Source organism: Streptomyces sp. NPDC024017, from assembly GCF_040638895.1.
Classification (GTDB): domain Bacteria; phylum Actinomycetota; class Actinomycetes; order Streptomycetales; family Streptomycetaceae; genus Streptomyces.
This window is the reverse complement of sequence record NZ_JBEZYZ010000006.1, coordinates 221,268-333,697: the sequence shown is the minus strand read 5'-3', so window position 1 is coordinate 333,697 and position 112,430 is coordinate 221,268. Positions and strand designations below refer to the sequence as shown.

107 protein-coding genes, 1 tRNA gene and 3 pseudogenes (2 of these 111 cut by a window edge) are annotated in these 112,430 nt (G+C 70.3%); 54 read left to right on the top strand and 57 right to left on the bottom strand.

The genetic code is table 11. From position 1 onward, the window contains the following. From AB0G20_RS18645 to mscL, 6 genes are all read left to right on the top strand, one after another. Positions 1 to 397, top strand: the 3' portion of a protein-coding gene (locus tag AB0G20_RS18645; protein WP_361303309.1) for a potassium/proton antiporter. Its footprint begins 1,133 nt before the window's first position; 397 of the gene's 1,530 nt are visible here — the last part of the coding sequence; the start codon falls outside the window, past its left edge; the stop codon is at positions 395 to 397. Between the two features lie 289 nt (positions 398 to 686). Further along, entirely contained in the window at positions 687 to 1,979 is a 1,293-nt protein-coding gene (locus tag AB0G20_RS18640; RefSeq protein ID WP_361303306.1) for an MFS transporter, read from the top strand. A gap of 67 nt (positions 1,980 to 2,046) precedes the next feature. After that, positions 2,047 to 2,373 carry an FmdB family zinc ribbon protein gene (locus AB0G20_RS18635; protein WP_361303303.1) on the top strand — a complete coding sequence of 109 codons (327 nt, stop codon included), beginning with the start codon at positions 2,047 to 2,049 and terminating at the stop codon, positions 2,371 to 2,373. Positions 2,374 to 2,450: 77 nt separating this feature from the next. Continuing rightward, complete coding sequence (locus AB0G20_RS18630) at positions 2,451 to 3,311, top strand: S-methyl-5'-thioadenosine phosphorylase (RefSeq protein WP_361303300.1); 861 nt, start codon at positions 2,451 to 2,453, stop codon at positions 3,309 to 3,311. Between the two features lie 221 nt (positions 3,312 to 3,532). Next, a complete protein-coding gene (locus AB0G20_RS18625; RefSeq protein ID WP_361303297.1) occupies positions 3,533 to 4,048 on the top strand; it encodes a hypothetical protein in 516 nt (171 codons plus the stop codon). A 150-nt stretch (positions 4,049 to 4,198) separates the two neighbouring features. Further along, entirely contained in the window at positions 4,199 to 4,657 is a 459-nt protein-coding gene (gene mscL, locus AB0G20_RS18620; RefSeq protein ID WP_361303294.1) for a large conductance mechanosensitive channel protein MscL, read from the top strand. A 61-nt stretch (positions 4,658 to 4,718) separates the two neighbouring features. Here the strand turns inward: mscL and AB0G20_RS18615 are convergent, their stop codons facing one another. Further along, positions 4,719 to 4,898, bottom strand: a complete 180-nt coding sequence (locus AB0G20_RS18615) for a hypothetical protein (protein ID WP_361303291.1) — start codon at positions 4,896 to 4,898, stop codon at positions 4,719 to 4,721. Between the two features lie 77 nt (positions 4,899 to 4,975). Between AB0G20_RS18615 and AB0G20_RS18610 the strand changes: the two genes are divergently transcribed. The 4 genes from AB0G20_RS18610 (at position 4,976) to AB0G20_RS18595 (ending at position 9,671) form a co-directional block, all read left to right on the top strand. Next, positions 4,976 to 6,208, top strand: a complete 1,233-nt coding sequence (locus AB0G20_RS18610; protein WP_361303288.1) for a low temperature requirement protein A — start codon at positions 4,976 to 4,978, stop codon at positions 6,206 to 6,208. Between the two features lie 124 nt (positions 6,209 to 6,332). Beyond that, on the top strand, positions 6,333 to 7,361 hold the full coding sequence (locus tag AB0G20_RS18605; protein WP_361303285.1) for a P1 family peptidase: 1,029 nt from the start codon (positions 6,333 to 6,335) through the stop codon (positions 7,359 to 7,361). A 166-nt stretch (positions 7,362 to 7,527) separates the two neighbouring features. Next, positions 7,528 to 8,745 carry an Ig-like domain-containing protein gene (locus tag AB0G20_RS18600; RefSeq protein ID WP_361303282.1) on the top strand — a complete coding sequence of 406 codons (1,218 nt, stop codon included), beginning with the start codon at positions 7,528 to 7,530 and terminating at the stop codon, positions 8,743 to 8,745. 179 nt (positions 8,746 to 8,924) lie between these two features. Then, positions 8,925 to 9,671 carry a DUF6227 family protein gene (locus tag AB0G20_RS18595; protein ID WP_361303279.1) on the top strand — a complete coding sequence of 249 codons (747 nt, stop codon included), beginning with the start codon at positions 8,925 to 8,927 and terminating at the stop codon, positions 9,669 to 9,671. Positions 9,672 to 9,686: 15 nt separating this feature from the next. Here the strand turns inward: AB0G20_RS18595 and AB0G20_RS18590 are convergent, their stop codons facing one another. The 5 genes from AB0G20_RS18590 to AB0G20_RS18570 form a co-directional block, all read right to left on the bottom strand. Beyond that, on the bottom strand, positions 9,687 to 9,845 hold the full coding sequence (locus tag AB0G20_RS18590; protein WP_361303878.1) for a hypothetical protein: 159 nt from the start codon (positions 9,843 to 9,845) through the stop codon (positions 9,687 to 9,689). A gap of 117 nt (positions 9,846 to 9,962) precedes the next feature. After that, positions 9,963 to 12,017: a fructose-specific PTS transporter subunit EIIC gene (locus tag AB0G20_RS18585; protein ID WP_361303276.1), complete on the bottom strand. Its 2,055-nt coding sequence runs from the start codon at positions 12,015 to 12,017 to the stop codon at positions 9,963 to 9,965. A 145-nt stretch (positions 12,018 to 12,162) separates the two neighbouring features. Then, a complete protein-coding gene (gene pfkB / locus AB0G20_RS18580; RefSeq protein WP_361303273.1) occupies positions 12,163 to 13,110 on the bottom strand; it encodes a 1-phosphofructokinase in 948 nt (315 codons plus the stop codon). Continuing rightward, complete coding sequence (locus AB0G20_RS18575) at positions 13,107 to 13,868, bottom strand: DeoR/GlpR family DNA-binding transcription regulator (protein ID WP_248503889.1); 762 nt, start codon at positions 13,866 to 13,868, stop codon at positions 13,107 to 13,109. The genes pfkB and AB0G20_RS18575 overlap by 4 nt, the downstream gene beginning before the upstream one ends. Before the next feature lie 178 nt (positions 13,869 to 14,046). Next, positions 14,047 to 15,552 (bottom strand): MFS transporter, encoded by a 1,506-nt coding sequence (locus AB0G20_RS18570; protein WP_361303269.1) that lies wholly within the window; start codon positions 15,550 to 15,552, stop codon positions 14,047 to 14,049. Positions 15,553 to 15,614: 62 nt separating this feature from the next. On the opposite strand from AB0G20_RS18570, the gene AB0G20_RS18565 reads away from it, so the two are divergent. Beyond that, positions 15,615 to 16,598, top strand: coding sequence for a YafY family protein (locus AB0G20_RS18565; protein ID WP_361303266.1), 984 nt, complete (start codon positions 15,615 to 15,617; stop codon positions 16,596 to 16,598). A 9-nt stretch (positions 16,599 to 16,607) separates the two neighbouring features. Here the strand turns inward: AB0G20_RS18565 and AB0G20_RS18560 are convergent. From AB0G20_RS18560 to AB0G20_RS18550, 3 genes and pseudogenes are all read right to left on the bottom strand, one after another. Continuing rightward, positions 16,608 to 16,763, bottom strand: a pseudogene (locus tag AB0G20_RS18560) (TetR family transcriptional regulator); the annotation flags it as partial. Positions 16,764 to 17,267: 504 nt separating this feature from the next. Next, positions 17,268 to 17,666 (bottom strand): annotated as a pseudogene (locus AB0G20_RS18555) (TetR family transcriptional regulator); the annotation flags it as partial. A gap of 506 nt (positions 17,667 to 18,172) precedes the next feature. After that, positions 18,173 to 19,171, bottom strand: coding sequence for a sigma-70 family RNA polymerase sigma factor (locus AB0G20_RS18550; RefSeq protein WP_361303263.1), 999 nt, complete (start codon positions 19,169 to 19,171; stop codon positions 18,173 to 18,175). Positions 19,172 to 19,365: 194 nt separating this feature from the next. On the opposite strand from AB0G20_RS18550, the gene AB0G20_RS18545 reads away from it, so the two are divergent. Continuing rightward, a complete protein-coding gene (locus AB0G20_RS18545; RefSeq protein ID WP_361303260.1) occupies positions 19,366 to 19,884 on the top strand; it encodes an N-acetyltransferase family protein in 519 nt (172 codons plus the stop codon). 22 nt (positions 19,885 to 19,906) lie between these two features. Here the strand turns inward: AB0G20_RS18545 and AB0G20_RS18540 are convergent, their stop codons facing one another. After that, complete coding sequence (locus tag AB0G20_RS18540) at positions 19,907 to 20,692, bottom strand: class III extradiol ring-cleavage dioxygenase (protein ID WP_361303257.1); 786 nt, start codon at positions 20,690 to 20,692, stop codon at positions 19,907 to 19,909. Positions 20,693 to 20,781: 89 nt separating this feature from the next. Between AB0G20_RS18540 and AB0G20_RS18535 the strand changes: the two genes are divergently transcribed. After that, positions 20,782 to 21,315, top strand: a complete 534-nt coding sequence (locus AB0G20_RS18535) for a MarR family transcriptional regulator (RefSeq protein ID WP_361303254.1) — start codon at positions 20,782 to 20,784, stop codon at positions 21,313 to 21,315. Between the two features lie 94 nt (positions 21,316 to 21,409). Here AB0G20_RS18535 and AB0G20_RS18530 read toward each other — a convergent pair whose 3' ends face one another. Continuing rightward, positions 21,410 to 22,948, bottom strand: a complete 1,539-nt coding sequence (locus AB0G20_RS18530; RefSeq protein WP_361303251.1) for an MFS transporter — start codon at positions 22,946 to 22,948, stop codon at positions 21,410 to 21,412. Between the two features lie 172 nt (positions 22,949 to 23,120). Beyond that, complete coding sequence (locus AB0G20_RS18525; protein WP_361303248.1) at positions 23,121 to 23,765, bottom strand: helix-turn-helix domain-containing protein; 645 nt, start codon at positions 23,763 to 23,765, stop codon at positions 23,121 to 23,123. 375 nt (positions 23,766 to 24,140) lie between these two features. On the opposite strand from AB0G20_RS18525, the gene AB0G20_RS18520 reads away from it, so the two are divergent. From AB0G20_RS18520 to AB0G20_RS18510, 3 genes are all read left to right on the top strand, one after another. Then, entirely contained in the window at positions 24,141 to 25,403 is a 1,263-nt protein-coding gene (locus AB0G20_RS18520) for a M6 family metalloprotease domain-containing protein (protein WP_361303245.1), read from the top strand. A 145-nt stretch (positions 25,404 to 25,548) separates the two neighbouring features. After that, complete coding sequence (locus AB0G20_RS18515; protein WP_361303242.1) at positions 25,549 to 27,411, top strand: IclR family transcriptional regulator C-terminal domain-containing protein; 1,863 nt, start codon at positions 25,549 to 25,551, stop codon at positions 27,409 to 27,411. Positions 27,412 to 27,577: 166 nt separating this feature from the next. After that, a tRNA-Arg gene (locus AB0G20_RS18510) sits at positions 27,578 to 27,653 on the top strand. A gap of 67 nt (positions 27,654 to 27,720) precedes the next feature. Here the strand turns inward: AB0G20_RS18510 and AB0G20_RS18505 are convergent. The 13 genes from AB0G20_RS18505 to AB0G20_RS18445 all read right to left on the bottom strand — a co-directional run bounded on the left by AB0G20_RS18505 (position 27,721) and on the right by AB0G20_RS18445 (position 38,142). Further along, entirely contained in the window at positions 27,721 to 28,866 is a 1,146-nt protein-coding gene (locus AB0G20_RS18505) for a site-specific integrase (protein ID WP_361303239.1), read from the bottom strand. Further along, positions 28,866 to 29,063 carry a helix-turn-helix domain-containing protein gene (locus AB0G20_RS18500; protein WP_033271141.1) on the bottom strand — a complete coding sequence of 66 codons (198 nt, stop codon included), beginning with the start codon at positions 29,061 to 29,063 and terminating at the stop codon, positions 28,866 to 28,868. Before AB0G20_RS18500 ends, AB0G20_RS18505 begins: the two co-directional genes overlap by 1 nt. A gap of 476 nt (positions 29,064 to 29,539) precedes the next feature. Beyond that, positions 29,540 to 31,015: an ATP-binding protein gene (locus AB0G20_RS18495; RefSeq protein WP_361303857.1), complete on the bottom strand. Its 1,476-nt coding sequence runs from the start codon at positions 31,013 to 31,015 to the stop codon at positions 29,540 to 29,542. Positions 31,016 to 31,017: 2 nt separating this feature from the next. After that, on the bottom strand, positions 31,018 to 31,893 hold the full coding sequence (locus AB0G20_RS18490) for a DNA primase (protein WP_361303236.1): 876 nt from the start codon (positions 31,891 to 31,893) through the stop codon (positions 31,018 to 31,020). A gap of 86 nt (positions 31,894 to 31,979) precedes the next feature. Then, positions 31,980 to 32,441: a hypothetical protein gene (locus tag AB0G20_RS18485; RefSeq protein ID WP_361303233.1), complete on the bottom strand. Its 462-nt coding sequence runs from the start codon at positions 32,439 to 32,441 to the stop codon at positions 31,980 to 31,982. An 11-nt stretch (positions 32,442 to 32,452) separates the two neighbouring features. Further along, entirely contained in the window at positions 32,453 to 32,917 is a 465-nt protein-coding gene (locus AB0G20_RS18480; RefSeq protein ID WP_361303230.1) for a hypothetical protein, read from the bottom strand. A 204-nt stretch (positions 32,918 to 33,121) separates the two neighbouring features. After that, positions 33,122 to 35,239, bottom strand: coding sequence for an FtsK/SpoIIIE domain-containing protein (locus tag AB0G20_RS18475; RefSeq protein WP_361303227.1), 2,118 nt, complete (start codon positions 35,237 to 35,239; stop codon positions 33,122 to 33,124). 116 nt (positions 35,240 to 35,355) lie between these two features. After that, positions 35,356 to 35,913 carry a hypothetical protein gene (locus AB0G20_RS18470; protein ID WP_361303224.1) on the bottom strand — a complete coding sequence of 186 codons (558 nt, stop codon included), beginning with the start codon at positions 35,911 to 35,913 and terminating at the stop codon, positions 35,356 to 35,358. 29 nt (positions 35,914 to 35,942) lie between these two features. Further along, positions 35,943 to 36,278 carry an RRQRL motif-containing zinc-binding protein gene (locus tag AB0G20_RS18465; protein ID WP_361303854.1) on the bottom strand — a complete coding sequence of 112 codons (336 nt, stop codon included), beginning with the start codon at positions 36,276 to 36,278 and terminating at the stop codon, positions 35,943 to 35,945. Then, positions 36,278 to 37,108 carry a protein spdB gene (locus AB0G20_RS18460; protein WP_361303851.1) on the bottom strand — a complete coding sequence of 277 codons (831 nt, stop codon included), beginning with the start codon at positions 37,106 to 37,108 and terminating at the stop codon, positions 36,278 to 36,280. The genes AB0G20_RS18465 and AB0G20_RS18460 overlap by 1 nt, the downstream gene beginning before the upstream one ends. Before the next feature lie 50 nt (positions 37,109 to 37,158). Beyond that, positions 37,159 to 37,602, bottom strand: coding sequence for a Pycsar system effector family protein (locus tag AB0G20_RS18455; protein ID WP_361303221.1), 444 nt, complete (start codon positions 37,600 to 37,602; stop codon positions 37,159 to 37,161). Then, positions 37,599 to 37,868, bottom strand: a complete 270-nt coding sequence (locus tag AB0G20_RS18450; protein WP_361303218.1) for a DUF6284 family protein — start codon at positions 37,866 to 37,868, stop codon at positions 37,599 to 37,601. Before AB0G20_RS18450 ends, AB0G20_RS18455 begins: the two co-directional genes overlap by 4 nt. Positions 37,869 to 37,962: 94 nt before the next feature. Next, positions 37,963 to 38,142 (bottom strand): hypothetical protein, encoded by a 180-nt coding sequence (locus tag AB0G20_RS18445; RefSeq protein WP_361303215.1) that lies wholly within the window; start codon positions 38,140 to 38,142, stop codon positions 37,963 to 37,965. Positions 38,143 to 38,532: 390 nt separating this feature from the next. Between AB0G20_RS18445 and AB0G20_RS18440 the strand changes: the two genes are divergently transcribed. After that, entirely contained in the window at positions 38,533 to 39,327 is a 795-nt protein-coding gene (locus tag AB0G20_RS18440; RefSeq protein WP_361303213.1) for a GntR family transcriptional regulator, read from the top strand. Next, the gene (locus AB0G20_RS18435; RefSeq protein WP_361303210.1) at positions 39,324 to 39,998 is read left to right on the top strand and encodes a YdcF family protein; all 675 of its coding nucleotides are present in this window, start codon (positions 39,324 to 39,326) and stop codon (positions 39,996 to 39,998) included. The genes AB0G20_RS18440 and AB0G20_RS18435 overlap by 4 nt, the downstream gene beginning before the upstream one ends. Positions 39,999 to 40,502: 504 nt before the next feature. On the opposite strand, the gene AB0G20_RS18430 is transcribed toward AB0G20_RS18435, so the two are convergent. Beyond that, positions 40,503 to 41,846, bottom strand: a complete 1,344-nt coding sequence (locus AB0G20_RS18430; protein ID WP_361303207.1) for a hypothetical protein — start codon at positions 41,844 to 41,846, stop codon at positions 40,503 to 40,505. Positions 41,847 to 42,072: 226 nt separating this feature from the next. On the opposite strand from AB0G20_RS18430, the gene AB0G20_RS18425 reads away from it, so the two are divergent. From AB0G20_RS18425 to AB0G20_RS18410, 4 genes are all read left to right on the top strand, one after another. Further along, the gene (locus tag AB0G20_RS18425; protein WP_361303204.1) at positions 42,073 to 44,055 is read left to right on the top strand and encodes a hypothetical protein; all 1,983 of its coding nucleotides are present in this window, start codon (positions 42,073 to 42,075) and stop codon (positions 44,053 to 44,055) included. 613 nt (positions 44,056 to 44,668) lie between these two features. Continuing rightward, on the top strand, positions 44,669 to 45,748 hold the full coding sequence (locus tag AB0G20_RS18420; protein WP_361303201.1) for a hypothetical protein: 1,080 nt from the start codon (positions 44,669 to 44,671) through the stop codon (positions 45,746 to 45,748). Between the two features lie 897 nt (positions 45,749 to 46,645). Beyond that, the gene (locus tag AB0G20_RS18415) at positions 46,646 to 47,311 is read left to right on the top strand and encodes a hypothetical protein (RefSeq protein ID WP_361303198.1); all 666 of its coding nucleotides are present in this window, start codon (positions 46,646 to 46,648) and stop codon (positions 47,309 to 47,311) included. Positions 47,312 to 47,972: 661 nt separating this feature from the next. Further along, positions 47,973 to 48,542: a hypothetical protein gene (locus AB0G20_RS18410; RefSeq protein ID WP_361303195.1), complete on the top strand. Its 570-nt coding sequence runs from the start codon at positions 47,973 to 47,975 to the stop codon at positions 48,540 to 48,542. 243 nt (positions 48,543 to 48,785) lie between these two features. On the opposite strand, the gene AB0G20_RS18405 is transcribed toward AB0G20_RS18410, so the two are convergent. Further along, positions 48,786 to 49,001 (bottom strand): hypothetical protein, encoded by a 216-nt coding sequence (locus tag AB0G20_RS18405; protein WP_361303192.1) that lies wholly within the window; start codon positions 48,999 to 49,001, stop codon positions 48,786 to 48,788. Positions 49,002 to 49,383: 382 nt separating this feature from the next. Between AB0G20_RS18405 and AB0G20_RS18400 the strand changes: the two genes are divergently transcribed. Together AB0G20_RS18400 and AB0G20_RS18395 are read left to right on the top strand one after the other, a co-directional pair. Then, positions 49,384 to 49,764, top strand: coding sequence for a VOC family protein (locus AB0G20_RS18400; RefSeq protein ID WP_104780084.1), 381 nt, complete (start codon positions 49,384 to 49,386; stop codon positions 49,762 to 49,764). A 194-nt stretch (positions 49,765 to 49,958) separates the two neighbouring features. Beyond that, on the top strand, positions 49,959 to 50,219 hold the full coding sequence (locus tag AB0G20_RS18395) for a hypothetical protein (protein WP_361303188.1): 261 nt from the start codon (positions 49,959 to 49,961) through the stop codon (positions 50,217 to 50,219). Between the two features lie 336 nt (positions 50,220 to 50,555). On the opposite strand, the gene AB0G20_RS18390 is transcribed toward AB0G20_RS18395, so the two are convergent. Next, a complete protein-coding gene (locus AB0G20_RS18390) occupies positions 50,556 to 51,026 on the bottom strand; it encodes a hypothetical protein (protein ID WP_361303185.1) in 471 nt (156 codons plus the stop codon). Positions 51,027 to 51,326: 300 nt separating this feature from the next. Between AB0G20_RS18390 and AB0G20_RS18385 the strand changes: the two genes are divergently transcribed. From AB0G20_RS18385 to AB0G20_RS18360, 6 genes are all read left to right on the top strand, one after another. After that, positions 51,327 to 52,010: a glycoside hydrolase family 11 protein gene (locus tag AB0G20_RS18385; protein WP_361303182.1), complete on the top strand. Its 684-nt coding sequence runs from the start codon at positions 51,327 to 51,329 to the stop codon at positions 52,008 to 52,010. Positions 52,011 to 52,012: 2 nt separating this feature from the next. Further along, positions 52,013 to 52,702: a polysaccharide deacetylase family protein gene (locus AB0G20_RS18380; protein ID WP_361303179.1), complete on the top strand. Its 690-nt coding sequence runs from the start codon at positions 52,013 to 52,015 to the stop codon at positions 52,700 to 52,702. A 120-nt stretch (positions 52,703 to 52,822) separates the two neighbouring features. Then, entirely contained in the window at positions 52,823 to 53,317 is a 495-nt protein-coding gene (locus AB0G20_RS18375) for a hypothetical protein (RefSeq protein ID WP_361303176.1), read from the top strand. Positions 53,318 to 53,465: 148 nt separating this feature from the next. Next, entirely contained in the window at positions 53,466 to 54,269 is an 804-nt protein-coding gene (locus AB0G20_RS18370) for an SAM-dependent methyltransferase (protein WP_361303173.1), read from the top strand. Between the two features lie 140 nt (positions 54,270 to 54,409). Continuing rightward, a complete protein-coding gene (locus AB0G20_RS18365) occupies positions 54,410 to 55,093 on the top strand; it encodes a nucleotidyl transferase AbiEii/AbiGii toxin family protein (RefSeq protein ID WP_361303170.1) in 684 nt (227 codons plus the stop codon). Between the two features lie 44 nt (positions 55,094 to 55,137). Beyond that, positions 55,138 to 55,629 (top strand): MarR family transcriptional regulator, encoded by a 492-nt coding sequence (locus AB0G20_RS18360; protein WP_361303167.1) that lies wholly within the window; start codon positions 55,138 to 55,140, stop codon positions 55,627 to 55,629. 22 nt (positions 55,630 to 55,651) lie between these two features. On the opposite strand, the gene AB0G20_RS18355 is transcribed toward AB0G20_RS18360, so the two are convergent. Next, positions 55,652 to 56,833: an MFS transporter gene (locus AB0G20_RS18355; protein WP_361303164.1), complete on the bottom strand. Its 1,182-nt coding sequence runs from the start codon at positions 56,831 to 56,833 to the stop codon at positions 55,652 to 55,654. Positions 56,834 to 56,906: 73 nt separating this feature from the next. Here AB0G20_RS18355 and AB0G20_RS18350 point away from each other — a divergent pair, with 73 nt between their 5' ends. From AB0G20_RS18350 to AB0G20_RS18340, 3 genes are all read left to right on the top strand, one after another. Next, entirely contained in the window at positions 56,907 to 57,899 is a 993-nt protein-coding gene (locus tag AB0G20_RS18350) for a helix-turn-helix domain-containing protein (RefSeq protein WP_361303161.1), read from the top strand. Positions 57,900 to 57,908: 9 nt separating this feature from the next. Continuing rightward, positions 57,909 to 58,412: a glutathione peroxidase gene (locus AB0G20_RS18345; protein ID WP_361303158.1), complete on the top strand. Its 504-nt coding sequence runs from the start codon at positions 57,909 to 57,911 to the stop codon at positions 58,410 to 58,412. Positions 58,413 to 58,482: 70 nt separating this feature from the next. Continuing rightward, positions 58,483 to 59,361, top strand: a complete 879-nt coding sequence (locus AB0G20_RS18340) for a MerR family transcriptional regulator (RefSeq protein ID WP_361303156.1) — start codon at positions 58,483 to 58,485, stop codon at positions 59,359 to 59,361. A 118-nt stretch (positions 59,362 to 59,479) separates the two neighbouring features. On the opposite strand, the gene AB0G20_RS18335 is transcribed toward AB0G20_RS18340, so the two are convergent. The 3 genes from AB0G20_RS18335 to AB0G20_RS18325 all read right to left on the bottom strand — a co-directional run bounded on the left by AB0G20_RS18335 (position 59,480) and on the right by AB0G20_RS18325 (position 61,749). Continuing rightward, the gene (locus AB0G20_RS18335; protein WP_248504116.1) at positions 59,480 to 59,671 is read right to left on the bottom strand and encodes a DUF397 domain-containing protein; all 192 of its coding nucleotides are present in this window, start codon (positions 59,669 to 59,671) and stop codon (positions 59,480 to 59,482) included. Positions 59,672 to 59,868: 197 nt separating this feature from the next. Further along, positions 59,869 to 60,726, bottom strand: a complete 858-nt coding sequence (locus AB0G20_RS18330) for a helix-turn-helix transcriptional regulator (protein WP_107456956.1) — start codon at positions 60,724 to 60,726, stop codon at positions 59,869 to 59,871. Between the two features lie 267 nt (positions 60,727 to 60,993). Next, complete coding sequence (locus AB0G20_RS18325) at positions 60,994 to 61,749, bottom strand: GPP34 family phosphoprotein (RefSeq protein ID WP_361303152.1); 756 nt, start codon at positions 61,747 to 61,749, stop codon at positions 60,994 to 60,996. A 234-nt stretch (positions 61,750 to 61,983) separates the two neighbouring features. On the opposite strand from AB0G20_RS18325, the gene AB0G20_RS18320 reads away from it, so the two are divergent. The 6 genes from AB0G20_RS18320 to AB0G20_RS18295 all read left to right on the top strand — a co-directional run bounded on the left by AB0G20_RS18320 (position 61,984) and on the right by AB0G20_RS18295 (position 70,523). Beyond that, positions 61,984 to 64,728 (top strand): D-alanyl-D-alanine carboxypeptidase, encoded by a 2,745-nt coding sequence (locus AB0G20_RS18320; protein WP_361303149.1) that lies wholly within the window; start codon positions 61,984 to 61,986, stop codon positions 64,726 to 64,728. A gap of 155 nt (positions 64,729 to 64,883) precedes the next feature. Beyond that, positions 64,884 to 66,755 (top strand): MFS transporter, encoded by a 1,872-nt coding sequence (locus tag AB0G20_RS18315; RefSeq protein WP_361303146.1) that lies wholly within the window; start codon positions 64,884 to 64,886, stop codon positions 66,753 to 66,755. A 101-nt stretch (positions 66,756 to 66,856) separates the two neighbouring features. Then, positions 66,857 to 67,972, top strand: coding sequence for an ADP-ribosylglycohydrolase family protein (locus AB0G20_RS18310; RefSeq protein WP_361303143.1), 1,116 nt, complete (start codon positions 66,857 to 66,859; stop codon positions 67,970 to 67,972). 246 nt (positions 67,973 to 68,218) lie between these two features. After that, the gene (locus tag AB0G20_RS18305; RefSeq protein ID WP_361303140.1) at positions 68,219 to 68,623 is read left to right on the top strand and encodes a GntR family transcriptional regulator; all 405 of its coding nucleotides are present in this window, start codon (positions 68,219 to 68,221) and stop codon (positions 68,621 to 68,623) included. Beyond that, positions 68,620 to 69,516, top strand: coding sequence for an ABC transporter ATP-binding protein (locus AB0G20_RS18300; RefSeq protein ID WP_361303137.1), 897 nt, complete (start codon positions 68,620 to 68,622; stop codon positions 69,514 to 69,516). Before AB0G20_RS18305 ends, AB0G20_RS18300 begins: the two co-directional genes overlap by 4 nt. Then, positions 69,513 to 70,523 (top strand): transporter, encoded by a 1,011-nt coding sequence (locus tag AB0G20_RS18295; protein ID WP_361303134.1) that lies wholly within the window; start codon positions 69,513 to 69,515, stop codon positions 70,521 to 70,523. Before AB0G20_RS18300 ends, AB0G20_RS18295 begins: the two co-directional genes overlap by 4 nt. A gap of 87 nt (positions 70,524 to 70,610) precedes the next feature. On the opposite strand, the gene AB0G20_RS18290 is transcribed toward AB0G20_RS18295, so the two are convergent. Together AB0G20_RS18290 and AB0G20_RS18285 are read right to left on the bottom strand one after the other, a co-directional pair. Then, positions 70,611 to 72,179: a sodium:solute symporter family protein gene (locus AB0G20_RS18290; protein WP_361303131.1), complete on the bottom strand. Its 1,569-nt coding sequence runs from the start codon at positions 72,177 to 72,179 to the stop codon at positions 70,611 to 70,613. 162 nt (positions 72,180 to 72,341) lie between these two features. Then, complete coding sequence (locus AB0G20_RS18285) at positions 72,342 to 73,127, bottom strand: SDR family oxidoreductase (protein ID WP_361303128.1); 786 nt, start codon at positions 73,125 to 73,127, stop codon at positions 72,342 to 72,344. An 85-nt stretch (positions 73,128 to 73,212) separates the two neighbouring features. Here AB0G20_RS18285 and AB0G20_RS18280 point away from each other — a divergent pair, with 85 nt between their 5' ends. Both AB0G20_RS18280 and AB0G20_RS18275 read left to right on the top strand, forming a co-directional pair. Then, complete coding sequence (locus tag AB0G20_RS18280) at positions 73,213 to 74,052, top strand: hypothetical protein (RefSeq protein WP_361303125.1); 840 nt, start codon at positions 73,213 to 73,215, stop codon at positions 74,050 to 74,052. A gap of 36 nt (positions 74,053 to 74,088) precedes the next feature. After that, positions 74,089 to 74,520: a glutaredoxin domain-containing protein gene (locus AB0G20_RS18275; protein WP_361303122.1), complete on the top strand. Its 432-nt coding sequence runs from the start codon at positions 74,089 to 74,091 to the stop codon at positions 74,518 to 74,520. Between the two features lie 108 nt (positions 74,521 to 74,628). On the opposite strand, the gene AB0G20_RS18270 is transcribed toward AB0G20_RS18275, so the two are convergent. After that, positions 74,629 to 75,078 (bottom strand): ATP-binding protein, encoded by a 450-nt coding sequence (locus AB0G20_RS18270; protein WP_361303119.1) that lies wholly within the window; start codon positions 75,076 to 75,078, stop codon positions 74,629 to 74,631. Between the two features lie 113 nt (positions 75,079 to 75,191). Here AB0G20_RS18270 and AB0G20_RS18265 point away from each other — a divergent pair, with 113 nt between their 5' ends. Both AB0G20_RS18265 and AB0G20_RS18260 read left to right on the top strand, forming a co-directional pair. Continuing rightward, positions 75,192 to 76,004 (top strand): helix-turn-helix transcriptional regulator, encoded by an 813-nt coding sequence (locus AB0G20_RS18265; protein WP_361303115.1) that lies wholly within the window; start codon positions 75,192 to 75,194, stop codon positions 76,002 to 76,004. Beyond that, positions 76,001 to 76,186, top strand: a complete 186-nt coding sequence (locus AB0G20_RS18260) for a DUF397 domain-containing protein (protein WP_361303112.1) — start codon at positions 76,001 to 76,003, stop codon at positions 76,184 to 76,186. The genes AB0G20_RS18265 and AB0G20_RS18260 overlap by 4 nt, the downstream gene beginning before the upstream one ends. Here AB0G20_RS18260 and AB0G20_RS18255 read toward each other — a convergent pair. Then, the gene (locus AB0G20_RS18255; RefSeq protein WP_361303109.1) at positions 76,170 to 78,650 is read right to left on the bottom strand and encodes a tetratricopeptide repeat protein; all 2,481 of its coding nucleotides are present in this window, start codon (positions 78,648 to 78,650) and stop codon (positions 76,170 to 76,172) included. The genes AB0G20_RS18260 and AB0G20_RS18255 overlap by 17 nt on opposite strands. Before the next feature lie 100 nt (positions 78,651 to 78,750). On the opposite strand from AB0G20_RS18255, the gene AB0G20_RS18250 reads away from it, so the two are divergent. Beyond that, the gene (locus AB0G20_RS18250; protein WP_361303106.1) at positions 78,751 to 79,257 is read left to right on the top strand and encodes a DUF2165 domain-containing protein; all 507 of its coding nucleotides are present in this window, start codon (positions 78,751 to 78,753) and stop codon (positions 79,255 to 79,257) included. On the opposite strand, the gene AB0G20_RS18245 is transcribed toward AB0G20_RS18250, so the two are convergent. Further along, positions 79,250 to 79,810, bottom strand: a complete 561-nt coding sequence (locus AB0G20_RS18245) for a hypothetical protein (RefSeq protein WP_361303103.1) — start codon at positions 79,808 to 79,810, stop codon at positions 79,250 to 79,252. The two genes, AB0G20_RS18250 and AB0G20_RS18245, sit on opposite strands and share 8 nt — an antisense overlap. A 98-nt stretch (positions 79,811 to 79,908) precedes the next feature. Further along, complete coding sequence (locus tag AB0G20_RS18240; protein ID WP_361303100.1) at positions 79,909 to 80,907, bottom strand: glycosyltransferase family 2 protein; 999 nt, start codon at positions 80,905 to 80,907, stop codon at positions 79,909 to 79,911. Positions 80,908 to 81,016: 109 nt separating this feature from the next. Here AB0G20_RS18240 and AB0G20_RS18235 point away from each other — a divergent pair, with 109 nt between their 5' ends. Then, positions 81,017 to 81,487 (top strand): GtrA family protein, encoded by a 471-nt coding sequence (locus AB0G20_RS18235; protein WP_361303097.1) that lies wholly within the window; start codon positions 81,017 to 81,019, stop codon positions 81,485 to 81,487. Positions 81,488 to 81,523: 36 nt separating this feature from the next. Beyond that, positions 81,524 to 82,942: a hypothetical protein gene (locus AB0G20_RS18230; RefSeq protein ID WP_361303094.1), complete on the top strand. Its 1,419-nt coding sequence runs from the start codon at positions 81,524 to 81,526 to the stop codon at positions 82,940 to 82,942. Positions 82,943 to 82,946: 4 nt separating this feature from the next. Here the strand turns inward: AB0G20_RS18230 and AB0G20_RS18225 are convergent, their stop codons facing one another. From AB0G20_RS18225 to AB0G20_RS18210, 4 genes are all read right to left on the bottom strand, one after another. Then, complete coding sequence (locus AB0G20_RS18225) at positions 82,947 to 85,532, bottom strand: bifunctional FO biosynthesis protein CofGH (RefSeq protein WP_361303091.1); 2,586 nt, start codon at positions 85,530 to 85,532, stop codon at positions 82,947 to 82,949. 44 nt (positions 85,533 to 85,576) lie between these two features. Beyond that, a complete protein-coding gene (locus AB0G20_RS18220) occupies positions 85,577 to 85,783 on the bottom strand; it encodes a hypothetical protein (protein WP_361303088.1) in 207 nt (68 codons plus the stop codon). 77 nt (positions 85,784 to 85,860) lie between these two features. Beyond that, positions 85,861 to 86,706, bottom strand: coding sequence for an LLM class F420-dependent oxidoreductase (locus AB0G20_RS18215; protein WP_361303085.1), 846 nt, complete (start codon positions 86,704 to 86,706; stop codon positions 85,861 to 85,863). 3 nt (positions 86,707 to 86,709) lie between these two features. Further along, on the bottom strand, positions 86,710 to 88,401 hold the full coding sequence (locus tag AB0G20_RS18210; RefSeq protein ID WP_361303082.1) for a hypothetical protein: 1,692 nt from the start codon (positions 88,399 to 88,401) through the stop codon (positions 86,710 to 86,712). Between the two features lie 378 nt (positions 88,402 to 88,779). Here AB0G20_RS18210 and AB0G20_RS18205 point away from each other — a divergent pair, with 378 nt between their 5' ends. Further along, positions 88,780 to 90,348, top strand: a complete 1,569-nt coding sequence (locus AB0G20_RS18205; protein WP_361303079.1) for a CehA/McbA family metallohydrolase — start codon at positions 88,780 to 88,782, stop codon at positions 90,346 to 90,348. On the opposite strand, the gene AB0G20_RS18200 is transcribed toward AB0G20_RS18205, so the two are convergent. The 3 genes from AB0G20_RS18200 to AB0G20_RS18190 form a co-directional block, all read right to left on the bottom strand. Continuing rightward, positions 90,331 to 91,263 (bottom strand): hypothetical protein, encoded by a 933-nt coding sequence (locus AB0G20_RS18200; RefSeq protein WP_361303076.1) that lies wholly within the window; start codon positions 91,261 to 91,263, stop codon positions 90,331 to 90,333. The genes AB0G20_RS18205 and AB0G20_RS18200 overlap by 18 nt on opposite strands. Before the next feature lie 94 nt (positions 91,264 to 91,357). After that, positions 91,358 to 91,768, bottom strand: coding sequence for a hypothetical protein (locus AB0G20_RS18195; protein WP_361303073.1), 411 nt, complete (start codon positions 91,766 to 91,768; stop codon positions 91,358 to 91,360). A gap of 151 nt (positions 91,769 to 91,919) precedes the next feature. Further along, positions 91,920 to 92,819: an endonuclease/exonuclease/phosphatase family protein gene (locus tag AB0G20_RS18190; RefSeq protein ID WP_361303070.1), complete on the bottom strand. Its 900-nt coding sequence runs from the start codon at positions 92,817 to 92,819 to the stop codon at positions 91,920 to 91,922. Positions 92,820 to 92,918: 99 nt separating this feature from the next. On the opposite strand from AB0G20_RS18190, the gene AB0G20_RS18185 reads away from it, so the two are divergent. Beyond that, positions 92,919 to 93,311: a nitroreductase/quinone reductase family protein gene (locus AB0G20_RS18185; protein WP_361303067.1), complete on the top strand. Its 393-nt coding sequence runs from the start codon at positions 92,919 to 92,921 to the stop codon at positions 93,309 to 93,311. Positions 93,312 to 93,317: 6 nt separating this feature from the next. Here AB0G20_RS18185 and AB0G20_RS18180 read toward each other — a convergent pair whose 3' ends face one another. The 8 genes from AB0G20_RS18180 to AB0G20_RS18145 form a co-directional block, all read right to left on the bottom strand. Beyond that, entirely contained in the window at positions 93,318 to 94,769 is a 1,452-nt protein-coding gene (locus AB0G20_RS18180) for an aldehyde dehydrogenase family protein (protein WP_361303064.1), read from the bottom strand. Next, positions 94,766 to 96,496: a D-aminoacylase gene (locus AB0G20_RS18175; RefSeq protein ID WP_361303061.1), complete on the bottom strand. Its 1,731-nt coding sequence runs from the start codon at positions 96,494 to 96,496 to the stop codon at positions 94,766 to 94,768. Before AB0G20_RS18175 ends, AB0G20_RS18180 begins: the two co-directional genes overlap by 4 nt. A 117-nt stretch (positions 96,497 to 96,613) precedes the next feature. Further along, the gene (locus AB0G20_RS18170; protein ID WP_361303058.1) at positions 96,614 to 97,732 is read right to left on the bottom strand and encodes an LLM class flavin-dependent oxidoreductase; all 1,119 of its coding nucleotides are present in this window, start codon (positions 97,730 to 97,732) and stop codon (positions 96,614 to 96,616) included. A 97-nt stretch (positions 97,733 to 97,829) separates the two neighbouring features. Next, complete coding sequence (locus tag AB0G20_RS18165; RefSeq protein ID WP_361303055.1) at positions 97,830 to 98,600, bottom strand: glucose 1-dehydrogenase; 771 nt, start codon at positions 98,598 to 98,600, stop codon at positions 97,830 to 97,832. Positions 98,601 to 98,610: 10 nt separating this feature from the next. Beyond that, on the bottom strand, positions 98,611 to 99,513 hold the full coding sequence (locus AB0G20_RS18160; RefSeq protein WP_361303052.1) for a TIGR03619 family F420-dependent LLM class oxidoreductase: 903 nt from the start codon (positions 99,511 to 99,513) through the stop codon (positions 98,611 to 98,613). Positions 99,514 to 99,527: 14 nt separating this feature from the next. Beyond that, on the bottom strand, positions 99,528 to 100,772 hold the full coding sequence (locus AB0G20_RS18155) for an amidohydrolase family protein (protein WP_361303049.1): 1,245 nt from the start codon (positions 100,770 to 100,772) through the stop codon (positions 99,528 to 99,530). Between the two features lie 125 nt (positions 100,773 to 100,897). Then, positions 100,898 to 101,824 carry a hypothetical protein gene (locus AB0G20_RS18150; protein WP_361303046.1) on the bottom strand — a complete coding sequence of 309 codons (927 nt, stop codon included), beginning with the start codon at positions 101,822 to 101,824 and terminating at the stop codon, positions 100,898 to 100,900. A gap of 57 nt (positions 101,825 to 101,881) precedes the next feature. Continuing rightward, the gene (locus tag AB0G20_RS18145; protein WP_361303043.1) at positions 101,882 to 101,980 is read right to left on the bottom strand and encodes a DUF397 domain-containing protein; all 99 of its coding nucleotides are present in this window, start codon (positions 101,978 to 101,980) and stop codon (positions 101,882 to 101,884) included. 158 nt (positions 101,981 to 102,138) lie between these two features. Between AB0G20_RS18145 and AB0G20_RS18140 the strand changes: the two are divergent. Further along, positions 102,139 to 102,258 (top strand): annotated as a pseudogene (locus tag AB0G20_RS18140) (ATP-binding protein); the annotation flags it as partial. 80 nt (positions 102,259 to 102,338) lie between these two features. Here the strand turns inward: AB0G20_RS18140 and AB0G20_RS18135 are convergent. Then, entirely contained in the window at positions 102,339 to 102,515 is a 177-nt protein-coding gene (locus AB0G20_RS18135) for a hypothetical protein (protein ID WP_361303040.1), read from the bottom strand. A gap of 214 nt (positions 102,516 to 102,729) precedes the next feature. Beyond that, positions 102,730 to 105,786 (bottom strand): BTAD domain-containing putative transcriptional regulator, encoded by a 3,057-nt coding sequence (locus tag AB0G20_RS18130; protein ID WP_361303037.1) that lies wholly within the window; start codon positions 105,784 to 105,786, stop codon positions 102,730 to 102,732. A gap of 348 nt (positions 105,787 to 106,134) precedes the next feature. Between AB0G20_RS18130 and AB0G20_RS18125 the strand changes: the two genes are divergently transcribed. Then, positions 106,135 to 107,061, top strand: a complete 927-nt coding sequence (locus AB0G20_RS18125; protein WP_361303034.1) for an SMP-30/gluconolactonase/LRE family protein — start codon at positions 106,135 to 106,137, stop codon at positions 107,059 to 107,061. Here the strand turns inward: AB0G20_RS18125 and AB0G20_RS18120 are convergent. Next, positions 107,027 to 108,658: a FadD3 family acyl-CoA ligase gene (locus AB0G20_RS18120; RefSeq protein ID WP_361303031.1), complete on the bottom strand. Its 1,632-nt coding sequence runs from the start codon at positions 108,656 to 108,658 to the stop codon at positions 107,027 to 107,029. The two genes, AB0G20_RS18125 and AB0G20_RS18120, sit on opposite strands and share 35 nt — an antisense overlap. A gap of 97 nt (positions 108,659 to 108,755) precedes the next feature. On the opposite strand from AB0G20_RS18120, the gene AB0G20_RS18115 reads away from it, so the two are divergent. The 4 genes from AB0G20_RS18115 to AB0G20_RS18100 are packed head-to-tail and all read left to right on the top strand — an operon-like array spanning position 108,756 to position 112,112. Further along, positions 108,756 to 109,916: a lipid-transfer protein gene (locus AB0G20_RS18115; RefSeq protein ID WP_361303029.1), complete on the top strand. Its 1,161-nt coding sequence runs from the start codon at positions 108,756 to 108,758 to the stop codon at positions 109,914 to 109,916. 10 nt (positions 109,917 to 109,926) lie between these two features. Continuing rightward, positions 109,927 to 110,340, top strand: coding sequence for an OB-fold domain-containing protein (locus AB0G20_RS18110; RefSeq protein ID WP_361303026.1), 414 nt, complete (start codon positions 109,927 to 109,929; stop codon positions 110,338 to 110,340). After that, positions 110,337 to 111,113 (top strand): enoyl-CoA hydratase/isomerase family protein, encoded by a 777-nt coding sequence (locus AB0G20_RS18105; RefSeq protein WP_361303023.1) that lies wholly within the window; start codon positions 110,337 to 110,339, stop codon positions 111,111 to 111,113. The genes AB0G20_RS18110 and AB0G20_RS18105 overlap by 4 nt, the downstream gene beginning before the upstream one ends. Before the next feature lie 48 nt (positions 111,114 to 111,161). Further along, positions 111,162 to 112,112 carry an alpha/beta hydrolase gene (locus AB0G20_RS18100; protein WP_361303848.1) on the top strand — a complete coding sequence of 317 codons (951 nt, stop codon included), beginning with the start codon at positions 111,162 to 111,164 and terminating at the stop codon, positions 112,110 to 112,112. An 87-nt stretch (positions 112,113 to 112,199) separates the two neighbouring features. Here AB0G20_RS18100 and AB0G20_RS18095 read toward each other — a convergent pair whose 3' ends face one another. Then, a protein-coding gene (locus AB0G20_RS18095; RefSeq protein WP_361303020.1) for a hypothetical protein crosses the window boundary here: on the bottom strand, positions 112,200 to 112,430 show its 3' end. It continues 369 nt past the right edge of the window; 231 of the gene's 600 nt are visible here — the last part of the coding sequence; the start codon falls outside the window, past its right edge — the gene reads right to left on this strand; the stop codon is at positions 112,200 to 112,202.

The following is a 112,430-nucleotide window of genomic DNA, read 5'->3' as shown; positions in this document are numbered from 1 at the left end:
GGTCGTCGTCTACACCCTGATCCAGGGCCCGACGCTGCCCTGGCTGGGCCGCAAGCTGCGCCTCGGCGACGGCTCGGAGGCCGCCGACCTCGGCATCGAGTCGGCACCGCTGGAGCGGCTGCGCGGGCATCTGCTGTCCGTGGCGATCCCCGGCGAATCGAAGATGCACGGCGTGGAGGTGGCCGAGCTGCGGCTGCCGCACGGCGCCGCCGTGACACTCATCGTGCGCGGCGGGGAATCCTTCGTCCCGCTGCCGACGACGATATTGCAGCGGGAAGACGAGCTCCTCGTGGTCGCCACGGACCCCGTCCGGGACGCGACCGAGAGCCGGCTGCGGGCCGTGGGGCGCGGCGGCAAGCTGGCCGGCTGGCTGGGGACGGACGGGGCGAGCCGTTAGAGAGTGCTCCGGACCCGCCTTGAGGGGCGTTTCGCACCCTTTGGGATTTATAAGGTGGACGGGCTCATGGTGCTCACTTTCACAGGCACGCACCCCTTGATCCCTGTACGATGAAGGCGTTACCCAGATCGAACCAACTCTGCCTGACGCAGAGCTGGCGCGACCGTATGGCGGTCGGGACACCCCTCCTCACCGGGCCCCGGCATCTACCGCAGTTCCGCGCAAGAGGACAGCTCTCGGCGCCGCCCACCACGCGGCCGCGCTACCAGGCGGCAGAAAGGCACGGGCCGTGGCGTCCACGGTCACCTCGAAGGCGTCGGAGAACTCGACGGCTTCCGCCCGCCCGGGATACGGCCGGCTGCTGCGCACCCGCGGCGCCTGGACGTTCCTGCTCCCCGGCTTCGCGGCACGCCAGCCGTTCGCGATGCTGACCATCTCCATCGTGCTGCTGGTGCAGCACACCACCGGCTCGTACGGAGCGGCGGGCGCCGCCGCGGCCGTCACCGGTGTCTCCATGGCCCTGTTCGCGCCCTGGAGCGGCCGCCTCGCCGACCGCTACGGGCAGCGCACCGTGCTGATCCCCGGAGTGCTGCTGCACGCGCTGTCCGGGCTGACGCTCACCGCGCTCGCGCTGCTGGACGCGCCCCTGTGGGCGGTGTTCGTGGCGGCAGTCCCCACCGGTGCCTCGGTGCCGCAGGTCGGCCCGATGGTGCGGGCCCGCTGGGGCGTGAAGCTCAAGGACTCGCCGCTGATGACCACCGCCGCGGCCTTCGAGTCCGTCACGGACGAACTGACCTTCGTGGTCGGACCGCTGCTGGCCACCGCCCTGTGCACGGCCGTCGACCCGGCCGCCGGACTCGTCACGGAGGCCTCGCTGACCCTGATCGGCGGTCTGCTGTTCGCCGCGCAGAAGAGCACCCAGCCCTCGGTCGCCGCCGACGGGCACGCGCGCGTGGAGCACGGTTCGGCGCTGCGCGTCCCCGGGGTGCGCGTCCTGATCGTGACCTTCCTCGGCATCGGCACCGTCTTCGGCGGCATGCAGGTCTCCCTGGCCGCGTTCACCGAGTCGATCGGCGAACCGGGCCTGAACGGCGTCCTCTACGGCGTCTTCGCGGCGGGCAACATGATCTCCGGCGTAGTCTGCGGCGCGATCGCCTGGAAGGCGGCCCCGCAGCGGCGCCTGGTCATCGGCTACACGGCCCTCGCCCTCACCGCGTCGGGCCTGTGGGCCGCTCACTCGGTGCTGGTCCTCGCCGGCCTCGGCCTGCTGGTCGGCATGTGCATCGCGCCTGCCCTGATCACCGGCTACACCCTCGTCGACAGCCTGGTCCCGGCCGGTGCCCGCACCGAGGCCTTCACCTGGCTGACCGGAGCGGTGGCGCTCGGCCAGGCCGCCGCCGTCACGGTCGCCGGGCAGCTGGAGGACCGCTTCTGGGGAGGCGCCGGTTTCCTGGTGCCGATGGGCGGCACGGTACTGGCCCTGGTGACCCTCCTGGCACTGCGGTCCCGGCTGGCGGCGCGGGCCAACGGCCGGACGGTCGCACGTGGCGTGGGTCACCGCGTGCCGGTGGCAGTGGACTGAGCGGCCGGAATACGTCACTATGGATCGTCGTTAGCACTCATCGAGTGAGAGTGCCAGGAGGAAGACAGTGCCGACCTACCAGTACCAGTGCACCGCGTGCGGCGAGGGCCTTGAGGCGGTGCAGAAGTTCACCGACGACGCCCTCACCGAGTGCCCGAACTGCCAGGGCCGCCTGAAGAAGGTGTTCTCGGCGGTCGGCATTGTCTTCAAGGGCTCCGGCTTCTACCGGAACGACAGCCGCGGTTCTTCGTCGAGCAGCTCCCCGGCCGCGAAGTCGTCGAGCACCGCGTCCTCGGGTTCGTCGTCCTCCGACTCCGGCTCGTCGAGCACCGCTTCGAGCTCGTCGTCGAGCACCGGCAGCTCCTCCAGCAGCAGCAGCACCACCGCCGCGTAAGGCCTGATTCTTACGGGACCCTGTCGCCCTCGGGCGACGGGGTCCTCGGCATTTCCGCGTGCGGTTAGGGTGCGGGCATGGCGAACAAGGCGAACGTGACGGACCAGGGGGGCGCCGGGATCGGCGTCATCGGCGGCTCGGGGTTCTACTCCTTCCTCGACGACGTGACCGAGATCCAGGTCGAGACCCCGTACGGTCCGCCCAGCGACTCCCTCTTCCTCGGTGACGTCGCCGGCCGGCGGGTCGCCTTCCTGCCCCGGCACGGACGGGGCCACCACCTGCCGCCGCACCGGATCAACTACCGGGCCAACCTGTGGGCGCTGCGCTCGGTCGGCGTGCGCCAGGTCCTCGCCCCGTGCGCCGTGGGTGGCCTGCGCCCCGAGTACGGGCCGGGCACGCTGCTGGTACCGGACCAGCTGGTCGACCGCACGAAGTCCCGCGCGGGCACCTACTTCGACGGGCTGCCGCTGCCCGACGGCTCCGTGCCGAACGTGGTGCATGTGTCGCTGGCCGACCCGTACTGCCCGGCCGGGCGGGCCGTCGCACTGAAGGCGGCGCGCGGCCGGGACTGGGAGCCGGTGGACGGCGGCACGCTGGTCGTCGTCGAGGGGCCGCGCTTCTCGACCCGTGCGGAATCGTTGTGGCACCAGGCGCAGGGCTGGTCGGTGGTGGGCATGACCGGCCACCCCGAGGCGGCGCTCGCCCGTGAGCTGGAGCTCTGCTACACGTCCCTGACCCTGGTCACCGACCTCGACGCGGGCGCCGAGACGGGCGAGGGCGTCTCGCACGACGAGGTGCTGCGGGTGTTCTCGGCGAACGTGGACCGGCTGCGGGGGGTGCTGTTCGACGCGGTGGCCGGGTTGCCGGCGGAGGACGAGCGGGACTGTCTGTGTACCGCTGCGCTGGGCGGGATGGACCCGGGGTTCGCGTTGCCGTAGCCGACGGCTCGAGGGGGCGGAACTTGCCGTTCGGGTGAGGGAGTTGTCCACAGGACTGTGATGGGTCCACAGGCCTGCGCGGGCGGCGGCGCGGGGCCTCATCGTGGGGAGCGCAAGCCGTTCCCTCGTCGCAGGTGGTGGTCCCCGTGTCCCTCGCTCGTCCCTCGGTCGTGCCCTCGTCTCCCTCCTGGTCCCTCGCCCCGTGCCCACCCGGGGCGCAGGTGCCCGCGACCCGTGAGGTGCCGCGGTTCGAGCCGGTACGGGTTCGCGGGGGCCACCGGTCCGGCCGGCTCGTCCGGCACCGGCGGCGGGCCGTGGCCGTCGGGCTCGCGGTCACCGCGACGGCACTCGTGGCGGCGGGCCCGCGCGGCACGGACGGGGCCCGTGGTCATCCCCGGGCGCAGCCTCCCGCGCACACGGCCTCAGTGTCCGGGGAGCAGCCCGCGCCGATGCGCCGAGCCGCGGGGGCGGTGACGGCCCCGGTCCGGATCTCCGACGCGGCCACGGTGCGGCTGCTGCGGCCCGGCGACCGGGTCGACGTCATCGCCGCCGAGCAGACGGCGCCGGGCGGCGATGCCCGGGTGGTGGCGCGCGGGGCCAGGGTGACGAAGGTGCCGGAGCCGGTGGAGGGCGCGGGCGACAGCGGGGCGCTGGTCGTGCTGTCGGTGCCGCGGGTCACCGCCGCGCGACTGGCCGGCGCGAGCGCCACGGGGCGGTTGGCGGTGACGCTGTGGTGACGCGGGCCGTGGCGTCGGGTGCGGTGGTGTCGGGCGCGGCCCCGTCGCGTCCTTCATTAGGGGGACCCAGGTACTCGGTTCGGCCCAACGTTGACGTAGGTTGCGGAGCGTTTTGTTCCACAAGCTGCTCGTGTGAGGAAAGGCCCCGGGGTGAGCGAGAAGAAGGAACCGAGTCTCTGGGAGGGCTTCAAAGCCTTCCTGATGCGCGGGAACGTCGTCGATCTGGCGGTGGCGGTGGTGATCGGTGCCGCCTTCACCAACATCGTCAGCGCCGTGGTGAAGGGGATCATCAACCCGGTCGTCGGTGCCATCGGGACCAAGAACCTCGACCACTACAGCTCGTGTCTGAGCTCGACCTGCCAGGGCGAACAGGGCATCCAGATCCTGTGGGGCTCCGTTCTCGGCGCCACCCTGAGCTTCGTGATCACCGCGGCGGTCGTCTACTTCCTGATGGTCCTGCCCATGGCGAAGTACCTCGCCCGGATGGAGGCGCGCCGGAAGGCGAAGGAGGGCGCTCAGGAGGTCATGGACGTGACCGAGCTGGAGGTGCTGAAGGAGATCCGAGACGCGCTGATCGCCCAGCGCGGCTCGGGGCACGACCGGCAGTAGCGGCGCTGCGGGCGGCGTTCCGGGCCGGTCGGAGGGCGCTGCGGGCGGGCGCCCGGCCGGTTCAGAGGTGGTGGGGCGGCTTCTCGTCCAGGAAGCGCTTGAGGTCCGCCGAACTGCCGCCGGAGTCGGTGCGCTCGCCCCATCCGCGGTCGGTGTCGTCGGAGGACTGCTGGTCGAGCGGGTCGTCGAAGACCAGCGCGGGCTTCGGCTCGCGCGGCTCGGGGCCGGGGACGGTACTCATGCAACCAGGGTACGGTCGCGTGCGACCAAGGTGCGGTCGCGGAGACATTCCCCGCGCCTTCTGCTGTGCTGGGACGCATGACGTCCAGCCCCACTCCCCCGCCCGTCCCCTCCGGCGCGCACGGCGGCCGGGGACCGCTGCGCAGGCTTCGGGCCCGTGGCCGCGACGAGGCGCACCGGACGGCCTCGCCGCTGGAGCTCTTCTTCGACCTGTGCTTCGTCGTGGCCGTCGCCCAGGCGGGCATCGAGTTGGTGCACTCCGTCGCCGAGGGGCACGCGGGCCAGGGGATCCTCGACTACGCGATGGTGTTCTTCGCCCTGTGGTGGGCGTGGATGAACTTCACCTGGTTCGCCTCGGCGTACGACAACGACGACGTCCTCTACCGGGTCGTCACGCTGGTGCAGATCGCGGGTGTGCTGGTCCTCGCGGCAGGGGTCTCGCAGGCGTTCGAGGAGCACGAGTACCTCGTGGTCTGGCTGGGCTACGCGATCATGCGGGTGGCGTTGGCGGCGCAGTGGCTGCGGGCGGCCCGGGCCGCCGAGGGCCCGGAGCGCACGACGGCCCTGCGCTACGCCGGCGGCGTGCTGGCGTGCCAGGTCGGCTGGCTGGGGCTGCTGTTCCTGCCCGAGGGGGCCCGGCCCTGGTGGTTCCTGGTGATGGCGCTGCTGGAGATGTGTGTGCCGCCGTTGGCGGAGCGGGGGCACAGCACGTCCTGGCATCCCCGCCACATCGCGGAACGGTACGGGCTGTTCACCATCATCGTGCTCGGCGAGACGATCGCGGCGGCCACGGTCGCGGTGAAGTCCGGCATCGACGAGAACGACGCGCTGGGCGAGCTCCTCCCCATCGCGGCAGGCGGGCTGCTGATCATCTTCGCCGCGTGGTGGATCTACTTCGTGGTGCCCATCCACGGCCATCTGCGTTCCAACCGGCAGGCGTTCCTGTGGGGCTACGGCCATTACCTGGTGTTCGCCGCGGCTGCGGCGATCGGGGCCGGGCTGGAGGTGGCGGTGGAGCAGACGGTCGGCAAGGCGCACATCTCCACGCTGGCCGCGTCTGCGGCGGTGACGTTGCCGACGGCCCTGTACCTGCTCACGGTGTGGGCGCTGCACTCACGCCACTTCAAGCGGGGCATCACCCAGCAGCTGGTGCTGCCGACGACGGCCCTGCTGGTGATCTGCTGCACGTTCCTGGGTCACTGGGCGGTGTTCACGGCGGGTGTCGTGTGCGCGCTGTCGGTCGTGGCCGGAGAGACCCTGGCCGTGCGCCTGACCGCCCGGGACAGCGGCCACGTGCATCGGGCCGGGTGAGGGCGCCCTCGTTCCGGTCCCCCGGACATCAACGATCCGGTCCCCCCGGACATCGACGGGCTGACGCGGCACCCACCGGTTCGGTACGCCCGCCGGAGCCGACGGCTGGACGAGACTGTGCCTCATGACAGTTGACGCACTGACGGATGTCTCCGGCCTGCGGGTGGGGCACGCCACCCGCACCGGCGACGGTTGGCTCACCGGCACCACGGTCGTGCTCGCCCCGGAGGGCGGGGCCGTGGCCGCCGTGGACGTGCGGGGCGGCGGGCCCGGCACCAAGGAGACGGACGCGCTGGATCCGCGCAACGTGGTGCGGACGGTGGAGGCGGTCGTGCTGACCGGTGGCAGCGCGTACGGGCTCGACGCCGCGTCGGGGGTGATGGCCTGGCTGGAGGAACGGGGGCGCGGGATCAGGGTCGGGGCGGACCCGGCGCAGGTCGTGCCGGTGGTGCCCGCCGCCTGCGTCTTCGACCTGGGGCGGGGCGGCGACTTCCGGGCCCGCCCGGACGCGGCGACCGGCCGGGCCGCGGTCGAGGCGGCCGCGGCGAGCGAGCTCGGCGCGCAGGTGCCCCAGGGGTGCGTGGGCGCGGGCACGGGAGCGGTGGTCGGGGTGGTCAAGGGCGGTGTCGGCAGCGCGAGCACGGTGCTCGGCTCGGGGATCACGGTGGCCGCGCTGGTGGTGGCCAACGCGGCGGGATCGACGGTGGATCCGGAAACGGGGGTGCTGTACGGGGAGTTGTTCCAGGGGCGGGTGGAGTACCCGGAGGCGGAGGTCCACGCGGCCGCGCAGCGGCGTCTGGCGGAGACGGCTGCGAGGAGCACGCCACCGCCGCTCAACACCACGCTGGCGGTGGTCGCCACGGACGCGGATCTGTCCAAGGCCCAGGCGCAGAAGCTGGCCGGCACGGTGCACGACGGCATCGCCCGCGCGGTGCGTCCGGTGCATCTCCTCAACGACGGGGACACGGTGTTCGCGCTGGCGACCGGCGACCGCGCCCTGGACGCCGCGAACCCGCTCGCCCTGAACGAGATCCTGGCGGCGGGCGCGGACATGGTGACGCGCGCGATCGTCCGGGCCGTACGGGCCGCGGAGCCGGTGGACGGTCCGGGCGGGACATGGCCGTCGTACGGGGAGTTGTACGCGGGCCGCTGAACAGGCCTGCGGCGCTCAGCAGATCCACAGGGGAACCGGAATTTGTCGCGGTTCTGTCACGTGACGGCCTCCATGGGGAACGGACGGAACCCGACCGGCTCCCCGCCCCCTCCTCCCTCACGTACTGGAGCGGATCACGCAACATCACATGAACTGGGAGCAGCCCGTGACAACGCCGAACATTTCAGCGCGGCGCACTCTGGGGGCCTGTGCCGCCCTGGTGGTCGGCGCCCTGACGCTCACCGCCTGCGGTGGCAGCGCCAACGCCAAGGACGACGAGAAGGGCGGCGACGGCGGCACCAAGACGTCCGTCGCGAAGATCGCCATCTCGGCGAAGGACGGTTCGACCGGCGCGTCCATCAACAGGACCGGCGTGAAGGTCAGCGACGGGAAGCTGACCGACGTGAAGATGACGGTGGCGGGCAGCGACCAGGCCGTGCCGGGTTCCATCTCCGGCGACGGCAAGGCCTGGAAGCCGAAGGAGCAGCTGGAACGCGGGACGAAGTACCAGATATCGGCGACCGCCAAGGACACGGACGGCCGGACGGCCGCGGCCAACTCGATCTTCACGACGGTGACGTCCTCGAACAGCTTCATCGGGACGTACACGCCGGACAACGGCACCACGGTCGGTGTGGGCATGCCGGTGTCGTTCACCTTCGACAAGGCCATCACCGACCGCAAGACCGTGCAGTCGCACATCACCGTGACCTCCAGCAGCGGCCAGAAGGTCGTCGGGCACTGGTTCAACGGGCAGCGGCTCGACTTCCGGCCGCAGGAGTACTGGAAGGCCGGCTCCAAGGTCACGATGAACATCGACCTGGACGGGGTCGAGGGCGCGAACGGCGTCTACGGCGTGCAGAAGAAGACGGTCACCTTCACGGTGGGCCGTTCGCAGGTCTCCACGGTCGACGCCAACACCCAGACCATGACGGTCGTCCGGGACGGCAAGACCGTCAAGACGATCCCGATCTCGGCGGGCAGCCCGCAGCACACCACCTACAACGGGCAGATGGTGATCTCGGAGAAGTTCGTCCAGACCCGGATGAACAGCCGGACGGTCGGGCTGGGCGGTGAGTACGACATCCCGGACGTGCCGCACGCGATGCGTCTGACGACGTCCGGCACCTTCATCCACGGCAACTACTGGTACAACAAGGGCAACCCGCCCTTCGGGCGTCAGGGCACCAGCCACGGCTGCGTCGGCCTCGCGGACGTCCAGGGCGCCGGAGGCAGCACGCCCTCCAAGTGGTTCTACGACAACTCGCTCATCGGCGACGTGGTGATCGTGAAGAACTCCCCCGACACGACGGTGGCGCCGGACAACGGGCTCAACGGCTGGAACATGGCGTGGAGCCAGTGGGTCTCGGGCGACGCTTCCTGACCAGCTGAAAGACCGCTCCAACTGGGGTTTTTGACGGGCCGACCGGGCCGCGCGGGAACATTTCGCGCGGCCCGCTCGTTTTCCCGGACGTACGTTTTCTCGGTTCCCGGACATGATGTCCGACCGAGGGGCTACGGTATGCACCCACAAGGTGACATGCAGCAACGCCGGGAGAAACCTTGAGCGTTCCGTACGAGACGGCAGCGTACGAACCCCACGACTCGCCCGAGTCTCCGGAGGAGCACCTCGCGCGACTCCTCGGCCGCGCCCTGAACTCCTTCGAGCTACCGGACGAGACGATAAGGCGCCTGGACTGTGCGCTGGCGCACGACGGTTCACTGCACTCCGCGCACCACAGCGCGGGCCTGCACCGGGAGACGTACCGGCACACGTGGCTGCTCGCCGACGGTTCGGCGCTGACGCTCTGGGAGCTCGTCCACAACACCGCGCCGGGCAGCGAACCGCAGCACGAGGTGTACATCGACGAGGAGGAGCTGCGCGCCGCCACCACGCGGCTGCCGCTGCCGCCGGAGACCCCGGACTTCGAACTGCCGGTGGCGGTGCAGGTGTCCCCCGTCCCCGCGCCCCGGCAGGCGTACGCCGCGGAGAACTCGGCGGACCACGCGCGCAGGTTACTGCGCCGGGCGGAGAACACCGACCGGCCGGGCGCGGACATGGCGGCCCTGCTGGCCACGGCGTCCGGGCACCTGATCACCCAGGCCTTCGGCCGGCCGTGCCGCGCGGGCCGGGCGGGACTGGGTTTCTCGCTCTACGAGCACGCGTTCCTGCTGCGCGACGGCGAGGAGCTCTCCCTCTGGGAGGTCGAGCACACGGCGACGCCGGACGGGCGGCACATGTGCGAGGTGTACGCCAGCGAGGACGCGGCGCGCGAGGCGATGGAGCGGCGCGCGGCGCAGCTCTCCTGAGACGCCCGGCAGGACCTAGAGGCCTCTGTCGCCGAGTTGGCGCACCAGCTCGGCGAAGGCGTCTCTCTCCTCGGGGGTCAGTTCCACGGACTCCGACCGGGGGCCCGTCTGCCGCTGTTGCGGGAGGGCGGGGAGAGGATGGCCTTCGGGCCACCGGGAGACGTGCTCGGGCATGCGTCCCAGTAGACACCACGGCCCGGGACTTCGGTCCCGGGCCGTGATTTTCGTGATCTATCTCGCAGGTGGCATGAACGGTTCACACACCCCGAAAGGTGCGAACCTCGCACCGCTTCACGCCGCGACGGGCTGCTTCGTCTCCGCCTTCCGGTCCGCGCTGCCCGCACCGGAGGCCGGGGCGGCACCCGGGGCCGGCTTGCGCATGCCCTTCAGGACGACGACGAGGGCCGTCGTGACGCAGACGCCCGCGGCGATGGCGACCAGGTAGAGGAACGGGTTGCCGATCAGCGGGACCACGAAGATGCCGCCGTGCGGGGCGCGCAGGGTGGCGCCGAAGGCCATCGACAGGGCACCGGTGACCGCGCCGCCCGCCATGGAGGCCGGGATGACGCGCAGCGGGTCGGCCGCGGCGAAGGGGATCGCGCCCTCGGAGATGAAGGAGGCGCCGAGCACCCAGGCGGCCTTGCCGTTCTCGCGCTCGGTCTGGGTGAAGAGCTTGCCGCGCACGGTCGTCGCCAGGGCCATCGCCAGCGGCGGGACCATGCCGGCCGCCATCACCGCGGCCATGATCTTCATCGCCGAGTCGCTGGGGCTGGCCACCGCGATGCCGGCCGTGGCGAAGGTGTAGGCGACCTTGTTGACGGGGCCGCCGAGGTCGAAGCACATCATCAGGCCGAGGAGTGCGCCGAGCAGGATGGCGTTGCTGCCGGACAGGCCGTTCAGCCAGTCGGTCATGCCCTTCTGGGCCTCGGCGATGGGCTTGCCGATGACGACGAACATCAGGAACCCGACGATCGCCGAGGAGATCAGCGGGATCACCACCACGGGCATGATGCCGCGCAGCGCCGCCGGGACGTTCACCTTCTGGATCGCCATCACGACGCCACCGGCGATCAGACCGGCCGCCAGGCCGCCGAGGAAGCCGGCGTTGATGTTGAACGCGATCATGCCGCCGACGAACCCGGGGACGATGCCGGGCCGGTCGGCCATGCCGTAGGCGATGTAGCCGGCCAGGACCGGGACGAGGAAGCCGAAGGCGACACCGCCGATCTGGAAGAACAGAGCCGCCCAGCTGTCGGCCTGCAGCCACATGAAGTGGTCCATCACCGAGGGGGCCTTGTCGACCTTGTAGCCGCCGATCGCGAACCCGAGGGCGATCAGCAGACCGCCCGCGGCGACGAACGGCACCATGTAACTGACGCCGGACATCAGCCACTTGCGCAGCTTGGTGCCGTAGCCCTCGCCGGAGTCGCCGGAGCGCTCCACCGGAGTGGCCGGGGCGGATCCGGAGGTGACCTCGCCGCGCGCGGCCTTCTCGCGGACCTCGGCGATGAGTTCGGCCGGGCGGTTGATGCCCGCCTTCACACCGACGTCGACGGTGGGCTTGCCGGCGAACCGCTCCTTCTCCCGCACGGGCACGTCGTGGGCGAAGATCACGGCGTCCGCCGCCGCGATGACCTCCGGGGCGACCCGGGTGAAACCGGCCGAGCCCTGGGGCTCGACGGTGATGTCGACGCCCGCCTCCCGGCCGGCGTTCTCCAGCGACTCGGCCGCCATGTAGGTGTGGGCGATGCCGGTCGGGCAGGAGGTGACGGCGACGATGCGGAACGGGCGCTTCTCGCCCTCAGCGGTGTCGCCGGCTTCGTCGGTGACCGTGGCGGCGGCGGGAGAGGCCGCTCCCGCCGACGCCACGGGGTCTTCGGAACCCGCGGATGCGGGTGTGTCCGGCTCGTCGCCGCGGATCAGGGCCGCCGCGGCCGGCGCGTCGCTCGCCGCGCGCAGGGCGTCGGTGAACTCGCTGTTCATCAGCTGCCGGGCCAGCGACGACAGGATCGTCAGATGGGCGTCGTCCGCGCCGGCCGGCGCGGCGATCAGGAAGATCAGGTCGGCGGGGCCGTCCGGGGCGCCGAAGTCGATGCCGTCGGCGCTGCGTCCGAAGGCGAGCGTCGGCTCGGTGACGTGCTCGCTGCGGCAGTGCGGGATGCCGATGCCGCCGTCGAGGCCGGTCGGCATCTGGGCCTCGCGGGCGGCCACGTCGGCGAGGAAACCGTCCAGGTCGGTCACCCGGCCCAGGGCCACCATGCGCTCGGCGAGGGCACGGGCCGCCGCTTCCTTGGTGTCGGCGGACAGGTCGAGGTCGACCAGTTCCGCCGTGATCATGTCGCTCATCGCGGGCTCCTTAGCACGCGTATCGCCCGGTGGGAGGGGTGGGCGGGGAGGGGGACGGGGGTGCGGTGGGGGGTGACGGGAGTGGAGGGGGCGGGTAACGGGGAGGCCCGCCGCTCGCGCGTCGGTCCGCGCAGCTCGTCGTAGGTCATGACACCGGCTCCTTCAGAACGCGGTCCGCCGGGACCTCGGACGTGACCGTCACCGCCGCCGGGTCCAGGTCACGCGGCGTCGGCATCACACTGCCGGGCAGTTGGACGGCCGCCGCGCCGTGCGCGACCGCGGAGGCCAGGGCCTCGGGGCCGTTGCCGCCGGCGATCAGGAAACCGGCGAGGGAGGAGTCGCCGGCGCCCACGTTGCTGCGGACGGCGGCCACGCGGGCGCTGCCGAACCAGGCGCCCTGGTCGGAGACGAGCAGCTGCCCGTCGGCGCCGAGGCTGGCGAGGACGGCCCGGGCGCCCATCTCGCGCAGTTCCTCGGCGGCCTTGACGGCGTCGCCGACGGTGGCGAGGGGGCGGCCGACGGCCTCGGACAGTTCCTCGGCGTTCGGCTTGACCACGTCGGGCCGCTCGCGCAGGGCCGCGAGCAGCGCGGGCCCGGAGGTGTCCAGGGCGATCCGCGCCCCGGCGGCGTGCGCGCGGGCGACCAGCTCGGCGTACCAGGAGGGGGCGAGTCCGCGGGGAAGGCTGCCGCAGCAGGCGATCCAGGCGGCGTCGCGGGACTGCTGCCGCACGGTCTCCAGAAGCAGTTCCCGCTCGGCGTCGGACAGTTCGGGGCCGGGCGCGTTGATCTTCGTCAGGACGCCGTCGGACTCGGCGAGGGCGATGTTGGAGCGGGTGGCCCCGGCGACCGGTACGGGCGCGACCTCGATGCCCTGCTTGTCGAGCAGGTCGGCGACGAGGGCGCCCGGGGCGCCGCCCAGGGGCAGGACCGCCACCGTGCGCTGCCCCGCCGCGGCGACGGCACGCGAGACGTTCACGCCCTTGCCGCCCGGGTCCATCCGCTCGCCGGTGGCGCGGATGACCTCGCCGCGGTCGAGGGACGGCACCTCGTAGGTGCGGTCCAGGGACGGGTTGGGGGTGACGGTGAGGATCATGCGCGCACTACTTCCGTGCCGCCGCGCTCGATCGCGACGGCGTCTTCGGGGCTCAGCCCGCTGTCGGTGATCAGCAGGTCCACATCGCTCAGGTCGCCGAAGCGGGCGAAGTGCTCCTGGCCGTGCTTGGAGGAGTCGGCGAGCAGCACCACGCGGCGGGCGGCGGCCACGGCCGCGCGCTTCACGGCGGCCTCGGCGAGGTCGGGGGTGGTCAGGCCGTGCTCGGCGGAGAAGCCGTTGGCGGCCACGAACAGCACGTCGGCGCGGATCTCGCCGTACGCCCGAAGCGCCCAGGCGTCCACGGCGGCGCGCGTGCGGTGCCGTACGCGCCCTCCGATGAGGTGGAGCTGGATGCCGGGGTGGTCGGCGAGGCGGGCCGCGATGGGGAGGCTGTGGGTGACGACGGTGAGGGAGGCCTCCAGCGGGAGGGCGGCGGCCATCCGGGCCACCGTCGTCCCGGCGTCGAGGATCACCGTGCCCTCGACGGGCAGTTCCGCGAGGGCCGCCTTGGCGATGTTGTCCTTCTCGTCGGCGGCGGTCGTCTCGCGCTCGGCGAGGTCCGGCTCGAAGTCGAGGCGCCCGGCCGGGATGGCCCCGCCGTGCACCCGGCGGACCAGACCGGCGCGGTCGAGGGCCTTCAGATCCCGGCGGATGGTCTCCGCCGTCACCTGGAACTCCTCGGCCAGCGACACGACATCCACTCGGCCGCCGTCACGGGCGAGCCGGAGGATCTCCTGCTGCCGCTCCGGTGCGTACATGTCCGTTCGCCTCCGCCTCATGCCCGAACGTGTGGTTTCAGCGGGAGGCTACGCCGAGATTTCCGCAAAGTAAACAGGTTCGGACCCAATCGGGCATGAGCGGAAACGAGGGCGGGCCCGGCACCCGAGGTGCCGAGCCCGCTGGATCCGCGTCCGCCGCGGTGCGTTTCCACCGCTCTCAGGAGACGAGCGCCGGTTCCTTCTCCACCGCCGCCTGCTCCCCCTCCACATGCTGCGCGGGCCGTTTCGGCAGCGCGAACATCAGCAGGAAGATGGCGCCCATCACCGCGGCGACCCAGCCGAGCGCGTTCTGGAAGGCGTCCGCGAAGGCCGGACCGACCTGCTCCCGCCGCAGATGGTCGGAGATCGTGCCGAAGAACACCACCGACACCAGGCCGAGCCCCAGCGCGTTGCCCATCTGCTGCACGGTGTTGATCAGCCCCGAGGCCGAACCGGCGTGCTCGCGCGGCACCTCCGAGAGGATCGCGTCGGTCAGCGGCGCGACGATCAGGCCCATGCCCACGCCCATCACGACGAGCGGGAGGGCCATCTGCCAGGGAGCTATGGCGAGGCCGTAGTGCCCGGCCTCCCAGATGTAGAGGAGCACCCCGGCCGCCATCACCAGCGCGCCCGCCTGGAGCACCTTGCGCCCGAACCGCGGGACCAGCTTCTGCACCGACATCCCGGCCGCCACCGACACGGCGATCGAGAACGGCACCCCGGTCAGCCCGGCCTTCAGCGGGCTCCAGCCCAGACCGAACTGCATGTACAGCGTCCACACCAGGAAGAACACACCGAGCGCGACACCGAAGACGGTCTGCACGGCGATCCCGGCCGCGAAGCTCTTCACCTTGAACAGCGACAACTCGACCAGCGGGGAACCGTCCCGCGCGGCCTTGCGCCTCTCGTACGCCACCAGCGCCGCGAGGACGACGAGCGAGCCGGCCATCGAGACGTACCCCCACACCGGCCAGTCCAGCTCGCGGCCCCGGATGAGCGGGTAGAGCAGCATCAGCAGGCCCAGTGTCACGAGCGCGACGCCCACCAGGTCCAGCTTCAGGGCGCGCGGCGCCTTGGACTCGGTGATGAAGCGGCTGCCGAGGATCAGGCCGGCGACACCCACCGGCAGGTTGATCAGGAAGATCGACCGCCACTCCCAGCCGAACAGGTTCCACTCGGTCAGCAGCGCGCCGAGCAGCGGGCCGGACACGGCCCCGAGACCGACGACCGCGCCGAACAGCCCGAAGACCTTGCCCCGCTCGTGCGCCGGGAAGGTCGCGTGCACGATCGACAGCACCTGCGGCACCATCAGCGCCGCCATGCCGCCCTGCAGGAACCGCGAGGCGACCAGCATCTCCGGGTTCACCGCGAGACCGCACAGCGCGGAGGCGACCGTGAACCCGCCGATGCCGACGAGGAAGATCCGCTTGCGCCCGTGGATGTCGCCGAGCCGTCCGCCGGTGATCAGCCCGGCGGCGAAGGCGAGGGCGTAACCGGCGGTGATCCACTGGATCTCGCTGAAGGACGCGCCCGCCTCCCGCTGGATCGACGGGATGGCGATGTTGACGATCGTCACGTCGACGAGGTCCATGAAGGCCGCGGTCATCACGATCGCGAGGGCGAACCAGCGTCGGCGGTCGGTCCCGCCGCCCGCCGTGCCGAGGGTGGTGTCGGTGGAGTTCATGGTTCGAAGTTAGACCCCCATTAGGTCAGATCGTGTCCTAGTGGTGCGGCATCCTCATCTGTATGACGACGGACACTCCGGCCCGGCTGCTGACGCTCCTCTCCCTTCTCCAGACGCCCCGCGAATGGCCCGGGGGCGAGCTCTCCGAGCGGCTCGGGGTCTCCCGCCGCACGGTGCGGCGGGACATCGACCGGCTGCGCGAGCTGGGCTACCCCGTGCAGGCGACCAAGGGCGCCGACGGCGGCTACCGGCTGGTCGCCGGCAAGGCCATGCCGCCGCTCGTGCTCGACGACGAGGAGGCCGTGGCCATCGCGGTCGGGCTGCGCGCCGGGGCCGGGCACGCGGTGGAGGGCCTGGACGAGGCCTCGGTGCGGGCACTGGCCAAGCTGGAGCAGGTGCTGCCGGGCCGGCTGCGCCACCGCGTGACCACCCTCCAGGCCGCGACCACACCACTGACCAGCGGGGACGGGCCGAGCATCGCGCCCGAGACCCTGACCGTCATGGCCTCGACGGTGGCCGGGCACGAGCGGCTGCGGTTCGCCTACCGGGCCGCGGACGGCACCGAGTCGCGGCGCCTGACGGAGCCGTACCGGCTGGTGTCGACGGGCCGCCGCTGGTACCTGGTCGCGTACGACATCGACCGGGACGACTGGCGCACGTTCCGCGTCGACCGGGTCAGCGAGCCGTTCGCCACCGGGGCCCGGTTCGTGCCGCGCGAGCTGCCGACGGGGAGCGCGGCGGAGTACCTGCGGCGGTCGATGCAACGGCAGCAGCCGTCCTACGACTTCGAGGTCACGTTCGCCGCGCCCGCCGACTTCGTCGCCGCCCGGGTGCCCAAGTGGCTGGGCACGCCGGAGCCGTTGGACGACGGCAGCTGCCGGCTGCGGGGATCGGTCGGCGACGCGGTGCAGTGGGTGGCGTTCCGGCTGGCGATGCTGGAGTGCGACTTCGTGGTGCACGAGCCAGAGCAACTGGTGACGGCCGTACGGGAGTTGGGGGCGCGGTTGAGCAGGGCGGCCGGCGGACGGGACGTCGGCGGGGTGTGAGCCGTCGCGTCACGCGCCCCACGGGAAGTCCCGCAGCGCGGCGAGATTACGCAGGGCGAGTTCCGCCGGACTACCCGGGCCTTCGACGGGCCCGTCCCCCGCGGCCCAGGCCTCCAGGGCGGCACGCACGGCGGCGCTCGCCACCGCGGCGGCGAAGCGCAGCTCAGGGGCGGCGGTGCAGGGCATGTCAGGGGTCGTGGCGGAGGGCAGGTCAGGGGTCGCGGCGGGGGTCGGGTCAGGCGTCGCGCCGGAGGGCAGGTCACGGGGCGCGGCGGGGGTCGCGTCGGACGCCGCGCCGGAGGGCAGGTCAGGTGTCGCGAGGGGGGTCGGGTCAGGCGCCGCGCCGGAGGTCGAGTCAGGCGTCTCGGCGGGGGGCAGGTCAGGTGTCGCGGCGGAGGTCGGGTCAAGGGCCGCGGCGGAGGGCAGGTCAGGCGTCTCGGCGGAGGGCAGGTCACGGGGCGCGGCGGGGGTCAAGTCAGACGCCGCGGCGGAGGGCACGTCACGGGGCGCGGCGGAGGTCGAGTGAGGCGCCGCACCGGAGGGCAGGTCAGCTGACGTGAGAGGGGTCCGGTCAGCTGGCGCGGCTGAGGACAGATCCAGAGCGGCGGCAACGTTGTCGCCGCCCTCCGGCGCCACAGGCGCCCCGGGAGTCCCGGACGCCCCGGCACGTGTCACCCGTTCTGCCAGCACCTCCCCCAGCAGCCGCTCGGACGCCTGGCACACCTCCGCCCACACCCTGCGCAGGGACGGGGTCGCCTCGGCCAGGCGCAGGAGCGCGCGGACCCACTCCCAGGAGGCCGCCGAGACGCCGACGCCCGGGGTGAGGGTGTGGCGCACCCCCTGCTCCAGGGCTTGGATCACGCCCACGTCGGCGGGAGCGGCGCGCACCGCCTCCGCCCAGCGCTGGGCGCCGGCCGCGTACAGCGGGGCGACGGCCTCTTCCTTGGTGGCGAAGTACCGGTAGAAGGTGCGCGGGGCGATACCGGCCGCCTGGGCGATGTCCTCCGCGCGGGTGGCGCGCAGGCCGTGTCGCACGAAGAGGCCTGCCGCCGCCCGGGCGATCTCCATACGTGTCTCGGCCTTCCGCCGCTCGGTCAGCGAGGGCGAAGGCGGGGTCGGGGTGGTGCTGCTCACGCCCGGCAGGCTATGCCCATGTGACACAATCTGCCATCTGGCGGGCCACCCCGTGGTTCAGGTACGGGGTGGCCCGCCCTCCAGCACCCCACCCCCACTCCTCCTCACCGGCTTTCCGGGCGAAGGCGGGCCGGGCAGTAGAGAGCCGGGCTCCGGCGTCCGGGGGGAAGGACGCCGAAGCCCGGCCTCGGGGAAAGTCCCGGCGCCGGGGGGAGTGCGACGGGACTTGGCTGTTGGGGTTCATGGGGCATGGCCCCGGGCCCGAACTGGTGGACCCAGAAGTCTTGTTCCCTCAGTCCGCGGATTGAAGCGGCGTTACAACGCCATGTTTGCGCGGTCTTTCGCCACCCGGCGTACGCGGTGACCTCCGGGCGCACACGGTCCGTCACCCACGGTTGTGGGAGGCGGTCCGTCCGCCCGGAGACTCACCGTCACACGTGTCACGCCGCCGCGTCGAATCCGGTGCTGCGGGCCAGCTTCTTCAGCTCCAGCAGCGCGTGCTTCTCGATCTGCCGGATGCGCTCGCGGGTCAGGCCGTGCTCCTTGCCGACCTCGGTCAGCGTGCGCTCCCGGCCGTCCTCGATGCCGTAGCGCATCTTGATGATCGACGCCGTGCGCTGGTCGAGCCGGCCGATCAGGTCGTCGAGCTCCTCGCTGCGCAGCAGCGTGAGCACCGACTGCTCGGGCGACACCGCCGAGGTGTCCTCCAGGAGGTCGCCGAACTGGGTCTCGCCCTCGTCGTCCACCGACATGTTCAGCGAGACCGGGTCGCGGGCCCAGTCCAGCACGTCGGTGACGCGCTCCGGGGTCGAGCCGAGCTCGGTCGCGATCTCCGCGGGCTCCGGGTCCCGGCCGTGCTCGCGGTTGAACTCGCGCTGCACACGGCGGATCCGGCCGAGCTCCTCCACGAGGTGGACGGGCAGGCGGATCGTGCGGGACTGATCCGCTATCGAGCGGGTGATGGCCTGGCGGATCCACCACGTCGCATACGTGGAGAACTTGAAGCCCTTGCGGTAGTCGAACTTCTCGACCGCGCGCACCAGGCCGGCGTTGCCCTCCTGGATCAGGTCCAGCAGCGGCAGACCGCTGCGGGGGTAGCGGCGGGCGACCGCGACGACCAGGCGCAGGTTGGAGCGGATGAAGACGTCCTTGGCCCGCTCGCTCTCGTCGACCAGGGCCTGCAGTTCCTCGGACGAGGCCCCGGCCTTGTTCTCCTCCAGGCCGTCGAGGATCTGCTGCGCGAACACACCCGCTTCGATGATCTGGGACAGCTCGACCTCCTTGGCGGCGTCGAGCAGCGGTGTACGCGCGATCTCGTCGAGGTACATGCCGACCAGGTCGCGGTCGGCGATCTCGCCGCCATGGGCGCGAACACTGCTTGCCGCATCGGCCGTCTCGCCGGTGGCGGACTGACGACGGGCGACGGCACGGGTTGCCATGCGAGCTCCCTTGCGATGGTGAGGTCAGCGGGTGGTCCTTCGGACGCGGGACTCCGTCTTCCGGGACTCTCCGGACTCTCCTCGGGTGCCCTGCATCCGATGGAAACAACGACTGGAATCAGGACAGAATTCCCAACCCGGCCCCCGATTTTTCTGATCATGCAGTACCCTGTCCGGCCACACAGGGAGGCGCGGTGCTGACAGAACGTACAGAGGTGCAGGTCAGGCCAGGAGTCGAGGCTGACCTCGACGCCCTCACAGCCCTCTACAACCACTATGTACGTGAGACGGCGATCACATTCGATACCGCGATCTTCAGTCCGGAGGAGCGCCGCCCTTGGCTGCTCTCCCACCCTGAAGACGGACCGCATCGCCTGATGGTTGCCACGACGGCGGACTCACAGGAGATTCTGGGCTACTCCACTTCCAGCCCTTTCCGAATGAAGCCCGCCTATGCCACCTCCGTGGAGACGACCGTGTACGTCGCCCCGGACGCGGGCGGGCGCGGCGTCGGCACGCTCCTCTACGCGGCCCTCTTCGAGGCCCTGTCCGGCGAGGATCTGCACCGCGCCTACGCGGGCATCGCGCTGCCGAACGAGGCGTCGGCCCGGCTGCACGAGCGCTTCGGGTTCCGGCATGTCGGCACGTACCGGGAGGTCGGCCGCAAGTTCGGCCGGTACTGGGACGTGGCCTGGTACGAGAGGCCGCTGTAGGCACCCGGCCACCGGGCCCGCCTCAGCCGAACTGCACCGACCGCTTCGCCAGCCCCATCCAGAACCCGTCGATCACGGACTTCTGCGCGTCCAGCTCACCGGCCGCGTCGGCCGCGCCCATGGTCACGAACAGCGGGGCGAAGTGCTCGGTGCGCGGGTGGGCCAGCTGCCCGGCGGGTGACTTGCGGGTGAAGTCGAGCAGGGCGTCCACGTCACGCGCCTCCAGCGCCCGCCGGCCCCAGTCGTCGAACTCGGCGGACCAGGCGGGGATGCCGCCCTGCCGGAGCGCGGCCAGGTTGTGGGTGAAGAAGCCGGAGCCGACGATGAGCACGCCCTCGTCCCGCAGGGGGGCGAGCTTGCGGCCGATCTCCAGGAGCCGGACCGGGTCGAGCGTCGGCATGGACACCTGGAGGACCGGGATGTCGGCCTCCGGGTACATCTCGACCAGCGGGACGTAGGCGCCGTGGTCGAGGCCGCGGTCGGGGACGTCCTGGACGGGCATGCCGGGGGCGCGCAGCAGCTTGCGTACGGACTCGGCGAGCTCCGGTGCGCCGGGGGCGTCGTACTTCACTTGGTAGTAGTGCTCCGGGAAGCCCCAGAAGTCGTAGACGAGCGGCACGGTCTCGGTGGCACCGAGGGCGAGCGGGGCCTCCTCCCAGTGGGCGGAGACGATCAGGACCGACTTGGGGCGCGGCAGGCCGGCGGACCATGCGGCCAGCTCACCGGGCCAGACCGGGTCGTCCGCCAGGGGCGGTGCGCCGTGGCTGAGGTACAGAGCGGGCATGCGCTCCCGAGTGGCGGCGGACATGCTGCGGCTCCTTCCAAAAAATGATTCCCTAACAAACTGTACGAGCCATTTGTTTAAAGTTCAAGGAGGGGCCACGTAGAGTGGAACACATGAAGGCACCCGCATCCGCATCGACACCCGGCTCCGCCGCGGAGCCCAAGGAACCGCGCTGGCTCACCGATGAGGAGCAGCGCGTCTGGCGTTCGTTCATGGAGGGCGTCACCCTCCTCGACGACCATCTCGACCGTCAGCTGCAGCGTGACGCGGGCATGCCGCACGTCTACTACGGCCTTCTGGTCAAGCTCGCCGAGGCACCGCGGCGGCGGCTGCGGATGACCGAGCTCGCGATGCTGGCGAAGATCACCCGGTCCCGCCTCTCGCACGCCATCGCGCGTCTGGAGAAGAACGGCTGGGTCCGCCGGGAGGACTGCCCCGACGACAAGCGGGGCCAGTTCGCCGTCCTCACCGACGAGGGCTACGACGTGCTGCGGCAGACCGCGCCGGGCCATGTGGAGGCCGTTCGCCAGGCGGTCTTCGACCGGCTCTCCCCGGAACAGCAGAAGTCCCTCGGAGAGATCATGCGGATCATCTCCGAGGGACTTCAGCCGGCCGAAGCGGGTGCGGACCTGCCCTGGCTCCGCTGACGCGGGAGCCGGGGCAGGTCCTGGATTCCGTAGGTGCGAGGCGTCCCCTTCCTCGCGCCTGCGGATGGCCCGAAGGGGTGCGGGTGCGCGGGCGTCAGTGGGCGACGACCGGGATCTGCACCTCGTCCGCCGCGCTCTCGTCGGAGCCGGTCACCGTGGTCGTACCCGGACGGCCGGCGTTGACGAAGGTCAGGGCGATCACGGCGGCCACCACGAGGATGCCGACGGCGAACCAGATGGCGCTGGTGTAGCCCTGCACCATGGCCTCCAGCTGGACCAGCTGCTGCTGGGACCGGCTGGTCGCCCCGGCGATGTGGTCGGCGACGTACGCCGTGGTCGCCGAGGCGGCGATGGTGTTCAGCAGGGCCGTGCCGATCGCGCCGCCCACCTGCTGCGAGGTGTTGACCATCGCGGAGGCGACACCGGAGTCCCGGGGCTCGACGCCCTGGGTGGCCAGCGACATGGCCGGCATGAACGCCGTACCCATACCCAGGCCGAGCAGCAGCATCGCCGGCAGCAGCAGGGCCGCGTACGAGGAGCCGATCTCCAGCTGGGTCAGCAGCAGCATGCCGAGCGCGGCGACCAGGAAGCCGGGGCCCATCAGCAGGCGCGGGGCGACGCGGGTCATCAGGCGGGTGCCGATCTGGGTGGAGCCCGTGATCATGCCCGCGATCATCGGCAGGAAGGCGAAACCGGTCTTGACCGGCGAGTAGCCCTTCACGATCTGCAGGTAGTAGGTCAGGAAGAGGAACAGGCCGAACATCGCGATGATCGCGAGACCGAGGGAGAGGTAGATCCCGCCGCGGTTGCGCTCGGTGATCACGCGCAGCGGCAGCAGCGGGGCCTTGACCTTGGACTCGACGAGCACGAAGGACGCCAGCAGCACGGCCGAGGCGACGAACATGCCGACGGTCACGGAGTCGCTCCAGCCGTCCGACTCGGCGCGGGTGAAGCCGTAGACGAGGGCGACCAGGCCGAGGGTGGACAGGACCACGCCCGGGATGTCGAGCGCGGAGCGGTTGCGGCCGCCCTCGGGCTCACGGATGACGAAGTAGGCACCGGCCGCGGCGACGATGGCGAACGGGATGTTCACGAAGAACGTCCAGCGCCAGTCCAGGTACTCGGTGAGGAAGCCGCCCAGGATCAGGCCGACGGCGCCGCCGCCACCGGCGATCGCGCCGTAGATGCCGAACGCCTTGGCGCGCTCCTTGGCGTCGGTGAACATCACGGCGAGCAGGGAGAGCGCGGCGGGCGCGAGCAGGGCGCCGAACGCGCCCTGGAGGCCACGGGCGCCGAACATCATCGCCTCGTTGGTGGCCGCGCCGCCGAGCGCGGAGGCCGCGGCGAAGCCGCCCAGGCCGACGACGAAGGCCTTCTTGCGGCCCCACAGGTCGGCTATCCGGCCGCCGAACAGCAGCAGACCGCCGAAGGCGAGGGCGTAGGCCGTGACGACCCACTGCCGGTTGCCGTCGGAGATGCCGAGGTCCTGCTGGGCGGAGGGCAGGGCGATGTTCACGATGGTGGCGTCGAGGACGACCATCAGCTGGGCGAGCGCGATGAAGACGAGCGCTTTCCAGCGGCCCGGATCCGGTTCGGCCGGGGCGTGGAGAGCCTTGGAGGCTGTTTCAGACATGGGGATACCCACTTCGGGACTTCGTGACGGAAAAAGGTGACGAAAGGTGACGGCCCGTCCTCGGGGACGGCCGCAGGGACTGTGCTTCAGGTGTTCAGGCGGTCGGGCGGTCGGGCGTTCAGGCGGTCGGGCGTTCAGGTTTCAGACCGGTGGGGCGGGCTGAACTGATCGGTCAGGGCCGGCGCAGATCCTCCAGAGTCACGGCCGTGCCCGGGAGGGCGGAGCGAGCGGGAGCCCGCAGCCCGTCCAGGAACAGCTGAAGATGGCGGTGGACGAAGCGGTCGGCGCGGAAGCAGTCCGTACCGGCCGGGGGCCTGCTGAGCTGGGCCACGGCGATCATGACGTCCCCGACGTCCACGTCGGACCGGAGCTGCCCGGCCGCCCTGGCGCGGTCCATGACCTCCGCGACCTGCCGTTCGACTCGCTCGCGCGCGGCTTCCAGATCCGGGTGGTGCTTGTCGAACGTGCTGGAGACCATCGGGCACAGCGCGCTGATCCGCTCGTCGGCGGCGGCGTGCACGAAGCGCTCCAGCGCCTCGAACGCGTCGCCGGTCTCGGTGAGCGCGGCCTCGGCGGCCGCGGCCGTGCGGTCCATGACGGAGCAGACGACCTCGCGGACGAGCGCGTCGCGGTCCGGGAAGTTGCGGTACACCGTGGCGTTGCCGACGCCGGCCCGGCGGGCGATCTCGTCGAGCGGCACCTCGGGGCCGTGCTCGACGAACATCTCCCGGGCGGCGGTGACGATCCGCTCCCGGTTGCGCAGGGCGTCGGCGCGGGGCCGGGGCACCTTGCGCGCTTCGGGGCTGGCGGTCTGCACGGCGTACTCCTGGTGTGGACGGTGAGTGGTGCTCCGATCCGGGGAGCGGATCCCCGTTTCGGTCGGACACATGGCTAAACGGGGAGTGGGTCCCCGGTATTTCCCGCTCTCGCGGAAATTGTTTGTGACCTGGCTCACAAACCCCTCGGGTCGCTACTGACGGGAAACCCACGATCGGTCTCTTCCAGCGCGCGTCGCCTCACCCCGCGACGCAGGGTGATCGCAAGGGTGCAGCCGGAGACCGGAGGCTGCCGTGGCGCGGGAGGTCCCTTGCAGGTGCCTTGCATACAGCCGCGGCCCCGGCGCCCCCGCCCGCACGGCACGGCGCCGCCCGGCCACCGGATACCCAGGCGCCGGCTGGCCGCCCTGGCCTGTGTGACCGCCCTGACCTTCACGGTCAGCACCTCGGCCGGCACGGGCCCGCTGACCCCGGGCGCCAGTACGGCGGGAGCGGGCCCGATCACCCTGTCCCACACCTCCGCACACGGCCCCTGCATGATCCGCGGCGCCCGCGAGGTCCAGATGTCCGAGGGCATCCCCACCTCCACCGGCTACACCCGCTCCACCGGCACCGTCCGCGCCCTCACCCTGATGATCGACTTCTCCGACGCCCCAGGCGAGGGCGAGGCCCAGGACCGCTTCCGCGAGTTCTTCCCGCAGACCCGCGAGTGGTTCCGCACCAGCTCCTACGGCCGCCTCGACTACCGCCCCGAGACCCCGATCCCGGGGTGGCTGCGGATGCCGAAGTCCTTTCGCGAGTACGGCATAGAGCGCGGGGCTCCGTTCGACCCCGGCTACCGCACGCTGGTCCAGGACCTCGTGGCGGCCGCCGACCCACAGGTGGACTTCCGCGCGTACGACCTGCTGAACGTCCTGGTGAGCCCCAACGCCGGCCCCTCGGCCCTGGACACCGTTCTGTCCGTCACCTTCGCCGGCAACCCGGACGCCCCGACGGCCGACGGCATACCCGTGGCCAACGCCTCCTTCGTCTACTCCCGCCAGGACGACGGCTCCGGCTCCTACGACCGCACCGGCTACCGCGTCCTCCCCCACGAGAACGGCCACGTCTTCGGCCTGCCCGACCTGTACACCGCGGAGGGCGGGGGCGCGGTCGGCCACTGGGACATCATGAGCGAGGACTGGGGCGCCAACAACGACTTCCTCGGCTGGCACAAGTGGAAGCTGGGCTGGCTCGACGCCACCCAGGTCCACTGCGCGGCGTCCCCCGGCACCACGGAGTACACGCTGACGCCCCTGGCCGAGGCCGGTGGCTCCAAGCTGGTCTTCGTCCCCCTGGACGGCAGAACCGGCTACGCCGTCGAACTGCGCACCCGCGCCGGCAACGACGAGGCGGTGTGCCGCCCGGGTGCCCTGATCTACAAGGTCGACGCCGAGGTGGACACGGGCATGGGCCCGGTCACCGTCTACGACTCCCGCCGCGACAGCGGCGGCTGCACCCGCGCGCCGAACGTCCACGCGGAGTTGTCGGACGCGCCGTTCACGCCCGGGGAGACGTTCCGGGACGCGGGGAGGGGGATCACGATCGAGGTGGCGGGGGCGGGAGCGGTGGCGGAGGCCAGTGCGGAGGGGGGCTATCGGGTGCGGGTGACGAGGGAGCAGGGCGTAGGGGGTGAGTAGGGCAGGTAGGGCGTAGGGAGCAGACGTAGGGAGCGGAGAGCAGGGAGTACGTGCGATGCGCGGGGCCCCTCGCGGCCTCCTGGCCACGGATTCCGGATTACGGTGGGCCTGTCGCGACCGTCGCGGCCGCCGTACCGGAGAACCGATGCCAGCGAAGCCCATGCCCGAGACCCCGGAGGGGTCCGCCCCGCCGGCCGACGAGAAGGGGTCGCCGGTCGAGGCGACGACCGCTTCGGGCGCACGGAGGGTTACGGCCGCCCGGACGGTTACCCCGGCCGCCCGGAGGGGTGCCCCCGCCGCGCAGGGCGCTCGGAAGGGCGACTCGGGTGCGGGGGGCGTCCCTGCGGAGGATGTCCCCTCTGAGGGTGTCCCCGCAGAGGCGGTCACTCCCCTCATCCGCGGCATCGCGGTACTGCAGGAGCTGACGGAGGCGAACGGCACGCTGAGCCTGAGCGGCCTGGAACGTGCCACCGGCCTCGCCCGCTCCACGGTCGACCGCATCACGGCCACGCTCGCCCGCATGGGCTACGTCCGCTTCGACGGCCGGGACGTCCACCTGTCCCCCCGTCTGATGGAACTGGGCAACGCCTACATGTCGGCCCTGCGCCTGCCCGCCCTGCTCTCCCCGCACGCGGACGCCCTGGCCGACGAACTGGACGAGTCGGTCTCCCTCGCGGTCGCCGACCGCGACGGCATCCGCTTCATCCACCAGGCGACCCGCCGCCGCGCGATGTCCCTCAGCTTCCGCATCGGCGACCTGCTCCCTGCCGAACGCACCGCACCGGGCCCGCTGTTCGCGACGCAGTGGACGGCCGCGGACTGGCAACGCTGGCGGGACCGCAGGGCGGCGGACCCGAGGGACCTGTCCTTCACGGCCGTACCGCCACGCACGCACGGAGCGGACGTGAGAGACGACGAGAAGTTCGCACGCCGCACGGAACAGGCTTCGGCGGACGGCTGGTCCCTGGACGACCAGTTGATCGAGCCGGGTCTGGTGGCGATCTCGGTACCGGTCCGGACCCCTGGGACGAACGGCCGGATCGCGAGCGTGGCGAGCGTGGTCAGCCACACGAGCCGCCACACCGCGCACAACCTGCGGAAGACGCTGCTGCCGAGACTGCGGTCCGCGGTGAGGGCGATGGAACGCGAACTCCACGCCACTCCGCCCCCCGAGCCCGGCCCGCCCCCGTCGGACCTGGCGCTCTGGACGGGTGCGTCGAAGCAGCAGCTGGGCCGCGAGTTCATCGAATCCCTGGCCCGAGGCCTGACGGTCCTCACGGCCTTCGGCGAGGGCAGGCCGGAGCTGACCCTCACGGAGGTGGCCCGGGCGACGGGCCTGGCCCGGGCAACGGCCCGCCGAGCCCTGATCACCTACGAACACCTGGGCCTGGTGGCCCCGGCCGGCCGCACCTTCACACTGACCCCCCGGGTCCTCTCCCTCGGCTTCCCGCCCCTGTCCCGCACCTCCCTCCCCGAGATCGCCCAGCCCCACCTGGCCGACCTGACGTCCCGCATCCACGAGTCGACGTCATTGGCGGTGCTGTCGGACTCCGGCGAGGAGATCCAGTACACGGCCCGGGTGGCGACGGCCCGGGTGATGAGCGTGAACATCACGGTGGGCACGCGTCTGCCGGCGTACGCGACGGCACTGGGCAGAGTCCTGCTGGCGGACGCGCCGTCGGGCACCCTCCGCCCCGAGGCCCTGCGGGCTCTCACCCCGCACACGGTCACGGACGCACACGCCCTCGAAGGGGCCCTGACCTCGGTCCGCTCGCAGGGCTACGCCCTGGTGGACGAGGAACTGGAAGAGGGCCTCCGCTCCATCGCCGTCCCGATCCGCGACCGCTCGGGCCGGGTGGTGGCGGCCCTGAACACAGCGATGCACGCCAGCCGCCGCACCCCGAGGGAGTGCGTGACGCACCTCCTCCCCGAACTGACCACCACGGCCACCCGCATCCAGACAGACCTCCACACGGCCACGCGCTTCACCCACGTCCCCGTGACCTGACCCCGGGCTCAACCGGCCGCGACGCATCCCCGACCTGACCCCACACTCACCCGGCAGCCGCGCATCCCTGACCTGACCCCCACACCCGCCAGACCCGCATCCGGTACGCTGACGCCTGTGGTCCTCCCAGACCACAGGCATGCCGCCGCTTGCGTCTGCTGCCACTGCCTTCGTAGCTCAGGGGATAGAGCACCGCTCTCCTAAAGCGGGTGTCGCAGGTTCGAATCCTGCCGGGGGCACCAGCCAAAACGGCCCGGACCGATCATGGTCCGGGCCGTTTTGACGGCACCATTTGACGGCAGTCGCCTCTCAAGCGGCCGGCCGCCGACGCCTGAGCAGGCGATCCATGTGGCTGATCGCTTCCCGCTGGGTGTCGTGCACGACGTGCGTGTAGACGTCCATCGTGATGCTGATCTGGCTGTGCCCGAGGATCTCCATGATGACGCGCGGCGCGACACCGGCTGCCGTCAGCAGCGTGGCGCAGCCGTGCCGGGCATCGTGCAGTCGGACCACCCTCAGCCCCGCATCGGCAGCCACCCGCGTGAACGACCGGTAGACGTTCCGCGGCTCTACCGGCCGGCCGTTGCGCGTGGCAAAGACGTAGCCCTTTTCTGACCACTCAACCCCGGTACGCGCGAACGTCTCCCGCTGCCGTAGCCGGTGCCAGCGAAGCGGCGCGATGCACAACGCGGGCATCGGGATCACGCGCCGGCGGCGGCTCTTGGGGTCGTCGTCGTAGAGCGTGCCGCGCCGACGCTGCGTCTGCTGGCGTACGTGCAGCACCCGGTTGTCCAGGTCCACGTCCGACCAGCGCAGGCCCACCAGTTCACCGCGCCGCAGGCCCATGGCGATGGCCAGGACGAACGCGGCATAAAGCGGGTCTCGCCGCGCGGCCTCCAGAAAAGTCAGCGTCTCCTCCAGGGACCACGGACTGATCTCGCGCTGCTTCACCCGGGGCGGTTCCACGAGTGAAGCGACGTTCCGCGTGATGAGTTCTTCGCGCACAGCGGCCGTGAGAGCGGTACGGAGCACGCGGTGCGCTTCCTTCGCGGTCGCGGCCGTGCTGGTGCTCTGCATGCGCGTGGTGAAGCGGCGCACGTCGGCGACGCTGAGCGACTCCAGCCGCTTGGTCCCCAGCAGAGGGACCAGGTAGCGGCGCACATGCATCTCGTACTTGTCGTACGTGCTCAGCTTGCGGCGCGGTTCGATGTACTGCGCCAGCCAGTACGGCAGCCACTCGGAGAGCTTGGCGGAGCGGGTGGGCGTCGGGATGCCCTGACGGGCGCGGCGCACCAGTTCCTGACGCTTCTCGTCGCACTCCTCCCATGTGTTGCCGTAGACCGTCTTGCGAGCTCGGGTGCCGTCCGGCTGAGGAACGTACACGCGGCCCTCGTAACGGCCGTCCTTTCGCTGCCAGATGCTTCCGGCACCGTTCGGGTTTCGCTTGCGCGCCATCAGGCGGCCTCCTCAAGACGGTTCTTCATGTACGTGGCCACCGCATCCGCCGGGACGCGACGCAAGCGGCCCTCGGTGAAACTCGGGAGGCGCTTACTCCGGATCAGGTCGTAGACCTTGAAGCGGCTCATCCGGAGGGCGCTCATAACCTCCGGGACGGTCAGGGCTTGGTGACTCGTGGGCAGGGGGGAGTTCATGCCACAACTCCTCTTGGAGGTGAGCCTGCAAACGGGATGGGTTGAGGGCTGGGCCTTACGTGGCCGTGCCTGTCCGAGGTGCGGATTTCTGCGTCATCGCGTCACCTGCGTCAATCAGGCGTCTGACCTGCGGGTTCCGGTGACGCAGCGGGGCGGGTCCTCTGTCACCGATGACGTGGGCGCTCGTCACGGGGTGACGTTGATGACGCGTGATGACGCAGGATTCACCGCCTGCGTCACTGCTGTTGCCGCAGGTGGGCGGCCGTCTGTCGGGCCCGTGGTGACGCAGTGACGCAGATTTTCCCTACTTAGGAAGAAAAGGGGTGGCGTCTGTAGGTCTTACGCCCCGCTCAGGGCTTGAAGAACGGGCCGCTTCGCGGCGCGACCGTGCAGGGCGGCTGTCGCCGCCGAACGGCAAGAGGAGCACCCCCGGCGGGGCGTGCTCCTCTTGCTTGTCCGCCCGTCCGGGCGTGCGGTCAGAACGCGGTCTGCTGCTCGGGCGGCGGGGGCGGGGCCTGGCGGCTGAGTTCGATGTAGCGGGCGGCGCTGGTGCGGCCCCAGTCGACCAGGACGCCCCGCGCGGCAAGGGTGGGCTGGATGCGCCTCAGCCGGTCGGAGAGCACCTTGCCGGTGGTGGGCCAGCCCTTGGGCAGGGGGCGGCATTCCTCGCCGCTGTAGAGGGCGGTCAGGGCATGCAGCCACTCTGCCGACGTCATCCGTACCTCTTCGCCCGGGGTGAGTTCGGAGGCGTGCTTGAGGACTGTTTGTGCCAGGAGATCGCCCTCGATCACGTCGTCATTGAGGTCGTCCAGGCTGGCCCGGTATGCCTCCAGCGTCCCGAAGCCGGTGGCGGTGTCGAGCTGGGCGCACAGGTGGGCGAAGTCGGCCATGCGCAGATCGGTCGGGGTCTCGGCCTGCACGGTGCGGACCTTGACGGTCAGGTCGAGCAGGGAGCCGAGGACGATGGGAAGGATCTCGGCGTACTCCGCCCACAGCTCCGCTTCGGTGCGCCGCACCCGGGGGCGTTCCAGGCGCAGAGTGAGGAGCCGTTCGGCGAGGTCGGGGCGGATCACGCCGACGTCGATGCCGGTCAGCAGCATGGGCCGGCGGTAGCGGGAGCGGACGACGTCGCCGTCGGTGAACAGCGCGCGCTTGATGCTCTCGGCCCCGGTGATGATGCAGCACATGAGGTCGGACAGATCGGGGGGCAGGTGGGAGAGGTTGTCCAGGGCGGTGATCCATCCGGCCGCGACCGCTGTGATCATGTTCTCTTCGTCCTTGGGTGCCCTGCGCAGGTCGCCGGTCATGCCCTCGATGATCCGCACGAGCATCCGCCCGCCGGTCGACTTGCCGGCGCCCTGCGGGCCGGTGAGGAACGGCGCGGGAACGGGCACGGACGGCTCCAGGCAGCCGATGAGCCACGCGATGGCCAGGGCCTCGGTCTTGGCGTCGGCGAAGTTGCACAGCCGCATCAGCAGGTCGATGCCCTTGCCGTTGGTGTCCTTGGCGGGCACGGGGAGCTCCCCGGTGAGCTGGGTGCGCCGCCAGCACACCTCTTCGGGGTCGGGGATGCGGATGTCCCAGCCGGTGGGGTGGATGCGGACAGACTGCCCGTCGTCGCGGCCGAGGTCGAGCCAGGTGGCCCCGTCGAATCCGGGGGCCACGCGGATGTGGGTGGGCTGTACCTGCTCGGTGAGGGCGAGTGCCTCGATCAAGTCCAACGCCTCCTTGAGGGCGGTTCCGTTGAAGACGCCGACCCCGTCACGGAAGAGGCCGACCATGAGTTCCTGGCGGTGGCTCCCGGTCGTGCCCTGGGAGCGGATCGGACGGGCCACGGGGTGGCCGGTGCGCTGCGCGTAAACAGTCCCGTCGACGGTGCGGAAGTACCGGAAGTGGGACTGCGCGTATTCAGTGATGACCTGCCGGGCGGGGTTCTTCTCGTCGTCGGACACGGTCACAGTCCCAACGTCGTCAGGGCGTTTGCCCACGCGTCGGTGCAGTGCCGCAGGGACTCACCCTTAGCCTGCGCGGCGGTGAACAACCGGTTGACGTGGGTGTCGGTGAGGCAGCCGCACCGGCCGTGCGTCGACAGCACCGCGAGGAACGTCCGGTACACGGTCGCGTGCACGGCGCTGCGAGCCTCAGTGATGCGCTGCACGGCCATGGCAATGCCACGCTCCAGGTAGGCAGGTGTGCGGTGCCTGCACTCGCCCCCATGGCCCCTCATGGGCGCTGTGAGGCTCTGCGGCGCCCTGCGGGCCGTAGACGGTTCCTTTACTGCCAGCGCGCGCACAGCGTCGGGGAGAGCGGCTGTGGAGCCGGTACCGAAACCAAGCCAACGGGCGTACGACATCTGGGACTTGATGTCGACGCCGGGGCGGACGGCGTTCACGGACCGCATGACGCCCCGGTAGATCCAGTGCTCTCCCCGCGTTGTCGGCACCGTGAGCGTGGTGGGCAGGGTGGTGCGGGCCCAGGCGATGGCGTCCGCGTCGTCCAGGTCCACCACGGTCATCCCGGCGCCGCCGGGATGGTAGGCGACAGCGACCGCCCGACGCCATGCGGCCATCCAGGCCGGGGAGGCGAGGACGGCCGGGTCGGTGGTGGCGGCGGCCCAAGCGTGGCAGACACCGGGGCACTGGCACGGGCCGGGCACTTTCATGTTGGGCCGTCCGCCGCACGCGTTGCCGTTGCAAGCGGGGCAGTTGCTGAACGGGACCTTGCCCGCCCGCAGGGGCAGGGACGGGATGCCGTGTGCGGCGAGGGAGAGCGCGGTGCCCATGAGGCCGGGAGTGGGCAGGGCTCGCCGCTGGAGGGTGGCTTGGGTCATGCTGGTTGTCTCCAGTTCCTAGGAGTGGTGCTGGAACAGGGGCGGCCCCGAGTTCTTGGCGGAATGGGGGGCCGCCCTTGGCGTAGCTACTGGTCGTGAAGGCAGGCGTACTGCTGGCGGACGTAGGCACGGGGGTCGCAGATCACGCCCGGCTGATCCATGTCGAGCAGGGACACGGCCGCCGCGTGGGCGGTCTCGGTGGCTTCGCTGAAGAGGTCTTGGGGTTCGTCCATGAGCGCGATGCGGTCCAGCAGGGCGGCCTTGCGCAGGTAGAAGTCCCGGTCCAGCTCGGTGAAGCACTCGGCCGTGGCGATGGTGCGCGCGGTCCAGCCGATCTCGCTGACGATGCTGGGGGCCTTGGCGTACGCCTGCTCGGGGGTGGGCCAGTCCGCCGGGGCGGGGAGGTGGTCGGCGGTGAGGTAGAGGCGGGTTTGCGCGCCGTCGCGGGTCCGGCGCCGGCGCACCGCGCCGGTGGCGAAAGCGGCGGTGAGTGCGGTGGTGACGCGGTCGGAGTCGGCGGGGTCGCAGATGACGCGGATCTCGAACACGTGGGCTCCTGTCAGCCGTTGAAGTGGTTGCGCTTGAAGACGGCCTTGCGGATGTTGAAGGTGTTGCCGCCCTTGTGGCTGCTCGCGCCGAAGACCTGCACGGCGATCCATCCGCCGAAGATGACGGCGGCGAGGGTGATGAGCTGGGTGATGAGCGCGGTCAGGGCGGTGATGAAGGTGGTGAGCAGCAGCAGGCCGCCGCACACCGCGAGGAACCCGACGCCCCCGAGGGCGACGTTCACCGCCGCGCGGGAGACCGGCGGCTTGGCCGCGGCCGGCTCGGGCTGGACGGGGCTCATGGCGTAGCCGGTGACGACACGGCCGTCCGGGAGGACGACGCTCGCGACCGTCGGCACGCCGTACGGCTGGACGGGGATGAGCGGTGCCGGCGTGACGGCGGCCGGGGTGATGGGGGTGGGGTGGTGGACTTCCACGGCCCTCTCGGCGGGGGCCTTGCCGTGCTGTTCGGGGTACATGCGGAATCCCTTCCGGTGCCGGTTCAGGGAGGCGGAGGCACCCCCTCGGGGGTGCTGTGTGGAGGGGGTTTCAGGGGCCTGGCCTGCGGTGCCTCCCCGACTCCCTGACTGATCATTTGTGCAGGTCAGGGCCAGGGAGGCGGGTCAGGGAGGGGGTTAGGGAGTTCTCCCTGCCTCCCTGACCCGGGCGGGGTCGGCTCCCTGTCATCCGTCGGCGGAAGCGGAACCCTCGTCGTCGCGGTTGGCGAGGGCTCGGGAGACGCGGTCACGGGAGACGACCATGACGCCGTCGGACTTGTACGGCTCGGCGCCGGCGTCGTCCAGGACGCGCTTGAGGTCGATGAACGACCAGCCGCCGTAGGCGTCCTGGTTCAGATTCGCCAGACGGGTGAGCACATCCTTCGTCCGCACCCGCGAGGACTCCCCGAGCACGCTCGCGATGTCGGCGAGCGGGTCACGCTCCTCGCCGCGTTCGATGGCGTGCAGGGTGGTGACGCCGTCGCGCAGGGCCTTGGCCCGGTCGGTGATGGCTTCGGCTGCGTCGTCGTCGATGTAGTGCGTGCGCACCGTGATGGACGACTGTCCGGCCGGGATGTCGATGCCGGAGGAGGCGAGGACCAGGGTTCCCTGGTCCAGGCCGGGACGCAGCAGGTTGGGGGCGGCGCCGCCGTCGACGGCCTTGTCTCCCAGGGCCATGCGGGCCTGGGACTCGGTGCCCAGGGCGAGGGAGGCGCGGGTGTGGGCGCCCTCGCGGACCAGCTTGGGAAGGTTCTCGTTCGTCGGGTCCTGAGTGCCCTGCCACATCAGCACGTTCACAGCACGGCCCTGGTTGTGAATCTTCCGGACGGCCATGAAGTACCGGGAGTTGGCCTTGGCGCCGCCGTAGGGGCGCTTGTCCTCGTCCTTGGCCGGGCACATGAACGCCACCTGCGCCTCGTCAACCAGCACGATCAGCGGCGGGAACGTCGTTCCGGGCGGGGCCTGGATGCGGCGGTTCATCTCGTCGACAGCGCCCTCGACCATCTCGGTCACCTGGATCACGTGCTCATCCGTCGGGCCCTGGATCAGGGTCGTGGCGAGCCCGTCGAACATCGCCCAGTCGCCCACACCCTTGAGGTCACCCATGAGGAACTGCACCGACTTGTCCAGCGACAGCCACAGCGCCAGCGACCGGAGCGCCACGGTCTTGCCCTGGTTGGACAGGCCCGTGATGAGAAGGTGGCGCTGATACAGGCTCAGAGCAGCAGCGTCGCCGCGCAGGTCCTGGCCCCAGGGCGCCTTGCCCTTGGCGTAGTCGGCGGTCATCGTCTCGTCGGTGACCAGCGGAGACGGACCGATCGGCTCGTCCAGCGCCCCGGAATCGGCGATCCACAGCCGCACGGTACGGGCGGCCTGGGGGATGGTGATGAACACTTCGTGCTCGTGGCGGGTGAGGTTCTCGGCGAGCTTGCGGCGCCGGTTCTGTACCTCGATCGTCGACACTCCCGAGGGGAGGGTGACGTCGACTTCGACACCGCATCCGGCGATGCGGATCGGGCCGAGCATGGAGGCGCCAGCGTCACCCATGTCCTTGATGGCGTTGCGCAGGGCCGGGACTCCGAGGTCGCGCAGGGCCTTGACGACGATGGACGGGGTGATCGGCTCTCCCTCGCCGTTGCGGACGTTGTCGGGCAGGGCCCAGTTGGGTGCGGCCTGCTGCTTGCGGCCGACGGACCACAGGGCGAGCAGGGCGAAGAGCGGGCCGAGGGTGATGGCGTAGGGCCAGACGACTTGGACGATGGTGATGAGCAGGCCGATGAACTCGATCACCGCAGTCAGCGGGGTGATGACGTCGGCGACGTCCTTGGTGTTGAGGGCCATCACGATGCCGAGGGCGACCAGGGTGCCGATGCTCATCCCGGTGCCGATGGCGGCGCCCTTGGCCACGTCGACGGGCGAGGTGAGCAGGTCCATGCGGCGCCGGTGCCGGGCATCGCGGAAGCGCTGGAGACGCTCTTCCCACTCCTCGGCCAGCTCGTGGTTCCCCGCGGCTTCGGCGGCGCGGATCATGCGCTCGTAGCGGGAGCCGGTACGGCCGTCCCAGGTGCGGCGGGCTACGATCCGGCCCCCGTTGAACGTGTACATCCCGTGGCGGGCGACCGCGCGGACGGTGGTGGTGGTCTTTTCGTCGGTGGCGATGCGCTTCACGGCCCGCCCGGAGCGCACCCACAGCGGCACCACCGGCGCCGGCGGCGGGTCGGACACCACGGTGAGCGTGGTCACCGGCGCGTCCTGCGCAGGGGGTTCGGGGTCCTTGTGGAGGCGTACGACGTTGTCGGACATGCTGAGGGTTCTCCTGACTGCCCCGATGCGGGGCGGGAGTTGAGGGAGGGGCCGGGGTGGCCTGGTCCGTGGCAGGAAAGAGGCCACCCCGGCAGCACGGGTGGGGGCGTGCGGTGTCAGGCGGCGCGGGCGCCGGGGACGAGCTTTTCGGCGAGGTACTCGCGGCTCTGTGCCTCGTTCTCGTCCAGCTCGACCAGCTGCTCGTGTTCGCGGGCCTGGCGGCGGGACTGGCGCTCGATGCCGAGCCCGTCCCGGGTGTCGCGCACGATCCGTTCCAGCACGCCCTTGCGGCTGAACTGCATGGCGTGCACCAGCTCGTGCACGAGCGTCACGGCGAAGTCGGCCGGGGTGGGGTGCTTGTCGGCGTTGATCAGGATCAGCGTCGAGCCGCCCGGACGCGGGATCGCCCGCGCCTGGGCACCGCGGGCGATCCGCTTGCTCTCCTGTGTCGCGCGCTTGAGGGCGCGGCGGTCAGCGGCGCCTGCCAGCGCGATGTCAGCGGCGACCATCAGTTCGGCCATGCCGCGCTCGGTGGTCAGGACGACTTCCACGTCCGGCATGCGGCCGGCCACGGACCGGCTGACGAGCTTGACGGCCTGCTCGGTCAACCGCCGGGAGGTGCGCAGGGTGGAGCCGTAGCCGGGCAACTTGTGCGTACTCACCGTGGTCTTCAAGACTGCCTCCGTCTCGGAAATGGCGCAGGTCAGGCGGCGGATTCGCCGGGGTAGACGCATGTTCCGCACATGCCGAGTGAGGTAGGGATGATGTAGCTCGCATCCCGCCCGCATTCAGGGCAGGTGCGGCGGGCGGTGTTGGCCTTGGCCAGGGCCGCCCACTTCGCTGGCGTCATGGGACGTACGGGCTTGGCGTCTGCGACGCGGTAGAGGTAGGCGACCAGTGGCCCCCCGCGGCGGCGTGGCCGTTCGAGCTGTGCGGCCACGTCCTGCCCGCCGGGGCGCAGGCCGCGTGCGCGGAGCTGGCGGCGGGTGGCGTAGCCGTCCGGGGCCAGGCGCCACCGGAACACCGGCAGCGCCCCCATCACGCCACGCGCTTCCACGCGGCCCGCAACCGAACCTCAGAGGCCGAGTGACCGGCCGTGCGGAAGCGGGCGGCCATCTCGCGGTAGGACAGGGCCGGGGTTTCGCTACGCCGGATCTCGTCGACCAGAACGTCAAGCGCCTCGTCGCTCAGCGCGGGCCCCGACTCCAGCGCGGGAACCGCCTCCGACGGGCCCCAGACGGGCAGTTCCCAGCGAGGTGTGACGTCGGGCGTGACGCGGCCCGTCACGCTGGTCAGGGCCCTGGAGGTGTCCTCACCCTGGCGTGCCTTCTCCAGCGTCGACCACGCCTCAGCGAGGGTGGCGGCGGTCTTAGCCTGGACGCGTGCGACGCGGGCCCCGGCCTGCGTCACGGCCGCCAGGCGGGTCTCCTCCGTGGCCGCCTCGGACCGCAACCGGGCACGGGCCACGGCCGCCTCGTCGCGCGCCTCCTGCTGAATGCCCTGGATCGCATCCAGCGCATCCGCAGTGAGCGCGGTGCGCTCCCACAACCCATGGACCAGCCACAGCGCCTTGGCCGCCAGCGGCAGCCACGACACCGCGAGCCAGGCCCCGACCGAGTCCTTCTCCGCCATGAGGGCATGGGCGACCAGGACGCCGGTCGCCGCGACGCCGAACACCCAACCGACCACCGTCACCGGGGTGCTGTGGTCGCCCTGCGCGGCAAGGCGCCGCTCGTAGGCGAGGGTGGCCAGCCACCCGCCATCCAGGCCGAGACCGACGACCAGGGCGACACTCTTGGGCATGGCCTGGTCGAGCCACATCACGACCACGGCGAGGGTGAGCACCATGGACACCGCCGTCATCGCCATGGCGGGCAGTACGGTCTTGGCCCGCGTGATGCGCAGCAGGTTCGCGGCCTTCACAGTGCGCCCCCGGCCGTGAGCAGGGCGGCCAGGATGAGCAGTGCCCCGCCGGCGCAGGTCAGGTCGACCGCGCGGCGCAGGCACGTGAACTTAGCGACCGCCAGCCGGGAAAGGCCGGCGATGTCGGCGGCCAGGTCGGTCGCGACGGCGTCGGTGATCTCCTCGGCGGTGAGCGTGGCCCACAGCGGGAACCCGTGCCGGCCGCGCAGGTTCGGCCGGGCCGAGCGCAGCAGCACGCCGGCCGCCGCGACCAGCAGCATCATCCCGGCGGCGCCCGCGATGTAGGCGGGGAGGGTCAGGGGCAGGTCGCGGGTGACCGTCCAGGCACCAGCCAGCACCGCGCCGACGAACGCCAGCAGCAGACCGGTCTTGGTGTCGGTCCGCGTGATCTCCGCCTTCACCTCGGCGTGCGCGGCGGTCAGACTCCGGGTGGTGCTCACGCGGCACCCCCGGGCAGGGTCACGGCCGTGGTGCGGTTGGCCAGGGCAATGCGCGCGGCCAGCGCCCGGCGGCGGGCCCGGCGGAGCCGCCGGTTGTCCAGCTCGGTCGGGACGCGGTCCAGGGTGATGATCTGCGCGTCCAACAGCTCGACGTCCGCCAGGATGACGGGCATCTCCTGCTCGATCGCGTCCAGCTCAGCGTCCGTCGGCTCCATGAAGTCGTCGAACGCGGTAACAGCGTCCTGAACAGTAACGATGTGGCTCATTGGGTCGTGTGTCCTCTCAACAGGTACGGCCCGACAGCGCCCCCGGAGTTCCAGCTCCGGGGGCGCGCCGTTTAAGGGGTGTGCAAGTCCTAGGTCAGCGGCCCTGCGCCCAGCGGAGCAGGCCGACGACCGAGTCGGTGACGTCGGTGACACGGCCCGACTCCAGCTCGTCGGCCCGGGTCTCCATCTGCTGCGCGGCGGTGTCCTTGCCCCGGCTGCGCAGCACCTTCGCAGCCTCACGGTTCTTCGAGGCCTGTGCCTTCAGGCGGTCCATGAACAGTCCTCTCGATGGATGACGGGTGAAGCCCACGCGGCTCCCCTCAGCGCTGCTCGTGCGCGACGAGCAGCGGAGGCAACCGGCCGCAGCGAGGCTGCGGAGATCGAGTTGCGCTGTACCTCACACGGGGAACCCGTGTGGCCGCCTACTTGGCCGAGGAGAGGCGGCGTAATCCCCATTGAGTTGTCAAGGAGCTTCCGGCAAGGGGCCCGCCCCGAAAGGCGAGCTATCCCGAACCGGTACGGCCTGGAAGCAGCCCAAAGAAGGCCCTTCCAACTCGCTGTCCTAGGACTGCGAGCGGCTTGAGATGACAGTGCCACGCTGTCCTAGGACTGTCAACAGTCCTAGGACTATGTGGTTCACTGGTCGGGTCGAGAGGAGTTCTGCGTGGCACCGAAGTGGCGCGACCTGGCGGACAGGTTCGCGGAGCAGATCAAGAGCGGTCAGTTGCCGCCGGGCGCCCAGTTGCCCCAGATCAGAGAGCTAGTGGAGGCGGGGGAAGGCTCAAAGGAGACCGTCCACAAGGCCTTTAAGGCCTTGGAGGCCGAAGGCCTTGTGACGTCGACGCGCGGACGTGGCACCGTCGTGCGTCCTCGTACTGCACTCAAGCGGCTGGGTATCGCCCGTTACGACAAGGCGAAATGGCGCGACGGTGACGAGGTCGCGTTCATCGCTGACCGAGTCGCTTCGGGACGCGCGTACAAGCGCAACGAGCAGACGCAGACCGTGAGCCGTGTCGAGGCCGACAGCCTCGTTGCGGAGGGGCTGGGTGTCCCAGTCGGCTCCGAGGTGTACGCACGCGCCCGACTCGTGAAGGAAGGGGTGCAGCCGACTCACACCCTGACCAGCTACTACCGGCCGGAGCACGTTGAGGGGACACGCATCGTCGACCCCACGCCGGGGCCCGCCGGCCGTGGCGGCGGGTACCGGGTCCTCTACGACGCTGGATACGAGATCGACCACATGAGGGAGGCCCTGTTCGCCCGCGTCCCGACTACGGACGAAGTGCAGCTCCTACAGCTCCCCGCCAGTGAGCCCGTGGTCGAGCTGCACCGGACCACGTACACCGCAGATGGCACGGTGGTTGAGTTTGCGGTGGGCGTTCACGCGGCTTCTCGCTTCGCGTGGGAGTACGACTTCAAGGTTCCCGACTCGGCACAGGACAAGAAGGGGCAGGAATGATCTCGGCGCAGGCATGGGCGGATGCTCGACTGCTGTGGGACTACCACTTCATGCACCATGACACACGTCCGTGTTCGGTGGCGGTGGGGCTGGGCAGTCACGACCTTGGTGTGGCTGACGTGACAGCGGAGCTGTACCACCAGGGCATGGCGCCGGTCATCGTCTTCACGGGGGCCACGAGCCCCACGACCCGGGCGCGCATGCCGCGCGGTGAAGCTGTGCACTACCGAGAGCGGGCGTTGCAGCTAGGGGTGCCCGAGTCCGCGGTACTCCTGGAACCGCGTGCCAAGAACACCGGCGAGAACATCGAGTTCTCGAAAGCGGTGCTGGTAGAGGCCGGCGTCAAGGTCTCGTCCGTCCTGCTCGTGAGCAAGCCGTACGAAGAGCGGCGCTCGTACGGCATGATGCGGAAGCTCTGGCCCGAGGTCGAAGTGGTGTGCGCGTCGACGCCGATGGACCTGAAGGAGTATGCCGACTCCATCGGAGACGCCCGCATGGTGATCGACATGATCGTGGGCGCCCTGCAACGGGTGCTCGTCTTCCCGAGGTTGGGCCTGGCCATCGAGCAGGACGTACCAGGCGCCGTCGTAGCAGCTTATGAGCGGCTGTGCGTTGAAGGCTTCACGAGCCGACTCATGCCGGCTGACGTCGGTGGCCGACCTGGCACTTGATTCCAGGGCGGGCAGCAGTCCGCCCTAAGCTTCGTTCTCCACTTTCCCTACTTCATCAAGGCTCGCTGTGCTCGCCCGCCCGGCGGCCGATGGTGCTTGCCGATCACCGCCAACCCGACCGCCGCACACTCCGCCCAAGCGCATCAACGGCCGCGCCAGCCCGCATGCCACCGCCCCCACGATCCGGCCTCAGGAAGGGAAAGACCCAACAGCCGCTCGACCCCAACGCCCCGCATCGGGGGCCACGTCGCAACCCCTTCCACCCGGTTGCCTACACCAGTAGGTCGGATCAAACCGAGGGTCGCGCCAAGCGCGGCGCCGCCGGTCGGTCGCCGCCGCGCCGCCTCCATGTCTTCGCCACCGGCGCACGTCGCCGCCCGCCCGTCGCCGCCCGCAGCGGCCACATTGGTCAACAGACTGCCCGAGCGCCGGAAGCTTACGGGGCCATGATCACTCGCGCCAAAGCAGCTCCCGGCCAAAGTCGCTACGCCAACCTTACGCTTCTTACACAGGTTCAAGAATGACGAGGCTCTCTCTCAAGAAAGCAGACTCGCCAGCTCTCCGCTTCAACATTCGAGCGATCTTTACTTCAGAAACACGCCATCCGGAAAGTTCCGCCAGGCGACCCATGATGACATCAGCGGCGATCACATACTTACTATCGCCCGAACCATGCAGGGAATTTCCGACCACGAATACCAATCGACCATCTTCACGGATTATCCTGCGACATTCAACCAGAACTCGCAACATATCATCCGCGTAGCCGATGATCACTTCTTTGCGCCCCTCAGAATACCGATCACCGACGGGAACACACGAAACAACAGGATCGATTAGCGAATGTACATCAGCGGCAACCGCGGAATTCAAGTAAACGAACTCCTGCGAAAAACGCACACTAGGATGGCTCCTCACCGTGCGCTGCCGCTGAGCCTTCATCTCGGCCTCTGACTCGTAACAGCCGAGCACCCAGGCCTCAGTCTTATAGATCTCGGTGTAGTCGATATTGTTGGGATATGGCGGAGAAAAGAGAATGAGATCAAATTCTTGTTCCGTAGCAAGAGAAGAAACTTGACGGGCATCCCCCAAGACAACTTCTCCGCCACTAGCCGCCGGCTTCGTCGACTCGAGATCCCTACGAACGAGGTCCACCCGATCGAGGAAGATCTCCCACGGGAGCTTTGGATCACGCGAGGGTTCAAACCTCAAGGCTCGCCCGTCTCGCCGCAGCCGACTGGACGGCTCAACGCATGAAGCAAGGCACACGCGAAAGATCGAGCGTGTTTCCTGAGTCGCCCCTGCATCGATGGCATGCCGGATACGCAGAAGGTCTTGCATGTATTGCGCTGGAAAATACTTCTCGTTCTTGAGAGTCGACAGCCCAGGGATTACAAAAGTGTCGTACTTAAAATCTTCATAGAACTTCTTAATCTTTTCAAGCTCGGCAGCAAAAGAGCCGGCGATTGAATTACCGAGGATTCGCGCCTGAAGTTTAGCGTGAGACAATTCCCAAATAAATGGGTTGCGCTCCACGCCGAATACGTGAGCACGATGCCCATTTCGCTCACATGCCGATATCCCACTCAACAGCGTAGTGCCACTACCCGCAAATGGATCGGCAATCGCCAAATTCGCCTTCACGGAGAGTCCTACATCATGCAGCAGACGATCAAGCAACCGAGAGGAGAACGCTTCCTTCAAATGAAACCATCGGTACAAAGGCTCCTCAGAGTTTCCGTGTGGCACGACCAAACGGCCGTATTCCGCCGAACAATCAGCCACTTTCCAGTTGCCTTCGAAGGCACTGTAGTGGCGATCAAGCGTCTCAACGCTTCTAATCGCCATTACTTCCACCTCGTACGCTCAGTCGCGGTCCCCACCCCTCGGACTCGGGGTGCTCCAGTGTGACACAGCCGCCGCTACAGACAGGGCATGACGCCCAGTCAGGCTCCAACTGGGGAGGTTCCGGGCGCTCCAGACGGGGCGATAGGTGCAGAACCCCTGCACTCGCGCTACTTGAAGCCCTATGGTGGCTCACACGGCCACACGCGAGCGCCCGCGGGAGACCCACATGAGTGACAGGAATCAGCCCGTCAAGTTGCCAGTCATCCACGCCTTGGAGCTGTCGCACTTTACCCTATACCAGAACCGAAACAAAATTTCGATCGACTTCGGCGATGGTGTGTTTTGTCTCGCCGGAGCCAACGGCTTGGGTAAGTCGACTTTCCTGGCCATCTTGAACTACGCGATCACAGGAATTGTCGCTAGCCCGAATCAGAAGTTTCAGTCAGCCAAGGAGTACTACCAAGACAGCATGAAGTATGCGGCCGGGTACTTCCAGGGACGCGTGAGAGAGCTGTACCGGCCCGATGCTGAAGTGACCGTACGGTTCACAGTTGGGCCCACGCAGTACACGGTTACGAGAGACTTCTTCACGTCTCAATCGCTGCGGAGGCTGAAAATTGAAGGTCCCAGCGGCGAACGCAATTGGACCGTAGAAGATAGCGACCTCGACGGCAACATCATCCACAATGAGTACGTCTCGGCGATTCTTACTGACACCGGCCTAGCGGGCTTCGAACAACTGGTCTTCTTGCAGCACTTCCTCGTCACTTTCGACGAGAGGAGGCATCTTCTCTTCTGGGATTCACCTGACGCGACCCTGTATGCCCTGTATCTAGTATTCGGGGTTGATCCGACGAAGGTCGCACACGCAGCCGAATGGGCTCGCATGGCGGAACGCCTGGAATCTCAGGCACGAAACGCACAATACCAGGCAACTACTGCGCGAGATAATAGGAATGAGGTTTTGAAGCGAACTGCACCCGACACCTTGCCAAACATGGAACTGCTCGACCAACATGAAAAACTAGTCGCGCAGCAACTTAAAGCCCAACAACTTCTTGAATCCAAAACAGCAGAAGTTGAGGACTCACGACTAAGGGTGAGTGTTCTGGCGGCTGAGGCCTCATCACTGCGCCGCGACTACAATAAGTCGTTTGAATCGCGCTTCATTACTCAGAACCATCCTGAACAAAATCCATTGATCGCTCAGCTTTTGGATAACTGCGAGTGCTCGGTATGCGGCCAGACAGGAGAGGAGGTGACTGCCGCTGCTAAGGCCGCATTGGAAGCAAATAGTTGTCCGTTGTGCCGGCTGCAGATTCCTGCTCCAGTGGATCAAAGCGATGAAGCATTTGCTCAATTGGAGGAACTCGACAGGAAACTAGCCGCGGCGAAAGGCCAACTGACAGAGGCTCAAGCCTCTTTCGAGCGCCTAAACAATGAGCTGTCATCCGCACGCGCCCAGCTCGTTGAGGTCACGGACGCTCTTCGTGCATTCGAACAAGAAAACGCCGAAGAACTGAAGCACGAGAAACTTCCAAGCGACACGGACGCTATCACTAAAATTCTTCAGCAGTATGACGACGAGAGGCGCGAAGCTACTCGTCGTAGGGACGACTTTCGGGCTCGCAAGGAGGAGTTCCGGCGAAAACTTGCACCGATCCAGAAGGAACTGGCGCATAAGTACCATGCCGCTGAACTAGACTTCGTACCCACGTTTCAGCGCCTTGCCTATCAGTTTTTGGGTTTGGATCTCGAAGTACAGATGCTTGAAAGGGTTCGGGGCCCAGAGCTGGTTCTCACTATCAACGGCACCCGTCGGCGTGAAACCACACAACTCTCCGAGAGTCAGCAGTACTTTGTAGACATTGCTCTGCGGATGGCGTTGGTGCAATATCTGGTAGGCGATGAGGGTGTGGGAGGAATGTTCATTGACACACCTGAGGGTTCCCTCGACATCGCCTATGAGAAGCGAGCCGGCCAGATGTTTGGGCAGTTCGTGACACAGGGCAATCGCCTGGTCATGACTGCCAACATTAACTCAAGCCAGTTGGTATTGCGTCTCGCGGAGGAATGCGGATCCGACCGGATGCACGTGGAGCGCATGACATCTTGGACAACTCTTTCGGAAGTTCAGGCTGAATCAGAAGCGCTGTTCGACGAGGCCTACGCTCGAATTGAGCGGGCTCTGGTGCGAGGTAACGCATAGTGCGAACTCCCAATCCGGAAGCTTCGTTCGATGTCCTTTACGTGACTCGCGAGATGGGCGAACAGGGCTTTGCTCTTACCTCATCTGAGGTTCAACTCTTTTGCTATCTCGCGTGCCTCCTCGGGCTCTACGACAGCCGCCCCGTATCCGACTGGGGATACGACTTTGCGGCAACGCCAACCGTCACCCCGTTTAGTACCGCGTGCTCGGACTCTCTAGAAGCTTTGTCTCTTAGGCACTTCGTGGCGGAAAGCGATGGCACCTACAGCATAACTGCCTCGGGAAAAGCTGAGTTGGCGCGCTGGAGCCGGCTGTCCCTTCTTGATGAGCGCATCAAATACTTGCGTGGAGCGACTGGAGCTGCGACTGCAATCCCAGTCGCAGCGCTAGGTAGTGGTGTGGCTCTGGACCCTCAAATCGTGCGGGCCACTCGGCTACACGATTCTCGCCCGCTTCTGGAAGAAGTAGGGCTCTCCGGAGTCTACGAGCAATTTCAGGCCCTTGAGTCTGCGCTCGAGGGGAAGGTCCGGGACTTTATGGTGCCCGCAGTAGTGTGGCTCAGCTTTCTTCTCCAACAGGAGCAACAGGGTGAACTCAGTGCGGAGGGGGAGCTATGAACATCAAGGAAGTGATGCAAAACATCGTCCGCGACAACTTCGTGGCTCGAGTTTCAGAAGAACTGGGGGACGAAGGTCTAACAAGGCTCCGTGGGTTTCTCTCGAAGATTAGAACCATCTATTCTGCGATCGATTACGAGTCGATCAGCACTAGCCTTACGGTGGTCAGCAAGACCACTGATGAAGTTTGCCTGCCTGCGCAAAAGTGCTACCGAACGGATGAGCCGGCGGAACTTGCCTTGCACAATGCAGGTGTACTGACAGTCCAGGTGCTAGGCAACGGCGATCTCTTGGTCCTCAAGGAGGAGATTGATCTAGATCAGATCAATCAGGGTGCCATGGTCTATCGCTTCACACCGGCTGCCGGGGAGCAATTTTGGGTTGACGCAAAAGAGGCTCGCGTCCAATCGATGAGCGGCTATCCACTTCTCTTTGCTACGCCGAGCTTCCGTGATCTGTCCGAGGCACTCAATCACTACAGGACCCACATCGCCAGGCCGAGCGAATGCGCCGTTCTCAGCACCCTTTGGCGGGAAGCGGGGCGCGTAATGTGGAAGCCTGCACCTGAGGCGAGCATGCAGCGCTCACTTTACTTCTTCCTCAAATGCACACTGCGGGATGGTCACCCAGATATTCGACAGGAGACGCCTGTCGATGATAAGAACCCAGTGGACCTCGAGGTCCAGTGGTCGGGCTCCAACCGAATAGCGCTAATCGAAGTGAAGTGGCTCGGGAAAAGCGGAACTCTAAATCCTCCCAAGTTGGGGACCGAGTATTCTGAAAAAAGGGCAAAGGAAGGGCTTGCGCAGCTCGCAGATTACCTAGACCGCACACGTGGCAGAGCGCCATACAAGGACAGGCGCGGCTACCTGGTTATTTTCGACGCGAGACGCAGTCGAGTAAAGGCCGAAACTCTGGTACTGGACAGAAATAACGGATTCCACTTTGAAGACGCCCACATTGATTTTCAGGCCGATATCCTCGAAAGACACGATATCGCTGAACCTGTGAGGTGTTTCTGCGAGCCGAGCCTATCAGCAGGCCAGGCGCCGAGTAGTATGCCTGTAACAGACTAAAATGTGGCCTCTGGCAGATCCTGTGATGAGGCCTAGGCAAGAAGGCACGACCCTGGTGACGTCCAGGGTCGTGAGCCGCGGACTATCTGTGGACACATTCCACGGACGTCGAGGCAATAGAGTCGCTGGCCAGCGCGTTGTCCGCGAGATGAAGACCCCTCCGGAGCCGTGTGCGTCATGGATCGGGATGGCAGTGGAGGCAGGTACGCCACACACAAGCCACATGCCCTCGGACGGCCCGCCCGCTCCCCGGCCGGCTGGGCCGTCTGTGGGCCGTCCGAGGGCGGCCCACGACGACAGATGACGACAGCCCTACCCCTGCTCAGAGACGGGGCCCCGGGCGCCGGCGCAGGTGCTCATCCGCGAAGGTGAGTTGAGGAACTCCAGAGGTAGTGGGCCATATGCGGACCAGCACCCGAGGGCGAGCCCGCCCCTCCACGTTTTCGCATGAAGCGGGCCGGGGGAAGCAGCGGGGTGACGGCAGTCGTTGACGGCAACACCAGCGAACGTTGCCGTACATCGGAGGGCCGACCGCACACCATCCACAGGAGACGGGCACGCCTCGCCGCTGACCAGCGGAGCGCCCGAATGATCTCCTAAAGCGGGTGTCGCAGGTTCGAATCCTGCCGGGGGCACCAGCCAAAAGGCCCACCTACGACTTTCGTAGGTGGGCCTCTTGCATCTACTTCTGACATCAACGAGGGCGATCGAGAGGTCCCGCCCCGCTCTCGACGCCCCAGGAGTCAGTGGAATCCCGGGCCAGGAATGTCGGGGCGGTGCGTGCGCGCCGGGCCTGCCGGTACTTCTCGTTCAACTGGTCGGCCGTCGCGCAGGGGAGTCCGAGATTCACCCCCGGCAGGAACCTGAGGTGTCAGATGCGTACGCTTGGATGAGCGTGTGACCGTTCATGACGTTGCTCGACACCTGCCTGGGACAACAGTCCTTCGTGAGCACTGCCGCTCCATAGCCCTCCTTGAGGCAGTCCTGAGCCCTGAGTGGGAGAGCCGCCGCCACTCCTTCGCCGACCACTGGTCCGAGACGGAGTCGATGGCCTCGATGCGAAACGGATCGGGCGACGAATACTCGATCGTCTTCTCCCCCTTCGGCGTCTACGTGCGGGGATTCGATCACGAATCGCCCATGAGCCCCTATGTAGAGGACGGGCCATGGCCCGGAGTGCTGGACGAGGTTCCTGACGTCTTCCGGCCGTATGTCGAGGAGCCGGCGTTCTCCGACGAGGACGGGATGCCTCTCGTCACCGCCTGTGTGTGGCAAGAGACGGGCTACGACGGCTGGAAAGCGGGAACGATCGATTTTCCCGAATCGGCAATGGAGGACCCGGACGGCGCCGGATACCTTTTCCAACTGTTGGTGGATCGCTCGCCGGAAGCGTTCCAGCGGTGGGCCGAGGACTACTACGAGGTCCCTGTCGACCTAGAAGCCGTTCGTCACGTCTTCTCCTCCAGCCCGTTGACCGAAGAAGTCGTCCGCGCGTTGAACCCGGAAATTGTCCTGGCGGATCTCGCAGAGGACATTGCCGAGATCGGCTATCCGACGAGCTGAGAAACAGAGCAACGACGAGGCCCCTGGACGCGATGTTCCTGTCATTGGGAGCCTTGTGTTTCCAGATGTTCATGTCTCCCTCGCTGGCTTCTGTCACACGGTCGGCTCCTGACAGTGACTCATACCCCGGTCCGTTGCAGACTGCACAGCGGTAGACGCGAGCGCACTAAGCAGCCCGATCAGCTCGGGTCTTCAGCCTGCGCCATAGGAGAGGGGTGCTGACCCGAATCCACTCGGTGCGGAGCCGGCCTCGCTGGTGCAGCCTCTTTTTGCGGCAGGAGTCAACGCCGGTGCTCCAGACCGCCTACCTGCCAGGGTGTGCTGGGCTCAGGGCCTCATGGGCTGTTGCAGTACAGCAGCGAAGTACAGCAACCGTGCCAATCAGCAGCAACCGCTGACGCCTCTTGCGTCCTTTTCAGGCTGCTCAGTAGACCCCTGTGACCCACCCGCCCATGGTTCGTATCGAGGGGGTCGCTGTTCGCCCAGGGACTACCCGCCCGGTCCCCGGCCGCCGTGGCCGTGAACCTTGGCAGGACCGAGGCCGCGCAATGCCTGCGGTTCACTTCCACCTTGAAGGCGAGGACGACTGGCCTCCTGCGGCCAATCACCCGATCGGACTGGCCGATTGGCCGACGCGGTGGAGCGGGATCACTGTGGACTCATGCCGGAAAGCACACCCCGGGCGCGTGGCCACCTGGTCGACTGGTTGGGTGCGTTGCTTGCCGCTGCAGCCCTGGCCGTGTCCTGCTTCAGTCTGGCTGCGGCGCGCGGCGCAAACGATGAAGCCGCCAAGGCAAACACGCAGGCGAAGAAGGCGAAAGACGAGGCAGATCGCCTACGTAAGAGAGAATCGGCCGCTCTCGTCGATTTCATCGTCTGGGGGCCCGAAGACCCCGCGCAGAAGACGGTGCAGATCACCAACCGTAGCTCCACCGCCATTACAGACGTCATCCTCACGTTCAAGGGTGGCCGCTATCTCAATATTGGGGCAATCCCGAGCTGCCATCGCTGGGAGTTGGCCAATCTCACCCAACTGACTACAGACGGTGAAACCGTTACTCTGACGGTCGCCAGGCTCGACTTTGCGGATTCAGAGGATCCAAAGGGCCGCTGGACATACATTACGCACCTCAAGCCGCGTACTCATGACCCAGAAAACACTGAAGATATAAAGCCTCTCTTTAAGGACCACTACAGCCTTACCGATGGGCACTGCGCGGATCCCGAGTAGCGCGCCGGTACTGCAGCAGCGGCTCTGGGCATCGGTGATTGAAAGGTCCGCGCTCCACAACGGGCCGGTGCTTCGGGTCGACAGCCGCGAGCCGACGCAGGCGTGTGGGACCTATGGATGGAACAGCACCTCCCGCGATACAGCAGCTCAGTACCGCAACCCCAGCAACCGCCCGCGTCCGGTAGCGGTTCTCCGGGGCCTCGGCGCGGCCGGTATGGCCGCTACTGACCGATCCGTCTAGAGCTACGGATCAGAAGGTGTGCGCGTTGGTCGGTCCGCCAGGTCGGCACGCATGGCCTGGCGGAGCTCGGCGAGTAGTTCGTCGTATCTGGACTGGGCCTGCAAGAAATCTGTACTCTCGGCCTCGGCGCCAGCAGCGATCACATCGCGAAAGTTACGGAGGCCGCGAAAGCAGGCATCGGACGCCACGACGATGTCTGCAGGCGCCGTGATCGTCATGTGGTAACGCAGAGGGTAGGCGTCGCCACCACGCCATACCTCGTGCGCCCGCGCCTTCCTATTTGACCGGTCAGGGTCTTGCCCTAAGATCCCGTCGTTTCCAAAGGCGGCCGACCGATCCGCTTCATGCCAATCCGTTCCATGCCCCAGGTGGGGCGGTGTCTGAACTGGCCGATCGGCGAGGGTCCCAGGGGGCCCGTTCCGGCTGTCGCCGTCGCCGATGACGAGGGGATGCCGAGGCGGCCCGGGGCGCGAGAGCCGAAAACACCTCGCACCTCATCGCCTCCCCCGGTACGGTCGCGAGCGCGATCCGCTGCGGGCTGCCCACGGGCTGCGCGGGCGGGCGGCCCGGGAGTTCCCACGCTGAGAGTAGGTCTCGTCCATGGCATGTCGTATCAGTGAACTCGTGCTCGGTTGCCGCGACCCCGAGGTGCTGGCGCGGTTCTGGTGCGAGGTCCTGGACTTCGTCGTGCTCGACCGCGAGGAGGACGGCACCCTCGAGATCGGACCGCGCGAAGGGTTCGGCGGGCCGCAGCCGACGATCATCCTCAGCCGCAGGGACGAGCCGGAGCCGGGGAAGTCCCGGCTGCACATCGACGTCAACGCCACCGACCGCGATCAGGACGCCGAGCTCGAACGCCTTCTGAAGCTCGGGGCGCGTCCGGCCGACATCGGTCAGACCGGCGAGGAGCAGTGGCACGTTCTCATGGACCCCGAGGGCAACGAGTTCTGCCTGCTCAAGGCTCGCCTCAACCCGCTCTGACGGCTCCGCTCCGGCGAGCAGTCGCGCCTGTTTGGGCGTCCGCTCGCCGTGGCAGCTCTCCATTCTGTGACGCGACTTGAGGCCCCTCGGTTGTCGCCGAGGGGCCTCAGGCGCGGGGTACGGATCCTCCAACCAGCTCTAGATCAGCCGAGCTTGCCGCGCCCGCGGCGGGCATGACGTCCAAGGATCAAGGGATGCCCTCGGAAGAGCCCGATGTCGTCTGGGTCCTGGAGGGATTCAGCAAGGCGGACGACACCTTGCGCGTGGAGCACCCCATCAGCCGTGAACAGCTGCTCCGGTTGCGGGAGGTGATCACGCCGGGTCCTGACGATCCCTGGATGCTCCACTGCTACCCCGTTCCCATCGAGCTGTGGCCGGCGGTGGACGCGATCCTCCAGTGCGGGCCGCCCCGTCCGGAGCTGGACTATCTGACGGGTGCCTCCGCAGCCACGTGAGAGGCGGCGCTTCGTACGCGCGTCAGCGCCGAGGAGGCGGCCGGCGGGCCGGCGGGCGCGAACAGCCCTGACTTGGCAATTCCGCTCGACGGCCCCGGAAGGCCGGGCTGCGGCGTAAAGGCATCGCATCCGCCCCGTGACAAACGTCGGCCGGCGGCCGCGAACCCTGGCGCCGGGATGACAGCCCGAGCAATGTGAATGTCGGAGCCGGATGGAAACGAGAGAGATTCCGGATGGCGGCCAGGATTTCATGTCCTGGATTTCCGGTGACGGGGAATTCCGGCCCGGCAAAGGAATGCGACGTGGCCGCTGACCGGTTCAGCCGGAGTACGGCCGTCAGCCGCGCACGGCCAGGTGGTACGACGAGGCCCACAGCACCACGGCGCTGCCCAGGCCCACCACGATCCGCACGGTCTCGCTCGTGAGGCCGGCCGCGACGAGCACGAACCCGGCGACCGCGACGGCGGTCAGCAGCGACGCCGTCCACCGGTACTGCCACTGGTCGTACAGGCGGGCGAGCGGGAAGAGGTGCAGCCCCACGACGAGGGCGATGCCCGCGGGGATGACCTCGGGCCGCCCCGCGGCGTTGGACGCGGCGATGACGGCGAAGTCGGCCGCCAGCTCCACGGTGTTGACGATGCCCACGCCGCGCGCCCAGTTGGCCGGCAGGTTCACCGTCCGGGGCGAGGGCGCGGCGTCCTTGCGGTACCCCAGGCAGATCGCCGCCGCGGTGAGCAGCAGCGCGGCCACCTCGATGCCGAGCGGCGTGGCATCCGCCGCCGAGCCGGTCCCGGAGGCCGCCGCCACGGAGGACGGCGTGGCCCTGCACGATCTCGCTACCGACTTGATCCGGAAACTCTCCGAAACATTCGAGGACCGGAACCCTACACTCCGCGCAAGACGGGCAGGGTACGTCACCGGAGTTGATGCGCCTTAGCCATCAACCACCCCGTGAACAGCGGAAATCTGCGACCCCCAAGGCGGAGGCGACCCCGAACATTTCGCAATCACCGCCGAAACTATTGACAGTTGTCAGGGCCCGGCCAACACTCCCGGATGACAGAGCTCCCCATCGACCACCCCACGAGGACGAGGAGGAAGCACCCCATGAAGAAGTCTCCAGGCCGCTTCCGGCTGCTCATCAGCAGCATCTGCACCATGCTGCTGGTCGCGGTCGCGGCCCTCACCATGCCGGGCACCGCCCACGCCGACACCGTCGTCACCACGAACCAGACGGGCACCAACAACGGCTACTACTACTCGTTCTGGACGGACGCGCCGGGCACGGTCTCCATGAACCTGGCCTCCGGCGGCAGGTACAGCACCTCATGGCGCAACACCGGGAACTTCGTCGCCGGCAAGGGCTGGAGCACCGGCGCCCGCCGCACGGTGACGTACTCGGGCACGTTCAACCCGTCCGGCAACGCCTACCTGACGCTCTACGGCTGGACGGCGAACCCGCTCGTCGAGTACTACATCGTCGACAACTGGGGCACCTACCGGCCCACGGGCACGTACAAGGGCACCGTCACCAGCGACGGCGGCACGTACGACATCTACAAGACGACGCGGTACAACGCCCCGTCCGTCGAGGGCACGCGCACCTTCGACCAGTACTGGAGCGTGCGGCAGTCGAAGCGGACGGGCGGCACCATCACGGCCGGCAACCACTTCGACGCGTGGGCCCGGGCCGGGATGCCCCTGGGCAACTTCAAGTACTACATGATCATGGCGACCGAGGGCTACCAGAGCAGCGGCAGCTCCAACATCACCGTGCACACGGGGCCGTGAGGATGAGGGCCGACTCACGCTCCCCGCTCCGCGCCCTGGTCACGGCACTGACCGTCCTCGCGACGGCCGCAACCGCCACCCTCGTGGCCACTGCCGCGCCGGCACAGGCCGCTGCCTGCAACGGCTACGTCGGACTCACCTTCGACGACGGCCCGTCCGGCTCCACCACGAGGCTGCTCGACGCCCTCAGGCAGAACGGCCTGCGGGCAACCATGTTCAACCAGGGCCAGTACGCGGCCTCCAACCCGTCCCTGGTCCGGGCCCAGGTGGCGGCCGGCATGTGGGTGGCCAACCACAGCTACACCCACCCGCATCTGACCCGGCTGAGCCAGGCTCAGATCGACTCCGAGATCTCCCGCACCCAGCAGGCCATCACGAACGCGGGAGGCGGCACACCGAAACTGTTCCGCCCGCCGTACGGCGAGACCAACGCGACGGTGAAGTCCGTCGCGGCCCGGTACGGCCTGACCGAGATCATCTGGCACGTCGACTCACAGGACTGGAACGGCGCGAGCACCGACGCGATCGTCCAGTCCGCCGCCCGCCTCACCAACGGCCAGATCATCCTCATGCACGACTGGTCCGCCAACACCCTCGCAGCCATCCCCCGCATCGCCCAGGGGCTGGCATCCCGAGGCCTGTGCGCGGGCACGATCTCCCCCCAGACGGGTCGCGCGGTGGCCCCCACCTGAGAAACAACGGCGCGACGGCCCCCGCGGCCGTCGCGTCGCCCCGGCAGGCTCGGACATCCAGGGCGTACCTGAGTACGCGTGCTCATGACGGCCCCCGCGCCCGCCCTCGATCCTGGCTGTATGAAGAATCGGGGAATCATGGCGGCCGGAGCCGCGCTCGTCGGTGGTGTGCCGGTGGCCGCCTGGGGGCTGATGGGGCAGCAGAACTACGACGGACTGCCCGCCAGTGAGCTCGACTACGCGTTTCAGCCGTGGGACATCGGGGACGGTGTGGCCGCGATCGCCGGCGCGGTCGCGCTGGTGCTGGCTGCGGCCGGTGCGGCGGTGCTCGTGCGGAGCACGCTGCGTGGGGCGATGGACCGGCGCTGGTGGGGGGTGCTCGGGCCGCTGGTGGCGCTCGGGCTCATGGCCGGTGTGGGGTGGCGGATCCTGACCGCGGGGGCCATCGGAGCCAACATCGGGGCCGGGCTGCTGATCATCTTCGGTACGCCGATCGCCGTCGGGCTGCTGGTGTGGTCCCTGGCGTGGGCCGTCCGGCTGGTCGTCCAGAACCACGGGTCCAAGGGCGAACTCGGCGGCGGAGACCCGGGCGGTGTCGCCTCCCACGGGGTGTAGCACCGGGCCTGGACGGCAGCCCGCCCGCCCCGGTGGCCGAAACCCGGCGGCAGGCCGGCCGCGGGAAGGACAACACCCTCACCCCTCCAGGAAGTTCACCTAGGTTGGTGAGCCGGTCCCCCTTCCCCGCCCTCCAGGAGGCCCCGCCGTGTCCGACGACAGCCTGCGCGACCGCATCGACACCTCCAAGCCGCACTCGGCCCGCTTCTGGAACTACTTCGTCGGCGGCAAGGACAACTACGAGGTCGACCGCGAGATCGGCGACCAGATCAAGTCGATCTTCCCGGGGCTCGTCGACGTGGCGGTCACGAGCCGCCGGTTCCTGGGGCGGGCCGTCGGGTACCTGGCCGGCGAGCAGGGCGTACGGCAGTTCCTGGACGTCGGCACCGGGCTGCCCACCGCCGACAACACGCACGAAGTCGCCCAGCGCGTCGCACCCGACGCCCGGATCGTCTACGTCGACAACGACCCCATCGTGCTGGCCCACGCCAACGCCCTGCTCACCTCCACCCCCGAGGGCAGGACCGCCTACCTGGACGCCGACCTGTACGACCCCGAGGCCGTCCTGAAGGCCGCCGCCGGCACGCTCGACCTCTCGCGGCCGGTCGGCCTGATGATCCTCAACACCCTCGGCCACGTCGCCGACTACGAGCAGGCGCGCGAGCTGGTGCGGCGGCTCATGGCCGGGCTGCCGGCCGGCAGCCACCTGGTGATCAGCGACAGCACCGCGACCAGTGAGGGCATGATCGCCGCGTCGCAGGCGTACAACGCGAGCGGTGCGGTGCCGTACTACGTCCGTCCGGTCGCCGAGATCGCCGGGTTCTTCGACGGGCTGGAGCTGGTGGAGCCGGGCGTGGTGAGGGTGCCCGAGTGGCGGCCGGGGGCTTCCGGTGACGCCGGTTCCGGTGCCGTCGCCGTGGACGCGTACTGCGGGGTGGGGCGCAAGCCGTAGGCAGGTGTACGGGGTCCGGTGCGGCGTCGTGGGGGCTGGTCGCGCAGTTCCCCGCGCCCCTGAGCGGGACCGGCCCCCGTCCGTCACCCGTCCGGGTCGATCACCTCAGCCCTCCACCGCCCCCACGCGATAATCAGGACATGCCTGCCCCTCCCCCCGTCTCCGAGCCCGCCGGCCGGCTCCTCGGTGATCTGCTGGCGGTGGGTGAGCCCTACGCCCTCGTCCTCGCCGGCGGATACGCGGCGCTGGCGCACGGGCTCGTGGAGCGGACCGGGCGGGACGTGGACGTCGCCACGGAGCACCCGGCCGCGATGGAGGTCGTCGCGGGCGCCGTCCGGACCGGGCTGGTCGGTCGGGGCTGGCTCGTGCAGACCCTGGAGACCGAGCCGTTGTCCGCCCAGTTCCTCGTCACCGACGCGCCGAGCGGCGTGGAGTGCGAGGTCGCTCTCCACAAGGAGATGCTGTGGCGGCCGCCCGTGGAGACGGAGCTCGGGCCGGCGCTCTCCCTGGACGACCTCGTCGGCACCCGGGTGCGGGACCTGGCCGACCGCGGACTCCCGCGCGACCTGGTCGACGTGCACGCCGCCTCGGCCCGCTGGAGCCACCCCGAACTCGAGGAGCTCGGCCGCCGCCACGCCCCCGACACCTTCGACCTCACCGACCTCCAGGCCCGGCTGACCGGCACGGACTGGCTCGACGACCGCGCGTTCACCGTCCACGGCCTCGACGCCCCGTCCGTCGCCGGGCTGCGCCGCTGGGCCCAGGAGTGGGCCGACGACATCGCGGAACGCCTCATCGAGGGCGGGGCCCCGGACGAGGAGTGACCCGCTCCCCCCGCACGGGACTGACCGGTCGGTACCCTGACCCGATGGGGAACGGGGCAGCCGGGCAGGTGGGAGTCGTCGCCGCGCTGGTGCGCGCGGCGTTCCTGGTCGACGGTGTGTACGCGGAGGCCGGCCGGGCGTACGGACTGACGCCGCAGCAGGGGCAGTTGCTGTGCGTGCTGATGTCCCAGCCCTACGGGATGAGCGAGCTCGGCGAGACCCTCGGGCTGGCGAAGTCGAGCCTGACCGGGCTGGTGGACCGGACGGTGCGGCGAGGCCTGGTACGGCGGGAGCCCGACCCGCGCGACGGACGGGCCGTGCGGGTGGGACTGACGGACGAAGGGGCCGCGCTCGCCGGGAAGTTCTACGCCGAGATCTGCCGCCGTGTGGAGGCGCTGCCGTCCGGGCTGAGCGGCGCCGAACGGGACCGGCTGGCCGTCCTGCTGTCACGGGTCGTCGTGGACAACGAGGTTCCCGAGGTGTTCGTCGAGGCCGGGTCGGTCTCGGCCTCGGCCTCGGCCTGCGGCATCGACTAGCGGACGTTTCGCCGACGGCCGTTCAGCGGACTTCCACCGCCCGGAGTTCCTCCCGCTTCCCCGCGCCCATCAGCAGCAGCGTCACGCCCGCCGACCCCACGGCCATCGCCGTCATCGCCCCGGCGGGGGAGGTCAGTTGGGCCAGCGACCCCGCGAGCGCCGCCGCCACCCCCTGCATCGTGAGCATCCCCGCCGAGTGCAGCCCCAGGGCATGCCCCGTGAGCTCGTCGGGGGTGAGGGCCACCAGCCGCTCCTGCTGCACGAGGCTCGCGCCGAACCCCACGGAGGCCAGCGTCACCGCGGCCGCCGCAAGCGGGAGCGCCGGGTGCAGGAGGAACGGCACGTACGGGACGGCCAGGAGCAGCAGGAGCGGGAAGCCGAGGCGGGAGCGCAGGCGCGGGGGGAGCACGCGGCCGACCAGCACGTCCCCGGCGAGCATGCCGAGCGCGGCGCTGGCGAACAGGGTGCCGGCGGAGTCGGGGGCGTAGGAGACGTAGAGGGATTCGCAGCCGACGACCAGGCCGTTGGGGATCCACAGGGCCAGGTAGACCTGGCGTCGGGGCGGGGAGGACCAGAGCAGCGCGTTGGCGCGCCAGGTCGCCGCCACCGAGGGGCGGCCCGTCGTACGGGGCGGGCGGCTGGTCAGGCCGAGGCGGACGACGACGGCCGCCGTGCCGTACAGCCCGGCGGCGGCCAGCAGGGACAGCCGCGGTGACATGAGGGCCACGAGGGCGCCGCCGGTCGCGTAGCCGGCGATCTGCATGAGGCCGCTCATCATGTTGAACACCGAGCGGCCCAGCAGATAGCCGTCCTTGGAGAGGATCTCGTTGAGCAGGCCCCAGCGCACTCCCCCGCCCACCGACTCCGCCAGCCCCTTGGCGAGGACGATCACGAAGAGCCACCGGACGGGCAGGCCGGGCAGGGCCAGGGCGGCGGTGGCCACGGCGAAGAGCAGGGGCAGGGCCGTCAGGGCCGCGCGCGGGGGCAGCCGGTCGGCGGCGGAGAGCAGGAAGGTCGCGCCCAGCACCTGCACCAGCGACGAGCCGAACATGCTCACGGCGGACAGCAGCGGTGAGCCGGTCGCCCGGTAGACCAGGGTGCCCAGGGCCAGTCCGCCCATGGTCTGGGCGACCGTCTGCGCCGACGCGGCCAGGAAGAAGGGGGTGAACTCGGGCGTGCGGAACAGATCGCGGTAGCTGCGCATACGCGGAGTCTTCGACGCCCCTGATCGCGTGGTTATTGTTTCGCGCACACGCGAAACCTCGGAGGGGTGGCCCATGGGCTGGTGGCAGATCAACGCCGACACCCTGGCCGGGAGCCGGTTCGTGATCTCGCCGTTCGCCGAGGCCTTCGCGAGTCTGCGGCTGCTGAACACGGCCGAGGCGGCGCATCCCGGTGAGCGACGGTGGCTCGACGCGCATCTGCCGGCCTACCGGCGGCGGCTGGCGCGGGACCCGGTGACCGCGCAGCTGATCCGCGCCGGGATCGGGCGGGAGTGGACGGCCGACTTCCTCTCCCCCGCCCCGCGCGACGGGGAGAGTTTCGAGCAGGGGGTGGCGCGCGTGCGGGCGGCCGACCCGGGTGCGGCCCGCGCCGACCTCACCCTCTCCCTGCGCGGCCCGGTCCCGGCCCGGCTGCACCGGGACGACCTGCCCGAGCGTGCCGCGGACCTTCTGATGTACGTCTGGACCACGGCGGTGCTGCCGTACTGGCCGCACCGCCGGCGCATCCTCGAAGCCGATGTGGTCGCGCGGACCGCGCAGGTCAGCCGGGGCGGCTGGGCGAGCGCGCTGGACACGCTGCGGCCGGGGACGCAGTGGCTCGGGGAGAACCGGCTCCAGGTCAACGCGCACGAGTACCCGCCGCGCGAGCTGTCCGGCGCCGAGCTGGTCTTCGTACCCATCACCACGCAGCGCATCGGCTGGGTGGCGTGGGAGGGGACGGACCGGTACGCGCTGGTCTACCCGTGCGCCGGGGCACTCGCCGACCCCGGTGGCAGGCCCGTGCCCGCGAGCCTCGGCGCGCTGCTCGGCACCGCCCGCGCCGGTGTGCTGGTCCGGCTCGGCTCGCCCCTGAGCACCAGCCAGCTGGTCGCCGTGACCGGGCAGGGACTCGGCTCGGTCGGGCGGCACCTGCGGGTGCTGCTGGACGCCGGTCTCGTGGAGCGGCGGCGGGCGGGCAGGTCGGTGCTGTACTCGCGGACGGCGGCGGGGCAGGTGCTGGTGGAGGCCGTGGAGGGCAGGAACCGGCCCGACACCCGCCGGAGCTAGCATCCGAACATGACTACTAGCAACGGTTCCTCTCCCCTCGATGTCGAGATCGGTGCGCTGCAGGGCGGTTCGGCCGACCTGTCCCAGTACGCGGGCAAGGCGGTGCTCGTGGTGAACGTCGCCTCCAAGTGCGGCCTGACCCCGCAGTACACGGGTCTGGAGAAGCTCCACGAGCAGTACGCCGCGCGCGGCTTCTCCGTCCTCGGCGTGCCCTGCAACCAGTTCCTCGGGCAGGAGCCCGGCAGCGCCGACGAGATCGCCGAGTTCTGCTCGGCGACGTACGGCGTGACGTTCCCGATGACCGAGAAGGTCGACGTGAACGGCGACGACCGGCATCCGCTGTACGACCGCCTGACCGGCTTCGCGGACGCCGAGGGGCACAGCGGGGACATCCGCTGGAACTTCGAGAAGTTCCTCATCGGCCGGGACGGCCGGGTCGTCGCCCGCTTCTCGCCGCAGACCGAGCCGGACTCGGCGGAGGTCGTCACGGCGATCGAGGCCCAGCTGGCCTGACGTACCACCGCTTGACCTTGCCCCTGGGGCAGGCCCGAGCGTCCTCGTCATCGGGCGGAAGAGCCGCCCGATGACGGAGGATGCCGTGGTGGACGGACCGAACCAGGACTTGCTCACCATCGGGGCGTTCGCCGCGCGCGCCCGCCTGTCGGCGAAGGCCCTGCGGCTGTACGACCGGCTGGGCCTGCTGGCCCCGGCGCATGTCGACGAGGCCACCGGTTACCGCTACTACCGGGCCGGGCAGGTCGAACGGGCCCGGCTGGTGGCCATGCTGCGGCAGCTGGACATGCCGCTCGCCCGGATCGCCGAGGTGGTCGCGGCGGGCGACGGGCCCACGGCGGCCGGGCTGCTCGGCGCGTACTGGGCGGATGTCGAGGCGCGGGTGGCGGGGCAGCGGACGCTCGCCGAGTACCTCCGTGGACGGCTGTCGGGGAGGAGCTCCGAGATGTACGGGAAGTTCGCGGTCGAGACGGTGGAGACGCCCGCGCAGGTGGTGATCTCCGAGAAGCGGCACACGCTGGCGGACGAGCTGCCGGCGTGGATCGGTGCGGCCCTGGGCCGGCTGGAGGAGGCCGCCCGGGAGTGCGGGGGTGTGGCCGGGGTGCCGTACGTCGCCTACCACGCGGAGGTGTCGATGGAGAGCGACGGCCCCGCGGAGGCGTGCGTGCCGGTGGCCGACGAGGCGGCGGCCCGGGCCTGGGCGGAGCGGCGGGGCCGGGCCTGGGAGACGACGGTCCGGGTCGAACCGGCCCGGCGGCTGGCGTACACCAGGATCACCAAGGCGCAGGTGGCGCACCCGCAGATCCTGGCCGCGTTCGAGGCGGTGGAGGAGTGGATGGCGGCGGAGGGGCTGACGGCGACCGGCCCCTGCCGGGAGCTCTACTTCGCGGACTGGGCGGCGACGGGCCCCGAGGACCCGGTGTGTGACGTGGCGTTCCCGGTGAGCTGACCTCCCCCGGCTGCGCTCTCAGGGGCCTGCGGGCACAAGCGGAGCCCTCTCGGCAAGGACGGCGATGCTGGTCGAGAGGGCTCTGTCGGTGGTGCTTGTGGCGCTGTCGATCGCGGGGTCAGGCCTTGACCGACGCCACGAAGGCGTTCCACGCGTCGGCGGGAAACGCCAGCTTCGGACCCTCGGGGATCTTGGTGTCCCCGAGCTCCAGGGCCTCGTCGACGGTCGACCTGACCATCACGCACGCGCCGTTGTTGTTGGTGTAGGAGGACGTCGTCCACGTTTCCGTGGTGCCCAGACGAATTGCCATGTTAGCTCCGTTGCCAGTTGCGTTTACGCCAACCTGTGCTGGTGGTTGGCGTGATCGACGCTACTCGCCAACATCCTCGTACGGAGCAGTCATTCACTCGACTGGATGGCATATTCCAGAGGAGACTTCCAGCCAGGCGTGTCAGGGGTGTAGCATCCCGCGCTTTGCCCAACGGAAGGTCATCCTCCGGCGGTGGCTCAGCGCGCGTACTCCTTCGCCACCCGCTCGATGAGCTGCCGGGACTGGTCCACGTTCAGTGACTGGGCGCGCAGATGCTCGTACATCACCGTGTACTTCTGCACGTCGAGCGGCTTCTCCAGGTACAGGTCGCTGGTGACGCCCTCGATGTAGACGACGCTGGAGTCGGCCGCGTCGGCGAACTCCAGGATCGAGTACTGGCCGTTGATGCCGGCGTGCGCGCCGACCTCGAACGGCAGGACCTGCACGGTGATGTGGGGCAGCTGCGACATCTCGATGAGGTGCTCCAGCTGTTCGCGCATCACCGGCCGGCTGCCGACGATCCGGTGCAGGGACGCCTCGTCCAGGACCACCCACAGCCGCAGCGGTTCCGTGTCGGCGGTGATCCGGCCCTGCCGGCGCAGCCGGACCTCGACGCGCTTGTCGTTGTCCGCCTCCGACGCCTCGGGCGAGCCGCCCCGGATGATGGCCTCGGCGTACGCACGGGTCTGCAACAGGCCGGTGATGATCTGGGGTTCGTAGACCCGGAGCGACTCGGCGTCCGTCTCCAGGCCGATGTAGACGCTGTAGGGGATGTCCCCGAAGGCGTGCCACCAGCCCTGCTGCCGGGAGTCCTTGGCCATCTGCATCAGCGAGTCGACGATGCGCTGGTCCTCGACCTCGTAGACGCCGCACAGGTCGCGGACGTCGCGCTGGCTGATGCTGCGCCGCCCGTTCTCCAGCCGGCTGATCTTCGACTGCGACACCAGCAGCCGCTCGGCCACCTCTTCGGCCGTCATGCCCTTGAGCTCACGGAGCCTGCGGAGCTCCTGGCCCAGCCGGCGCCGCCTGACGGTGGGATTGACATTGGACGCCACGGGACGTGCACCTCCGGCTGCGTGCCTCTACTTTGCGTATCTGCTGTTGAGCAGACTGCCACCAAGGTGCTTACTACCGCTGGGAAACGGTGGATATGCGACGGGTACACGCCAGTTCGGACACGGCACGCCGAGCGGGGCGGAGAGAGTGTGCGCTCTCTCCGCCCCGCTCGGACAGCGGCTCCCGTGACCGGGTTCGTGGGTCCCGTGGTGCGTGTGCCGGTCGCAGGTCGTGCTTGGTGCCAGGTCGTGCCGGTGCGGCGCGGCTCAGTGGGCCACGGCGCGCGCCATGCTTCCGTGGCGCGGTTGCATCGGAACGCCGCGGGCGGGTTCCGCTGCGGGCCTGGCTCCGCCGGCGGCCTGACGGCCGGGCGGTGCCGGGCTGCGGCGCGGCTGGGCCGCGACGCCGTTCTGGACGTCCATCACCGCGTGCGCGACGAGACCGCCCATGGGGTCGTGCCTGATCAGGTCCCTGAGCCGGGAGCGAGAGGAACGTCCCTCGTTGCCCGGGTACAGGTGCTTGCCGAGGCCGACCGCGTGAGCGAGGGCGGCCAGTGCCGCGGTCCGCGGGTCCGGCGGTACGCCGGTGCGGATCGCGGAGTCCAGACGGGCCCTGATCTCCCGGCTGATCTCGGTGTCCGTCGCCTGGTAGCGAGTCGTCGGCAGCACTCCGCACATCTGGCCCGCCACGGCATGCACCATGCCGCACCGCTCCAGATGCGAGAGGTAGGTCTGGCGCAGCCCGAGACGCGGCCCGCCAATCCAGTTCACCGCACGTACGGGAGCGCCACGCCTTCGCAGCAGCTCCAACGCGCAGTCCAAAGTTGGATCTCCAGTCGGCCGTGGTGCCACCACGGCGATACGATCCCCGTCTGGGGCTATCCGTCCGGCCAGCGCCAGCTCTACTAGCTGTGCTCCGGCCAGACCGAGGTCGAGCGACTGCGGCTGTGCGGTGGTACCCGTGGTCGGGTCCAACGCCAGCAGCAGAAGCTCCTCCGGAAGTGTTCTGCGGCTCCTGCCCATCCATGCCTCCCCGCGTGGATGAAAGACAGGGTGACCCCTCTCACATTGGTCTGTCGAGGGTGCGTGACCGGTTCGTAGTGGAACCAGTAGGTATGTCGTTCTCGTCTACCGGATGGGTTTGGCCCGCACACAGGACACTGGTACATGGTTCGGACAGCGCCGAGCGGTGTCACGGGCGGCGGTTCACGGTTCGGTACGCGCACGCGGGGCGTGCGGCGCGAGGAGGAGGCATCGGTGGCGGGCGAGTCCCCCGACAGGTCGAAGCAGCGCGAGTCGTCGGCACGAAAGACGTCGGGGAGCGCGAGTCCGGTTCCGGAGGCCAGGAGCGAAGCCGCCGACCCGCGGCTCGCGGTGGCCCGGGAGCCCGAGAAGTCCTCGGCGCGAGGCGGTGCCGATACGGCGACCCGCGTGCTGTCCACGCGGACGGCGGAGGACCCGAGGAACACCGAGCGCGCCGCGGGTGACGCGGGTGACGCGGGTGACGCGGACACCGAGGACGACGCCGAGCGGGGCGAGAGCGACTCGGGCGCCGAGGGCGCGGCGGCTGAGGGCGAGCAGGGTGCTTCCGGCTCCTCCGAGGGGTCCGAGGAGCCAGAGGAGTCCAAGACCGGTGGGTCCTCCGGCGCCGAGGGCAGTGACGGGCGGCTGCGGGATGCCGTCGCCGCGTGGGTCGCTTCGGCGGACGGGGACAAGGGGCCTGACGCCGGGAAGGACGCCGCGGGCGAGGGCGACGAAGAGGCCCCTGAGGCCGAGCGTGCGGAGAAGGCCGAGAAGGCCGACGCGGACGCCCAGGAAGCCGGGAAGGCCGCCGGAGTCGCGGAGACCGGCACGGACGCCGAGGACGGCCAGGAAGCCGCAGGGGCGGCGTCCGAGGGCTCCGAGGCGGGCCGGGACGATGCCGACGAGCCCGAGGCGGACCGTTCCGTCAGCGCCGCGGAGACGAAGCCGGACGAGCGGGCCGACGACGAGGGCCCCGAACCCGCGGACCCGCGCGCCGACAACGACGTCGAGGCCACCGACACCGACACCGACACCGACGCGAAAGCGGACGAGCCGGCCGACGACGAGGACCCCGAACCCGCGGACCCGCGCGCCGACAACGACGTCGAGGCCACCGACACCGACACCGACACCGACGCGAAGGCGGACGAGCCGGCCGACGACGAGAGCACCGAACCCGCGGACCCGCGCGTCTCCGACGACACCAAGGCCGCACCGAAGGCCACTGACGCCGAGGACGAGGACGCCGCCGCCGAGGGCAAGACCCGGACCGACGGCACCAAGGACAAGTCCGGCACCGCCGAGGACAAGCCCGGCACCGACGGCACCTCCGAGTCGGACGACGACACCGACGACGCCCCCGCCGAACCCCCCGTCGACCAGCCCACCGCCGTCTTCAAGGTCGTACGGCCGCCGGTCGATCAGCCCACCACCATGCTGAAGCTCGGGGGCGCGGCCAAGGACCTCCCGAAGACGGACCTCCCGAAGAAGGACGTTCCGAAGAAGGACGTTCCGAAGAAGGACGTCCCGGAGAAGGACGCCGAGCGGACCAGCAAGTTCGTCGCGCTCAAGCCGCTGGACGACCCGGCGGCCAGGAAGCCGGCCGCTCCGGCCGCCGCCCCGGCAGCCGCCCCGGCCGACGCCACCGCGCCCGTCCCCACCGTCGGCCCGGAGCGGACCACGCAGCAGCCGCTGCCGCCCAGGCCGCCGCTGGATCTGCTGGCCGAGCTGACGAACACCCCGCCGCCCCCGGAGACCCCGCTGCGGACGGCGGCCCGGCGGGTGAAGATCTGGACGCCGCTGGTGCTGCTGCTGGTGGTCGTCTTCGCGGTCGTGCAGAGCGTGCGCCCGCTGCCCTCGCCCACCCTCGAACTCACCGCCAAGGACAGCTACACGTTCGAGGGCGGCAAGGTCGACATCCCCTGGCCCGCCGAGGGCCAGGCCGCGCTGGACGTCCAGGGCATCGGCACGTTCGGCTCCTCCGGCGAGCAGAAGCCCGTCCCGATCGCGAGTGTCGCCAAGGTCATGACCGCCTACGTCATCCTGCGCGATCACCCGCTCAAGAGCGGCGCGGACGGCCCGAAGATCCTCATCGACCAGGCCGCCCAGGACCAGTCCGACGCCGGCCAGGAGTCCACGGTCGACGTCACCAAGGGCGACAGGATCACCGAGCGGGAGGCCCTGGAGAGCATCCTGATCGCGTCCGCGAACAACGTGGCGCGACTGCTCGCCCGCTGGGACGCGGGGTCCGAGAAGGCGTTCGTGCAGAAGATGAACGACGCCGCCGAGGACCTCGGCATGAAGAACACGACGTACACCGACCCGTCGGGCCTGAACAACACGACCGTCTCCACGGCCGTGGACCAGGTGAAGCTCGCCAAGGCCGCCATGCAGCAGCCGGTGTTCCGCGAGGTCGCGACGATGATGTCGTACGTCGACTACAAGCAGAAGAAGCACGACAACTGGAACCGCCTGGTCGGCTACAACGACGTCACCGGCATCAAGACCGGCACCACCACCTCGGCGCTCGGCAACCTCGTCTTCTCGGCGAGGAAGGACGTGAACGGCGAGACCCGCCGGATCGTCGGCGCGGTCGTGCGCCAGCCCGCCGGCGGCCCGGACAACACGATCCTGGGTGCCGCGCTGCACGAGGGCGACAAGCTGATCCGGGCCGCGCAGGGCGCGCTGGAGTCGGCGACCATCCTGAAGAAGGGCGACATCGTCGGGTACGCCGACGACGGTCTCGGCGGCCGCACACCGGTCGCCGTCACCGAGGACGTCACGGCCGTCGGCTGGGCGGGCCTGTCCGTCGAGCTGACGTTCGCCGGGAACGACCTGCCGCACACGGCGAAGGCCGGCACGAAGGTGGGCACGCTCACCGTCGGCGACGGCACCACCAGCGCCGTGAAGGTCCCGGTCGCCCTCCAGAAGGAGCTCGTGGAGCCGGGCTTCGCGGCCAAGCTCACGCGCCTCGGCTGACCCGGGGCGCGGCCCGCACCACCGCACTCCGCCGGTAACGGCCCGTCCGGGCGCCGCCCGGCGGGGTGCGTGCTAGCGTCCCGAAATCGGGACGGGCCGCCGCTCGCGGCGGCGGAAGCCGAGAACAGAAGACGGGACACGGGGAGTGCCTTCGAGTGGCCACTGCGGAGCCGACACACGCAGACGACGCCGATCCGGGCTCGGTATCAGGCCCGCGAATAGGCCTGCCCGAAGCACCGGAGGACAGCGCGGCGGAAGGCTCCGGCGCACCCGGCCGTGACAGCGGGGCGCGCTTCGAGTGGCCGGCCCCGGTACTGGCGCTGCGCGAGCGCATGCTGCGGCATCCGGTCCTGTCCGTCACGGGCCTCGCCGCGGCGCTGCACATCCTCTGGTTCTTCACGTTCGCGAACAGTGGCGGCGATCTGGCCGCGCAGGACGCGTGGGCCGAGTTCGTCGGCCGGCACCCGGACTCGGCGTACAACCTCGCCTGGTACGGCGGGATGCACCCGGTGTCGTACAGCGTGGTGTCGCCGTATCTGATGTCGGTGCTCGGCGTGCGGACGACGATGATGATCGCGGGGACGGTCTCGGCGGGTCTGCTGACCCTGCTCCTCCTGCGCAGCCGCTCCGTCCTCAACCCGCTGTGGGCGTCGCTGGCGGGCGTGTTCGGACTGTTCTGCAACGCGGTGTCCGGGCGGGTGACGTTCGGTCTTGGCATGATGTTCGCGCTCGGCGCGGTCGCCGTCGTGTTCTGCTGGCCGTACCGGTGGCGGTACAAGCGCTGGGCGAAGGCCCTGAGCGCGGCGCCGCTGGCCGCGCTGGCCACCATGGCGTCGCCGGTCGCGGGCCTGTTCGTGGGCCTGGTGGCGGTGGCGCTGTTCCTGCAGAAGCGGCGGCCGGGCGCGTGGGCGCTGGGCCTGGCGCCGACCGCGGTGGTGGCGGTGTCGGCGTGGCTGTTCCCGTTCTCGGGCACGCAGCCGATGATGGTCGGCTCGGTGCTGCTGCCGCTGGCGTTCTCGGTCCTCGCCTACGTGCTGGTCCCGCAGGACTGGAAGACGGTCCGGCTCACGGCCGCGGTGTACGGCCTGGGGGTCGTGCTGGTGTGGCTGATCAGCTCTCAGATCGGTTCGAACATCACGCGGCTGGCGATGCTGTTCGCCGGGGTCGCACTGGTCGCCGCGCTGCCGTTCACGGTGCCGCGCAGCCGCAAGTGGTACGCGGCCGTCGTGGCGCTGTGCGGTTTCGGCGTGTGGATCGGCTTCAAGACGGTCGACGACATCGTGCACACGGCCCCCGCGGCGTCCTGGTCGCGCGAGCTCGCGCCGCTCGTCAACGAGTTGCAGGAGGTGCGCGCCGAGAAGGGCCGGGTCGAGGTCGTCCCCGCCCGCTCCCACCGCGAGGCCTCCGCGCTCGCCCCGTACGTCAATCTGGCCCGCGGCTGGAACCGCCAGGCCGACATGGAGCGCAACCCCCTCTTCTACGACGACACGCTCAACTCGGCGAACTACCACGAGTGGCTGAAGCGCTGGGCCGTGCACTACGTCGTGCTGCCGAAGGGCGAGCCGGACGGTGACGGGGGTCAGCGGGAGCGGGCGCTGGTGCGGCGCGGGCTGCCGTACCTGACCCAGATCTGGGGCAACGACACCTGGCAGCTGTTCAGGGTGACCGCCCCGACCCCGCTGGCCGAGCCGAACGCGGTGGTCGACCGGGCCGAGCAGGGCGAGATGGTCCTCCAGGTGAAGAAGGCGGGCCGGATCCTGGTCCGCATCCCGTACTCGCCGTGGCTGAGCATCGTCGACGAGGAGGGCAGGAGCCTGAAGCCGCCCCAGGAGACGGAGGAGTCCAGGAACCGTCCCGAGGGTGAGCCGAAGACGTATGTGAACGTCAACGGCTGCCTCGCGGAGACGGAGGAGGACGCCCAGGGCGACAAGTGGACGGAGCTGCTGGCCCCGAAGGCCGGCACGTACCGTCTGGCGGCGCCGTACCAGTTGCCGCGGGGCACGCCGTGCCCGGAGGAACTGCGCTGACCCGGTCCGCGCGGTCCGTCGCACCCCTCTGAACCCATCGTTCCCGTTCGATTACAGTGCTGAGCTGTCGTACGTATGGACGGTGCCCCGGGGAGGTCTAGGTGGGTGCGACTGCCGGCGCCGTCTGGGGCCGTACAGAGCAGCAGGACTTCCGCAGCCGGGTGCGCGGGACCCTCCTCGGCGTGGCTGTGGGAGACGCGCTGGGCACGCCGGTCGACGGGCTCACCATCGAGGGGATCCGGGAGGCGCACGGGGCGGAGGGCCTGGTGGACCTGGCCCCCGCCTACGGCAGACGCGGCGCCGTCACGCACCTCACCCAGCTCACCCTGTTCTCGGTCGACGGGCTGATCCGGGCCCAGGTCAGGCGGGACACCGGCGCCTGGCATCCGCCGACCGATCTGCACCGGGCGTATCTGCGCTGGGCGGCCACCCAGCGCGACTGGGGGCCCGACGAGCGCCGCAAGGAAGACGGGTGGCTGGCGCGGGAGGAATGGCTGTACGCGCGGCGGGACCCCAGCCGCGCCCTGCTGCTGGGGCTCGCCGACGACACCATGGGGACCCCGGAGGCGCCCAAGAACCCCGGTGAGGCCGGGCCCGAGCCCGCCGCCCGGTCGGCGCCCTTCGGGCTGCTCGTGGGCTGGGAGCCGCAACTGGTCGCCCAGCTCGCCGTCGAGTGCGCCGCGCAGACCCACGGCCATCCCACGGCCTCCCTCGCGGCGGGCGCGTACGCCGTGATCGTGCACGCGCTGGCGCTGGGCGAGAGCCTCGACGGTGCCGTGCAGCGGGCTTTCGGGCTGCTGGCCGCCCGGCCGGGGCACCAGCCGGTCTCGGACGCGCTGCAGCATGCGCTGGGCGCCGTGCGGCAGGGGATGCCGGGGCCGGAGCGGGTGGCGGAGCTGAGCGGGGCGGGTACGGCTGAGGGGCTCGTGGCCGCCGCCGTGTACTGCGCGCTGGTCGCGGCCGATGTCCGGCACGGGCTGTGTCTCGCCGTGAACCACGACGGCCCGTCCGCCGCCACCGGCGCGCTGACCGGCGGCCTGCTGGGTGCGCTGCACGGGGAGACGGCCCTGCCGCCGGCCTGGCTGGCCGAGCTGGAGGGCCGCCCGACCATCCTGGAACTCGCCGACGACTTCGCCATGGAGATGACCCAGGGCCCGGCCCTGCACGGCCCGGCCGGCTCGTCGCCGGGGTGGCTCGCCCGCTATCCGAGAGCCTGAAACTCTCCCGCCACGCCCCGCGGCACGACGCCGGGCGACCGTCGCCTCCGCACACCTTTACGGCCGGGCGCCGACACCACCACCGGAACCGCAGCCCGGGCTGGGCGCCTACGAGTGGCATCCCGACCATCACCTCGCGATCCCGGTGACGAGTGTCCGCCGGCGGTCGTTTCCCAGCGCCTGAGCGCCGTGCACGCCTTGCCACCTGGCCGACGTAGAGGGCTATAGTGCTAGGCAACTAGGTAAATGGAGGAACCGGTGATTGAGTTCCACCTGAACAGCCGGTCCGGCCTGTCCCCGTACCAGCAACTGGTCCAGCAGGTTCGGCACGCACTGCGCCTGGGTCTGCTGGAGGAGGGGGACCGGCTGCCGACGGTCAAGGACGTGGCGAAGCAGATGGCCGTCAACCCGAACACGGTGCTCAAGGCGTACCGGGAGCTGGAGCACGACGGCCTGGTGGCCGCCCGTCCCGGTGTCGGGACGTTCGTGACCCGGACGCTGGCCGACGGCACGCTCGCCGCGCAGGGACCGCTGCGCAAGGACCTGAAGCGCTGGCTGACCAAGGCCCGCCTGGCCGGGCTCGACGACGAGAGCATCGAGGCGCTGTTCATGACCACGTTTCGTGACGCCGCCGGAGAGGACGTAGCGTGAGCGCCGTCTTACGAGCCCAGGGCCTGGGCAAGAGGTACAAGCAGCGCTGGGCGCTGCAGAACTGCGACCTGGACGTCCCCGCCGGCCGGGTGGTCGGCCTGGTCGGCCCCAACGGCGCCGGCAAGTCGACCCTGTTGAACCTGGCGTCCGGGATGCTGACCCCGACGGCCGGCACCATCGAGGTGTGCGGTGGCCGTCCTGCTGCGGGCGTGGAACAGCTGGCCAAGGTCGGCTTCGTCGCCCAGGACACCCCGACCTACGCCGCACTGAGCGTCGCCGACCACCTCGACTTCGGCAAGCGCCTCAACCCGGACTGGGACGACGCCGTGGCGCGCGACCGGATCCGTCGCCTCGGTCTGGACCCCAAGCAGCGGGCGGGCAAGCTGTCCGGCGGCCAGCGCGCGCAGCTCGCTCTCACCCTGGGCATCGCCAAGCGCCCGGAGCTGCTGATCCTCGACGAGCCGGTCGCGGCGCTGGACCCGCTCGCCCGACGGGAGTTCATGCAGGACCTGATGGAGGCCGTCGCCGAGCACGAGCTGAGCGTCGTGCTCTCCTCCCACCTGGTCTCCGACGTGGAGCGGACCTGCGACTACATCATCGTCCTGGTCGACTCCCGGGTGCAGGTGGCCGGCGACATCGACGACCTGGTCGCCTGCCACCACCGGCTCACCGGACCGCGCCGGGACCCGGACACGCTCCCGGCAGGCCAGTACGTCATCACCGCCAGTCACACCGACCGGCAGACCACCCTCCTGGTGCGCACCGACACCGCGGTCCACGATCCGTCCTGGACCGTGAGTCCGCTCGGTCTGGAAGACATCGTCCTGGCCTACATGACCCGGCCCGCCGATGCGGTGCGTGACACCCGGCCCGCACTGGAGGTACTCCGATGATCTGGCTGACCTGGCGCCAGTTCCGCACCCAGGCCGCCGTGGTCTTCGCCGCCGTGGCCGCCCTCGCCGCCGTCCTCGCGGCCACCGGCCCACAGCTGGCCGGCCTCTACCGGACGGCCGGCAGCGGCCTGGTGGACCAGGTCTCCAGTTCGGACCAGACCCTCTACTACACCGGACTGCTGGTCGTGCTCGCCGTGCCGGCGGTCATCGGGATGTTCTGGGGCGCGCCGCTGATCTCCCGTGAACTGGAGACCGGCACCCACTACCTCGCGTGGAACCAGGGCGTCACCCGCACGCGCTGGCTCGCGACCAAGCTGGGCCTTGGCGCGGCGGCCTCCATGACCGCCGCCGGACTGACGAGCCTCGCGGTGAGCTGGTGGAGCAGCCCCATCGACCGGGCTGTCAACGGCGGCGGTGCGACGGACACGTACTTCCCGCGGCTCGACCCCGTGGCGTTCGCCGCACGGGGTGTCGTCCCCATGGCCCATGCCGCCTTCGCCTTCGTCCTGGGCGTCGCCCTCGGCCTGGTCATCCGCCGTACCCTGCCCGCGATGGCCACCACGTTCGCCCTCTACGTCGCCGTCCAGCTCGCGGTGCCGATGTGGATCCGGTCCCACCTGGCCGCCGCGGACCGGACCATCGTGCCGATCGAGCCCGACGGCGCCCCCATCAGCGTCCAGGACGAGGCCGGGCAGATCATCGCGCACCTCGACGAGGTGCCCGGGGCCTGGGTCACCTCCCAGCAGACGCTGAACGCCGCCGGTCAGCCGGCCTCCGTGCCGTCGTCCTTCCCCGACTGCCTGCGCACCGAGTCGGGCCCGCCCACCCTGCAGCAGTTCGAACGCTGCATCACCGACCTCGGCGCCCTGGGCTACAAGCAGCAGGTGACGTACCAGCCCGCCGGTAATTTCTGGGCCCTTCAATGGGCCGAGACCGGGCTCTACCTCGGCCTCGCCCTGGCGCTGACCGGGTTCTGTGCCTGGTGGATCCGCCGCCGGGTGACCTGACGGACGCCGGTCCCGCCTCTGTGCGGTGGTGCCGGGCGGCGCCTGCTCGACTGGGAGGGGCGCCGCCCGGCGTGCGCGGCCGGGAATTCACCTCTTGGCGATGCGCACCACGTCGTCCGCCGGACCGGCCGGGGTCGGGACCGCGGCCGATGCCGCGCCGTCGTCGTCCGTGTTGATCTTCTCGATGATCGCCAGCCGCTCCGGGGTGTCCTCCGGCCTGATGTAGCCGACCAGGATGTAGAGGACCAGGGAGACCGCCAGCGGGATCGACACCTGGTACTGGAGCGGCACACCGCCCTCGACGTTCCAGTTGATCGGGTAGTTCACCAGCCAGAAGGCGAGCAGGCCCATCGACCAGCTGGCGAGGGCCGCCGTGGGGCCGGAGCGGCGGAACGCGCGCAGCAGGCCGAGCATCATCGGGATCGCCATCGGGCCCATCAGTCCGGCCACCCACTTGATGACGACCGTGATGATGTCCTTGAAGGCGGGGGAGTTGACCTGCGTCGCCGCCGCCATGGACAGACCGAGGAAGACGACCGTGGCGATGCGGGCGACCCGCAGGCCCTGGCTCTGGTTCCAGGCCCGGGCCCTCGCCCAGATCACCGGCGCGCAGTCCCGGGTGAACACCGCCGCGATGGCGTTGGCGTCGGAGGAGCACATGGCCATGGTGTGCGAGAAGAAGCCGACGATGACCAGGCCCAGCAGGCCGTGCGGCAGGAGCTGTTCGGTCATCAGGGCGTAGGAGTCCGAGCCGTCCGGCTTCTGCGACTCGACCAGCAGCGGCGACATCCACATGGGGAAGAACAGGACCAGGGGCCAGACCAGCCAGAGGATCGCCGAGAGGCGGGCCGACCGCTCGGCCTCCTTGGCGTTCGGCGTGGCCATGTAGCGCTGGGCCTGGTTGAGCATGCCGCCGTTGTACTCGAAGAGCTTGATGAAGAGGAACGCGAGCAGGAACACCGTGCCGTACGGCCCGACCAGCGGTTTCTCGTGGCCCTGGAGCTCGGGCGAGTCCCAGACGCCGAAGAAGCCGCCGTGGTCGTCGAGGCGTACGAAGACCGCCACGAACATCGCGATGCCGGCCAGCAACTGGATGATGAACTGCCCGAGTTCGGTCAGGGCGTCCGCCCACAGGCCGCCGATCGTGCAGTAGACCGCCGTGATGCCGCCGGTGATGAGGATGCCCTGGTTGAGGGAGATGCCCGTGAAGACGGACAGCAGCGTGGCGATCGCCGCCCACTTCGCGCCCACGTCCACGATCTTCAGGAGCATGCCGGACCAGGCCAGCGCCTGCTGCGTCTTGAGGTCGTAGCGGTTCTTCAGGTACTCCAGCGGGGAGGCCACATGGAGCCGGGAACGCAGCCGGTTGATGCGCGGGGCGAACAGCTTCGACCCGATGGCGATACCGAGGGCGATGGGGAAGGACCAGGTGACGAAGGACGTGACGCCGTAGGTGTAGGCGATGCCCGCGTACCCGGTGAACATCACCGCGCTGTAGCCCGACATGTGGTGCGAGATGCCGGAGAGCCACCAAGGCATCTTGCCGCCGGCCGTGAAGAAGTCGCTGACGTTGTCGACGCGTTTGTGCGACCAGACGCCGATCGCGACCATCACGGCGAAGTAGCCGATGAGCACGGCCCAGTCGAGACCGTTCATGAATCCCCTTCCACGGTGCTGCCGCCAGGGTCAGGCATGTGAACTCTGGGTTCGGTGACGTGCGCACGGCAAGCAAGGGGAAGGTCAAGAGACCGTAAAATAGTTCGGTGAGGTGACCTCAGTTTATGTACATGAACTTATGGGTGTGGCTGGAAATCACCCTCAACGCATCAGCTCACCCGCGTTCACCAGCAGCGACTGCCCCGTGATCGCCCGCGCCCGGTCCGACGCGAGGAACACCGCCGCGTCCGCCACGTCCCCGTCCGTCGCCAGCTCCGGCAGGGCCATCCGGTCCGTCAGCCTGCCCAGCACCGCCGCCTCCGACACGCCCTCCGACTGCGCCGCGAACTGCACGTACGCCCGTACCGGCGGCCCCCACATCCAGCCGGGCAGCACGGTGTTGACCCGGATCCGGTGGGGCCCGAGCTCGCGCGCGAGCGAGTACATCGCACTCGTCAGCGCCCCCTTCGACGCCGCGTACGCCGCCTGGCGCACCTGTGACGGTGCCGCCACCGCGGACTGCGTCCCTACGAACACCACGGATCCACCGCCCCGTTTGAGCGACGGGAGGCAGGCCCGGGTCATCCGCAGCGTGCCCAGCAGATTCACGTCCAGGACGGACCGCCAGGACTCGAAGTCGGCGTCCTCCAGCCCGCCGAAGTAGCCGTCGAGCGCGGCCACATGCACGACGGCGTCGATCCCGCCGAACCGCTCCCGCGCCACCTCCGAAAGCGCCTCGCACTGCGCCTCGTCGCGGATGTCCGTGGCCCGGTACGCGGTGCGCGCCCCGCCCGGGTCCACCTCGGCCGCCGCCTTCGCCAGGCTCGCCTCCGTACGGGCCCCGAGCACGGCGCACCCGCCGTCCCGCACGACGGCCGCCGCGACCCGCCTGCCGAGCCCGGCCCCGACGCCCGACACGACGACCGTCTTCCCCGCGAGCAGTGACATGGCGAGACCTCCCCGGACCCGGACCCTGGCGTTCTATCTGACGGAGCGTCAGAGTATGAGCGAGCCACCGACGAAGGGGAAGGCCATGAGCGAGGACACCCGCAGCGAGCTGTACGCCGAACTGGCCGCCGTCGGCCCCTACGGCACCCACCCCGGGCACGCCCTCATCACCATGGTCGAGCCGCATCCCGGCCACGAGTACGCGTACAACCGCTGGTACGAGGACGACCACTACTACGCCGGCGCGATGGCCATGCCCTGGATGTACGCGGGCCGCCGCTGGGTGGCGACGCGGGACCTCCAACTCCTGCGCTACCCGGAGAAGTCGGCGATCGCCCAGCCGGTCACCGCCGGCTGCTACCTCTCCACGTACTGGATCACCGCGGGCCGCTACGACGACCACATGCGCTGGACGGTCGCCATCAACAAGCGCCTCAACCGGGACGCCCGCGTCTACCACGACCGCACGCACGTCCTCACGGCGTTCCAGAACCACGAGGCGACGGTGTACCGCGACGGAGCGGCCGGGCCCCGCGACGTCCACGCCCTCGACCACCCCTACGCGGGCCTGGTCCTCCAGGTCGTCGAGGCGGACACCCCCGAGCAGCGCGCCCCGCTCCTGGAGTGGCTGCGCACCCGCCATCTCCCCAGGCGCCTGGCGGGTTCCCCGGCCGCGCTGGTGACGCTCTTCCGCCCGACCCCGCTCCCCGGCGACCGCATGACCTACGTGAAGCAGGTCGAGGGCGTCGACACCCGCCTGACGCTCCTGTGGTTCCTCCAGTCGGACCCGAGGGAGTGCTGGGACGCCCACTTCACGGCCCTCGACGCGGCGGTGACGGAGTCGGGCCTGGGCAGGGTGGAGCTGGTGGCCCCCTTCATCCCGACGGTGCCGGGCACGGACACGTACGTGGACCGGCTGCGCTGAGACCGGCACACCGCACGGCGGTTACCCTTCGCTCTCATGAAGCGCGCCTGGAACCTGCCGATCCTGCTGGTGCTCTGCGGCTCGGCCGGTGCGGCGGGGCTGGTCCTCGGCGGGAGCACCGGTGCGGCCGTGGTCCTGCTCCTGGTGTTCCTCCTCCTCGCGGGCGCGCACTCGCCGCTGGTCTTCCCCCGGCCCGTCGGCGCGCTGGAGGCGGAGCGGCGCAGCGCGGCCGACGGCCGGCCGGTCGTCTACTGGCGGCCGGGCTGCATGTACTGCCTGCGGCTGCGCATCCGTCTGGGCCGTCAGGCCCGCCGGTTGCACTGGGTCGACATCTGGCGTGACCCGGCCGGGGCCGCTGTGGTGCGGGCGGCCAACCAGGGCGACGAGACCGTGCCGACCGTCGTCGTGGCGGGCCGGCCGCACACCAATCCCGACCCGGCGTGGGTGCGCGAGCAGCTCACCGGGTGAACAGACCGGCCGCGTTGTCGTGACACACGGCCCGGAGCCACTCCTCGCCGAGGCCCAGGCGTTCCAGCGCGTGGAGCTGGTGCCCGCCCCCACGCCCATCGGATCAGCCTAGACAACCCGCCCCGGCAAGTCCTTCTGTTGCAGGCTCACTTCGGCCCACACGGTCTTGCCGTGAGCCGGGGCCTCCACCACACCCCACCGATGCGCGTACGCCGAGACGATCCGCAGCCCTCTCCCGCTCTCCGTGTCGTCCACGACCGGCCCCGGGAGCTGTGGGATCCGGTCGCCCCGGGCGTCGGTGACCTCGATACGGAGCGTGCGGTCGGCGTGCAGCTTCAGCGCGAGCCGGAAGTCCCTGCCCTGGACGCGTCCGTGCAGCACCGCGTTCGAGGCGAGCTCGGCCACCACCTGTGCGGCGGCGTCGTACGTCTCGCCCCACTCGTCGAGCTGGCGTTCGGCGAGCAGGCGGGCCAGTCGAGCGCCTCTTCGAGTGGCGGACAGCTGGATCGTGAAGTGGCGTACGGGGGCGCTGATTTCAGCGAGGGATTTCCGACTCATGTCACCCAGCGTGGTCGTCCGTCCCTACCCTGAACAGCAACGACCTCGGTACGGAGCGTGACTGTCCGGACGCGTGGCGGGGTCGTACGGCTCGTACGTCAGGAGGGGAAGGCGTGGAGGACGAGGAAGCGGCGGCTGTGCTCAGGACGGTCGGGCGGCAGATCAAGATGTGGCGCGAGGCCGCGGGTCTGAAGCAGGCGGAGTTGGGGGCGGCCATCGGGTACGGGGAGGAGATGGTGTCGTCCGTGGAGCGGGCGCGGCGCATCCCGAAGCCGGACTTTCTCGACAAGGCGGATGAGGTCTTGGGCGCGGGCGGCAAGATCGCGGCGATGAAGGAGGACGTGGAGAGGGCTCGGTATCCGAAGACCGTCCGGGACCTGACCAAGCTGGAGGACCAGGCGGTCGAACTCGGCGCCTACGCCGCCCTGCACATCCATGGGCTGTTGCAGACGCCTGAGTACGCCCAGGCGTTGTACGCGATGCGGCGGCCGGCCTACACCGAGGACGAGATCGAGCGCCACGTGGCCGCGCGCATGGCTCGGAAGGCGGTCTTCGATCGGGTGCCCCGCCCTCTGGTCACCTTTGTCCAGGAAGAGATGACACTGCGGCGGCCCCTCGGGGGCAAAATGGTGCTGCACCGTCAGCTCGAACACCTGTTGGAGGTCGCCGAGTTGCGGCACGTCGAGATCCAGGTGATGCCCATGCGCCGGGAGGACCACGCAGCGGTGATGGGCTCGTTCCGGCTGCTGAAGCTCCAGGACGGCAAGGCACTCGGCCACACGGAAAGCCAGCTGTACGACCGGGTGATCAGTGATCCGAAAGAGGTCCAGATCCTCGATATGCGCTATGGCATGATCCGGGCGCAGGCCCTCTCGCCCCGTGATTCGCTCACCTTCATCGAGAAAGTGCTGGGAGAAGAGACATGACGCCCACCCCGCTGACATGGGTCAAGAGCAGCTACAGCGGCAACGACGGACCGGACTGCGTCGAAATCGCGATAGCGCACCCCACCATCCACATCCGCGACTCCAAGAACAAGGACGGCGCCCGGCTGTCCTTCACCGGCGGTGCCTGGTCCGAGTTCCTGGAGTTCACGGCAGCTCGCTGACCAGTGCCGACACCGCCCCGGCGTCCAGTTCCCGCACGCGCTCCACATCTGCCCGGGCCTCCTCCGGACGCCCCATGACCGCTTGGAGAACGGCCCGGCGGCACAGCGCCCAGACGTAACCCGGCCGCATCTCCACCGCCTTGTTCAGGGCGGCCAGGGCCTCCGCGTGGCGGCCCAGCCGGGCCAGGGACTCCCCCCGGCTCGCGTACGCCGACGTGTACGCGGGGTCCAGGGCCAGCGCGATGTCCAGGTCGGCGACCGCCTCCTCGTCGCGGCCCGCGACCCGCAGCGCGTCGCCTCGTTCGCAGCGGGCCCAGGGCCAGTCCGGACTGAGGGCGAGGGCCCGGTCGAGGTCGGCCAGTTGGCGGTGGGAGTCGCCCCGCGCGCGCCACACCCGGGCGCGGCGGGCGAACGCCCATGCGTAGTCCGGGTTGAGGTCCAGCGCCCGTCCCAGGTCGGCGAGGGCCGCGTCCGGGTCTCCGGCGCGCCCGCGCGTGGCGCCCCGGGAGGCCCACGCGAACTCGAGGGCGGGGTCGAGGCGGATGGCTTCGGTCAGGTCCCGGATCGCCTCGGCGTCGCGTCCGGCGATCCGATGGTGTTCACCGCGCAAGGCGACGTACCAGGCGTTGCCCGGTTCCAGGGCGACGGCTCGGTCCAGGTCGGCGATCGCCCCGTCGTGGTCGCCCAGGTCTCCCCGGATACCGGACCGGTTCCGGTAGGCGACGGCCGACTCCGGGTCCAGGTCGATGGCCCGGTCGTACTCGGTGAGGGCCAGCGCGTACGCGCCGTCGCCGCGCAGCTCGTCGCCCCGGACGATCCGGGCCCTGGCCTGAGTCGGCGCGTCGAGTCCCGCGCGGCGCAGCAGCAGTCCGAGGGCGGCGGTGATTCCCTCCGTGTCGAGGGCCGCCGTCAGCTCGGTCCCCCACCGGGACGTCGCCTCCGCGTCCGCGTCCCCTCCGGCGTCCACCAGCGCTCGGGCCCACCGCCCGGCCACGGCCACGCCCGCGTCGCACGCCTGGACGAAGTCCCGCAACGCCTGGGGGAGCGCGTCCCGTTCTCCCGCGCACAACAGGTGATACGTCTCCTCCAGCCGCAGTTCCCGCCACGCCTCGTCCGCCCACAGTTCCCCGGTGCCGCGGCCTGCCCCGGTCTCCTCCCGCCAGCCTCCGAACAACTCCGCCAGCCCGCGCTGCCGTTGCGTCCACCCCCGCGGGGACCGGCGGCGCTCCGCGCGCAGCATCGGTGCCCGTACGACGTCGTGGTAACGCAGGCGTTCCCCGTCGCGGTCGCTGACGAACGGCATTCCCCGCAGCCACGCCCACACCTGCTCCGGATCCTCCTCCGGGCACTCCGCCACCGCCCGGAACACATCCCCGTCCAGCCACCTCGGCAGCGCGCAGGACAGGGCGGCGGCCCGTCGGGCCGGGTTCTCCTCCCATCTGAGGAAGCGCTCCACGGCCGTCGCGCTCGGGTCGCCCACCTGGTCCGGGTCGGTGGGGCGGGACTCGGCGAGGGTCGAGACCAGGACGGGGAGCCCGCCCGTGAGGCGCAGCACCTCCTCGACGACCGGTTCGGCGGTCACGCCCTTGGTGGCCATCAGGGCGCGTGCCTCCGTCTCCGTGAAGGGGGCGAGCGGGAGGTCCGTCACGAAGTCCGCCAACCCGCCCCAGCGGACCGGGTCCAGGGGGGTCCGGCCCGCCGTGACCACCACCGTCGTGGCGGGCACGGCGCCGTGGCGGTCCGTCGTCATCGTCTCGTGCAGCCAGGGGTCCAGGTACGGGCCCGTCCGCTCGTACGTGTCCAGGAAGAGGGCGATCCACGGCGCGGTCGTGTCCGACAGTTCGCGCAGGAGTACCGGTGTGAGCACCTGCTCGGGGGCGAGGACCAGCTGGAGGTCCTCGTGGTTGCGGAAGCGGGTGATGAGGCTCGCGCGCAACCGGTCGGCGCCGTGGGCGAGTTGCTCCGCGTCCAGCATGCCCGCCAGCGGACCGACCACCGGCACCATCCCGGCGGCGACCACCCCGGCCCGCGCCGCCATCCTCCCGCCCGCGGACGGTCCGCCCTCCTCCGGCTGCGGGTCCAGGACCGCCAGCGCGGCCAGTTCCGCCTCGTGCCGGCGTTCGCGGTGCGCGGCGAGCAGGCGGTCCAGCTCCTTCAACCGCCTGCCCTGGGCGGCGAACTGGCGGCTGATGTCCGCCATCGCCTCCGGCACGCTGCCCGCGCTGTCGTCGACGTACGCCGTCAGCGCGCCCTGTTCGCGGGCGATGTGCTCCAACTCCCGCAGCAGGAAGGTCTTTCCGACGCCGGCGTTGCCGTGCACGTGGAAGCGGAAACGGTGGCGTTCGTCCTCCGGGGCGGTGCCGAAGTTGGCGCGGAAGGCGGCGCGTTCGGCGGAGCGGCCGACGAAACCGGCCCGGCTGCGCTGCCGTATCAGCTCCTGCAGGGACGGTCTCGCCTGCGCCATCCGTACGTTCCCCTCGTCTCGCGCGGTCGGCCTCGGCCGTCATTCTCGCTCAACTGCCGTGGGGTACACCGGAGGGCCGCGCGCGGGGACAATGATCGGCATGGCCACCTCCACATCACGCGGCGCGTTGTCGCTCGCCGCCACCCTGCTCACCGCGACCATCGCCCTCTACATGGCGCTCGTCGCGTTCGGGAACATCACCGACTTCGGGACCAACCAGCAGTTCGTCCGGCACGTGCTGGCCATGGACACCACGTTCAAGGACGAGGACCTGATGTGGCGGGCCGTCACGAGCCAGGGGCTCCAGGACGCCGCCTACGTCGGGATCATCGTCTGGGAGACCGTCGCCGCGCTGGTCCTCATATACGGGAGCTGGCTGTGGGCCAGACGCGATGACCTGCGTGCCCGGCGGATGTCCACGTACGGGCTGCTGATGGTGATGCTGCTGTTCGGGGCCGGGTTCATCGCGATCGGCGGTGAGTGGTTCTCGATGTGGCAGTCCAAGAGCTGGAACGGGCTGGACGCCGCGACCCGCATCTTCCTGTTCAGCGGGGTCGTGCTGATCGTCAACCAGCTCTCGGCCCCGAGGGAGACGCCCGCTACTTGACCACGGTCACGGTCGTGCCGACCGTGCCGAACGCCCACAATGCCGTGCCGTCCGCCTTCCGCATCCTGACTCCGCCCGTCTTGGTGCCGGAGGCGGCCGGCGGCGGCGAGGCCCCGTCGACCGCGTTGGAGAAGGCGACGGAGATCCCGGACTTCGCGGCGAAGTACATGATGTGCTCGATCTGGACGCCGTCCGAGCCGGTCGTGGCCGCGTTGCGCGACGACACCGTGTAGCTGCCCGGGTCGGGGCTGACCGAGCCCGGCCAGACGCTGAACGTCCGGCGGGTCGCCTCGCTCGCGTCGACCAGCCACACCCGCTTCTCACCGAGGGAGTAGACGATGCGCCGGCCGGTGCCGGAGCCGTCGGGCACCTTCGCCGGGACCGACGCCGTGGGGGTGGGCTGCGTCGAGGCCGTGCTGCTCGGCTTGGCCGAGGTGGCGGTGGGGTGCGAGCCCCGGTCCGCCTGCACGCCCAGGACCGTCACCGCGGCTATCGCTCCCACGGTCAGCCCGGTCACCCAGGCCCACGAAGGAAGTCGGGCAGGCACCGGCACGCATCTCCTCAGTCACGGGACCCCGCACCGCAACGGGGTTCCGATCATCGTACTGCGCGCCCGCCGCTCCCCCGGCTCCCTCAGGGGCCCCGGATCCCTCAGGGGCCGCCGGCGGTCTTGCGGACCGGGACCGGGCCCGTGCCGGCGCCGCGGGCGGCGTAGCGCGGTGTCCGTACCGGGGCCGGGTAGGAGAGGTGCACCAGCCGGGTCTGCTCCTGGCGCATGTGCATGAGCGACTCCAGGATGTAGCCCACGAGCAGCACGAGCGCCGCGATGGTCATGATCGCGGCGGCGAGGATCGCCGTGGGGACCCGGGGCACGGTGCCCGTCTCGACGAAGTCGGCGATCACGGGGATGCCGAGGATGACCGAGACCAGGGCGAGCACGCCCGCGAGCACGGTGTGGACCAGCGAGGGCCGCTCGCGCCGCGCGAGGTCGAGGATGACCCGCAGGATGCGCCAGCCGTCCCGGTAGGTGCGCAGCTTGCTCTCGCCGCCGGCGGGCCGGACGCGGTAGTCCACGACCACCTCCGCGGTGGGGAGCCGCAGGTGCAGCGCGTGGATCGTCATCTCGGTCTCGGTCTCGAACTCCCGGGCCAGCGCCGGGAAGGACTTCACGAAGCGTCGCGAGAAGACCCGGTAGCCGCTGAGCATGTCGGTCACGTCGTTGCCGAACAGGGACCGCACCGCCCCGGTGAGCAGTTTGTTGCCGACCGCGTGCCCGGCCCGGTAGGCCCCGTCGACCGTCACCCGGCGGGCTCCGACGACCTGGTCGTACGGTCCCTCGAAGAGCAGGTCCACCAGGTCGCGGGCGCGGGAGGCGTCGTAGGTGTCGTCGCCGTCGATGATGAGCAGCGCGTCGGCGTCGACGTCGGCGAAGGCGCGGCGGATGACGTTGCCCTTGCCCTTGCGGGTCTCCTGCCGGACGATCGCGCCGGCCTCCCGGGCGACCTGCACGGTGCGGTCGGTGGAGGCGTTGTCGTACACGTAGACGACGGCCTCGGGGAGGGCGGCGCGCAGGTCGCGGACCACCTTGCCGACGGCCGCCTCCTCGTTGTGGCACGGCACGACACACGCGATCGTCGGTTCCACGACCACTCCTCACTCGGACCGGTTCCTCACACAGTCAGCACCTCACACAGTTGGAAATAGTGCGATATGAGCGCGCCTGAGTGGATGGAACGCGCCGGGTCGTTACTCTCGCCGTGTGCCGGTCCTCGACTCCGTGACGCTGCGTGCGCGCGACGCCATCAAGGGCATCTGGCGCGAGGCCGCCAAGTTCGGGGTCATCGGGGCCCTGGCCTTCGTCGTCGACAACGGCGGCTACAACCTGCTCGTCTTCGGTCTGCCCGGCGGTGCGCAGGGCGGGGTGATGCGGACCGCTCCGGTGCAGGCTTCCGTCATCGCGACGGCCGCGGCCGCGCTGTTCAGCTGGGTCGGGAACCGCTACTGGACCTACCGCGACCAGCACGGCGGGAAGGTGACCCGCGAACTCGTGCTGTTCCTCGTCGCGAACGGAGTGGGGCTCGCCATCACCGCGGGCACGGTCTTCGCCTCCCGGCAACTGCTCGGGCTGGACTCGGCGCTCAGCGACAACACCGCCCGCATCCTCGGCTGGGTCCTCGCGACCCTGTTCCGCTTCTACGCCTACCGGCGCTACGTCTTCGTCGCACCCTGACCGGCCGGAGCCCGACGACCCGTTAGCATCCGGCATATGGGACAAACAGGATGGACGGGGTGGGAGCGGCAGCGCTGGGTGTGGGGGCTGGCCGCCGTCGCCGCGGTCTGCTGCCTGGCCACGATCCTCGTCTTCGCCCCCGGCTATCTGAGTCCCGACAGCCTCGACCAGCTCCGGCAGGCCGAGGGCGAGCGGCCCCTGACCGACTGGCATCCGCCCGTGCTGAGCCTGGTGTGGCGGGCGCTCATCGCCGTGACCGGCTCGATCACGTCGATGCTCGTGGTGCAGTCCCTCGTCTTCTGGGGCGCGCTGTGGGTGCTGGCCTGGTGCGTGTGGGCGCTGACCGGCAGCCGGGGCGGTTCGCTCGCCGTGCTGGGTCTCGGGCCCGCCCCGTTCGTGCTGACGTTCGTCGGGGTGGTGTGGAAGGACGTCCACGCGGCGTTCGCGCTGCTCGCCGCGTGCGCGGTCGCCTTCACCGGGCTGCGGCTGCGGCAGCGCGGGGCGGATCTGCGCCCCGCCGTCCGCTGGGGCCTGCTCTGGCTGGGCGTGCTGTTCCTCGCCTACGCCATGCTGGTGCGCAAGAACGCCTTCCTCGCCGCGATCCCCGTCTTCGTCATGCTGGTCCTCGCGCTGTGGGGCACGCCCGGACGCCGTACGTGGATGACGTGCACGGCGGCTCTCGTGGCCGGGCTCGTCGTACCCGCCGCCGCCATCTCCCTGTTCGCCGCGCCGCTGCAGACCAAGCAGGGCGCGCAGATCATGCTCGACGACCTCGTCCACGTGCTGACCGTGGACGAGCTCCGATCGGCGGACGTGTCACCCGCCCTGCGGGACCGGCTCGTGGCCTCCGCGCGGGAGTGCGAGCGCGTCGGCGCCCTCTCGGACGCCTACTGGGCCTGCTACCAGCGCCCGGCGGACGGGCTGCGCGGGGACTCCGGCGCGCTCACGTCCCTGTGGCTGCGGGAGATGAGCGGGCACGTGCCGCAGTACCTCCAGTACCGGCTGCTGCTCTTCACGACCCTGCTGTTCGAGACCGACTACGCGTACAAGGCGGGCATCACCCGCAACGACCTGGGCGTCGAGGTGGCGCACCCGCGGCTGGAGGACATGCTCGGCGCGTACGTCAACGGCACCGTCGAGGACCTGCCCTGGCTGTTCCGCGGCTGGTTCTGGCTCGCGGTCGCGCTCGTGCTCGCCGTCCAGCCCGGCAAGGGCGCGTTCGCGATGCCGATCCGGGCGCTCGGCATCAGCTCGGCGGCCTACATCCTCGGCTATCTGCCGATCATGCCCGCGACGGACTTCCGCTACGTCTACTGGCCGGCCATCGCCTGCGCCCTCGGCCTCGTCCTGCTCTGGGCGGGCCGCGGCACGGCTCCCCCGCGCCCGGCGAGCCCCGGCGCCACGGCCGACCGCACCCTCACGGCGCAGCAGCCGGCGGACGCCGGGGGCCAGTAGCGCGTCAGTCCAGCACCGGCAGCAGCTGGGGCAGATGCCCGTCCGACGCGGCCGCCGCCCGCTGCCGCTCCTCGGAGACCGCCCCGTACAGGGTGTTCCGGGCCCTGGCGGGACGGCCCGCGGCATCCGCCACCGCGATGAGGTCCTTCACCGACTTGTACGACCCGTACGACGAGCCCGCCATGCGGGAGATGGTCTCCTCCATGAGGGTCCCGCCGAGGTCGTTCGCACCCGAGCGGAGCATCTCGGCCGCGCCCTCCGTGCCCAGCTTCACCCAGCTGGTCTGGATGTTGGGGATGTACGGGTGCAGCAGCAGCCGGGCCATGGCCGTGACCGCGCGGTTGTCCCGCATGGTCGGGCCCGGGCGGGCGATCCCCGCGAGGTAGACCGGCGCGTTGGTGTGCACGAACGGCAGCGTCACGAACTCGGTGAAGCCGCCCGTGCGCTGCTGGATGCCCGCGAGGGTGCGCAGGTGCCCGAGCCAGTGCCGGGGCTGGTCGACATGGCCGTACATCATCGTCGAGGACGAGCGGATGCCCAGCTCGTGGGCCGTCGTCACGACGTCGATCCAGTCGGCCGCGGGCAGCTTGCCCTTGGTGAGGATCCAGCGGACCTCGTCGTCGAGGATCTCGGCGGCCGTGCCCGGGATGGTGTCCAGGCCGGCCTCCTTGGCGGCGGTCAGCCACTCACGGATCGACATGCCGGTGCGGGTCGCGCCGTTGACGACCTCCATCGGCGAGAAGGCGTGCACATGCATGCCCGGGACGCGTTCCTTCACGGCCCGCGCGATGTCGAAGTACGCCGTGCCCGGCAGGTCCGGGTGGATGCCGCCCTGCATGCAGACCTCCACCGCGCCCACGTCCCAGGCCTGCTGGGCCCGGTCGGCGACCTGGTCGAGGGAGAGGGTGTAGGCGTCGGCGTCCGTGCGGCGCTGGGCGAACGCGCAGAAGCGGCAGCCGGTGTAGCAGACGTTGGTGAAGTTGATGTTGCGGGTGACGATGTAGGTGACGTCGTCGCCGACGGCCGACTTCCGTACGTCGTCGGCGACCCGGGCGAGGGCGTCCAGCGCCGGGCCGTCCGCGTGCAGCAGGGCCAGCGCCTCGTCGTCGGTGAGCTTCGTGGGATCGTCGGCCGCCGTGCGCAGGGCCTCGCGCACGTCGGTGTCGATGCGCTCGGGGACCATGCCCGGGGCGGCGGCCTCGCGCAGGGCGCCCCAGTCGCCGTACACCTCGTCGAAGTCGTCCCGGCGGTCCGACGTACGGCCCTCGGAGTCGATCGAGGAGTGCAGGTCGGTGCGGCCGGACGCCGTGAAGACCTCCTCCGGCTCCTGCCACGGCAGGCCCTCGGGCAGGGCCTCGGGTCGGGCGAGGCCGGTCTCCGGGTCGGCCAGCGCGGCCACGTGCGGGCGCAGCCGCGGGTCCAGCCAGGGCTCGCCGCGCCGCACGAACTCCGGGTACACGCACAGGCGCTCGCGCAGCTCGAAACCGGCAGCGCGGGACTTCTCGGCGAGCTGCTCGATCTGCGGCCAGGGGCGCTCGGGGTTGACGTGGTCGATGGTGAGCGGGGAGACCCCGCCCCAGTCGTCGATACCGGCGCCGATCAGCCGCTCGTACTCGTCGTCGACGAGGTTGGGAGGGGCCTGGATGCAGCCCGACGGTCCCATGAGGAGCCGGGCGACGGCCACCGTGGCGACCAGTTCGTCGAGTTCCGCGTCGGGCATGCCGCGCATCGCGGTGTCCGGCTTGGCACGGAAGTTCTGGATGATCAGTTCCTGGACGCCGTGGTAGGCCCGGGACACCTTCCGCAGCGCGAACAGCGACTCGGCGCGCTCCTCGTAGGTCTCGCCGATGCCTATGAGGACGCCCGAGGTGAAGGGGACGGAGGACCGCCCGGCGTCCTCCAGCACGCGCAGGCGGACGGCGGGCTCCTTGTCCGGGGAGCCGTGGTGGGGTCCGCCCGGCTCCGACCAGAGGCGGGTCGCCGTCGTCTCCAGCATCATGCCCATGCTGGGCGCGACCGGCTTCAGACGCTGGAAGTCCGTCCAGCTCATGACGCCCGGGTTCAGATGCGGGAGCAGTCCCGTCTCCTCCAGGATGCGGATGGAGATGGCACGGACGTAGGCGATGGTGTCGTCGTAGCCGTGCGCGTCGAGCCACTCGCGGGCCTCCGGCCAGCGGTCCTCCGGCTTGTCGCCGAGGGTGATGAGGGCTTCCTTGCAGCCGAGGGCCGCGCCCTTGCGTGCGATGTCCAGCACCTCGTCCGGGGACATGAACATCCCGTGGCCGTCCCGGCGCAGCTTGCCCGGGACGGTGACGAACGTGCAGTAGTGGCACTTGTCCCGGCACAGCCGCGTCAGCGGGATGAAGACGCTCTTCGAGTACGTGATGACGCCCGGCCGACCGGCCGCCGCCAGGCCCGCGTCCCGCACCCGGGCGGCCGAGGCCGCCAGGTCCTCCAGCCGCTCACCCCGCGCCTGGAGCAGCACCGCCGCCTCGGCGACATCGAGCGAGACACCGTCCCTGGCCCGTTTCAGGGCGCGACGCATGGAGTTGTCGGTGGGGCCGGTTCCGGAGGTCGCGGAAGTCGTCATCCTTCGAGCATACGAGTGCGCTGATCAGAGCCGGGGAAGCCCCGTCAGTGGAAGGCCAGCCACCCTATGCCCAGGGCCGAGGTGAGACCGGCGGCGGCGACGGCGGCCGGTCTGTGGCGGTGCAGGGCGAACCAGACCAGCGCGGCGGTCACCAGCACGGCCGTCGTGCCGATCGCGGCGCGCAACAGCCCCTGGCTGTAGCCGTACTCGGTGAAATGACGCAGGAGCCAGGAAACCCAGGCAAGCCGCATGACGCGCTCTCCCCCCGTGGTGAACTGAACGGTAGTTTAGTAGAGGGGGCCAACCAGCCTGCCGGGCAAGGGAGTTGTCAGAGATGGACGGCGAGGCCGTCCAGCGTCTTCAGCACCTCCGCCTCCCCCGCCGGAGGCAGCTGCGCCACGACCTCCTCGATGCCGAGGTCGGCGTAGTGGGCGAGCTTGCCCGGGCTGGGGTGGACGGCGTAGGGGACGACCTGGAGGGCCTGGGGGTCGCGGCCGGCGTCGGCCCAGGCGGTGCGCAGGACCGGCAGCGCCTCGCCGAGGCCGCGGCCTCCGATCGGCAGCCAGCCGTCGGCGTACTCGCTGATGTGGGCGAACAGCTTGGGCCCGGCGGCCCCGCCGACGAGCGTGCGCGGGCCGACGACCGGGCCGCGCGGCTTCTGCACGGGCTTCGGATACGCGTGGCTGGCCCGGACGCTGCCGAACTCGCCCTCGTGGGCGACCGGCTCCTGCGACCACAGGGCCCGCATCAGCGCCATCCGGTCCCGGACCAGCTCGCGCCGGGTGCTCCAGCGCACGCCGTGATCGGCGGCCTCCTCGACGTTCCAGCCGAAGCCGAGCCCCAGGGTGAACCGGCCGCCGGAGAGATGGTCGAGGGTCGCGACCTGCTTGGCCAGGTCGATCGGGTCGTGCTGGGCGACGAGCGTGATGCCCGTGCCGAGCCCGAGCCGCTCGGTGACGGCGGCGGCCTGGCCGAGGGCCACGAACGGGTCGAGGGTGCGGCCGTACTCGGGCGGCAGGTCGCCCCCGGCCGGGTACGGGGTGGTCCGCTCGACGGGGATGTGGGTGTGCTCGGGCAGATACAGCCCCGCGAAACCGCGGTCCTCCAGCTCCCGGGCCAGCCGGGTCGGGGTGATCGTCTCGTCGGTGAGGAAGATCGTCACGGCGATGCGCATGACCTAATCACTACCATTCCTAGCATTGTCAACCGGTGTTGGCCGAGCAATGCAATCCGGGCCAGGTGTGAGGCATCTGGCGCCGGGTGCACCCCGAACGGTCTTGGGCACGGGGAACAGCACGAGCTGGTCATCTCGGTTCAGCCGGGTCCTACAGCCCTCGTGGGGCGTGCCCGTTGTCCTGGGTGGGCTCGTGGTCCCGCGCGGCCTGGGTCCGGGTCCGGTCTGGCCGGTAGCTCTCCGCGTGACGATCCTCTGGTCGTTGGCGGTCACACCTGACCGACGCCGGATCCTGTGGCCCAGGCCGCGCCGTCCGATGGCCACGGCGGCGGCGTGGTGCCGCGTCACCGTGGTCTGCTTGTTCTGCTGCTGGAGAGGCTGCTGCCAGTGGGCGGCTCCCCAGCGGGAGGTGTAGGCCGGGTCGACGCTGATGACGACCAGGCCGCGGTGGTAGGCAATGCCGCGCAGCCGCTCACGGAAGCGGGCAGTGGGGATGCCTGCGACCGTGCGACGGAAGCGCTTGCCGCGCCGTCCGCGTCCCATGGTTTCGCGGCCGGTGGTGCGGGCGTCGGTGAACCCAAGGTTCTCGATCACGATTCCGGCGCAGCCGTGTTCTTCGGCGAGTGAGGCCAGGGCGGTGATCGCGGCCCGCAGGTGGCCGTCGCGCATGGACGCGGGGCCGGTCAGGTCCATGGGGACAGTGACGGGCCGGCCGACGGGGTTGCCGTGAGGGTCGAGGACGCAGGCGGCCAGATGATCCGCGTTGAGGTCGACGGCGAGCAGCCGCGCACCAGCCGCCCGGATCTCCTGCGGTGCGGGCGGCACGGTGGTGGCGGTGGCCCACGAGGCGTCGAGGTACCAGCGCGCACGGGCTGGGTCGTACACGATGTCGTAGCGCACTGCCCGGTTGGCGGTGACGCGGTCCAGCCACTCCTGCCGCAAGTGGGAGAAGGCGACGACGCTCCCCAGCCGGTAGCGGCCGCGAGGGACGTTGGCGAGATGCCGCATCGGCTCGGGCAGCACGATCGTCACGCTGCCGTCCGCCGGGTCTACGCAGATGGTGTAGTTGCCGTGCGGCGCCCCCGACTCGCCGTCGGCGGTGAGGAACAGACGTGCCGCCTCCCACCGCTTGCGCCACTGAGCAAGGCTCAGTCCGGCCTCGGCCAGGTGGTGGCGAGCATGCAGCAAGCGCCGCCCGCCCACCACGACAGCCGGGCATCCTTCGGCGAGGCGCTGCTCCACCACGGCCAGGCGCCGCTGGAGTATCTGAAGGCGACGCTGCTTTTGGAAGCGTTCCTTCTGGTCCGCGTAACCGCGCACCCTGCCCCTGCGCTGCCCGCACGGGACGGCGAGGCGCTGGGTGATCGCCTGCACAGCGCGACGCAGTGCGACGCGCTCGCCGTACAGACAGCGCAGAGACAGCTGGTACTGGTCCTCACTCGCCCTCGTCATGGCGCCCGCCCAGCGCGACGACGACACCACCGTCAGCTTCTTCTTCCGCTCGGCCCGCCGGTTGCCCTTCACCGGCACCAGGCCGAGCGCGAGGCGTTCAGCGAAGTCCGCCCGCTGATGACGGCCGAGGTGCTCCCCGACCAGGGTGAGGACCTGCTCGTCCGTGCCATCGACACGCAGCCGGTCCCGGATCCGGGCACCCGTGGGTGCCGCCACCGTGAAGGGGGGCGCGATCGTACGCAACCCACGCCTCGTTCCGCCCCGACGCGCCACAGGCCTCCCCCTCTCCCCGGATCACCACGAACTCAGTTGCCACAACCGAGCATGCGTTCCTGCACACGCGAGATTCCAGCAACCAGGTCCCGTTCACCCGGACGAGGGACCCGCCGCCCAGCAATGACCAGCTACCGAGATGCGCAGCCGCCAACGCTGGGGAGATCCGACTGTCCATGCCAACCGATCGGCATCCGCCGGGCGAAGTCCGCCCCCGGCCTGTTCTCCTATTGCACGCCCTCCAATTCCCTTCCCTTGCACGCCGGTTCACGGCCCAATACAAGGGTTGCACGCACCACCCCCGCACCACCCATGCCTTGTCACCGACGACACCTGGGGAGCAGCAGCATGTGCGAGGACAGCCACGGCGGGCTCGGCCGGCGCGCTCTGTTCGTGACGGGAGCGGCGGCCGCGCTTACGTTGGGAAGCGTGAGCTTCGCTGCAGCGGCCGACGGGGACCAGGAGAGCAGGACCGTGCGCGGCACGCTGCCGCCCGGCTCCCCGGACTTCGTGTACGTGCCCGTCGAGGTCCCGGCCGGTGTCCGGGAGCTCAAGGTCGCCTACGCCTACGACCGGCCGCCCGTCCCGGCCGGCACCACGGGCAACGCCCTCGACATCGGCGTCTTCGACGACCGCGGCACCGAGCTCGGCGGCCGGGGCTTTCGCGGCTGGTCGGGCGGGGCGCGCACCGAGTTCTTCATCCGCGCGGACGACGCCACCCCGGGGTACATCCCGGGCCCGGTGCGCGAGGGCACCTGGCACATCGCGCTCGGCCCGTACACGGTCGCCCCGCAGGGCCTGTCGTACGAGATCACGATCACGCTGACGTACGGGGAGCCGGGCGAGGCCGCCCGGCCGGTGTATCCGCCGGAGCGCGCGAGGGGCCGGGGGCGGGCCTGGTACCGGGGTGACTGCCATCTGCACTCCTGGCACTCCGACGGCCGCCGCACCCCCGCCGAGATCGGGGAACTGGCCCGGGCCGCCGGCCTGGACTTCATCAACTCCTCCGAGCACAACACGCACTCGGCGCACGCCCACTGGGCCGACGTGGCCGGGGACGACCTGCTCGTCATGCTGGGCGAGGAGATCACCACCCGCAACGGGCACGTCGTCGCGCTCGGCACCGACCCGGGCACCTTCATCGACTGGCGCTACCGGGCCCGCGACAACCGCTTCGGCCGGTTCGCCCGGCAGATCCGCCGCGCCGGCGGCCTGGTCGTCCCGGCCCACCCGCACGCCACCTGCGTCGGCTGCAACTGGAAGTTCGGCTTCGCCGAGGCGGACGCGGTCGAGGTGTGGAACGGCCCCTACACGCCCGACGACGAGGTGGCGCTGGCCGACTGGGACAGCATGCTCGTGGCGTCCGTGCGGGACGGGCGCGGCTGGCTCCCGGCGATGGGCAGCAGCGACGCCCACCGCTCCCCGGACGCGGTGGGCAGCCCCCAGACGGTCGTCCTGGCCGACGACCTGACCAGGGAGGCGATCCAGGAGGGCATCCGGGCGGGACGGTCCTACATCGCCGAGTCCGCGCGGGTCGCGCTGTCGCTGCGGGCGTCCGGCGGACGCGGCGAGCACGCGGGCATCGGCGAGCGGCTCACCGTCGGCCGCGACACCCCGGTCACCGTCCGCCTGGAGGTCACCGGCGCCCCGCGCTGCACGGTCCGCCTCGTCACCGACCAGGGTGTGCTGCACACCAGCGCTCCGCTGCCGGTCTCCGGCTCGGGCGTGGTCGAGTGGCGGACGACTCCGTCCTACGCGGCGTACGTACGGGCCGAGCTGCGGCACGAGGCGGCGGCGGGACCACTGCCCGGGCCGCTGGCGGCGTTCACCAACCCGATCTTTCTCGGACGCCGAGAGTTACCTGCGCGGCAATCCCCTCCCGGTGCCACTACGCAGACCTCAGTCATCCACGATTGAGGTGGCCAGACGAGTCTGCCTTTTAATTTTCTCCCGCACCGATTTCAGCTCCGCGGAGTGCTCTTTGATCATTCTCTCCTGATACGCCCTGTCACTCGCGTACCAGGTCCCTACCACGTTGTAGGCCTTTTTGCATCGCGCATCGGCCACCGCGACCTTCTTCTCGTCACTCGTGGCCGATGCGGTCTTTCTCCACCGCGGATCGTTGTTTGCCTCCATCGGGTCGGCGTAATGATGCCCGGCACGCTGCATACAATGGGCCCACTTATTGAATACGACCCGCACCCTCTTGTCCTGGTACGACAACTGCCAGCTATTCGCGTTGATTTTGTTCGACACTTCGGCATCACCGCCTCCGCCGTCTTTTTCCGTATCCTGGAGCGCCCTTCTTGATTCACCTATGCAACCCCCCTCGGGCACGGTGCGCCCCCTGTACTCACCAGCGACCGTGGTGCCCTTGAGCAGCATCTTGACTTCTTTTGTAACGGGCTTCGGCTTGACCGGAGCGGTCGAGCCTTCACTCCCTGCGGGCCGGTAGCCGTAATCGGCGGCGTCGGACTCGCTGGTGATGCCGTAGCGGAGGGCGGTCAAAGTCTCGGGCTGGAATGACCTGGACTGCTCCGAAGGCTCATACGTGAGCCCGAAGCGTTGCACACAGAGCTCTATTACTTTTTCCTTCGCCTCCACTATTCTGCCGCGCTGACTGTTAGTGAACATGTACTGTTCAATCGGCAGTCTCATTTCAGCTGCACTGACAATCTTCGGCGCGGCAGAATTCTCCGAGGCTCCGCCACTGCTACCACCGGCGGCTCCGCCGTCGTGCATAGTGCACCCGCAACATGCGATCAGCAGTAGCCCCACCGAGGCACTTCGCAGCCGTAGCGCAATATCGGTGGTCTCTTTTGCGTGAAACATGGTTCCTCGATCGGCTCTCACTGCAAATTCAAGCGGCCCTTGGAGAGGTCTCCAAGGGCCGTTTCAACGGTTGAGCGTGGCAGGCAGGAAAACCCTACAGGTGCCGGCCGGACGCATTGTTGTTCTTCAGCTGGAAGTTCAGGTTCGCCCAACTGTTGCCGCCGATGGTCTGGTAGACGCCGGCATAATTGCTGTTGAAGTACACCCGGTAACCACCGGGGTCGTTACCCGAGCTGATCGACGCCGTGTTGTTCTTGACGTACTGACCGAAGCCGTTCTCGCCACCACTCCCGGACTGAGCGGACAGGAACTTCATCGTGCCGTAGTTCGCGATGTTTTCGCCATTGTCCCAGGCGAGGGCGCCACCCAAGCCCGAGTTGTAGTAGAAGCAAGCTTCCTGTTCGGGACAGTCGTAGGGACTGTCGGCTGCGGAAACACCAGCGGATCCCATGGTCAGAGCGACTGCACTCACAATCGCCGACAGCACGAGGTGCTTCATCTTCATTTCTTTTCCATCCCTTGAACGCATCTCCCCAAGATCATCCAAGTTACCTTCGAATGTAAGGGACCTGTCAAGAGGTACTTTCGGACACCGGATTTCAGAAGACTGGCCTCGGATGCCCCTATATCTGCCGGTATGGACACCGTTTGAGATATCAGTGTGGACGGCTCTGGCTCAAAGTAGTCGGAGATGCATGGGCAGCGGGTGAACAATGCCTGTCTGCAGAGGAGCGACAGAACGTGTCCGCCAGGTCGGCGACGACCGCCGTGTGGTCGGAGGGCCAGATCCCGTCGACCGGGCCGTCGCAGGCCCTCCGGACGGCCCGTACGTGGCCGAGTCCGCCGGGGCCGGGCGGGCCGACGTGGATGTAGTCGATGCGCGCGCCGGGCTCCCAGGTACGTGCCACGTAGGGATTGGCCGGGTCCCAGGTCACTGCCGGGGTGGCCGGGTCGGCGTACTCCCACGCGTCCAGGAACACCTGGCCGGGCACGGCCGGGGCGGTCTTGTAGCCGCCGAGGAGACGGACCTCGTCGGAGTCGGGCCAGGCGTTGAGGTCTCCCGTGACGACGGGCGGGAAGGGGGTGTCGCCGCGGTGCCGGGCGACGAAGGCGGCGAGCGCTGCGGCCTGGCCGCAGCGGACCGCCGAAGCGTCCGGGGCGGAGCTGAAGTGGGCGGTGAAGAAGGGCACTTCGTGGTCGGGGCCGGCCAGTCGGGCGTAGAGGGCCAGCCGGCCGTCGTCCGTGTCGGCGGGGGCGGGCAGCGGCAGCACGTCCTGGTCGACGACCGGCCATCTGCTGAGCACGGCGTTGCCTATGCCGACCGTGGGGTCCCCGATGCGCCGCTGCCAGCGCTCCGGGGCGGGCGAGGCGCCCCAGGCGCAGTGCAGGCCCAGCTCACCGGCGAGCCACTCGGCGAGGTTCTCGCCGTCGGCCGCCCACACCTCCTGCAGTCCGACGACGTCGGGCCGCAGCTCCCGCAGGGCCGTGAGGATCGCCTTCTGCCGCGTCTGCCACGGCCCGAAGCGCCACCAAAGGTTCCAGGTCACGATCCGCACGCGCAGCCACCCGCTCTCCTCGTTGCCGCGTCAGGGATCATTGAAGCAGGAAGCATTGCAGAAACCGTGAGAGCTTCGTGCGAAGGAGACCCGCCGACGATGTCCCGCCGCACCGACCTGAGGTTCCGCGCGACCACGGCCGTCCAGCGCCGCCTCAACCCGCTCCTGCGCCGCCTCCCCCTCCAGACGGTCCTGGAGACGAGGGGCCGCGTCTCGGGGCTGCCCCGTCAGACACCGGTGGGCGGGCGCCGCGTCGGCGGCTCCTTCTGGCTGGTGTCGGAGTTCGGCGAGAAGTCGCAGTACGTGCGCAACATCAAGGCGGATCCGCGGGTGCGGGTGCGGATCCGCGGGCGGTGGCACGAGGGCACCGCGCACCTGATGCCGCAGGACGACCCGGTGGCGCGGCTGCGGGGGCTGCCCCGGGTCAACAGCGCCGGGGTGCGGGCGCTCGGGACGAACCTGCTGACCGTACGGGTGGACCTGGACACCTGAGGGGCGTCACCCCGGCCAGACGATCGCCTGCACCTCGCTGTAGGCGTGCAGCGCGTACGAGCCCACGTCCCGGCCGACGCCGCTCTTCTTGAAGCCGCCGAACGGCGCCTCCATGTTCCGCCCGACGGTGTTGACCCCGACGCCGCCGGCCCGCAGCCGCCGCGCCACCCGGAACGCCCGGGCCACGTCCCCCGACCAGACGTAGTCGATGAGCCCGTAGTCGGTGTCGTTGGCGAGCGCGATGCCCTCCTCCTCGTCGTCGAAGGGGACGACGGCCACCACCGGCCCGAAGATCTCCTCGCGGACCACGCGCATGTCGTTGGTGCAGTCGGCGAGCAGGGTCGGGGCGACGTAGAAGCCCGAGGGCAGGTCCGGGCGTTCGCCGCCCGTCACCACCACCGCGCCCTCCTTCCGGCCCAGTTCGACGTACGACTCCACGCGGTCCCGGTGGCTCGCCGAGATCACCGGCCCGACCACGGTGTCCGGCTGGCGCGGATCGCCGACTTTCAACCAGCGGGCGTAGGCGGCCAGTTGCTCGACGAGACGGTCGTAGACCCCCCGCTGCGCCAGCACCCGCGTCGGTGCCGTGCAGATCTGCCCGCTGTAGAAGGAGAAGGTGGTGCCGATCCCGGCCACGGCCGAGCCGAGGTCGGCGTCGTCGAAGACGAGCGCCGCGCCCTTCCCGCCCAGCTCCATCAACTGCCGTTTCATGTCGCGCCCGCACACCTCGGCGATGCGCTGCCCGACCGCCGTGGAGCCGGTGAAGCTGATCATGTCGACGTCCGGTGACGCCACGGCCGCCTCGCCGACCCCGGTCGACCGGCCGGACACGACGTTCACCACGCCCGGCGGGACACCCGCCTCCTCCAGCGCCTGAGCCATCCGGTAGACCGACAGCGGATCCTGCGGTGCCGGTTTCACCACGACCGTGTTGCCCATGGCCAGGGCGGGCGCGACCTTTCCGGCCGGGTTGGCCCAGGGGTTGTTGTACGAGGTGACGCAGGTGACGACGCCGACGGGCTGCCGGACGGCCAGGGCGCCCATCACACCCGCCTTTCCCATCGGCCCGGCCTCGTTGATCTGCGGCGGGATCGCCCACTCGGCGGGCTCCACGCGTGCGTAGCGCCGGAAGCGGGCGGCGGCGACGCCGACCTGCATGCCGCGTGCGGTGCCGGTGGTCGCGCCGGTCTCCGCCCGGGCCAGCTCCGCGTACTCCTTCAGCCGGCCGGCGATGATCCCCGCCGCCCGCCCGAGCATCGCGGCCCGCTCCTCCGGTGGGGTGCGCGACCACGGCCCGAAGGCCTCGCGGGCCGCGGCACCGGCCGCGAGCACCTGATCCCGCGAGGCCTCCGGCGCCCACCCGACGGTCTGCTCGCTCGCCGGGTCGATCACCTCGTAGTGCCCGCCGTCCGGCTCCACCCAGGAGCCGCCGACGAACAGCGACTGCCGTGCCGTCACCTCGTGCTCACCGTCTCCGTGTCCCGTCCCGAGCGCAGCACCCGGCCCGGCACGGCCCCGGTCACGACGTCGTCCCGGATCGCCTCGACCCCGTTGACCCACACGGCCCGCACGCCCAGCGCCCGGGAGTCCAGCCGCGGGCTGTCGCCCGGCAGGTCGTGCACCAGCGTGGCCGGGCCCGCGTCGATCCGCTCCGGGTCGAGCAGGACCAGGTCCGCGTGCCAGCCCTCCCGGATCCGCCCCCGCTCCCGCAGCCCGAAGAGCCGGGCCGGGTCGTCGGTCAGCATCTTCACGGCCTGTTCGAGCCCCACCAGCTTCCGGCCCCGCAGACAGTCCCCGAGGAACCGGGTCGTGTACGGCGCCCCGCACATCCGGTCCAGATGGGCGCCCGCGTCGGACCCGCCGAGCAGCACGTCCTCGTGCTGCCAGGTCTCGGCCCGCAAGGCCCAGGACGCCGGGTCGTTGTCGGTCGGCATCGGCCACAGCACCGTGCGCAGCTCGTCGTTGGCGCAGATCTCCACCAGGCACGCGAAGGGCTCCTGCCCGCGCTCCTCGGCGATGTCCTTGACCACGCGCCCGGTCAGCCCGGCGTTCGCCTCGCTGTAGGTGTCGCCGATGACGTACCGCCCGAAGTTCGACAGCCGCCGGAAGACGCCCGCCTCCTTGGACTGCGCCCGCCCCAGCAGTTCGGCCCGCACGTCCGGGTCCCGCAGCTTCTCGATCCGCTCGGGCACGGGCAGCCCGAGGACGGGCCCCCAGCCGGGGATGAGGTTGAGCGCGCAGAAGGTCCCCAGCGACATGTTCATCGGCGTGAGGATCGGCATGGTGAGGGCCACGACCCTGCCGCCCGCCTTCCTCGCCTGCTCACTCGCCAGGAGCTGCCGGGGCACGCGCTCGGGAACGGCCGCGTCGATCGTCAGCACGTTCCAGTTCAGCGGCCGCCCCGCCACCGCGCTCATCTCGACGAACAGGTCGATCTCGGCGTCGCTGAACTGATCCAGACAGCCCGCGACGATGGCCTCGATCTGCGTGCCCTCGCACTCCCCGACGGCCCGCGACAGCGCCAGCAGTTCGGCCGGCTGGGCGTGCCGTGAGGCGACGGGCTGCCCGTCGCCGTCGGAGTGGCTGGTCGACTGGGTCGTGGACAGGCCCCAGGCCCCGGCGTACATGGCCTCCCGCAGCAACCGCACCATCGCGGCGAGCTGCTCCTGGCTCGGCTGCCCGCCCACGGCCTGCGGCCCCATCACGTACCGCCGCAGCGCACAGTGCCCCACCATGAACCCGGCGTTGACGGCGATCTGCCCCTCCAGGGCGTCCAGGTACTCCCCGAAGGAGTGCCAGCTCCAGGGCGCCCCCTCCTCCAGCGCCACCAGCGCCATGCCCTCGACCTTGGACATCATCCGCCGCGTGTAGTCGGCGTCCTCGGGCCGGTCGGGGTGCAGCGGCGCGAGCGTGAACCCGCAGTTCCCGCCCGCGACGGTGGTGACGCCGTGGTTGAGCGAGGGCGTGGCGTACGGGTCCCAGAAGAGCTGGGCGTCGTAGTGGGTGTGGGGATCGACGAAGCCGGGGGTGAGGACGAGGCCGTGGGCGTCCTCGGCGGTGCGGGCTTCCTCGGTGACGCTGCCGATGACGGCGATCCGACCGCCGCGGATGCCGACGTCGGCGGTGTATGCCGGGGCGCCCGTCCCGTCCACGACGGACGCGCCCTTGATGACGTGATCGAGCATGACCACTCAACTCCCTCGAGTCCGTTGCCCTATGAGGGGCGCGGAGCTGTGTCGATATGCGGCTCCGCCGCGTGGGCGCGACAAGCCACAACGCACGCCGCACCCGCCAACGAACGCTCAAACACCCCGCCGGAACCGCGAAGTCCGATGCACGGGATCCGTATCGATCTTGGGAATCACGTGCTCTCCGACCAGCCGGATCGTCTGCAGCGTCGCCTCCTTCGGCACCCCCACCGGCAACCCGAAACTCAGCTGATCCGCCCCGGCCTGCTCCCACCGTTTGCACTGCCGCAGCACCTCGTCCGGATCCCCGCAGATCAGCAGCTCCTCCTCGATGAGCACCTCCACGAACTCCTCGGTGTACTCCGGCAACGTCTCCGGCCACACCGGGAACCCCTCGGGCCGGGGGAACGTGTCGTGGTACCGGAACACCAGCGAGGGCAGATAGTGCAGCCCCCCGCTCGCGGCGATCCGCACCGCCTCCTCGTGGGTCGGCGCGCAGATCGCCGTGGTCGTCACCATCACGTTGTCGTTCACGAAGTCCCCGACGGGCTCCGCGTCCACGATCGCCGTCTTGTACTGCTCCAGCACCCACTCCATGTCGGAGACCTTCTGCACGCTGAAGCCGAGCACGCCGAGCCCCTTCTTCGCGGCCATGGCGTACGAGGGCGGCGACCCGGCGGCGTACCACATCGCCGGGTGCGAGCCGCCGTACGGCTTCGGCAGGACCTTCCTCGGCGGCAGCGACCAGTGCTTGCCCTGGAAACCCTGGTACTCGTCCTGGAGCCACATCTTGGGGAACTCGGCGATGGTCTCCTCCCAGAGCTCCTTGGTGTGGTTCATGTCGGTCACCCCCGGCATGAACCCGAGGATCTCGTGCGACCCGGCGCCCCGCCCGCTGCCGAACTCGAACCGGTTGCCGCTGAGGTGGTCGAGCATCGCGACCTTCTCGGCGACCTTCACCGGGTGGTTGACCGGGGCGAGCGGGTTGAAGATGCCCGAGCCCAGATGGATCCGCTCGGTCGCGTGCGCCAGGTACCCGAGGAAGACGTCGTTGGCGGAGAGGTGCGAGTACTCGTCCAGGAAGTGGTGCTCGGAGGCCCAGGCGTACTTGAAGCCGGACCGGTCCGCCTGGATGACGTACTCGGTCTCCTCCATCAGCGCCTTGTGCTCGGCGAGCGGGTCGGTCTCGGCGCGCTTGCCGACGTATCCCTGAACGAAGATGCCGAATTCCAAGGAGGTTCACCGCCCCACGGTCAGTTCTGACGATGCGTCAGATTAATGAGTCCGACTGTTCCACCGGCCCCCATGAGCGTCAATAGCTGATGGAGCGTCAGATGACGCTGACGCCCGCCAGCCACCCGCCGTCGATCACGAACGGCTGCCCCGTGATGTACGAGGAGTCCTGCGAGGTCAGGAACAGCGCGAGCCTGGCCACCTCCTCGGGCCGCCCGACCCTGCCCAGCGGCACGAGCTTGCGGTACAGCCGGTCGAGCCCCTTCGCCGTCTCCTCCAGGTCGGCGTCCGGGTCCAGCCGGGCAGGGTTGGACATCGCCGTGTCGATGGCGCCGGGGCAGACGGCGTTGACGCGTATCCCCCGCCCGGCCAGCTCCAGGGCGGCGACCCGGGTCAGACCGACCACGGCGTGCTTGGTCGCCGCGTAGGCGCCCACCGCGGCCATCCCGGTCAGACCGGTGTAGGAGGCGGTGTTGACGATGGTGCCCCCGTCGGCCATCTCCGGTGCGACCGCCCTGATGCCCAGGAAGCAGCCCACCTGGTTGACCTGCACGACCCGCATGAACTCGTCGAGGGGTGTGTCGAGGAGGGAGTTGAAGCGCAGGATGCCGGCGTTGTTGACGAGCCCGTCGACGTGGCCGTACGCGTCCTTGGTGGCGGTGACGGCGGCCTGCCAGTCGTCCTCGCGGCCGACGTCGAGATGGACGAACCGCGCGCCGATCTCCTTCGCGAGGGCCTCACCCTGGTCGTCGAGCACGTCCGCGACGACCACCCGGGCCCCCTCGGCCGCGAACAGCCGGGCCTCCTGTTCACCCTGGCCGCGTGCGGCGCCGGTGACGATGACGACCCGTCCGTCGAGCTTGCCCATGGGGGTCTCCTCACAGCTCGGGGGCGACCTCGGCGCCGAACGCCGCGATCTGGTCGGTGAGTTCACTGCGGCTCCGGCTGCGGAACCGCACCTGGATCTGATGCACGCCCATCGCCCGGTACGCCCGCAGCGACTCGGCGAGCTCCCGCGGACCGCCGGTGAGGGTCCGGCGCCCGACGTCCCACCGGGGCGTGCCGACGTACAGCGGCTCGACGATGGCACCCACGGTGAAGGCGTTCTGGGCGCGGGCCTTCTCGCGCAGCTCCCTGATGCGGGCGATCTGCGCGGGCAGCCGGTCCCTCGGATCGCCCTGCGGCAGCCACCCGTCGCCCTTGAGGGCGGCCCGCCGTACGGCGGGGGGCGAGGAGCCGCCGACCCACAGGGGGACCCGGTCCTGCACCGGCCGGGGCCGCTGCCCGAGCCCCTCGAAGTCGTACAGCTTGCCGTGGTGCTCGGGGAACTCGTCGGGTCCGAGGGCGGCGCGCAGGGCGTCGAGGCACTCGTCCAGCACGGCCCCGCGCCCGCGGAAGTCGACCCCCAGGGCGTCGAACTCCTCCTGGACGTGCCCGGCGCCGACCCCGAGGATCAGGCGACCGCTCGAGAGGTGGTCGAGGGTGGCGTACTGCTTGGCGGTGAGCAGGGGGTGCCGCAGCCCGACGACCGCGACGTGGCTGAGCAGCCGGACGCGTTCGGTGGCGGCGGCGAGGAAGGCGAGCGTGGCGACGGGGTCGTACCAGACGGTGCTCATGGCGGCGGCGAGCCGGCGGGGGATGCCGACGTGGTCGCAACCGGCGAGGTAGTCGAACCCGGCCCGGTCGGCGGCCCTGGCGATCTCCAGCAGGTCCTCCGGCCCGGCCTCCGCCTCCCACCCCTCGGCGTAGAGGGTGCTCTGCGACTGGACGGGAAGCTGCATCCCGTACCGCAGGCTCACCGCGCACCACCGCCGCCCGGCCACAGCCCCTCGGCCGTGAGCCCGAGCAGCTCGATGGCGTTCCCGCGCACGATCCGCTCGACCACGTCGGGCTCCAGGTGCCCCATCTGCGCCTCGCCGACCTCGCGGGACTTGGGCCAGGTGGAGTCGGAGTGCGGGTAGTCGGTCTCGTAGAGGACGTTGCCGACGCCGATGGAGTCGAGGTTGCGCAGTCCGAAGGCGTCGTCGAAGAAGCAGCCGTAGACGTGCTCGGCGAACAGCTCGGACGGCGGCCGGTGCACCTTGTCGGCGACGCCGCCCCAGCCGCGGTTCTCCTCCCACACCACGTCGGCCCGCTCCAGGATGTAGGGGATCCAGCCGATCTGCCCCTCGGCGTACATGACCTTGAGGTTCGGGAACTGCTCGAACTTGCCGCTCATCAGCCAGTCGACCATGGAGAAGCAGCAGTTGGCGTAGGTGATGGTGGAGCCGACGGCGGGCGGGGCGTCCGCGGAGGTGGACGGCATACGGCTGCTGGAGCCGATGTGCATGGCGACGACCGTGCCGGTCTCGTCGCACGCGGCGAGGAAGGGGTCCCAGGCGTCGGTGTGGACGGAGGGCAGCCCGAGGAACGGCGGTATCTCGGAGAAGGCGACCGCACGGACACCGCGTGCGGCGTTGCGCCGGACCTCCGCCGCCGCCAGCTCGGCGTCCCACAGGGGGATGAGGGGCAGGGGGATGAGCCGCCCTCGCGCGTCGGGGCCGCACCACTCCTCCACCATCCAGTCGTTGTAGGCGCGCACGCAGAGCAGGCCCAGCTCGTGGTCCTTCGCCTCGGTGAAGGTCTGACCGCAGAAGCGCGGGAAGGTCGGGAAGCACATCGCGGACTGGACGTGGTTGACGTCCATGTCGGCGAGCCGCTCGGTGACGTCATAGGAGCCGGGCCGCATCTGCTCGTACGTGATGACTTCGAGCCTGATCTCGTCCCGGTCGTACCCGACCGCGGTGTCGAGCCGGGTCAGAGGCCGCCGGAGATCCTCGTAGACCCACCAGTCCCCGACGGGTCCGTCATCCCCGGGCTGCCCCATGACCGGCTTGAAGCGGCCTCCGAGGAAGGTCATTTCCTTCACGGGAGCCCGGACGATCCGCGGCCCGACGCTCCGGTACTTCTCCGGAAGCCGGTCCTGCCAGACGCTCGCGGGCTCCACGGTGTGGTCGTCCACGGAGATGATCAGCGGAAACGTGCTGTCGTGGGTGTCCATGGCGCTCACGGTAGCGCTGATCTGACGGGGCGTCAGCTACGTGGTACTGGAGCGCTTGGGCTTCAGCTCCCTCCCCGCACCTGGACACGACCGTCCGGATCCGGCCCATCCGCTCCACTCCCCCTTCACTCCGAGGCGAGCAGGGCCGCGCGAATCTCCGAGATCATCCGATCGGGGTGGTGGAACACGTCCTGGGCGGTGAAGCGCAGCAGGGTGCGCACCTCGGGGCATTGGATGACCTGGTTGAAGCGGGAGACGTCTCGCCGGTGCGCCTCGCGGGTGCCGTGGTAGGCGTAGCCCTCGATCTCGACCGCCAGCCCCTCGCGCCGGAAGAGGAAGTCGAGGACGACGCGGCGCCCGAGCGGGGTGAACAGCTCGACCTGGCTCTCGGGCCGAAGAGCGGCCTCGGCCATGCGCATCCGGGCGATGGTCTCCGCCGGTGAGCCGGCCCGGGGGTCGCACAAATCGAGCCATCGGCGGGCTCTCGCCAATCCCTGCGCAGGGCTCGCCAGGGCCGCCCCCACCAGATCCAGTCCGGCGAGCGGTGCCCTCCGCGCCCCGCCGACCCGGCGGTAGGTCACCGCCGACTCCAGCGCGACCAGCGCATCATCCCTCGGGAGGGTGCGCAACAGGTCGGTGAGGGTCCGGACGGGGCTCGTGAGCCGCAGGCCGTGGCGCAGCGCCACGTCCCGGCAGTCAAGGAGCATCCGGCGTACGCGCACACCCCTGGCCTTGCCGCGGAAGGTGAGGGCGGGGTCGATGAACTCCAGGGGCGCCGCGGCGGCGGGGACGAGGGTCTCGATCCTCCACAGGGCGGCAGCGGAGCGGTGACTCACGACGAGCCGGGGATTCAGGAGCTGGACAGCCCGGAGCCGCGTGGGCAGGTCCGGGGCCCGGCCTGGCTCCGCCCAGGCACCCGCCTGAAGCCGCTCCCAGCCCTCCGCCCGCAGGGCACGGGTGAGACCCCGCGCGGGCCAACCGGATTCCAGGGCGCGGCAGGTGAGCAGCACTCCCCCTTGCGCCAGCTCTCGCAGCGCCTTTCGTTCCTCCATGCCGCAAAGATCGCAGGAATACGTCACGCCATGGCGGCCTGTGGACAACCTCCGTGCTCAGCCTTCGAGCGAGGCGAGGAAGGCGGTCCAGGCCGTTGCCCGGAACAGGAGGACCGGGCCCGCGTCCGAGGCCTTCGAATCCTTCCGTCCCTGCACGTCGACGTGCCGACGTTCGCGGGCGCGCACGGCGGGACGGCGGGGCTGGTCACACTCGGCAACTGCAACACCGGGACAGCACGCAAGCTAGTCGCCGCGTTGCGGGGAACCGGCCGAACGGAGGGCTCCCCACTGCTGGATCTCGAACTGGCCGTCCTGCCGGGCGCGGCCTGGCCCTGCTCGACGCGGTGGCGTTGCGGTGGGGGGTCGAGCCGGCTGAGTCGGGCAAGACCGTCTGGTGCGAACTGGCCCGGGACGAGGCCGCACGGACGGCCTGATGCCGCCGGGTTCTGGACACGCCTCGGCCGCGACGGCTCCCCCTCCGCGCCGCCGCGGCCGAACCCCGTGTGGTGAAGGTCTACTTCGTCGGCTTGAAGGGCTCCGACGTGGCGTGCAGGTCCTTGACCTCGAGCGGCTCCTCGGTCGCGTGCAGGTCCTGCTTCTTGACGGCGCCCTCGTCCGTGGCGTTCAGGTCCTTGGTCTCGAGCGGCTCGGTGGTGGCGTGCAGGTCCTGCGGCTTGAGCTCGTCGCCCATGATCGTCAACTCCCCTTGGCGTAAAACAAGCAGTGAGGTCGGCGGGCCGCCCGGTCACTCCCCCGAGTGCGGCCGGACGGCCCGCCTGGGCCGCTCACCCTGGAACATCAGAGCGAGGGCCGTGCGGCGACCCGTCTGCCCCCCGACGCGACGGATCGACTACGTCCATCATGGCGTGGGGCGATAAACGAATGATGAACGCCTCCGCGACGCCTCAGGCCGCCCGCACCGGGGACAGCAGCGCACGCACCTCGGCGGCCTCGGGCGAGCCCAACTCCTCGTAGATCCCGGCCGCTTCCTGCCAGCAGACCTGGGCCCGGCCGGTCTGGCCGATGCCGCTGAGGGCGCGTCCGAGGACGGTGAGGACATTGCCCCGCCGCCACTCCCCGCCGATCCCGCGGAGCACCGTGAGCGCCATCTCGGCGTTGGCGGCGGCTCGCGCCGCGCGCCGGGCGGCGAGATCCACCTCGGCCAGCCGGAACAGGCTCATGCCCTCCCAGAGGCGCTGCCTGCTGTCGCGGAACACCTCCAGCGCCTCCTGGAGCCGGTCGGCCGCGTTGCCCAGCTCCCCGCTCTGGGTGAGGGCGAGCCCGAGGGCGTAGCGGGCGTTCGCCCCACGCATCGAGTTGCCCATGGCGTCGTAGATGCCGATGCCCTCCTGGGCCAGCGCGACCGCACTCTGGGTCCGCCCGGTCGCGAGATGGATCCGGGAGAGGTTGCAGAGCGCGGAGGCCTCGCCGGGGCGGTCACCCAGGGCCCGGAAGTGCTCGATGGCCCGGGAGAGGTGCTCCTCGCCGTCCGAGTGCCGGTTCTGGTACAGCGCGATGATGCCGCGCGCGTTGCGCGCCCAGCAGACGGGGAGCAGGTCGTCGGACTCCCGCGCGAGGCGGATCACCTGTTCCGCCTCCTCCTCGGCCCGTTCGAAACGGCCGCTCACATGGTGGACGTTGACGAGCGTCATCAGCGCTCGCGCCTCCGCCCGTCCGAGGCCGTGCGACCGGGCCGCGCCGACGAGCGCCCCGGCCGTCGCCTCGTACTCCCGGGAGTTGGCACCCGACTCGGAGAGGTCGTGCGCGGCCCACAGCATGTCGATCGCCCGGGGCAGGGTCTCCGGCCGCCCCGCGGACTGCCGTGCGCACGCGAGGAGGCAGATGGCCTCCGCGTACAGCCAGTCCTGCGCCGCGTGCCGGTTGTCGAAGCGCAGCCCCGGATACGACGTGGGCTCCAGATGATCCACCAGCCGGTCGCCCGGCCGTTCGAGCGCGTACACCCCGGCCGCGGACGCCAGATAGAAGTCCAGCAGCCGGGACAGCGCTGAGCCCCGCTCGCTCGGCGGCTGTTCGTCCCTTTCCGCACAGGCACGCGCGTAGAGCCGCACCAGATCGTGGAAGCGGTAGCGGCCGGGGGCCGCCGATTCGAGGAGGGAGGTGTCCACGAGGGACTCCAGCAGGTCCTCCGTGGCCTCGACCGGCAGGTCCAGGACCGCGGCGGCGGCGGAGAGGGAGATGTCGGGGCCGTCCGCCAGGCCGAGCAGGCGGAACGCGCGGGCCTGCGCGGGTTCCAGCTGGCCGTAGCCGAGCTCGAAGGTCGCCTTGACGGCCAGGTCGCCGGCCTGGAGTTCGTCCAGGCGGCGGCGCTCGTCGGCGAGCTTCGCCGCGAGGACCGACACCGTCCAGGTGCGGCGGGCCGCCAGACGGGACGCCGCGATGCGGATCGCCAGCGGCAGGAAACCGCAGGCCGCCACCACGTCCAGGGCGGCCTTGCGCTCGGACGCCACCCGCTCCTCGCCCACGATCTTCGTGAACAGCGCCAGCGCCTCGTCCGGGGACATCACGTCGAGGTCGATCAGATGGGCCCCGGCCAGGTCCACCATCCGCACCCGGGAGGTGACCAGCGCGGCGCAGCCGTCCGTGCCGGGCAGCAGGGGACGCACCTGGGCGGCGTCCCGGGCATTGTCCAGCAGGACCAGCACCCGGCGCCCGGCCAGGACCGAGCGGTACAGGGCGGCGCGCTCCTCCAGGGAGTCCGGGATCGCCGAGTCGGCCGTGCCGAGGGCGCGCAGGAAGGAGCCGAGGACCGTCTCCGGCTCCGCCGCCCGGGCGCCCGCGCCTTGCAGGTCGACGTACAGCTGACCGTCCGGGAACGCCGTGCGCGCCTGGTGGGCCACGTGCACCGCGAGGGTCGTCTTGCCGACGCCGCCGATGCCGGCCAGGGCCGAGACCGCCATGACCCGGCCCTCGGCGGAGGCGAGGATGTCGCCGAGCTCGCGGACGAAGCCGGAGCGGCCGGTGAAGTCCGGCACCGTCGCCGGAAGTTGCGCCGGGCGCACCGGGACGGAGGCCGGCTCGGGCGCCGGGGAGGAGGGCTCCGCCAGCCCGGGGTCCGCCTGGAGGATCCGCTGCTGCAGCTCGCTCAGGCCGGGGCGCGGGTCCACGCCGAGTTCGTCGGCGAGCAGGCGGCGGGTGTCGGCGTACACGGCCAGTGCCTCGGCCTGGCGGCCGCTGCGATAGAGCGCCAGCATCAGCAGCTCGCGGAGCCGCTCCCGGAGCGGATGGGCCGCCGTGAGGGCCGTGAGCTCCGAGACGGCCTCGGCATGGCAGCCCTGCTCCAGGTCCATGTCCAGGCGCGCTTCGAGGAGCTGGAGCCGCCACTCCTCCAGCCGGACGCGCTGGGCCTCCGCGTAGGGGCCCGGCACTCCGGCCAGGGTCTCCCCGTCCCACAGGGCGAGGGCGCGGCGCAGGGTCTCGCGGGCGTGGCAGAGGTCGCCGGCGGAGCGGGCCTTCTCCGCCTCGGTCGCCAGGTCCTGGGCGACGGTGAGGTCCAGGGCGCCCTCGGCGAGTCCGCGGACCGCGTAACCGCCCGACTCGCTGACCAGGGCGGCGGGGGCGGAGGCGCCGGTGCCGCCCGACCGGCGTTGCTCGCCGCCCGGGTCCAGCACCTTGCGCAGGCGGGAGGCGTAGGTCCGGACCGCCGCCAGTGCCTGCGAGGGCGATTCCTCGCCCCACAGGGCGTCGATCAGCTCCGCCGCCGTGGCCGTCCGGCCCTCGCGCAGCAGCAGGGCGGCGAGCAGGGCGCGTTGCTGGGGGGACCCGGTGGCGACCGGCTCGTCACCGCGCCAGGCGCGCACGGGGCCGAGCACGCTGAAGCGCAGGGTCGCGGACTCCGCCGGCTTCTCCGGCTCAGCCGTCGTCGCCGACTCCCACGACACCGGCGTGGAGCCGGGAAGCCGCTGCTCCGGTACGCGCGGCACACCGTCCGGTACACCGTCCATGCAGTCCCCCTAGACATCCTGAGCAACCACGCCAGTTTGCCTTGTTGGCGGCGGATACGTCAGCCGTGGGAGACACCGATCACAGGGCGGCACACGGGAGTCCACCAGGTCTGCACACTCTCTCCGCACACGGATGGTCGAAGACCGCCTGCAGGGGAGGAGTTGGAGCATTCGGGCCCAGCGGCGGAGAACCTGCCCAGGTCAGGAGGTGACAGGGGTGCCCGGATGCTCCAGTCGAGCGGCGGGCATGTGGTGTCGCCGGGACGGGCCCCGGCACATCGCGCCATAGTGGATCCTCCAGATCCGCCGGATCCCGCAGATCACCCTCCCCAACCCGAAGGCGGCCCCATGCCCGGCGAGCAGCCCCACCTGTACGAGACGCTCGACGAGCGGTTCCGGTCGGGCAGGTGCCAGGCGGGGGACTCGCGGCTGGAGGTCCTCTACGACGGGTGCCGGTGGGCCGAGGGGCCCGTGTACGTGCCCGCCGGGCGGTATCTCGTGTGGAGCGACATCCCCAACGACCGGCTGCTGCGGTGGGACGAGACCACCGGGGCCGTGGGGGTCTTCCGCTCCCCCGCCGGGTACCCGAACGGCAGCACCCTGGACGGCCAGGGCCGGCTCATCACCTGCGAGCAGGGCAATCGGCGGGTGACCCGGACCGAGCACGACGGCTCGGTCACCGTGATCGCCGAGCGGTACCGGGGCAAGCGGCTCAACAGCCCGAACGACGCCGTCGTGAAGTCCGACGGCTCGGTGTGGTTCTCCGACCCCGAGTTCGGGATCGCCACCGACTACGAGGGGCATCGCGCCGAGAGCGAGATCGGTGCCCGGAACGTCTACCGCGTCGACCCCGCGAGCGGCGAGGTGCGGCTGGTCGCCGACGGGTTCCAGGGGCCCAACGGGCTGGTCTTCTCGCCGGACGAGCGACGGCTGTTCGTGTCCGACAGCGTCGCCAACCACATCCGCGTCTTCGACGTCGACGAGGACGGGACCGCCCTGGCCGGCGGCGATGTCTTCGCCGCCTGCGCGCACGGCAACTTCGACAACATCCGGTTCGACGACGAGGGGCGGCTGTGGGCCGCCGCCATGGACGGGGGCGTGCACTGCTACGACCCCGACGGCACGCTCCTCGGCCGCATCCTGGTGCCCGGCACCGTCGCCAACGTCCGGTTCGGCGGTGCCCGGCGCAACCGCCTGTTCATCGCCGCCGACACCACCCTCTACTCGCTCATGATGTCGGTCACCGGGACCCCGCCCCTGCCGGTCCGTCCGTGACCGCGTCCCGCAGGGCCCCCTTCACGACCTTCCCGCTCGCGTTGCGCGGCAGTTCCGCGACGAACTCCACCGCTCTCGGGACCTTGTAGTTGGCCATCTCCCTGCGGGACCAGGCGATCAGGTCGTCGGCGGTCAGCAGGGCGCCGGGGCGTCGTACGACGTAGGCCCGGCCGACCTCCCCGAGCCGGGCGTCCGGTACGCCGATCACCGCCACGTCCGCCACGTCCGGGTGGAGGCCCAGGAGCTGCTCTATCTCGGCGGGGTAGGCGTTGAAGCCGCCCACGATGAACATGTCCTTGAGGCGGTCGGTGATGCGCAGGTTGCCGGCGGGGTCCAGGACGCCGATGTCGCCGGTGCGCAGCCAGCCGTCCGGCGACAGCACCTCGGCGGTGGCCTGCTCGTCCTCGTAGTAGCCGGTCATGACGTTGAAGCCGCGCACCAGGACCTCGCCCGGCATGCCGGGTTCCAGGGGCCGGCCGTCGGGGTCCACGACCCGCACCCGCGTGCCGGGGACGGCCCGGCCCGACGTGGACGCGATGACCGTCGGGTCGTCGCCGCGCCGGCACATCGTGACGAGACCGCTCGCTTCGGAGAGGCCGTAGGCCGTGAGGACCGTGCCGACGCCGAGTTCGGTGCGCAGGCGCTCCACCAGACGGAGGGGCACGACCGCCGCTCCCGTCACCACCAGGCGGAGGGCGGAGAGGTCGTGGGCGTCGCGGGCGGGGTGGTCGAGGAGGGACTGGAGGAGGGTCGGCGGGCCGGGGAGTACGGAGACCCGCTCCGCGGCGATGTTGGCCAGGACCGTGTTCACGTTGAACACCGGCTGGGGGATCATCGTCGCGCCCCGCATCAGGCAGGCGATCACCCCGGCCTTGTAGCCGAAGGTGTGGAAGAAGGGGTTGACGATCAGATAGCGGTCGCCCCGGGTGAGGCCCGCCAGTTCACCCCAGATGTCGTACGCCCGCAGCGTCTGGTCGTGGGTGATGACCGCGCCCTTGGGGCGGCCCGTCGTGCCCGAGGTGAAGATGATGTCCGAAGGCCAGGTCCCCTGCACGGCCGCCGACCTCTCCCGCACTTCCGCCGACCCCACCCCCTCGCCGCCGGCCAGGAAGTCCTTCCAGGTCAGGAAGCCGGCCGGGGCGTCCTGAGAGAGGACGACCGCGTGCTTCAGGGCGGGCAGGCCGGGCAGCGGGCCGTCGCCCGGGCCCTCCCCCGCCGCCCGGCGCAGGGACGCCACGTACGAGGTACCGAGGAACGTGCCCGTCACGAACAGCAGTCGGGCTCCGCTGCGGCGCAGCACGTCCGCCGCCTCGGCGCCCTTGAAGCGGGTGTTCAGCGGCACGAGCACGGCACCCGCCGAGACCGCGCCCAGGGCGCCGACGATCCAGTCGAGCGAGTTCGGGGCCCAGATGCCGACCCGGTCGCCTGGCTCGACCCCGGTCGCAAGGCACGCCGCCGCCGCGCGCTCCACGCGGGCGCCCAGTTCCGCGTAGGTGACGCGGGTACGGCCCTCGACGACCGCCTCCGTGTGCCCGTACCGCTCGGCCGCCGCCCTGACCAGGCCCGGAACGCTTCCCCATGCCGTATCCGCTCGCACAGCACGCCTCCCCACGCCATAGGAGCTGACTACCCGTCAGATTATCTGTAATCTGACGACCTGTCAGCGACCGTTCGGCCCCGGAGGTGCGCGCAGCATGGCAGCAGGATCGGGAGGCCTCAAGGACGCCACCGCTCTCGTCGGCATAGGCCAGACGCCCTTCGCCAAGCGACTCCCGGAGGACGAACGCACCCTCGCCTGCCGTGCCGTCCTGGCCGCTCTCGACGACGCCGGGATCGCGCCCGGCGAGGTCGACGCCCTCGCCTCCTACACCATGGAGGAGACGGACGAGGTGGAGCTGGCGAAGGCCTGCGGCTTCGGTGACCTCACCTTCTTCAGCAAAGTCGGCTTCGGGGGCGGGGGTTCGTGCGCGACGGTCGCCCATCTCGCCGCCGCCATCGCCGCCGGGCAGGCGAGCGTCGGGGTGGCCTGGCGGTCCCGCAAGCGGGGCAGCGGACCCCGGCCCTGGACCAACACCACCGTCCAGCTCCCCACCCCGGCCCAGTGGACCCGGCCGTACGGGCTGCTGCGGCCCGCCGACGAGATCGCGATGCTCACCCGCCGCTACCTGCACGAGTACGGCGCCACCCGGGACCACCTGTTCAACGTCGCCCTCGCCTGCCGCAACCGGGCCAACCAGAACCCCGCCGCGATCATGTACGACCGGCCGCTCACCCGCGAGATGTACATGACCTCCCGCTGGATCAGCGAGCCGCTCTGCCTCTTCGACAACTGCCTGGAGACCGACGGGGCGCTGGCCTGCGTCGTGGTCTCCGCCGAGCGCGCCCGCGACTGCCGGCGCCGGCCCGTCTACGTCCATTCCGCCGCCCAGTCGCTCCCCGCCCAGCACCACGGCATGGTCAACTACTGGAACGACGATCCCCTCACCGGTCCCGCCTGGACCGCCGCCCGGCACCTGTGGAAACACTCCGACCTGGCCCCCGAGGACGTGGACGTCGCCCAGATCTACGACGCCTTCACGCCCCTGGTCCTGCTCTCCCTGGAGGGCTACGGCTTCTGCGGGCGCGGTGAGGGCGGGGCGTTCACCGAGGGCGGGGCGCTGGAGACCGGCGGGCTGCTGCCGGTGAACACCGGCGGGGGCGGGCTGTCCGAGGCCTACGTCCACGGCTTCAACCTCATCAACGAGGGGGTCAGGCAACTGCGCGGGACCAGTACCGCGCAGGTGCCGGGCGCCTCCGCCTGTCTGGTCACGGCGGGTGAAGGGGTCCCGACCTCCGCCCTGCTGCTGAGGAGTTGAGGAGCCACCCATGCTGCGTCCCGTCACCGACAGCGACGGCGCTCCCTTCTGGGAGTACGCCGCACAGGGCGAACTCCGCGTCCAGGCCTGCGCCGACTGCGGCGAGCTCCGCTTCCCGCCCCGGCCCTGCTGCCCCGGCTGCCAGTCCTTCGACAGCGAGTGGCGGCTGATGTCCGGCCGGGGCCGGGTCTGGTCGTACGTCGTCGCCCATCCGCCGCTGCTGCCCGACTACGCCGCCCAGGCGCCCTACAACGTGGTCGTCGTCGAACTGGACGAGGCACCTCGCATCCGGCTGGTGGGCAACCTGGTCACCGGGGCCGGGCGGCCCCTCGGCTCCCTCCCGCCGGAGAGCCTGCGCATCGGCGCCCGGGTGCGGGCCGTCTTCCACGACGGCCTTCCCCAGTGGGTTCCGGAGCGGTCATGAACAGCGTGCTCGTGCGGGCCGACCGGGACAGCGGGGTCGCGGTCGTGACGCTGAACCGGCCCGAGCGGCTCAATGCCGTCGACCTCTCCATGGCCGACGAACTCGTCTCCACCTGGAAGGAGTTGCGTTTCGACGACGGCGTGCGGGCGATCGTCCTCACCGGGGCCGGTGAGCGTGCCTTCTGCACCGGCATCGACCGGGACGCCGTCGTGCCGCAGCCGAACTCGCCGTACGCGCAGGACGATCCGTTGCTCGGCATCGGGCCGAAGGCGAACGACCTGTGGAAGCCGGTCGTCGCCGCCGTGCACGGCATGGCCTGCGGCGGGGCCTTCTATCTGCTCGGCGAGGCCGAGTTCGTCGTCGCGGACACCACCGCCTCCTTCTTCGACCCGCACACCACCTACGGCATGGTCAGCGCCTACGAGTCCGTCCTGATGGCGCAGCGCATGCCCTACGGGGAGGTCGCGCGGATGGCGCTGATGGGGACGGCGGAGCGGATCTCGGCGCGGCGGGCGTACGAGGTCGGGCTGGTGTCGGAACTCGTGCCGGAGGGCGAGGCATTGGGGGCGGCGACCGCGTGCGCCACCGTCCTCGCCGGGTATCCGACCGAGGCGGTGCAGGGGACCGTGCGGGCGCTGTGGGCCGCGAATGAGGCGGGGCGGGCGCAGGGATTCGCACAGGCACCGCATCTCATCGCACTCGGGAACGCGGCGGGCGAGCGGCAGGCCCGGCTGTTCGCCGGGCGGTCGCGGGAGTACGGGTTGCGCGAGTGAAGTCGTTTACCCCTACACGCGTATGCTCGGGGCGTGGTTGAGCATCGGATGATCGACGTCAATGGCATACAACTGCACATCGCGGAGCAGGGCGAGGGCCCGCTCGTGGTGCTGCTGCACGGTTTCCCGGAGTCCTGGCACTCCTGGCGGCACCAGTTCGCCCCGCTGGCCGAGGCCGGTTTCCGGGTGGTGGCGCCCGACCAGCGCGGGTACGGCGGCAGCGACCGCCCCGATGACGTGGCCGCGTACAGCATCCTCCACCTGGTGGGGGACGTGGTCGGGCTGATCCACGCGCTGGGCGAGGAGCGGGCGTTCGTCGTCGGGCACGACTGGGGCGCGCCGGTGGCCTGGCACACCGCGCTGCTGCGTCCGGACGTGGTGCGCGGGGTGGCCGGGCTGAGCGTGCCGCCGCCGTTCCGTGGGAGCCGGCCTCCGCTTCAGACCATGCAGGAGCGGTTCGAGGGCCGCTTCTACTGGAACTACTTCAACCGGCCCGGCGTCGCGGACGCCGAGTTCGCCGCCGACACCCGCACGACCCTGCGCAAGCTGCTGTACTCCGCCTCCGGTGACGCGCCGGAGGCCGGGCGCCCCGAGCAGGCCCTGGTCGACCTGGAGCGCGGCTGGCTCACGGACGCGCCGAACCCCGAGGTGCTGCCCGAGTGGCTCACCGAGGAGGACCTCGACGTGCTCACCGAGAGCTTCGAGCCGGGCTTCACCGGCGCGCTCAACTGGTACCGCAACCTGGACCGCAACTGGGAGCTGACCGCCCCCTGGCAGGGCGCGGTAGTGTCCCCGCCCGCGCTGTACGTGTACGGCGACCGGGACCTGGTGCCGGCCTTCCCGGGGACGCCCGAACTGATCGAGCAGCTCCCCGAGTTGATGCCGAACCTGCGCCGCAAGCCGCTGGAGCTGCCGGGCTGCGGCCACTGGACGCAGCAGGAGCGGCCCGCCGAGGTGAACGAGGCGCTGATCGACTTCCTGACCGAGCTGCGGGACTGACGTCCCGCACGTCGCTCGTCCCGTCGGCCGTTCGTCCCGACGTGCCGTCGGCCGTTCGTCCCGTCGTCCCGTCGGGCGCTCGTCCCGTCAGTCGTCGACGAGGGCCTGGCGGTCGACCTCGCAGTGGTCGACCGAGTCCACCAGGCCCGAGCCGCCCACCCGGACCTCGACGGTGGCCGTGCCGTTCGCGGGGACCGTGACGTCCCCGTACCGGTCGACGACGGTGATGCCCTGGGCGTCCTCGAAGGTGACCGAGACGGAGAAGCGGGCCTTGCGGCCGTTGGGGTTGCGGACCTCGACGGTCGCGTAGGGGGCCGC

Coding starts and splice junctions, on each gene's coding strand:
- AB0G20_RS18630 (WP_361303300.1), top strand. CDS start 2,451: ATGGCGAACAAGGCGAACGTGACGGACCAGGGGGGCGCCGGGATCGGC.
- AB0G20_RS18615 (WP_361303291.1), bottom strand. CDS start 4,898: ATGAGTACCGTCCCCGGCCCCGAGCCGCGCGAGCCGAAGCCCGCGCTG.
- AB0G20_RS18610 (WP_361303288.1), top strand. CDS start 4,976: ATGACGTCCAGCCCCACTCCCCCGCCCGTCCCCTCCGGCGCGCACGGC.
- AB0G20_RS18605 (WP_361303285.1), top strand. CDS start 6,333: ATGACAGTTGACGCACTGACGGATGTCTCCGGCCTGCGGGTGGGGCAC.
- AB0G20_RS18590 (WP_361303878.1), bottom strand. CDS start 9,845: ATGCCCGAGCACGTCTCCCGGTGGCCCGAAGGCCATCCTCTCCCCGCC.
- AB0G20_RS18585 (WP_361303276.1), bottom strand. CDS start 12,017: ATGAGCGACATGATCACGGCGGAACTGGTCGACCTCGACCTGTCCGCC.
- pfkB (WP_361303273.1), bottom strand. CDS start 13,110: ATGATCCTCACCGTCACCCCCAACCCGTCCCTGGACCGCACCTACGAG.
- AB0G20_RS18575 (WP_248503889.1), bottom strand. CDS start 13,868: ATGTACGCACCGGAGCGGCAGCAGGAGATCCTCCGGCTCGCCCGTGAC.
- AB0G20_RS18570 (WP_361303269.1), bottom strand. CDS start 15,552: ATGAACTCCACCGACACCACCCTCGGCACGGCGGGCGGCGGGACCGAC.
- AB0G20_RS18565 (WP_361303266.1), top strand. CDS start 15,615: ATGACGACGGACACTCCGGCCCGGCTGCTGACGCTCCTCTCCCTTCTC.
- AB0G20_RS18550 (WP_361303263.1), bottom strand. CDS start 19,171: ATGGCAACCCGTGCCGTCGCCCGTCGTCAGTCCGCCACCGGCGAGACG.
- AB0G20_RS18540 (WP_361303257.1), bottom strand. CDS start 20,692: ATGTCCGCCGCCACTCGGGAGCGCATGCCCGCTCTGTACCTCAGCCAC.
- AB0G20_RS18535 (WP_361303254.1), top strand. CDS start 20,782: ATGAAGGCACCCGCATCCGCATCGACACCCGGCTCCGCCGCGGAGCCC.
- AB0G20_RS18530 (WP_361303251.1), bottom strand. CDS start 22,948: ATGTCTGAAACAGCCTCCAAGGCTCTCCACGCCCCGGCCGAACCGGAT.
- AB0G20_RS18515 (WP_361303242.1), top strand. CDS start 25,549: ATGCCAGCGAAGCCCATGCCCGAGACCCCGGAGGGGTCCGCCCCGCCG.
- AB0G20_RS18505 (WP_361303239.1), bottom strand. CDS start 28,866: ATGGCGCGCAAGCGAAACCCGAACGGTGCCGGAAGCATCTGGCAGCGA.
- AB0G20_RS18500 (WP_033271141.1), bottom strand. CDS start 29,063: ATGAACTCCCCCCTGCCCACGAGTCACCAAGCCCTGACCGTCCCGGAG.
- AB0G20_RS18490 (WP_361303236.1), bottom strand. CDS start 31,893: ATGACCCAAGCCACCCTCCAGCGGCGAGCCCTGCCCACTCCCGGCCTC.
- AB0G20_RS18480 (WP_361303230.1), bottom strand. CDS start 32,917: ATGTACCCCGAACAGCACGGCAAGGCCCCCGCCGAGAGGGCCGTGGAA.
- AB0G20_RS18475 (WP_361303227.1), bottom strand. CDS start 35,239: ATGTCCGACAACGTCGTACGCCTCCACAAGGACCCCGAACCCCCTGCG.
- AB0G20_RS18465 (WP_361303854.1), bottom strand. CDS start 36,278: ATGGGGGCGCTGCCGGTGTTCCGGTGGCGCCTGGCCCCGGACGGCTAC.
- AB0G20_RS18460 (WP_361303851.1), bottom strand. CDS start 37,108: ATGGCGATGACGGCGGTGTCCATGGTGCTCACCCTCGCCGTGGTCGTG.
- AB0G20_RS18450 (WP_361303218.1), bottom strand. CDS start 37,868: ATGAGCCACATCGTTACTGTTCAGGACGCTGTTACCGCGTTCGACGAC.
- AB0G20_RS18445 (WP_361303215.1), bottom strand. CDS start 38,142: ATGGACCGCCTGAAGGCACAGGCCTCGAAGAACCGTGAGGCTGCGAAG.
- AB0G20_RS18435 (WP_361303210.1), top strand. CDS start 39,324: ATGATCTCGGCGCAGGCATGGGCGGATGCTCGACTGCTGTGGGACTAC.
- AB0G20_RS18430 (WP_361303207.1), bottom strand. CDS start 41,846: ATGGCGATTAGAAGCGTTGAGACGCTTGATCGCCACTACAGTGCCTTC.
- AB0G20_RS18425 (WP_361303204.1), top strand. CDS start 42,073: ATGAGTGACAGGAATCAGCCCGTCAAGTTGCCAGTCATCCACGCCTTG.
- AB0G20_RS18420 (WP_361303201.1), top strand. CDS start 44,669: ATGAACATCAAGGAAGTGATGCAAAACATCGTCCGCGACAACTTCGTG.
- AB0G20_RS18410 (WP_361303195.1), top strand. CDS start 47,973: ATGCCGGAAAGCACACCCCGGGCGCGTGGCCACCTGGTCGACTGGTTG.
- AB0G20_RS18405 (WP_361303192.1), bottom strand. CDS start 49,001: ATGACGATCACGGCGCCTGCAGACATCGTCGTGGCGTCCGATGCCTGC.
- AB0G20_RS18400 (WP_104780084.1), top strand. CDS start 49,384: ATGGCATGTCGTATCAGTGAACTCGTGCTCGGTTGCCGCGACCCCGAG.
- AB0G20_RS18395 (WP_361303188.1), top strand. CDS start 49,959: ATGCCCTCGGAAGAGCCCGATGTCGTCTGGGTCCTGGAGGGATTCAGC.
- AB0G20_RS18385 (WP_361303182.1), top strand. CDS start 51,327: ATGAAGAAGTCTCCAGGCCGCTTCCGGCTGCTCATCAGCAGCATCTGC.
- AB0G20_RS18380 (WP_361303179.1), top strand. CDS start 52,013: ATGAGGGCCGACTCACGCTCCCCGCTCCGCGCCCTGGTCACGGCACTG.
- AB0G20_RS18375 (WP_361303176.1), top strand. CDS start 52,823: ATGAAGAATCGGGGAATCATGGCGGCCGGAGCCGCGCTCGTCGGTGGT.
- AB0G20_RS18365 (WP_361303170.1), top strand. CDS start 54,410: ATGCCTGCCCCTCCCCCCGTCTCCGAGCCCGCCGGCCGGCTCCTCGGT.
- AB0G20_RS18360 (WP_361303167.1), top strand. CDS start 55,138: ATGGGGAACGGGGCAGCCGGGCAGGTGGGAGTCGTCGCCGCGCTGGTG.
- AB0G20_RS18355 (WP_361303164.1), bottom strand. CDS start 56,833: ATGCGCAGCTACCGCGATCTGTTCCGCACGCCCGAGTTCACCCCCTTC.
- AB0G20_RS18350 (WP_361303161.1), top strand. CDS start 56,907: ATGGGCTGGTGGCAGATCAACGCCGACACCCTGGCCGGGAGCCGGTTC.
- AB0G20_RS18345 (WP_361303158.1), top strand. CDS start 57,909: ATGACTACTAGCAACGGTTCCTCTCCCCTCGATGTCGAGATCGGTGCG.
- AB0G20_RS18340 (WP_361303156.1), top strand. CDS start 58,483: ATGACGGAGGATGCCGTGGTGGACGGACCGAACCAGGACTTGCTCACC.
- AB0G20_RS18335 (WP_248504116.1), bottom strand. CDS start 59,671: ATGGCAATTCGTCTGGGCACCACGGAAACGTGGACGACGTCCTCCTAC.
- AB0G20_RS18325 (WP_361303152.1), bottom strand. CDS start 61,749: ATGGGCAGGAGCCGCAGAACACTTCCGGAGGAGCTTCTGCTGCTGGCG.
- AB0G20_RS18305 (WP_361303140.1), top strand. CDS start 68,219: ATGGAGGAACCGGTGATTGAGTTCCACCTGAACAGCCGGTCCGGCCTG.
- AB0G20_RS18295 (WP_361303134.1), top strand. CDS start 69,513: ATGATCTGGCTGACCTGGCGCCAGTTCCGCACCCAGGCCGCCGTGGTC.
- AB0G20_RS18290 (WP_361303131.1), bottom strand. CDS start 72,179: ATGAACGGTCTCGACTGGGCCGTGCTCATCGGCTACTTCGCCGTGATG.
- AB0G20_RS18285 (WP_361303128.1), bottom strand. CDS start 73,127: ATGTCACTGCTCGCGGGGAAGACGGTCGTCGTGTCGGGCGTCGGGGCC.
- AB0G20_RS18280 (WP_361303125.1), top strand. CDS start 73,213: ATGAGCGAGGACACCCGCAGCGAGCTGTACGCCGAACTGGCCGCCGTC.
- AB0G20_RS18275 (WP_361303122.1), top strand. CDS start 74,089: ATGAAGCGCGCCTGGAACCTGCCGATCCTGCTGGTGCTCTGCGGCTCG.
- AB0G20_RS18270 (WP_361303119.1), bottom strand. CDS start 75,078: ATGAGTCGGAAATCCCTCGCTGAAATCAGCGCCCCCGTACGCCACTTC.
- AB0G20_RS18260 (WP_361303112.1), top strand. CDS start 76,001: ATGACGCCCACCCCGCTGACATGGGTCAAGAGCAGCTACAGCGGCAAC.
- AB0G20_RS18255 (WP_361303109.1), bottom strand. CDS start 78,650: ATGGCGCAGGCGAGACCGTCCCTGCAGGAGCTGATACGGCAGCGCAGC.
- AB0G20_RS18250 (WP_361303106.1), top strand. CDS start 78,751: ATGGCCACCTCCACATCACGCGGCGCGTTGTCGCTCGCCGCCACCCTG.
- AB0G20_RS18230 (WP_361303094.1), top strand. CDS start 81,524: ATGGGACAAACAGGATGGACGGGGTGGGAGCGGCAGCGCTGGGTGTGG.
- AB0G20_RS18225 (WP_361303091.1), bottom strand. CDS start 85,532: ATGACGACTTCCGCGACCTCCGGAACCGGCCCCACCGACAACTCCATG.
- AB0G20_RS18220 (WP_361303088.1), bottom strand. CDS start 85,783: ATGCGGCTTGCCTGGGTTTCCTGGCTCCTGCGTCATTTCACCGAGTAC.
- AB0G20_RS18215 (WP_361303085.1), bottom strand. CDS start 86,706: ATGCGCATCGCCGTGACGATCTTCCTCACCGACGAGACGATCACCCCG.
- AB0G20_RS18205 (WP_361303079.1), top strand. CDS start 88,780: ATGTGCGAGGACAGCCACGGCGGGCTCGGCCGGCGCGCTCTGTTCGTG.
- AB0G20_RS18200 (WP_361303076.1), bottom strand. CDS start 91,263: ATGTTTCACGCAAAAGAGACCACCGATATTGCGCTACGGCTGCGAAGT.
- AB0G20_RS18195 (WP_361303073.1), bottom strand. CDS start 91,768: ATGAAGATGAAGCACCTCGTGCTGTCGGCGATTGTGAGTGCAGTCGCT.
- AB0G20_RS18185 (WP_361303067.1), top strand. CDS start 92,919: ATGTCCCGCCGCACCGACCTGAGGTTCCGCGCGACCACGGCCGTCCAG.
- AB0G20_RS18175 (WP_361303061.1), bottom strand. CDS start 96,496: ATGCTCGATCACGTCATCAAGGGCGCGTCCGTCGTGGACGGGACGGGC.
- AB0G20_RS18165 (WP_361303055.1), bottom strand. CDS start 98,600: ATGGGCAAGCTCGACGGACGGGTCGTCATCGTCACCGGCGCCGCACGC.
- AB0G20_RS18160 (WP_361303052.1), bottom strand. CDS start 99,513: ATGCAGCTTCCCGTCCAGTCGCAGAGCACCCTCTACGCCGAGGGGTGG.
- AB0G20_RS18155 (WP_361303049.1), bottom strand. CDS start 100,772: ATGGACACCCACGACAGCACGTTTCCGCTGATCATCTCCGTGGACGAC.
- AB0G20_RS18150 (WP_361303046.1), bottom strand. CDS start 101,824: ATGGAGGAACGAAAGGCGCTGCGAGAGCTGGCGCAAGGGGGAGTGCTG.
- AB0G20_RS18135 (WP_361303040.1), bottom strand. CDS start 102,515: ATGGGCGACGAGCTCAAGCCGCAGGACCTGCACGCCACCACCGAGCCG.
- AB0G20_RS18130 (WP_361303037.1), bottom strand. CDS start 105,786: ATGGACGGTGTACCGGACGGTGTGCCGCGCGTACCGGAGCAGCGGCTT.
- AB0G20_RS18125 (WP_361303034.1), top strand. CDS start 106,135: ATGCCCGGCGAGCAGCCCCACCTGTACGAGACGCTCGACGAGCGGTTC.
- AB0G20_RS18115 (WP_361303029.1), top strand. CDS start 108,756: ATGGCAGCAGGATCGGGAGGCCTCAAGGACGCCACCGCTCTCGTCGGC.
- AB0G20_RS18110 (WP_361303026.1), top strand. CDS start 109,927: ATGCTGCGTCCCGTCACCGACAGCGACGGCGCTCCCTTCTGGGAGTAC.
- AB0G20_RS18105 (WP_361303023.1), top strand. CDS start 110,337: ATGAACAGCGTGCTCGTGCGGGCCGACCGGGACAGCGGGGTCGCGGTC.
- AB0G20_RS18100 (WP_361303848.1), top strand. CDS start 111,162: ATGATCGACGTCAATGGCATACAACTGCACATCGCGGAGCAGGGCGAG.